This is a genomic window from Candidatus Parakkermansia intestinigallinarum (assembly GCF_944389695.1).
Taxonomy (GTDB): domain Bacteria; phylum Verrucomicrobiota; class Verrucomicrobiia; order Verrucomicrobiales; family Akkermansiaceae; genus Akkermansia; species Akkermansia intestinigallinarum.
In genome coordinates this window covers 1-115343 of record NZ_CALXNG010000002.1, presented here as the reverse complement: position 1 = coordinate 115343, position 115343 = coordinate 1, and the positions used below count along the sequence as shown (strand labels likewise).

The following is a 115343-nucleotide window of genomic DNA, read 5'->3' as shown; positions in this document are numbered from 1 at the left end:
AGCGCAGGCTGAGGGCTACGGCGGCGATGGTGAGGCTGATGATGAAGCTCACCCAGCCGCCCACGGCTCCGAGCGAGGGGCAGATCAGGTCGGTGCGAATCAGCAGGTAGGAGAGCGGGAAGCCGATGATCCAGTAGCAGACGACGGTGACCCACGTGATGACGGTGGTATCCTGACAGCCGCGCAGCAGACCGCCCATGAGCGCCTGCGTGCCGTCGGGGAATTGATAAGCGGCGCAGTAGATGAGCAGGGTCGATGCCAAGGCGACGATGGCCGGGTCGTCGGTGTAGGCGGCGACGATGGGCTCCCGCAGCGCTAGGGTTGCGACGACGAAGAGGATCACCAGCGAATAGAGCGTTACCAGCGCGGTGCGCACCAGGTCGTCGAAGGCCGCCTTGTTGCCGGCGCCGATGTGGAAGGCGGCGCGGATGGAGGCGGCGATGCCGAGGCTGAGCGGGAGCATGAAGATGATGGACGAGACGTTGTGCGCGACCTGCTGCGAGCTGACGGCAATTTTGCCCAGCGGTGCGAGGACGAGGGTGACGGCGCAAAAGAAGCCTACTTCGCTGAGCGTGGCGATTCCCATGGGCAAGCCCAGCCGGAAGATGCGGCCGATGAGAGGACGCACGGGCGCGCGCCACGCGACGAGCTGCCGAGCATAGCGACGGTGCGTGGTCGAGAAGCGCATGATGGCGAAGAGACCGAAGAAGATAATCCACTGGATGATGGCCGTGGCCAGTCCGCAGCCGGCACCGCCCATGGCGGGCACGAAGGACCAGCCGAAGACGAACAGGAAGTTGAGCGGGATGTTCGTGAGCAGGGCGATGGAGGAGAGCACAAGCGTGGGTCGCGTCTGCCCGAAGCCCTCGAAGTGCCCCTGCACGGTTCGCGTGAGGATGGAGGCAGGCGCACCGAGCATGATCATCAGCACGTATTCTTGGGCAATGCGCGCGACTTCGGGATCCTCGGGCGAGATGAGCGCAAAGACGCGGCTGCCGGCAAAGAGGGCCAGCTCGGCCACGACGATGAGGCCGAAGGCGAGCATTTTCGCGTTGTTGAGCACGAGGCCGACGTGTTGGAACTGCCCTGCCCCGCGCAAGCGCGAGACCATGGGGCCGACGATGGTCAGAACGGCTCCGAGGGAAAAGACGATGGGGTTGGTGACGGAGTTGCCCAAGGCGACACCGGCCAAATCGCTCGAGCTGGCGCGTCCCGCAACGATGGTGTCAATGACACCCATGCCCACGTACATCATGTTGGCGATGTAGAGGGGAATCATCAGGGCCATCAGGCGTCGGAGCTCGCCGGGTACGACCCAGCGTCTGAGCGTCTGTGCAAGCGCGTTCATCGTGGTGGAGACTCAGAAGCTGCTAAAAAAGGCAAGCTGCCTCGGGGAGGAGCTTGCCTGAGCATCTGGAACGGGATTCGAACCCGTGTTGCCCGCGTGAAAGGCGGGTGTCCTAGGCCTCTAGACGATCCAGACATGGGGCACAGTGATGTGCGTGGGGGCATTTTACAGGAGCTGTATGCACTTGGCAAGCATAATTTTCATTTTTTTTGCAAAAAAAGAAGATTTTTCGCATGTTGGCAAATTTTTCGCGTTGGCCGCAGCGGAAGGGATGGGACTCCCGCCTCGCCGCTGCTGCGAAACTCCTGCGGCGGGGCGCCCGTCCGTCGGCGCGAGCGCAGGGAGACGGCTCGAGGGGCTGAGTCTGCCGGGCGCGGCGGCCGGGCGCGGCGGCCGGCTCTTCGCCGAGAGCGCGAGCACGCAGTCCCGTGGAGCGAGGTGCGCTGCCGACGGCGAGCCCCTGATCGCCGCTCTTTGCGCCGCCATTGTCTGTGCCGCCGCTCATGGGCAACGCTGTTGTTTGCGCCGCTGACCCTACGCGCAACGCGCGACCGCGAGCAAGCCGCCCCCCCTTCCCCGTCAAAGAAGCAACACCCCACCCTGCCTGTGCAGGATGGGGTGCTCCTTTTACCGTGAACCTTGTTGATCAGGGATTGGCCAAGCCGTCATCGGGGAAGAGGCTGGGAGCCTCAGGCTGGGTCGGGGCGTCGCCCGTGCCCTTGTCGCGATGGCGGGTGGGTTTACCCGTGGGGTCGATCTTCTCAGCCGTGACGAAGACAATCATGTTCTTGCGGACATGCGACTCTGCGTTGCTGCGGAAGAAGCGACCGACGAGGGGCAGGTCACCGAACACGGGCACGCGGTCTTCAACCTTCTGCACGTTGTCCTCAATCAAACCGCCGATCGCGATGGTGTAGCCGTCGTAGATGCAGGGGTTCGAGTTGATGTAGCGGCGGCTGAACACAGGCATGTCGATGCGGTTCTCCGTCAGCGTGATGTGCTCGATCTTCGTCTGGTTCGTGATACCGGCGGTAATCGGCGAACCGTAGTTGATGAAGCCTTCGAAGTCCACCACCTTGATTTCAAACTGGTCGAACTGGATGATGTCGCTCTCTTCGCTGAGTTCGGCGACCTTGAAGCGCATCACGATACCAACTTCTTCAACGGCCCATTCGGAGGGGTTGGCCGGAGAGGCAATGGGCATGCCGCCGCCACCGTTGTTATTGTTGTTATTGTTGTTGTTCCAGTTGTTGTTGCCGCCGGCGTCAATCTCGGGCGGGTCGTAGTTCGAAGCGTAGATGAAGCGACGCACCACTTCGATCTTGGCGCAGCCGTTGTCGCCGTTCTGGTCAGAGGCCAGCGGATCGGGATCCGGCGTGTACTCGAGCTCGCCGGGACGAGCCACCAAGCTCGGGGCGGACATGACGTCCACGCCCTTCTTCTGCGAGAGGCCGCGCATGATCATCTGATACGAGCCGCTGTCGAAGATACCCGTCAGCGAGAGGATGCCGGGAGCAGGCGAGGAGCTGGCCGCCGCGTCCTTCGAAGCAGAGCTGAGCAGGGAGTCAAGCTTGCCGACGCTCATAGCACCGGTGCCCGAGCGCAGACCGCCGGTCATGAGGCCGTTGCTGATGGGCGACGAGGCGTCCGTAAGGCCGCCCGTGTTGCTGATGGGCCAGGAGCCGTTGCCGTTGTAGTTGTTGCCGAAAGCACTGCCGCCGCTGCTCACGAAGTCACCCTCCGTGCGCGTCGGGGACGAGCCGGAGCCGTTCACACCACCGAGGTAGAGGTTACCCGAGTTGTTGATGGAGAAGGGATTGACCACCCAGTCAAAGCTCAGTTCATCTTCGTTGGTCTGCGAGACTTCCACGAACTTGGTGCTCACCTTGACCATCTGCGGCATCTTGCGGCGCCATGCAGAGATGGCTTCTTCGACGGCATCGAGGTTGTCCGGCGTGTTGTAGACGGTCAGCATGCCCGTGCTGGTCGAGTACTTCGCGCTGGCGTCGCCGCGGAAGTTCACGCCCGCGTTCTTGAGAGTGGCGAGAGCGTCAATGCCGGGTTTGGAGCCGGAACCAAGGCCGCCATCATCAAGATCTTCCTCATAGTAGTCGTCTTCACCGCTGCTCTGCTCGGAGTCGACGAAGAAGCTGCGCGGCACCTTCCACTGGCGGCGGAACATCTTCTCGCTGGAGCCGGTCTGGTAGACGACGATGGCGTTGTCCTCAACGCGGTACTGGCAGCCGGAGACGTTGCACATCATCTCGAGGAGGTCCTTGGCGCTGATGTCCTGCACCTTGAGCTCGGGGATGATGGCCTCGGTGGGCTGCTGCACGACGGTGACTTCGACCTCTTCTTCGTCGTCGATGGTGTCGTCATCGTCGTACGAAGCGGCGGGAGCTGCGGCCGGAGTCTTGGGCTTCTCAAAGACGAAGTTGAGCGCGATGTTGTTCTTGCGAGCCTCGCCGCGCAGGAAGTCGAGAGCCTCGGACATGGGCACTTCCTGCAGGTTGACGGACGAGATGCGCATGTTCATCAGGTACTCGTTGTTGCGCAGCTGGTTGGGCGAAATCGGCTCGGCCACGCTGCCGCCCATCTCAATGCTGGGCGTGTCCTGCGGCAGAGCTTCCTCCCACATGGCGTCAACGTCGGAGAGAGCCTTGGCGCGGTAGGCATCGCGAGCGGTGCCGTAGTACATCTGCTTGCGCTGGCTGACGGCCTCCTGACCGCGGCGGGCAGCGCTGTTGTACGGGTCAATCTTGAGAACCTGATTGAAGGTCTGGTAGGCCTGGTCGAACTGGCCGAGGTTGTAGTAGCCGTGGCCCAAGGTGAGCAGGCGCTGCACTTCCTCAACGTTCTTGACGTGCTCGGGCGTCAGCGCGGGGTTGTTGCGAATGGGGTCACGCAGCTCTTCGAGGCGGCGCTGGGCAAGGCGGTTGTTCGGGTCGCGCTGCAGGACGTCGAGCAGAAGCTGTTCGGCGTCATCGTAGCGACCGATCTTGGCGTATTCCATCGAGACGGCAATTGAGGCATCGCCGATGCACTCAATGATGTGCTCCTGCCATTTGGCGGTGGCAGGGGCCTTCGGGATGCGCTCCCAAGCCGCCTGGAACTTCTCGAGGGCCATCTTGTACTTCTTGGCCTCGTACGCCGTGCGGCCCTCCTGAAGGAGGATCTTGGCTTCATCCATCAACGCCTTGCGACGTGCTTTTTCGCGAGTGTCAATGCTGGCCGAGCCCGTGCCGCTGTAGGTGGCTGTCGGCCCTACCACACTCGTGCCTGCGGCAGTGGAGGTGCTCAGATAGCCTTGCGTGTCTGCCTGCGCAAAGGGGCAGCTCGCCGCGATGGCCATGAGAGTCAGCGTCCGCTTCGTGATTGTGAGAGGTGCGTGGTTCATGGTAATGGATTACTTATGACAGAAATTTGCCCGGATGTAAAGTCTACAGTTGAAAAAAGTGGGATTATTCTTCGATTTTAGATTATTCTGCGCTGTTATTTGCTGTTTCCGCAGCCATCGGCACGTTGATGGGGCTTTCGACGCCCTGCACGGAGATGGTGACGGAGTTCTGCACTTCGTTAACTTCACGGAGGGTGCAGGCTGCTTGGCAGCCCGGCACGGTGAAGCCCTGACCGAGCAGAACTTTGAACTCCTTGCCGCGGTCTTTGCCGGCGGTGATGCGGAAGGTGACGGCCGTGTCGGCTATGTCCATGCCGTGGCGATGCTCAGCGTGCTCGTTGGCGCGGGGCCTGCCGGCGCGCACGGAAATGGGCGCGGCCTTCGGGTTGTAGCAGTCTTCGAGGACAAGGACGCGCTCGGTCTCCTTGACGGACGGGTCGTAGGCGGCCGGGAATTCCTTGGTGGCGAATTCCTTGATGCGGAAGCGCTTCGCTTCTTTGAGGACTTTGACGTCGTCGCCGACTTTGTAGTCCTTCTTCTCGCTGTCCTTGGTGGGCAGTCCTTTCTTGGTGAGGCGCGTCACGGTGATGCCGACGGTGTCCGTCTTGTAGCTCGGGTCGGCGAACATGGCCTCAAGCAGGAGCTGGGCCCGCGTGGTCTCGACCTTGGTGGCTTCGAGTTTGACGATGCTGCCGCCTACGACGGGCGGGCAGGAGTCGGGGTCGGAGGGGTTGGTCTGTGCGGTGTACTCCTCGCGATTGGTGAAGCCGTCGCCGTCGCTGTCCATGTCAGCGGCACCGGCCTTGCCCATGTCGGCCATCAGGCCGTTCTCGATGAACCAGAGGTTCGGGATGCCTTCGTGGATGGTGGGGGATTGTTCGTCGTAGATATCGACGACGGTGTTGTGGTCTCCCTGCCGGATCTGCCAGAGCTGAGGGGCAAAGAAGATGGGTGCCAGCCGCGGGGGTTTGCCGCCGGTCGTTTTTTTGCGAACTTCGAGCGGCGCGACCTCCGCCACGGTGGCGTTGATGGCTTGCGTTTCGCGAAGGGCATCGAGCGAGCTGCTCAGTTCCGCAGCAGTCTCGCGATCCATCTTCGAGGGCGCGAAGCGGGCGACGCCGGCTTTGTCTCCCATGAGATTCACCGCGCCGAGCCCAAGGCCGATGATGCCCAGCACGGACCCGACGGTCAGTGCCGTAACTTTCGCCTTGACGTTGTTATTGTCTGCCATATCGTTTGAGAACGTTTGAGTTACTGAGCTTTGTTGTTGAAGTAGAGCACGCTGAGGTTGAGGTGCACGTACACGGTCTCATCGGGGCGTCCGGCCTTGATGACGGCGATTTCTTTGTCGGGGGCCGTGGCGGGGACGTTGCCGTCCGCATCCATCACGGTCGGAGCCACGGCGTCGAGCGGATCGAGCGGCGATTTGTTGCTCACGGAGATGCCGGTGAGGGTGACGAGGTATTGCCGATCGTTGACGAGGCGGTTGAGTACTTTGGGCAGGACGCCGCGCGGAACGCGTATGTCTATTTCAAAGCTGAGCGGCTCGTAGTTCCATTCGTCGTCGCCGTCCTCATAGGTGTTGACGGGCGCCGGTGCGATGTAGATGCCGTCGACGGCTTTGATGCCGTCGTTGATCATGCCGGTGAGCAGATCGTGCAGCACGTGGTGCTGGAAGCTCAGGACGGGCAGGCGGGAGCGCTCGGGCTGGCCGTTGAAGTGGTTTTGCGGCAGGGAGTAGTCGCCCGTGTTGCCGTTGAGCTGGCAGCCTTTCTCCTTCGCGAGGGCTTGGTAGGCGCCGCGGTCGGTCAGCAGGAGGGTCTGGTAGTCCGTTCCCTTGTCGACGGCGCTGCACTTGATGCAGTGGCGGCGGTAGGCGTCAAACTCTTCGGCAGCGGCTTTGCGCTCGGAGGAGAGGGTCTTGGCGATTTCTTCCAGTCGCTTGACGTTGCCGGGAGTCGGGCTGATTTCCGCGCTGCTGTATTTTTTGTTTTTGTCCGAGATCTTCAGGAGCTCTTCCTCGCAGACGCTCGCTTCGCTGCTCGCGCTGTAGCCGACGTACATCAGGCCGCCGAAGGCGATCAGGAAAAGGGCTGAGATGCCGATCACGCGTTTGTTTTCGCTGATATTCATGGATGTGCTAAGGCCTTAGGTTTCAGTTCTCGGGTGTTTGCAGCTCGGGGACGGCAACGGGTTCGCGCAGCGGCAGCACCATGTGGAAGCGCTGGGCGTAGGCGGCCGAGGCGCCGCGGGATTTCTTGTCGTCACCGGTATCGAACTTGATGTAGAGGGCTTCGTTGTTGCTCACGTCGTTGGCCGTCAGGTCGAAGTAGGATTCGCCGTAGCTGTCGGTCTCCAGTCGGTTGATGACGGCGTCGCGCACGGCGTTCTGGTGCGTTTTGTCGCTGTCGCCCTTCGTCGGGTCGCAGAGGGTGTAGCCGCTGATGTAGATCGCGGTGACCTCAGGCGCGGAGGCTTCTTCTTCCTCGCCGCTCGACCCGGGGGTGACGATGCTGCTGCCCTGCTTCTGCTGGTTGCGCTCGCGAATGAGGCGGTACGAGACGAGGGCCTGCGGGTTGACGGGCTGCGTCTTGTAGTTGACGAGCGGGCAGAACTCGGTGATCCAGAACTTGTAGGACGAGGTACGATCCGAGAGCTGGCGCATCAGGGCGGCGTAGACGCGGCGCTGTGTTTCAATGCCGTTGATTTCATCGAGGACGGCGGAGTCGTCTTCGATGCCGGCCTGAAGCTCTTCGATTTCGGAGCTGATGCGGTCGACGCTGCGGATCGCGGTCTTGGCCGCGCTGAGGGCGTCGTTGAGTTCGCTGAGCCGCGCGTCGGCCGAATAGGCGTAGACGCCGGCGCCGACGACGGCGATGAGGCCGGCGGCCACCGTCCAGGGGATGAGCTGCTTTTCGGCGCGGTCTTTGCCGACGCTCGTGGGAACGAGGTCGATGTTGAACTCGCCGCACTTCGCGCCCGTGACGGCTGCACCGGCAACGGGGCCGAGGCAGAGCGCGTCGAGCGCAAGGGCTTCCGCATCGACCTTGCTGCCGACGGAGAAGGCGGCCAGCGGGTTGAGGAACTCAACGGGCAGGTTGAGCGCGGACTGCAGGAACTCGACGGCATAGGGGATGCGGGCGCCGCCGCCGCAGATGTAGACCTTGGAGGGCTGGTTGCCTTTGTACTGTGCGCGGTAGTGGTTGATGGTGCGCTGCACTTCCGAGCTGAGGCGGTTCATGGCCGTGCGGATGACGGTGGCGAGCGCGGCGTCTTCTTCGCTCATGCTGTCGGTGTGCCCGTTGCCCAGCGAGACCTGTCCGTGCTCAATCTTGAATTTCTCAGCCTCGCGGAAGCTCATGCCGAACTCGCGGGAGATGGAGTTGGTGACGAAGGAGCCGGCCGCGGTGACGGAGCGGGTGAAGAAGCGCCCGTTCTCCGAGAAGATGATGTCGGTGGTCTTGGCGCCGATGTCCAGAATGACGACGGACTCGGTCTCTTCCGGATAGCTGATGCGGTAGGCGTTGTAGAGCGAGGTGATGGAGCAGTCGACGCTGCGGGTGCGCAGGCCGTTGCCTTCCACCTGGCTGTTGAGGCTGTCCAGCAGGTCTTTCTTGATGGCCACGAGCAGGACTTCGCGCTCGCCGTCGGGGCTTTCGCCGAGCTCCTGATAGGAGTAGACGATGTCGTCGATGGGGAACGGAATGTGCTGTTGCGCTTCGTACCCGACCTGCTCGGAGATGTCGTTCATGTCGAGCGCAGGCAGCTTGATGAAGCGCATGAAGACTTGCTGGCCCGAGACGACGTTGCGAACTTCGCTGCCTCGCACCTTGAGTTCTTCCACCATTTCGCCGATGGCGTTGCTCACGTAATCGATGCGCATGCCTTCTTCCACCGGGTCGAGCAGCACGTCGCGGCGCGCGTAGCGAGAGAGCGCGAAGCCTTTGCCGACCGGTGTGAAGACGGCCATGCTCACGCTCTGTGCGCCTATCTCTAGGGCGACAGTCGTTTTGAAATCAGCCATATGTTTGAATCAGTATGGGGATGGGGTTTGATGAGAAGGTGACGGGTCGGAGGGCTTACGATTCGGCATCGCTGCTCTCGGAGGCGCCATCGCCGGCCTCGTCACCCTTGCCGAAGACGGACTCGTCGACAACGGGTGCTCCGTAGATCGGATTCGGGCGCGGGTAAGCTGCTCCGTAGTACGGAGCAAAGGGTGTTTCGGAGATGGCGTAGACCTTGGCCGAGCTCGCCTTGGACTTGGAGCGCTTGTACCAAGTGGGCTTGAGCTTGACGGAGCTGTCATGCGTCTCGACGACGCTGTCCTTGGGGCGCTTGCAGACTTCGCCGTTGAAGGCGGCCTCTACGGCGTAGGCGAACACTTTAATCTTGCCCTTTTCGCTGCCGGCGATCATCTCGTAGCTGCGCTGCGGCAGGAAGATGCCGATGTTGTAGCTGCCCTTGTAGCTGCCCTTGTCTCCGGATCCGCTCCGCAGCGGCACGTCGGAGAGAGCGAGCGTCTTGGTCAGGTGGACGCTCTTGCCGTCCTTGCCCTCGGCGCGCAGGTGGATACGCAGCGTTACGTCGGTCACCCAGGCGTTCTTCTCTTTGCTGGAGGGGGCGGTGCCGACGAATTGCACGGGCACGTTGATCACGTACCAATCATCGACGGCGTCTTTGCGCTTACCGGCGGCCAGTGCGGGAATCTGGGGGATGGCTACAGGCTGAGGCACCAGTGTTTTCGGTGCGTTGTCCGCGAGTCCGACTCTGAGCTTGGTGACGTCTTCAGCGCTGAGCAGGGTTGAGCCGCAGATCACGGCGGTTATGGCGGTAAGCAGGATGTTTTTCATGGCAAAAGTCAGATGTGTGGTATTTATATAGCATAAGGGGGAGCCCTTTGGCGAGAAGAATCTTGCAGGACTCTCATTTTTTTTGAAAGATGTGCGCCTCTTTCGACGTAGGAGTGAGTAAGCACAGCGCCGAGGCACCCCAAGGCGACAGCGCGGGGCGGCTCTTGTTCACGGGCGCCGGGGGCGTTTCTGCCCGACTTTTAGCCTTGCAGCGCCTGCGTTTCTGTGTTATAAGCGCCCTCGTCATGAACATTCTCGCCACCTACGTTCATCGTCTCAATCCCGTTCTGATAGAGATTCCCGATACGCCGCTGGCGGTCCGGTGGTACGGTCTCGCCTATGTCTGCGGTTTTCTCTTGGGCTATTGGGCCCTGCTCAAGATTTCGCGCCGGGGGCTCTACTGCGTCAAGCCCGACAAGCTGGGCGATTTCATCACGTGGGTCTGCCTGCTGGGGGTGCTGGCCGGCGGACGGCTCGGGGAGTTTTTCTTCTACTGGCTGCCCGAGAAGGGTTTGAGCGGTCTGGCGGAGGATCCGACTTGGGTTTTCCGCGTGTGGGAGGGCGGTATGGCGTCTCACGGCGGCATGCTCGGCGTGCTGCTGGTGGCGCTGTTTTATGCGCGCAGCCACAAGCTTTCTTTCCCCGGGGTGCTGGACGGCTTGGCCATTGTGGCGCCCATCGGCCTCTTCTTCGGCCGACTGGCGAATTTCATCAACGGGGAGCTCTACGGGCGCATCACGTCGGCGGACAATCCGCTGGCGATGAAGTTCCCGCAGGAGATTTATGAGCTGGCTCCCGATCAGCTGATGCAGGCAGCCGTGGCCGCGCAGCAGGCGGCGCCCGAGACGGCGATTCACACGCCGGGGATGATTGCGGAGCTCTGCCGCACGAATGATGCGGTCTGCGCGGCGGTGGAGCCTTTTCTTCACTACCGCTGGCCCAGCCAGCTTTTTGAGGCGGCGAGCGAGGGTCTGCTGCTCTTTGCCGTGCTCATTGTGACGCGCATCAAGTGGAAGAATGCCCCGGACGGCACTTTCTGCGCTCTCTTCTGTTTCATCTACGCGATCGCGCGCATCGCCTCGGAATGCCTCAAGGAGCCCGATGCCGGCGTGTGGCACGGAATCACTCAGGGTCAGCTCCTTTCGCTGGGTCTGGTCGTCTTGGGCATCGGCTTTGCCGTCTCGTCTTACCGCCGCGCCAAAGCCGGAAAAATGACGCTGATCGAAAAAAAGTGAAAAAAAAGCTTGCCAAGTAGGCCGGCTGCGTGTAAAATGCCCCCGCACGCCACATCGGTGGCCTGCAAAACAGAAATGGGTAGGTTCCCGAGCGGTCAAAGGGGGCAGACTGTAAATCTGCTAGCGTTTGCTTTCGATGGTTCGAATCCATCCCTGCCCATTCTCCAAAGCGGAGGTAGCTCAGTTGGTAGAGCAACACCTTGACATGGTGGAGGTCGTAGGTTCGAGTCCTATCCCCCGTACGCCTGAAGGCTCATCCCGATGCGGATGAGCCTTCCTGCTTTTGCGCTGCCGCTCTTTAATTTCTTCTTGCCAAACATTCCGATATGCGCTAAAATGCAGCCGCGAAAGGTGTGCCCGGCACACTCAACATTCAACCCCATTCAGATCATGCCTGTACCTACTCAAGAACAGTACATCAAGATGCTCAACACGGCCAAGGAGAAGGGCTATGCCTACCCGGCCATCAATGTCACCACGATCGAGGTCATCAACGGCGCTCTCAAGGCTTTCGCTGAGGCCAAGTCCGACGGTATCATCCAGATTTCCCTCGGCGGCGGTCAGTTTGCTTCCGGCACGGCCGTGAAGGATTCCGCCACGGGTGCCATCGTGCTCGCTGAGGCCGTGCATCGCCTCGCTGAGAAGTACGATGTGCTGGTGGCTCTGCACACCGACCACTGCCAGGCCGATAAGATCGACAGCTTCCTGCGCCCCCTGATCGCCGAGTCCAAGAAGCGCATCGCCGCCGGCCAGGGCCCGCTCTTCAACTCCCACATGCTTGACGCTTCCGCCCTGCCCATGGCCAAGAACCTCGAGATCTCCAAGCAGATGCTCAAGGAGTGCGCCGAGGTCGGCATCGTTCTCGAGATCGAGATCGGTGTTGTCGGCGGTGAGGAAGACGGTGTTGACAACTCCGGCCAGCACGCTGCCAAGCTCTACACCTCGCCCGAGGATATGCTGCTGACCTACGAGACGCTCAACGGTCTCGGCGAGTTCATGCTGGCTGCCACCTTCGGCAATGTGCACGGCGTCTACAAGCCCGGTGCCGTGAAGCTGGAGCCCAAGATTCTCCGCGACGGCCAGAAGGCTGTGATGGACAAGTACGGCAAGGATATGCGCCTGGTGTTCCACGGCGGTTCCGGCTCCGATCTCTGCGACATCCGCGAGGCTATCTCCTACGGCGTGGTCAAGATGAACATCGACACGGATACGCAGTACGCTTTCTCGAAGCCGATCGTGATGCACATGTGCCAGAACATTGACGGCATGCTCAAGATCGACGGCGAGGTCGGCAACAAGAAGGTCTACGATCCGCGCTCTTACCTGAAGAAGGGTGAGCAGGGTATCTGCGAGCGCCTCAAGGTCGCTGCCTCCGATCTGCTCTCCGAGGGCAAGACGCTCTTCGGCCAGATCTGAGTTCTCGATCACTGAGTCACTCATCCATATGACGCGCGCGGCTGCATTCAGCCGCGCGCTTTTTTTCGGCTCGCGCGTGTCGGAGCCGCACGCCTCCGGCAGCGCGAGCGGGCGACCGATTCCGTGCAAAGTCAGCGCGGAAACAGCGTGTAGCCTTCTGCGGCAGCGAGACCGGAGTCCCCTTCCCCGCCGCCCTGTCTCTCATACATTGTCGTTTGCTCGAGCGTTCGCCACCTGCGCTACGGGCTTGACTTATGGCTTTAGCATGGTATGATGTTGCCTATGCCTGCTCAGAAGCATTCTGAAAACTGGAACTCGAAGCTCGGCGTCATTCTGGCCGTGGCGGGCAGTGCGATCGGCTTCGGCAACTTTCTGCGCTTCCCGGGACTGGCGGCTCAGTACGGCGGCGGGGCCTTCATGATTGCCTACTTTACGGCTTTTCTGCTGCTGGGTATTCCGCTCTCGTGGGTGGAATGGACGCTGGGACGCCGCGGCGGCATCGGCGGCGGCCACTCGACGGCTTCGATTTTCTTCAATATCACGCGCTCGCACGTGTGGAAGTATCTGGGCATTTTCGCGGTGCTGGCTCCGCTGAGCATCAGCATGTATTACATGTATCTGGAGGGATGGACGCTGGGCTACGCCTACCACACGGCGGTCGGGGATCTCAACCTGAGTAGCAGTGAGGAGTTCGGCGCGTTTTTCTCGTCTTTCGTGGGGGCGTCGCACGACGGTGCCATTTTTGAGCCGGGGCAGAGCACACTGCTGATTTTCTTCGGTTTGGCACTGCTGCTGAATCTCTTTTTGGTTTACCGCGGGGTGACGAAGGGCATCGAGTGGTTCTGCAAGTGGAGTATTCCGGTGCTGCTGTTGACGGCGATTATCGTGATGGTGCGCGTGCTGACGCTCGGTACGCCGGATGCGTCGCATCCCGAACGCAATGTCAATGAGGGGCTCGGTTATATGTGGAATCCCGCCAAGACGATGCTGGTGGCGGTCAGTGAGGCGGACGGACGGACGACGGAGCGCACGGTGAATATGATTCCGCATACGGCTACGCCCGAGCAGCGCCGCGAGTTTATCGAGCGAACGCAGGCCGACTTCCCTGATGCTCGCATCGAGGAGCGCCGTCTTTCGCTCGGTCAAAGCCTGCTCAATCCGCAGCTTTGGATTACGGCGGCCGGGCAGATTTTCTTCTCGCTTTCCATCGGGTTCGGGACGATTTGTACGTACGCGAGTTACGTGCCGCGCGGGCACGATATTGCTCTGGGCTCGCTGACGGCCAACGCTGCCAATGAGGTGGTGGAGGTGGGGATTGCGGGGATGATGATTGTGCCGGCGACGGTTTCGCTGCTGGGTGTGGCGGCGGCAGCGGGGGCGAGTACCTTCGGGCTGGGCTTTAATGTGCTGCCGCAGGTTTTTGCGAGTATGCCGGCCGGGCAGCTTTTCGGCACCTTGTTTTTCGTTTTGCTTTCGCTCGCGGCGGTGACGAGTTCGATTTCTCTGCTTCAGCCGGCAATGGCTTTCCTCGAGGAGTTCTGGGATCTGAAGCGCACGCAGAGCACAACGCTGGTGGCTGCGTTGATGACGGCCGGGGCGCTGATTGTTTCCTGGTTCACGGGCGGGGGGATGATGGCGCTCGATACGATGGATTTCTGGATCGGCACGATGTTCCTCTACATCATTACGACGCTTTATCTGGTGATTTTCCGCTTTATCTGGGGCACGAAGAACGGGCTGCGCGAGCTACAGCGCGGCGCGCTGCTGCCGATTCCGCGTGCGCTCGGCTTTGTGCTCAACTGGGTGACGCCGCTGATTCTTTTCGCTATTTTTGCTTCCTGGGTGTATCAGAATGCCTTTGTGACGCTCTGCCCCCAGATTCGCAATATTCTCCATGCTGAGCCCGGGGCGTTGATTCCGCTCGGCTGGGTTCTGCTCACGGGTGTCTTTATGACCTTTGTGGTGCGCACGTCTCGCTACCGCCACAAACGCAAGCTCGAGAAACAACCTGAAACTGATCGCATTCCGATTTCATGACCTTTGCCGGTATTGTTACGATGATTCTTTCCATCAGCGCCGTCTGGGGGCTGATGATTGCATGCCTCATCCGTTTATGCAAGCAGGATACGGATCGCATTGATTGAGCATGCCGAGAAAGTGCGGCGGGATTGCGGATTGACACGCTGGGCTCTCTGTGCTAGACTGGGGGCATGTTCAGGCTGTTCTTTTCCGTTATCTTTGCCGTTTTGAGTCTGCTGCCCTTGCACGCGGATTCGACTGCTGAGCAGCACCCTGCTCAGCCCGACAGGCCGCGTGCGATCGTGATTTTTCTTGCCGATGATCTCGGTCTGCACGATACGTCGACTTATGGTTGTGCCGAGGTTCCTTGCCCGAATCTGGATCGACTGGCGGGCGAGGGTTTACTCTTCACGGATGCTCACAGTACGACGTCGGTCTGCACGCCGTCGCGTTTCTCGTTGCTGACGGGCAAGTATGCTTGGCGCCAGCGGGGTACGGGTGTCCTCGACGGCGACGCCAAGTTGATTCTGCCGACGAAGCAGGAGGCGCTGACGCTGCCTGCCGCGATGCAGCTGGCAGGCTACCGCACGGCGGCTATCGGCAAGTGGCACCTCGGGTTGGGGCGCGGCAATCAGCCGACGAATTGGAATGCGCCGATTGCGCCCGGGCCTCGTGAGGTGGGCTTCGATTATTCGTTTATCATGGCGGCGACGGCGGATCGCGTTCCCTGTGTTTTTTTGCGCAACGGTACGGTGGTGGGGCTCGACCCGAAGGATCCCATCGAGGTGAGTTACGAGCCGGGATTCCGCTTTGATGAGGAGAAGACGGCGGAGACGCATCCGGAGTTGCTCAAGCCCTGGGGGCGTCCGCGCAACGCGCAGCACGCCTGCACGATTATCGACGGTATTTCGCGCATCGGGCATATGCGGGGCGGCTCAGCCGCGCTTTGGCGGGATCAGGATCTTGCCGATCGGATCACGGATGAGGCGGTGAATTTTATCCGCGAGAGTGCGGGGCGGCCGATTTTTCTTTATTTCTGCACGAATGATATCCACGTGCCGCGCGACCCGCACCGGCGCTTCCGCGGCAAGAGCGGCTTGGGTATTCGCGGTGATGTGACGCTGCAGATGGATGATTCGCTGGGGCGCATCCGCCGGGCTCTCGAGGAGGCCGGGTACGCGGATGATTGTCTTTTCATTTTCACGAGTGACAATGGCCCGGTGATCAATGACGGTTACCTCGACGGTTCGGATGAGGCCTGCGCGGCTCACAATCCGGCGGCGCCGCACTCCGGCGGCAAGTACGGTATTCTCGAGGGCGGGACGCGTGTTCCGTTTGTGGTGTGCTGGCCGGGGAGGGTGGCTCCGGGGCGCTCGGCGGCTTTGGTGAGTCAGGTTGATCTCGCGCGTTCGCTGGCCGTGCTGGCGGGCGTGGAGGTGCCCGAGGGTTCGATGCCGGACAGTGAGGTGCAGCTGGATGCGCTGATGGGGCGCGATGCGCAGGGGCGAGGCTGCTTGGTAGAGCAGCAGGGGATGAATAATCGCTTGGCGCTGCGCGTCGGTGCGCTCAAGTATGTGGAGCCGTGGCGCCGTCAGCCGGCGCGGCTCTATGATCTGAGCCGCGATCCGCGGGAGGAGAGGGATCTGGCTCCGGCGGCGCCCGCCGAGCAGTTGCAGCGCTTCGAGTCTCTCTTGCGCGAGATTCGCGAATCGGTGAGGCCGCAGTGAGGCCGTGCGGCGTCAGGGTTGCGTCAGGGTTGCCGCAGCGCTGTCCGGGCTCTGCGTCAGGGCCGTGAGCCGGGGTCGCGCTGAGGCGTGCTTTCGCTGAGATGCAAAACCGCCGTCCCGATGTCGGGGCGGCGGTTTTGTGTCGCGTTTTCTTGCCGAGCGGCGGGGAGGGCGGAGCCTCGCAGCCGGGGGCAAGGGGTGCGCTCACACCTCGAAGAGGTGGGTGACGGAAGAGTTGTCGTGGATGCTCTGAATGGCCTTGGCGAAGAGCGGTGCGATGCTGACGGTGTCAACCTGTTCGCCCCAGGCCATGGGGACGGAGTCCGAGCAGAGGAGTCGCTCGATGGGGCTCTTGGCCAGGCGTTCGCGAGCCGTGTCGTTGAGCACGCCGTGGGAGACGCCGGCGAAGATGCGGGCAGCGCCGTGTTCCTTCAGCACGGCGGCGGCGGCGCAAAGGGTGCCGCCCGACTCGGTCATGTCATCAACCATGATCACGTCTTTGCCGGCGACGTCGCCGATGACGGCGTGGGCATCGACTTCCGTGGCCGAGATGCGCTGCTTGGCGACGATGGCCAGCTGGGTACCCAGCAGGTTGGCGTAGCTCTTGGCGTTCTTCACGCCGCCGATGTCGGGCGAGACGACGACGAGGTTGTCGAGGTCGGTGACGTAGTGCTCGCGCAGGTGGTGAATGAGAACGGGGACGGAGACCAGGTGATCGACGGGAATCTCGAAGAAGCCCTGAATCTGGGCTGCGTGCAGATCCATGGTCAGCACGCGGTTGACGCCGGCGGCCGTCAGCAGGTTGGCGACGAGCTTGGAGGTGATGGGCACTCTGGGCTTGTCTTTGCGATCCTGACGCGCATAGCCGTAGAAGGGCATCACGGCGGTGATGCGGCTGGCGCTGGCGCGGCGCACGGCATCCACCATCACGAGCAGCTCCATGAGGTTGTGGTTCGTCGGCGGGCAGGTCGGCTGAACGATGAAGACGTCTTCACCGCGGATGGACTCCTCGATCTGGACGAAGCTCTCGCCATCGGGGAAGGTGGTGACCATCGCGTCGCAGAGCGGTAGACCCAGCTCGTTGGCAATGTCCTTGGCTAATTGGGGATGTGCAGTGCCGCTGATGATTTTCATATGCTGATGATTGAGGGGGGGGAGTGTGTGCGCCGTCTATTCTTGACATTTTGGCGAAAATAGCAATACTAAAAGCGCAACGTCGCTGATTTTTTTCGCATGTCCGATTCTCCGCACCAGAGGAATTTTTCTCTATTGTCATTATTATCAAAAGATAACATCAATATCGCCCTCTGCGCGCTTATCCTGCTCCTGTTTTATTTCACCTATCCCGCCTACGTGCAGGGGAGTCAGGATGCGGTCACGTGGCTGCTTTCCGCTTGGAATAAGGAGAACGATTACGAGCATGGCGGCTTGGTGCCGGTCTTTGCCGTCTACCTCTTTATTCACGCCTGCAACGGTCTGAAGGGGGCGGAGCTCAAGGGCAGTCTGACGGGGCTCTGGGTGCTGCTGCTCGGGGCTTTGCTCTGCCTGTTGGCGGTGCGCTCGCAGCAGCCGCGCGTGGCTTGGGGGGCTCTTCCCTTTCTGCTGTGCGGGCTGGTGTGGTGCCGCTCGGGGCGGCGCGCGGCGTTGCACTGCGCTTTTCCCTGTTTCTTTTTGTGGCTGGCTATTCCGCTGCCGGGTTTTCAGCAGGCGACGGTGGGGCTTCAGCTGATGGCGGCGAAGGGGTCGCACTTGCTGGCGGGGTTCTTCGGGGTCGAGACGATTCTGGAGGGCACGAATGTGAGTTCGGCTTCGGGGGATTGGGATGCTTTCAATATCGCCGGCGGTTGCTCGGGCATGCGCTCGCTGATGGCTCTGCTGATGATTTCCGCCGCTTGGGGGTATCTGGCAGACGGGCTCAGCCTCTGGAAGCGCCTTGTGCTGGGGCTTTCCGCGATTCCGATCTCGATTGTCGCCAACGCCATTCGCGTGGCGAGTATCTTCATCTGCGCCGAGTACGTGAGCCCGGCTTTCGCGGGCAAGACTTGGCATGACTGGTCGGGTCTGCTGTTTTTCTTCCCGGCGAGTTTGGTCTGTCTGGCTTTGCTGCACAGCTTGCTGGCGGGCGAATGGGTTTGGCTGCACCGCGGGCGCGTGGTGATGCGGCGCCACGGGAACCACGGAGAGAAGGACGGCGATTTGCCGGAGGTGACGAAGCAAAGGCCGCTCGATGAGCCGAGCGAGCGCGTCCGCGGTGAAGGAAAGGAGGAGAAGCAATGAAGCGATGCACCGCCTTGGGGGCATGGCTGAGGGCGCTGAGCCCGGCTCTGCTGCTGTCATTCGTGCTCGGCATGATCTGGGTGCTGCCCCGCGAACTCACGATTCTCGAGTCGGATATCAGCCCCGATCTGCCGACGGGCTTTGCCCCGGCAGGCTGGTACGGCCATCGCACGCAGGAAAGCGAGCAGGAACGCGCCATCCTCGCTGCCGATACGCGCTTCAGCAAGGCCATCTATTGCCGGGTTAACCCCATTACTCGGGAGATCGACGATGAGCCGCTGGTCGTTTCGATTATTTACTCGGGCAATGATATGAACTCGTCCATTCACCGCCCCGAGCGCTGTCTCCCGGCTCAAGGGCATATCAACCTGCTCGGCTCGGCACGTGAGCTGACGCTCAGAGACGGGCGCAGCCTGACTTTCACGCGCCTCACTTCGACGGTCATTCGCGAAGAGGGAGAGCGCAAGGAGCGCGTGCGCTATATTCACTATTACGTCTTCGTCGGCCACGGTCACGTTTGCTCCTCGCACCTCATGCGCACCTTTCTGGACATCTGCGACCGCGTGTTTAAGGGGAAGGTGCAGCGCTGGGCCTACTTCCAAGTCGGCGGTTCGTACCGCCCCGACGATCCCGAGGGCGAGGCGAGAACCGACGAACGACTGCGGCAACTCATCGCGGATCTGATGCCCGAGTTGCTCGAAAACGAAGGCTCATCCCGATGATTTTCTTGCCCGCCGAGCGGGCTGAAGGCACAGTTTTCGCTTGCGTAACGGGGTTCGCCAGTGATACTATCCTCTCAACTTATGGCCGCATCTGACATCAGTTTTCATCTCGAACAAATCCGAAAGAGAAAATGGGATGACCAAAGCCTGGCCCGGCAGGCGCTTCCCCTTGCGGCCGAATTGCAGAAGAGTGCTCTGCGCCAGCTCAATTCTTCGGAGCGTGTTTTGCTGGCGGCGCTGAGTCGCTTGGCGACGGAGAAGCGCAATCGGCGCTTCGTCCGCAGTCTCTGCTCGCTGGTGTTTTTCAGCTCGGATCTTCAGTCCCGCTCCGAACAGCTGCGCAAGCTCATCGCGGAGTTCAACGGCATCCCGAATCTCTTCAGCACGATGGGCAAGATCAGGCTCAAGGGGGCCGCGATCGCGCCGCGCAGTCTTCAGGCTGCGGCCATGTCTGAGGTGAGGCGCGTTTTCCAAGCGACCTTCGGCGAGTTGACGCTGCCGCCCGAGCTGGACAAGGCGTCCAAGCGCATCCGCGAGCTGAACAAGGCGGGTATTCGCTCGGTTGTCGCTCCGCTTGCGCCGGACACTTTCGGCAACGCCGGCGCCGAAAAATACCAACGCAATCTCGAGGGCATTCTCAGCAAGCAGCAGGAGGCGGGCATTGTGATTGATCCGCTGCGTCTCTGCCCCCTGCTCTCGGCCTATTCGCCGGAACAGGGGGCTGCCAAGCTCAAGGAGAAGCTGCTGCACCTGCTCAAGGCGGCCGGCGGTTCGCCGTCGGGGAGGCGTCTGCTGCTGGAGGCGGGGCGCTCTGATGTGATGGCCATCGTGATCGATGCCTTCTGCCGCGTGTATGAGGAGCTGCCGAAGATGCCCGCGGAGCTTGTGATTGAGCTGCCGGCTTATCTGAGTTCGTCGCAGACGGCGCTGCGGGATCTCATTAACTGGGCTTCGGCGCGTTGCGCCAAGGGCAAGCCGCCTCTGCCGGTGGCCATCATCAAGGGCTCTCACCTCATGGAGGAGCAGCAGCTCAACCACCTCTACGGTCAGCGCGCGCCGCTGAGTCGCAACAAGCTCGAGACGGATCGCCGCTTCAAGCGCCTGCTGCGCGTGGCTATGGTCGAGTCGAAGGGGGCGATTGTGCCGATGATCGGTACGCACAGCTGCTTTGATCTCGCCTACGGGCTTCTGCTCTGGGCCAGCAGCGGCAAGAAGGGCATGCCGGGCATTCTCCTCACGGCGGGCTTGGGCAATCACCAGGCGCGCCTGCTGGCCAAGCAGGGGGCGGATGTTACGCTGCGCAGTTTCGCGACGGCGACGGGCGCGGAAGCGGAGTTCGAGCACTATCTCATTACGCTGCTCAACGAGCTGGCTCTGCCCGACGGTTTTCTCTCGGCCGGCTATGCGGTTGAAACGGACTCGATGGAGTGGAACAAGATGCGGCAGCACTTCCTCGCTTCGATTGATCGCGCGAGCGATTCGCAGACGGGGCGCCACGAATCGGCGACCTTCGAGAGCACGGGGCTGGCGCGCATGCTGGAACGCTCGCACATCGATGCGCTCTATCACGAGGCCAACAAGGCCCGCGAGATGCAGCCTGACACGCTTCAGATTAACATTGCCGGCGAGCCGTACACGAGCAATCTGACATACGTGCACCGCTCGCTGACGGTGCCCGGTCTGGTGGAATACCGCTTTAGTGTGGCGGATTACAAGGGGCTGCGCCGCGTGCTCAACCGCGCTGCGGAGGCCGCCCGAGGCGAGCCTCTGCCGGCCGAGCAGCGCGCCAAAACCCTGCTGCGGCTCGCCCGCATGCTGGAGGATGCCTGCGAAGAGCTCGCCGGCCTCATGGTCAAGGATGCGGGCTATACGCTCAGCCAAGCCGATGCGGAGCTGAGAAATGCTGCCGACGCCTGCCGCCTCTATGCCCGCGCCATCACGCAGGACGGTTTCCCGGACGGTACGCGCCCGGCGCCGCTGGGGCTTGTCGTGGTGGCGCCGTCGCCCAACCGCCCGGTTGAGGAGGCCGTTTCCGCCATAGCCGCGGCTTGGGTCACGGGCAACGTCATCATCTACAAGCCGGCCATGGCATCGATGATGCTCGGCCTGAGGCTCTGCGACCTGATGAGGAAGGTCGGCATGAATGATCCGGCTTTGCAGCTCGTTCCCTGTCTGGACAATGAGATGGCTCATTGCCTCATGAGCGATCCGCGCGTCAGTGCCGTCATCGCGGCGCTGAGTCCGCGCAGCCGTCGGCGCCTGCTGGAGGCCAACCCCGCCTGTCACCTGATTGAGGCCGACCTCGGCCAGTGCGTGGCCTACCTCGATGCCCAGTGCGACTGGAGGCAGGCCGTGCGCGACCTGAGCCGTGCCGCGCTGAGGCGAAGCGGCCGTTGCGTGAGCTGCCCGCACGTTGTGCTGGTGCATGCCGCGCTCTGCGACAATCAGCATTTCATCGCGGCGCTGCACGATCTCGTGACCTCGCTGACGGCCGAGCCCGGCTGGGTCGAGGGATGCGACCTCGGCCCGATGGCCGCGGCTCCTTCGGAGGAGGCGCTGGAGCTGCTCAGCGGCGTGGAGGGTGACGGCGAGTGGCTGGTGCAGCCCTACCTCGCTACGGTGGGCACGCAGATTCGCACGCCGGGCGTGCGCATCAACATTCGACGCGACGGTCTCTACGCGCGCAACTGCCGCAATCTGCCCATCATCGCTCTCATGAAGGTGGCCGATGCCGAGGAGGCGATCGAGCTACAAAACAAGCTCAGCGGCGGGCAGATGGCCATTGTCTACACGCTCAGCAACGAGGTTCGCAAGCTCTGGCGCAAAAAGATTCGCGTGGGCAATCAGGGCATCAACTGCTGCCCCGAGCCTCAGCCCGGTCTCATTCCCTTCGGCGGGTGGCGCGAAGCATGCAACGGCTTTACGCCCAAGGCCGGCAGCGTGAACTACCTCACGGCTCTCTGCCGCTGGGATGAAACGGGGCGCCCGCAGCGCCGCGGCAAGCAGCGCGATGTGCCCTTTGCGCCTTGGGAGCAACTGCAACCCAAGCCCGACCCGGAAGACTTCACGAGGCTCACGGCTGCCGCCGATTCGATTTCCTACTGGTGGACGCAGGAGTTCAGCACGCGCCACCTGCTGGATTCCAAGCCGGGAGAAACGACCGAGCTGAGCTACAAAGCCTGCCCCGTCTGCCTGAGGGCGGACGATGCTTGCAGCGACGCCGATCTCGGCATCGCTCTCATGGCGGCTCTGCGCCTCGGCTGCGACATCGAGCTGAGCTGCGAGAGCATGCGCCCCTGGATGCTCCGCGAGCTCACGCCGCTGAAAGTCAGCGTCACCGAAGAGAGCCGCAGCGATTACCTGCAGCGCTTCAGCGATTTTGCCAAGCGCGGCGTGCGCGTGCGCGACTGCTTCGCGACGGCTGAGACCATCGCCGCCGCCAAAGACTGCGGCCTGCGGCTCGACACGGCGCGCGTCGTAGCCAACGGGCGCATCGAGATGCTGCACTATCTCCGCGAGTTGGTCGTCACGCGCCGCACCGCGCGCTACGGCAATCTTCTCGACGATGCCGATACCAACTGATCGCCTGAGGCCGCCGCATCGTCGCGCATGCGGCGGACGGCGCAGCCCCGTTTGAGGTCGGGAGCGCCCGTGTCGGCTCGCGGGTGCGGGCTCGCGCGTGTCGGCTTTTGCCGCATCGGCGCGCGAGCGGCAAGAGAAAAAGCCCCCGAGCCGCCTCAACGGCCCGGGGGAGAAGAAACGGGGCGAAGCGCGCTCGAGGCGTGCTTCGGGCGCCCGAGTTCTCAGAGCACGGCGCCCCAGTGATGATCCTGCATGAAGGCGCGCGCGTCGGCGTGACCGGCCTCAGCCGCCTTTGAAATCCAGAACCGGGCTGCCTGCTCATCCTTCGGCGTGCCGAGGCCGTGGAAGTAGCAGCGGCCGAGGTTGTACTGCGCCGCTCGGTTGTTGAGCTGAGCCGCGCGCAGGAAGCAATTCATCGCCGCCACGTCGTCCTTCACCACGCCCTGCCCGTTGCGGTAGCAGAGGCCGAGGTTGTTGAGGGCGTAAGGGTTGTTTTGTTCGGCCGCCTTCTTGTACCAATAGGCGGCCTGAGCCTCATCGCGAGGGACACCCTGACCGTTGAAGTAGCAGGTGCCGAGGTTGTCCTGTGCATCGCTGTTGCCCTGATCGGCAGCCGCGCGGTACCACTTGGCCGCCTCCGTCATGTTCTGCGGCACGCCTTGGCTGAAATCGTAGCAGCGAGCCAGCATCAGCTGGCAATCGGCATCGCCGGCCTCAGCCGCCTCGCGCAGCAGAGGCAGCGCCTCTTCGTAATTTTTGGCGCCGTAGTAGGACTTGGCCTCCTGAACCGTCTGTTCGACCGAGCCGCAAGCACTCAGCAAGGCAGCAGCGAACAGGGAGGGAATCATCGAGCGAGAGATTTTCATATGCATATGTAATAGGTTTGGTGGTGAAAAGACGAGAAAGTTCAGAGCGAAGCGGGCTCAAGCTTCAAGACTGAGCAGATAGCGCTCGGCGTCCAGAGCCGCCCAGCAGCCCATGCCTGCGGCGGAAATCGCCTGCTTGTAGACGGCGTCGGCAACGTCGCCCGCGGCGAAAAGGCCGGGCGTCTTCGTCGCCGAACCGCCCGTCGGGCGGATGATGAATCCGGCGGCATCGCGATCGACAAGATCGCCGAGGAAGGCGCTGTTGGGCGTGTGTCCGATGGCCATGAAGACACACTTGAGCTCGAGCGGGCGCGTCTCGCCCGTCACCGTATCCTGAAGCGTCACCCCGCAGAGCTCGCCGCTTTCGTCCTTCCGGTAGGCGCAAATCGTCGCGTTCCAAATCGGCTCAATCTTCGCATCATTCAGCACGCGTTGCTGCATGGCCTTGCTGGCGCGCAGACTGTCGCGGCGATGAATCAGATACACCTTCGACGCGAAACGCGTCAGGAAGCTCGCCTCCTCACAGGCGCTGTCGCCGCCGCCCACCACGCAGACGGGCACATCGCGGTAAAACGAGCCGTCGCAGGTCGCACAGGCCGTCAGGCCGTGGCCGATGAGCTCTTTTTCACCCTCCAGACCGAGGTAGCGCGCCGTCGCACCCGTGGCCACAATCACCGCTTTGGCCTTGTAGGCTCCGCCCGTCGTCGTCACCGTGAAGAGCCCCGTGCAGGCCTCCTGAGAGACCGAAACCACACTTTCATACGCGTAGCGAGCCCCGAACTTCTCGGCCTGCTGACTCATGTTGAACATCAGCTCCGGCCCCATAATCCCGTCGGGGAAGCCCGGAAAGTTTTCGACCTCGGTCGTCGTCGTCAGCTGCCCGCCGATCTGCCCTCCGGTGAAGACGAGCGGCGAGAGATTGGCGCGGGCGGCGTAAAGCGCAGCCGTGTAGCCGGCAGGGCCGGTTCCGATAATAATGAGTTGTTCGTCCATTGCCGCTATTGTACCACAGAGCAAGGCGCAGGCAAGCGGATAATGCGTCAACCGACGGCGGCGAAACAAACAGGCGGCGGCCCCGGCGGGCAGGCGACAAGATGAGCGCATGGCTGTATTTAGGCTTGCACAGTGAAGCATTATCGCCCATACTAGCGGGGCTGACATGAAGATCTTGCGACGCAACCTGAGCCTGATGCTTGCAGTGAGGTACCTGAACCCCCTGCGCACCGTATTCTCCATCATCACCCTCATCTGCACCTTCGGCGTGGCTCTGGGCGTCATGGTGCTCATCGTCGTACTCTCTGTCATGGAAGGCTTGCAGAAGGAAGTGGACGAGCGCATCCTGACCTTCATTCCGCACGTTCAGGTCTCCCTCTGGGATGCTCAGCAAAGCGTCCCCATCAGCAACAAGCAGGTCGACCGCTTCGAGATTGAGAAGCAACTCGCGGCCATCCCCGGCGTCACCTGCGCCTACTCGCAGATCGACGGGCAGGCCAGCATCAACCTCGGCAACAACCTGCAAACCGTCACCTTCACCTCGGTGGATCCGACGAACGCCGCGCAGATGCAGCCGCTCAACGAGATGATTGTGGAGGGCAATGCCGACCTCGGTGAGGGCCTCGACCCGCTCTGCATCATGTCCGCGCCGGTCGCTCGGCAGCTCGGCATCCGCGTCGGCGACACCATCACCATGACGCCCCTGGCCGGCGGCATTGAAGAGGCCGGGCGCATCTACTCCCTCATTCAGGAGCCGCTCGCCATGCAGGAAGACAAGGAGTTCCGCGATGCCATCGCCGGCTTCTTTGACGGCGCCGAGCCCGACGGCGACGGTCTGCGCGTCTCGCCCGAAAAAATCGAGCACATGACGGGCATCCTCTGCCGACTCACCGACGACCGCCTTCGCCCCGGCGAGCGCGAACTGCGCGACCGCTTCTTCGAACTCACCGCCGGGCATCCGGCCGGAGCCCCGTACACCTCCGACGACCGGAAAAACTGGGACGACGCCGTCGCCGCGACGGACGCCCTTGACCGAGACCGCGAAGACGGCAAAGCCGCCAAGAGCATCAACGAAATGGTCATGCCCACCGACCTCGAAGTCATCGCCCTCTACCAGTTCCCCGAGAACTTGGCCGGGCCGGGGCTCTACGTGCCGCTCACCATCGCGCAGGATGCCCTCGGCTACTCGGAAAACGGCGAAGACAAAATTCAAACCTTCAGCCTGCGCCTCAGCGACCCGAACCGCCCCGAGGAAGTCGCCGACGCCGTCGGCCGCATCCTGCCCGACCTGAGCGCCTCGACCGAGGAGTACCCCATGGGGCTTGATTGGCTGGTCACCCCGTGGAGCGACCGCTTCGAGCAATGGCACAAGCTCATCGCCAACGAGCGCGTCATGATGAGCTTCGTGCTCTCCATCATCTCGCTGATTGCCGGCTTCTGCATCATGGCCGTCATGTTCACCGTCTCGATGCAGCGCAAGAGAGAAATCGCCGTTCTGCAAGCCATCGGGGCTACCCCGGGCAAAATCGTGGGCATCTTTGCGTGGCAGGGCGTCATCATCGGCCTGCTGGGAGCGGCCATGGGTGTCGGGCTGGCGCTGCTGGTGCTGCACAACCGTCTGGAGATTCAGGCCTTCCTCGCAGCCGTCAACCTCGATCCCTTCCCCATGCAGCCGCACGGCATCCGGCTGCCGGCGGTGTTTGACTTCGGCATGTTCGGCTGGCAGGCCTTCAAGGCCTTCGTGATGGTCATCGTCGCCTCCACCATACCGGCTATCTTTGTCTCGCGGCAGGATCCGTCAAAGGCGCTCCGTTCCAACTGATTCCTCAACTCTCTCAACCGACTGCTGCCAGAAACGACATGGATATCTACTGGATCAAAGACAAGCGCCGATGCGGCCCGGCCACCGTACCCGACGTCATCTCGCTGGTGCAGATGGGCGAAATCAGCCCCGACACCAAGGGATGGCACGCCGGGTGCAAGCAATGGATGCCGCTGCGCGAGCTGCCCGCGCTCAGCGACTTTCTCAACGAGCTTGAGGAGAGAAGCGCGCAGCCCGAGGATGCTGATCGAGACGATGCCGATGAGTTGCCCGTCCAATCCCCCCTCGAGCAGTTAGCCCGAGATCGGCAGGGCGACGAAGGACGCGAAACGCCCGAGCCGCGCCCCGCCACCCCGGCCGACGCGCCCCACGGGGCGGGCGTCGGGCCGTCCGGCCGCGACGAGCATGCAGAACCCACTCTGCCGCCGCTGCCGCCCCTGCCGCCCGAGGGGCTCGACGCTCCGGCCGGCGCAGACGTTCGTCGCGTCTTTCTGCCCTCGCCGGGCGCGCGCCTCATGGCGCGCATGATTGATTACGCTCTCTACATCGCGCTGTTTTACATCGTCGTCGGCATGCTGGGCATCGAGTACAGCCCGAACCTGTTGCCGGGCTCGGTGTACGTCTGGCTGCCCTGCCTGCTGCTCGAGGGCATCCTGCTGTCGCGCTTCGGCACGACACCGGGCAAGGCGCTCATGGGCATACGCCTGAGTATTTTCGGCGAGGCGGAGCGATTGAGCGTCGTGCGCGGATTCATGCGCTCGGCCATTGTCTTTGCGCTGGGCTGCGGCCTGATGATCATCCCGCTCATGCCGCTGACCGGCCTGCTGGCCCTCTGGCAGCTGCGCCGGCGAGGCATCACGAACTGGGATGCCAACTGCAGCACCATCCCCGTGCAGGTTCGCCCGTCGAGCACCGAGCGCACCATGCTGGGCTTCGTGATCATCTTCGGCAGTTTCATTTCCATGTCCCTGACCATCATGAACCTCTGGGCAGCGCCCCTGATTGAGGACCTGGAATCGCAGCATCCCGGCAGCACCCGCCAGCTCTCCGCCCTGCTGGGTGAAAGCCTTGACGACCCGCAGGCATCACCGCGCCGAGGCAGCACCGCCGCTCCCGCAGCCGCGCCCGCCGCAGCACCCGCAACCGCACCCGGCGCATCGACCGCCCCGGCAAGCGCCGGAGCCGCACCGTCCGCGGCCACGCCTGCAACAGCCGCACCCGCGGCAACGACACCGTCTGAAGCCACGCCTGCAACAGCGACGCCTGCAACGACGGCACCGCCCGTCTCGCCCTCACCCGCTGCGGCCGACGCGCCATCACCCGCAGCCGCAGACAGCGACCAACACCCCCTTGTCGACCGTCTCATCAACGTTCTTGACCGCGTCAGCAATCTGCTCGACGCCGCAACCCGAAAAATCAACTCGACCATACCCGCTGCGACCACCGAGAGCCCGGCACCCGTCGTCCCGGCTCCGGAAGCGCGCGCGGCTCATCCGTCATAACCCCTTCCTGATACACCGCCCCGCCACCTCTGATGCCGGGCGGTCATCGCAGGCAAAGCACACAACCATACAACCGACATGAACACCATGACCCTGCTCAGTGCCGTAGCCCTCAGCATCGGCACCCTCGCACCCTGCCTCCGTGCCGACGTCCCCGCTGCGGCACCCGCACCCGCAGCCGAGGTGCAGATGACGGCCCGTCCCTACAAGGACATCGACGCGCTGGCCAAAGAATACAAATCGCGCAACTACGACCGCTACGAAAACGCCACCGGCATCTTCGGCCGAAAAGATGAAACCCTGCACATCCGTGTCAACGGGCAACCCTCCGCCCCCATCTTCCTGCTGATCCACTCCTTTGAAGAAGCGAGTGTCAACGCAGACAGCAAGATAGCGCTTCAGCCCGGCGACAACACCGTCAAGCTCCCGCACGAAGGGCTCACCTACATCAGCTACTACACCCCCGACGGCCAGGGCACCCCCGTTGACATCAGCATCAAAGGCGGCGTGAACAACGGCGTCTACCGCCAGGGAGACGGAGCCGCGAAATGGCAGCAGCTCATCAAAGCCCCCGGCAGCGAATACCTCGACATCGTCACCAAGTACACCCACCTCGTCTACAACAAGGAAGGCCTGCGCAAGCACTGCCCGACCGATGCCGAGCCCCTGCTGGCCATCTACGATGACATCATCGGCGACCAGTTCCGCACGCTCGGCCTCTTCAAATACAATCGCTGGTACGGCAACCGCATGATGGGTCGCAACGGCGTCGGCGGCTACATGCATGCCGACGGCATGAGCGCCTACTTCAGCGAAGACGTCATGGGCGCCGTCACCAACGTCAACAACCTCGACTACTGGGCCATCGCGCACGAGTTCGGCCACATCAACCAGATCGTGCCCGGCCTGAGGTGGCACGGCACCGGAGAGACCACCAACAACATCTTCTCCATGCGCGTCCGCTACAAATACACCCCGGGCAACCTGCCGCTGGAGGACACCCCCTCGGCCACCATCGACGGCAGCATGCCCTGCGGCTGCTTCAACGCCTTCTTCCAAGGAGCCGTCATCAACCGCGAGCCCTTCCGCTTCCAGATGGGGCCCTCCAACCTCAACAACTACGCCAACGGAGGTGACGTCTTCGTCTCCGTCGTCCCCTTCTGGCAGCTCGAGCTCTACTACAACATCGCCGGCATGGGCAACCGCGACTTCTACCCCGACCTCTGCGAAAAGCTCCGCCTCGACAAAGACGACGCCAAGCTCACCCCCGGCGAAAGTCAGGTGCGCTTCTGCAAGTACGCCTGTGACGTCGCGGGCGAAAACCTCATGCCCTACTTTGAGACCGTCGGTCTGCTGCGCGAAGTCGACCGCGCGATCGAAGACTACGGCGACGGCCGCATCACCATCACCCAAGAGATGATTGAAGACGCGCGCGCCTACGGCCGGAAGTACAAGGAGCCGGCCAGCCGAGTGCTGCACCTCATCTCGGCACACAGCATTGAGGCCTTCAGCAAGCGCCTGCCCGTCCAAGGGAGCGAAAACGTCGGCGTCACCCCCGGCACCGACAGCATCACCGTCTCCAACGCCGACTGGAAGAACGTCGTCGCCTACTACACCTACGCCGGCGACAAGCTCATCCGCATCGCCCTGCCCGGCACCGGCGACAGCAGCGGTCAGACCACGCGCTGCGCCTTCCCCGAGGGCTCGACTCAAGTCAACGCCGTCTCGTGGGACGGTCAGGAGCGCACCGTCTACCGCCGTCCCTGACCGCCGTCCCTGACTCGCAGCGGCAGTGCCTCAGCATCAAAACCGCCCGCAGCCCCGAGCTGCAGGCGGTTTTTTGCATCCCTGCGCGCAGCTTTCTGAAGCGATGCCGGTCTTTGGACTTGTCACGAGACAACAAATGCGATAAAATGCGCCGTCGCGACGGCGTCGTCCCTCCCCCCGACGGCCGAACGCCGTCCTAGCAACACATCTCCGAACCATTCCTGATATGAAAGAACTCAAAGGTGCATGCATCATCGGCCAGTCCGGCGGCCCTACCGCCGTGATCAACGCCAGCGTCCTCGGTGCGGTCCAGGCAGCCCTCGCAGCCCCGCAAATCACCAACGTCTACGGTGCCGCTCACGGCATCAAGGGTGTGCTCAACCAGCAGCTCTACGACATGAGCCAAGAGGATCCGTCCGAGCTTGAGCTTCTCATGTTCACGCCGGCCTCGGCTCTCGGCACCTGCCGCTACAAGATGAAGGATCCCGACGTCGACCCGACCGACTACGAGAAGCTTCTCGAGACCTTCCGCAAGTTCAACGTCCGTTACTTCTTCTACAACGGCGGCAACGACTCGATGGACACCTGCAACAAGATTTCGAAGTTCATGCTCAAGAACGGCTATGAGTGCCGCGTCATGGGCATCCCGAAGACCATCGACAACGACCTCTACGGCACCGACCACTGCCCCGGCTTTGCCTCGGCCGCCAAGTACATCGCCACCTCCTGCATGGAGGTCAAGCACGACGCCTGCTGCTACGACACGGGCATGGTCACCATCGTCGAAGTGATGGGGCGCCACGCCGGCTGGCTCACCGCCTCGGCTGCTCTGGCCAACTTCGCCGGCGCCGGCCCCGACCTCATCTACCTGCCCGAGGTTGACTTTGATATGGACAGCTTCCTCAACGACGTCGAGCGCGTCTACAACGCCACCGGCAAGTGCTTCGTCGTCGTCTCCGAAGGCATCCACGACAAGGACGGCAAGTTCATCTCCGAGGCCAAGACCAACAGCAACGACGGCTTCGGCCACGCCCAGCTCGGCGGTCTGGCCAACAAGCTGGCGGAAGTCGTTCGCGGCCGCGTCAGCGCCAAAGTGCGCGCCATCGAGCCCTCCCTGCTCCAGCGCTGCGCCACGCACCTCGCCTCCACCACCGACGCCACCGAGGCTTACCTCGCGGGCAAGACCGCCGTCAACGCCGCCGTCAACGGCGACACCGACAAGATGGTCGCCTTCGAGCGCAACTGCATCCTCGGCAACTACGTCTGCTCCACCAAGCTTCTGCCGCTTGAGAGCGTGGCCAACTTCGAGCGCAAGGTGCCGCGCGAGTGGATCAACGCTGCCGGCAACGGCGTCGAAAAGGCCTTTATCGACTACGCCCTGCCGCTCATCCAAGGCGAGACCGGCATGAAGGTCGAAAACGCCCTGCCGCGCTTTGCCCGCCTCAAGAAGGTGCTCGCCCGCCCCACCTGCTGAGGCTGAAGCGCTACGCGCCGAAACATCACTCAAAGCGACGGCTGCCGCCTCCCGCGGCAGCCGTCTTGCTTTTGGGTCGGGCGACGCGCCAGTGCGGACGACCCGCCGGGGACGCCCCGCCGGGGGAGACCCGCCGAGGGAGGCAAACCGCTCCCGGTGCCTTATCACTGTGCAGCACAGCCTAATTTTTAGCGAGTTAGCTTGCAGGACTCCACCCGATGTGGCAATGTAGAAACAGCCCGCTGAGCAAGCGACGGGCAAACTCCGCAGAAAGGAACCCAACACCATGACCCAACGCAACATCACACGCTATACGTACGAGACCACCTCCTTCCAAGGATGGCGTCTGAGCATCTGTCGCAAATGGAATCAATTCACCAAATATTTTTCAGACCGCCAATACGGCAGCGAAGAAGCCGCCTTCAAAGCCGCCATCGACATGCGCGACCGCATCTACGACGCCCTCCGAAAAAACCCCGACGATCCCCGCGCCGTCTTTGAGCAATTCAAAAACGGAGTGGAAAGCGCCCCGCAGACCGCCGAAGCCCCGTCGAACGCCTCCTGACCTACCCCCCCTTCCCTTCCCCGGCTCGATCAACCGGGAAGCCCAACGACCCCGCCCCGCCCCGCCGCCCCCGTGCGGCGAGAGCGGGGCTTCGCATGCTCGGCTTCCCCCACCTCATTCACCGAAAGAGAACGCGCAACGAATATGCGCCCGCAGCGGCGCAAACCAACAAAAAAAAGACGCCCGAGAGCCAAAACGGTTTGACAGAGCCTCCCCTGTCTGATATCTTGTACAAAAGCGCACCTTTCCCCCCCCTTCAACAACACCATGAAACCGCGAACTCTCCGTGTTCTTCTTCTCCTCGCCGCCCTGCAACACAGTGCTCAGGCCGACCAGAGCTTTCTCGCCGAAGGCGTCAACCGCGGTGACATCACCGCCTCCGAACGCTTTTACGACAACGGCAAAGGCTATTACTGGCAGGGGTACAACCTCAATACGGCCGCTAACGAACTCTACAACTCAACCGGCCGGAGCTGGGACTTCCTCGGCGAACTCGCCGAGCGCGTTCCGGAGGGAGCCGATCCGAACGACAGCAGCAGCCAGGCCCACTTCTATGACAAGCTGACGGACGATGCCAACACCTGTTGGTACAACGTCAGCGCCAACGTTCTGCAATACTGGCTCAACGACTACGGCGTCTTCTACCGCGGCAGCGGAGACGACGGCCAAGGCGGCCATGAGCTTCCCTACGGCTACACCTACAGCAAAGAATACCTCAGCCAACTGGGCGGCACACAGTCCCTGCGCGTCGACATGTACTTCTACGACAACTGGGAGAACGTCGGCGGCAACACCACCATGAGTATGCCGTGGTTTCTGGGCGGCTACAACGAGGATCACGATAAGTCAGGCTCTGCCCAAGGCGGATTCTTCCAAGAGTATTTCAGCAGCACCGACGCCACCTATCGGTGCGTGGCCAGCCGAGGAGGATTCTCCCTGTCAGCCATTCTCAGCAACCTCGTCGAAGGAATGGGGCTCACGCAAAACAGCGACGGCAGTTACAGCTGCTCCACCCCGGGGCAAATCATCGATTTCGGCATCTCCGCCACGGATGAGAACGGACAGCGCTCCGGGCACGCCCTCACCTGCTACGGCTTCAACACCAACGACGACGGCGAATTGACATCCATCTTGGTCACCAACTCCGACGATCAATTCTACGGCCTTGTCGAGCTGTATCTGAAAACCGACGACTCCAACGGGAAAGTTTACCTCTACTCCGATGCCGAGTGCACTCAACGCTGGGACTACGCCGACCTCAACGACTGGTGCGTCGACCAGCTGGGCTGGATCGACACCCCCGAGGTGTTGAAAGACATGTACCGTCAGTACAACGATGCCGACACCCCGCTCGTCTGGAACGGCAACAGCAGCGAATGGAACGCAGCCGATGCCGGCGAAGCGAGCTATGACGAGCTGCCGACCGCCGCCACGGGATGGGACGTCTACGTCTCACAGGGCGAGTTCAGCGACCACTACCACAGCTGGTACAAAGAGGGGCGCCCCATTGAGTTCAACGACCACGGCAGCGCCGGCAGCAGCATCCGTATCGTCGGTAACGTCGGCACACCCAAACTCATCCTGAGCAACAGCAACGCCGTCACCTACCGCTTCACGGGAGACGGCAGCAACAGCATCGCCGCCGGCGCTATTGAGGCATCCGGCGGCGGACGCAGCGAGTTTTACAGCATCGGCGTGCAGGCCGACAGCGTGAGCATTCGCGCCTTGAGCACGCTGAGCCTCGGCGAGGGCAGCAGCTTGAGCGCGCAGAGCGTGCGCGTCGGCAGCAGCGGTGTGCTCGAGCTTGCCGGCGGCACACTCGCCGCTGAGCAAGTCACCATCGGGGCGAACTCCGCCTTCGCCGTCACCGGCAAGGGCGGCAGCTTCACCGGCAGCACCCTCACGCTCGAAGGCGGCTCCACCCTCAGCTTCGACTTCAGCTCGGCCGACAGCAGCAGCCCCCTGCTGAGCATGAGCGGCAACATGACGCTCAACGGTACCGTGACCCTCAAGCTGACCGGCTCCCTCGTCGACGGAGCCACCTACAATCTCATCAGCTTTGCGTCCGGCGCCACGCTCAGCTCCAACTGGAGCAGCCTCTTCACCGGCTACGACGGCACGCTGAGCTTCAGCGACAACGTCCTGAGCATCGTCTACAGCATGCCCGCGCAGCTCACGTGGAACAGCGGCAGCGGCACTTGGAGCAGCGGCACTTGGAACAACGGCAGTGCCGCCAGCAACAACGCAGCCGTCACCTTTGCCGCCACGGGCACGCCGGCCACCATCACCGTCAACGGCACAGTCACCCCCGGCGCCATCGCCATCACGGGCGGGCAATACAGCTTCACCCCGGGTGCTGAGGGCGGAACCATCGGCGGCAACCGCGACCTGAGCATCAGCGGCGGCGCCGCCGTGAGCACCAAGCTCAACTTCGCCAACCGCCGCATCAGCCTGAGCGAAGGAGCCTCGCTGACCTACAATCTCTCAGGTGAAAACGCCATCCGCAGCCTCAATCTCGCCGAGGGCACCTCCGTCACCTTTGCTCAGGACGGCACCTACCGCCTGCAAAACAGCTCTGCTCTGGCCGGCTCCATCAAGGTGACGGACAGCGCCAACCTGAGTCTGGAGTTGGCGGACGACGCCGTGGTGGCAGATCTGAGCACGGATGAGGGCAGCACCGTGAGCTTCCGCAACAGCTCGACGGACAAGGACATTAACTACACGCTCAACTCGAGCACTGAGCAACTCAAGGGCGCGGTGCGCATCGGCGACGCAGCCGATGCGCACGGCACGAACCTCAACATCGCCGCCGAAAGCTCCACCGCCTTCAGCATTGCCGACGGCAGCAAGCTCACGCTCAACGGAACGGGAAGTTTCCAAGGCACGACCACCGGCAGCGGCAGCGTCGAAGTTGCCCAAGGTGCGGATGTGAGCTTCGCGCTGGACAGCAGCAGCAGAAAGCTCAAGCTCGGCTCTGAAAACGAGCTCATCATCAAAGGGCAGGCCACGGCCGGAGCCCGAGCCGCCGAGGGAGAGTCGGGAACCGACGGCACCCCCGTCTGCGGCAGCGATGCGGCCATCACCGTCGCCAAGGACGGCTCGCTGACGGCCTATGTCTCCAAGTACCGAGGATCCGCGTTCAGCCGACTGACGCTCGACGGCGGCAGTGCAACGTTTGATGCCAACGGGCTTGACTCGCCCTCATCAAGCTCCTCACCGCTGGCCCGCGTGGAACAGCTCCACGTCACCTCCCAAGGCGGCAGTCTGAACCTCATTCAGCAGGATAGCATACAATTCGGCGCGAACGTTGTTGCCGTAGAGCAGTTGAGCGGCGAAGGCGGCGCCCTGAATTTTTCCGTCACGGAAGCTATGCTCAATCCCCACCTGCTGCGCATTGAAAGCACCGCCGAGGGCTACAAGGGCGATCTGAACGTATCCGTCAAACAAAACGTGTACTATGCCACCGACTATTACGGCACCGCCGGCGCCGAACTTCAGTCGGGCAGCCTCGGGCGCGTCACGCTGAGCGCCGCCGGTGTTCTGGATCATGCACGCGCCTCCTTCGGCGTCGCGGGTGAGGTCACGATCGGCGGCATCAACGGCGATGAAACCGGCTACCTCTACTCCGGCAGCATGGCGACGACCAACGGCATGCTCATTGCCAACACGGACGAGGGCGTCCGCAGCTCGATCAAGGCTTCCTCCCACACCCTGACGATTGATACCGAAAGCAGCAACACCTTCGCCGGCGACGTGTTCAAGGGCAAGGCCGCGGGATCCTCGGGCGGCATTCTGAGCATCGTCAAGAGGGGCAGCGGCAGCCAGTCCTTCACGGGCGGCAACCTGGAGGGCCTGCAGGGCGGCAGCTTCACCGTAGAGGGAGGCACGCTGAGCATCAGCGCCGAGCTGACGGCAACCGACGTCGCCATCGCAACGGGAAGCCTCCTCGACCTCAACGGCAGCCGCCTGACCGTCACCGGGAACCTGAGCGTCGGAAGCCCGTCCGGCCTCGCCCCCGCGAGCGCCGTCAGCTCTGCCCCGGCAGCACTCAACTCGGCCGGTTCGGCTTCTCCGAGCCTCAACGCGACGCTCGACCTGACGCAGGCAAGCAGCCTGAGCTTCAGCAGCGCTCTCGACCTCAACGGCAATGCTCTGGTGCTCTCCGACCCGCAGACGCAGAGCATGCTGCTGACGCTCGCGGCGGATATGACGCTGGGGGCTCCGGGCATGCAGGATCTCACCCTCTTCACCAACGTGGGCAGCCTGCTCATCGGTAACGGGAGTTATGAAAGCGCCATCGATGCAGACCTTTATCTGCAAAACGAGCTTCTGTCGGAAAACTCCATGCTCGTTTTCGCCGACGGCAACCTCATGCTGACCAACGTGTACACCACGCCCGAGCCGACCACGGCCACCCTGAGTCTTCTGGGACTGGCCGGTCTGCTCCTGCGCCGCAGACGCCGCGCTTGACGCCCGCCAACGGGACGCGACGCACAAGCTCCTCCCCTCCGGACTCGCCGTGTTACGCACGGCGAGTCCGTGTTTTTTTCGGCGCACCACCTTCTCGATACGAACGCGCGCCGAAGCATCCTCTCCCCGTCAAAGGCACGCCAAGACGGGCACGCAGAGAGGTCGGCGTCTTCACTGCCGGATCGGCGGCGATGCCCTATCAATCAAATCCCTCCGGCAGGTAAAAAAAGGGACTTTTTCATTATCCGATACAGCTCAGAATACAAGGCACCGTCTTCCTCGTGTTAACTCTAGCTTTCACCCCTAACTTCCTTGACCGGCATGTATTCACATGATAGATTCAGATAATGCGGTATCCCTCGATGGCGGCATGAAGCACCGCTCTCAACCCGCCATCGGGGCTTCGCTCTCAACCTGCAACTCTCATATGAAACTGAAACTGATGACCTGGTGTTGCTGCTTGCTGGCAGCAAGCACGGCAAACGCTTACACAAGCTTTACGGATGACTACCGAGCAACGAGTGACAAGGGTTACTTCAACATCATGTTCGGCGAGCGTTTGAACTGCATTGGGCAAGATTCATCCGGCTTCGATATCTATGAGGAACGCCGGAGCGGTATGCAACCGGGGACAGTCTATTACGATCAGTTTGTGCAGTCTGTCGTGCGCGCCTTTAATACCTTGGAAAACACCGTCACGAACAAACCGAGCCGCACCATCAATATTGAGGTCGTTTTTACGATCAACGACGCCGGCGAACAGGGAGCCACGGCAGATCCCAACTGGCAAGACCGGAATTCATCCGGATCGAGCCTGACCTTCGGTGATTTGGGCGCGGACGGCTCAATTGCCGGGCTGTCTGCTCATGTCAACAAACTAGAGTACATATGGAAGTACGGTCAGAATGATACGGGAACCCAGGGCTTCTACGATGTCAGAATCTACTACAGTGCCACAACTCCCTACTCCGACGCTAACGCCTCATTCGGCTCTTTCTTCGTCGGAGCCGATGCGGGGGATTACACACAGGGGCAGTATGATGTTGAGACTATCACGCTGCACGAGAGGGGCATGCCCTCGGCTTTCACAGCGGATACGATTACACCACTCAAACCCAAACGATGGGTTACAGCATCTTGGACCTGACTGTCAGCGAGCGGCCCAATCCCCTCCCGAACGGGGGCATAGACAGCTTTTTCACCGGCGAGACGGCAACGGCACTCAACGGCGGAGAGGAGGTGAAGCTGACGCATGACAGGACTCATACGCTCTCGCCTCAGGGCCTGCTGATGGCCGACGGCACGTCGAATCCGGGAGCGATGCGCGACTTCACCGAGCTCGACAAAGCTATGCTGCAAGACTTGGGCTGGACGCTGACGAACCCGATTGTGGTGCCGACGACGCCCGAGCCGTCGACGGCTTTGCTGAGCCTGCTCGCCCTTTCCGGCCTTGTCGCTCGCCGCCGTCGGCGGTCTTGACGCCGACGAGCAGCCGACTGCGACCTTCCGGCAGCCCCTCTCCCCCCGCACCTGCGGCCTCTCCCCGCGCCTGCGGCCTCTCCCCCGCGCGTGCAGGCCCTCTCCCCTGCGTGCGTCAGGGCTGCATTCCCCCATGCGCGACAGGGGCATACAAGAGAGACAAGGCCCCATCACGCGCAGATGGAGCGCAGCGATGTCGCGAGCCGTAACATGACGAAAGCGCCGATGCCCTGTGGCATCGGCGCTTTCTTGAAGCAATAATGTGTCTCTGAATCAGAGGCAGGCCTTGAGGCGAGCGGCGATGTTATCCTTGGAGGTGGCACCGACGACGGTGTCGACCACCTGACCGCCCTTGATGAAGAGCAGCGTGGGAACCGAGCGCACGCCGTAGCGCTGAGCCAGATTGCCGCAGGCTTCGACGTCGGCCTTGACGACCTTGGCCTTGCCCTCGAACTCGACGGCGAGCTGATCAATGATCGGCGCGATCATCTTGCAGGGTCCGCACCAAGTAGCCCAGAAGTCCACCAGCACGGGAACGGGCGAATTGAGAACCTCTGCGTCAAAGTTGCTTTCAGTGATTTGTGTAGCCATATGTTTATATGACCCCGGAAGCGGGGGATTTTGTTGAAAAAATCTTACTCTTCTTCATCCAAGCTCTCCTCCGAATCATCGACGGAGTCGTCCTCGGAGTACTCTTCGTCCGCAGACAACTCGTCGTCAGAGGATTCGTCGTAGGAGCCGTCATCTTCGGAATAATCGGACGAGGAGCTCGAGGAAGACGAGCCGCCCTTGGCCTCCGGCGTGCCGAACATACGCTCGCTGTCGAGCATGCGGCCGAGCATCTGATCCGTCTGGTACTGGGCGAAGGCAAACCATCCGCAGAGCAACAGAGCGAGAACGCTCAGCGACAGGATGAGCGGGCTGGGGCGCCCGGGCTCTTCCTCTGCCTCGACAACCTTGCCGAAGCCGGCGGGTTTGCCGAAGCCGGCGGGTTTGGTCGGAGCCATACCGGAGTGCCCGACGGGCACGGTAGCCTTGGGCATGGCGGCCGTCGGCGTCGACGAAGACGAGGACGGCGTCGCCTGCGGGGCCACGGGCTGAGACGGAGCCTTGGAGCCGGCGGCAGGCTGAGGAGCCGAAGATGCGGGACGGGAAGATGCGGGAGGCTTCGGAGCCGCCAGCGGAATCGTAGACGAGGAGGAAGCCGGGCGGGCGGCCGGGCGCTCATTACCGAGCACGACCGTGCGCACGGGAGGCGCGGGCGCCGCACCGGGGCGAGCGGGAGCGGAAGGAGGCGTCAGCGGCACCGTTGTGGCACCCGAGGGACGCGGCACACCGGGAGCCGGCGGAACTGCCGGACGAGGCACGGAGATGGGGCGCGTAGCTCCGCCCGAAGCTCCGGAAACCGGGGGAGCCGGAGGAACGGGAGCGCCGGGAGCCGGAGGTACAACCGGGGGAACGGGGGCACCGGGCCGAGGAGCGGAAGGCGCGGGTGCAACGCCCGGACGCGATACGGGAGGGGGCACGGGAACCCCGGGGCGAGGCACGGAGGGAGGAACCGGCACCGAGGGGCGCGGTACAGAAGGAGGAACGGGAGCACCGGGAGGAGGTACGGGTGCGGGATTTGGCGGAGGAGGCGTACTCATAACGTCGTAAAGTCTGGAGCCGCGTGTTTGCGGATTTCTTTTATATTGCACTTTTTTTTCTGCTTTGCAAGCTGAAAACGCTTGATGAGTCCATTTTTTTATCCGGAGGCGGGAATGTGCCGTGCGACGATTCAGTTATTGGCATCATTCAGTCCCCAACGGCGGTAGAGCGAGGGTTTGCCGCCGGGCTCAAGGGGGCGGCTCCAGGAGTCGTCCTCGGGCATGCCCATGAGGGTGCGGAGGCGCACGCACTGCTTGCAGCGGCGCAAAAATTCCATGTCCTCTTGTCGGCGCCATGAGACCGTCCACGTGCGATCGGCGCGGTGAAGGGTCTGTGCATGCAGGGACGCATGGGCGTGCATGCGCATGGCGTAGTGCATCTTCGAGAGGCCGGATGCGTGGCGTCCCTTTTTGAAGTCGTCGTACCCCCAGAGCAGGAGGTTGCGCCCGTAGACGGCGTACCAAGCGCCTATCTGCGACGGCGGGGGGCCGTCGCCCTCGTAGAAGCGGCGCTGGATGAGCTCGGCCTCATCGTAGCGCCCGGCGCGCGCCAGCAAATGCGCGAGCATGGAGACGTTGTAGAGGTTTTTCGGGTTAGCTTCGAGCGTCAGGCTCATTGCGGCGATGGTCTCGTTGAGCGATTTCTCCATCACGGGGTCGAGTCGCACGCATTCGTTGAGCAGAGCATAGTCGGGGTAGTCGCGTGCCAAAGAGCGCAGCACTCGGCAGCGCTCGGCGACACCCCGCTCGCGGCTCTCGGCACTCCCGATGCTCCACTGCGCCATCCAAGGCCTGGCGAAGTGCCCGCCCAGCCAAACGAAAGCGCCCAGAGCGGCCAAACTGAGGAGAATCAGCGCTGCGCGCTCGGCAGGGCGCGCAGCGCGCACGTCGAGCAGAGCCTCGTGGCGGCCGTCCATCCACACGCGGCGGGGCCGGAGGAAGAGGGGACGGCGCCGACAGGGGGAGGCCATGACGCCGCAGGCGAAAGCCATCGAGGCGGCCAAGGCGGCATGGTGCCAGTAGTAGTCGTAGAAGGCGCAGAGAGCCATGGCCGTGACGTAGAGCAGCGCCATGCCGGTGAGGCGGCGTCGGCTGCTGCTGATCGCGTCGCTGCCGAGCGCCAGCAGCCCCGCCGAAAGATGCGAAACGAGAAAGAGCAGCACGAGCAGCGCGCCGATCAAACCGTAGTCCACCCATGCCTGCAGAAACTCGTTGTGGGCGAAGTTGGGCGCACTCCAATCGCGGAAGCTCGTCAGAATGGTCCATTGAGAAGCTCCGGCTCCGAGGCCGCATGCTCCGGCCTCGCCCAAATGCCCGGTGAGGTCTCCCCAAATCTCGTAGCGAAGGTGCGAGTCCAAATCATTGCTGAGCCATTCAAAGAGGCCGCCGCTCAAAAAGCCGTACACGGCGACGGCAAAGCCCGCCACCAGTGCGGCCGATATCAGGATGATACCGAAGCCCGGCCTGCGCCCGGCCACGGCGCGGTTCAGACAGAAAATCACCCAGCCGACCAGCAGGAGCAGGGCTGCCGATATGTAGGTCGAAAGGGTGTCGCAGAAGAAGGAGAGCGCGATACCGCCCAGAGCCGGCAGCAGAAGGAGCAGCGTCCGCCATCCCCGCTTCTCCGACGCCAGCGCGGCATAGAGCAGAAGAGCTCCGGCCGTCATGAAGAAGAAGCCCGCAAAGTTGCCGTAAAAGAAGAGACCGACGGGTCGGCTGTTGGGCCCGGTCAAGCCGCATTCGGGTCGCCCGCTCCACAGGACGGAGGCTTCCGGCAGGCTCATCAGTCCGAAATAGGCGATGTTGGCAACGAGGGCGAGGGCGAGCGCAGCGATGACCATGCGCCCGCTGCCCTGCGCCGCCGTTACCCCGGCGACGTAGTAGACGGCGCAAGCCAGCAGCAGGGCAGCCTGTCCCCAGCCCTCAACGACCGAATAGCTGCACAGAGCACGCACGAGAAAATACAGCCAGACGGCCGCGGCAAGCCAATTCACCGGAGAGAAACACACCATTTTGTCGCCGCGCAGCAGGCCGAAGCAGCCGAGCAGGCAGGCGGCGGCACCGATGAGGCAGAGAGGGAAGGCGGTGTAGGCTTGGGTGTCGACGCAGGCCATCACGATCACCCATCCGACCGCGAGCAGCAGCGCAAGGGTTCTGCCCGTCAGTGTGTCCGCCAGTCTCCGTTTTTCCCTCACATCGCTCATGGAGGGCATGGTAGCAGAAAGCTCGGGCGGCTGCAAGCATGCAATGACCCGAGAAAGAACTTGACCCGGCAGCCGTCTCATGCCAAGATGGTGATCGGTATGAAGCTTCTTCTCTCGCTGACGGATCAGAGTTTTCGCGCCACGAAGTCGATGGGCATCTTCAACGTGTCCATCGGTCTGGCGCGCGGGTTGATGAATTGCCCCGGGGTTCGCGAGCTTCACATCTTGGGCAACAATGAGTGTGCAGAGAGTTTCGGCGAGCTCAAGCCGCACGTGCATCTGCATCTCTGCGACCGCCCCGTGCCGAGGCGCTTGGGGCGCCTCTGGTGGGATCAAGTTGAAATCAGCGATGTCATCCGCAGCATCGACCCCGACTGGGCGCTGTTGCCCAAGGGCTTTCCGCCCTTCTTCCCGCGTCCGGGGCGCACGCGGCTGGCCTGCTACGTGCACGATGTCATCTGGGAGTACTACCGCAGCATTCGCTGTCAGGATTCTCCCTTTCCGCGGCACGAGCTGCTCTACTTCAGGTCGCTGGGTCTGCGCGCGCTCAAGGCGGCCGACCTCGTGCTGACCTCCACGCAGTTCAACCGCAGCCGCTTCGAGGTTTACGCGCCGCAGGTGAACACGGCCGTCATCGGCATCGGCTTCGACGATGAAGTTCTGCCGCCGCCGCCCTCTCTGCCGGAGCAGGAGCGCTTCGGCCTTCTTTTCTTCGCCTCGCCCTACCCTCACAAACTCACCGCTCTGGGCATGCGCCGTCTCTCGGCTTGGCTGGAGCAGTTGCCCGAGGCGGATCGGGTGCGCATCCACGTCATCGGCAGGCTTCCCGCGCATGCGGAGCTGCCCGACGAGCGCTGGATTCAGCACGAGCGGCTGCCCTTCGCCGAGCTGAAGCTGCTGCAGCGCCGCGAATGTCGCGCCACGGTCTACTTCTCGGCCTACGAGGGCTTCGGGATGCCGCCGGTTGAGAGTTTGCGAAACGGCGTGGTGTGCGTGGCCTCGGATTTGCCGCCCATCCGCGAGAATGTGCCGTCGCGCTACCTCTTCCGCAACGGCGATGAGGCTGATTTCATCGCCTGTCTCAACCGCGCTTGGCAGCACCCGCAGGAACTTGAGCTGCCCGACTACCCCGATTGGAACGCGGTTGCCGAACGCGCCGTCGCGGCCATGCGAGCCTGCTCGCCCGGCGAATAAGGCATTTTGCTTGCCAATCCGAGTCATTTCGTCCATAATGCTGCCGTGTCGGTCATCTGCTCCATCTTCACTCACTTCGCCAACCGAGACAACACCCTGACCTGCCTGCGGCGGCTGGCGGCGCAGACGCGGCGCCTCGAACACATCGTCATCATCAACAACAGCAGCCCCGATGATCCCGCCATGAGCGAAGCTCGCGCTCTGGCCAACGCCTTAGGACTGCCCGAGGGCTGCCTGCACATCCTGCAAATGCCCGGCAATCTCGGCAATGCAGGCGGCTGCGCACACGGCCTCAACTACGCCTTCCGAGACCTCGGTGCCGACGCCGTTTGGGTGCTCGATGACGATTCCTGGCCGCGCCCCGGCGCCCTCGAGGCTCTGCTCCGCGAGCCCGTCGATGACGGCACGGTGCGCATGAGCCTCGTCATCGACCCCAAGGCCAACGATGAGCTCAGCTGGCCGCTCACCATCCCCGCCGAACCCGGACGCGACCGCAAGTGGGTCAATGCCGTGCGCCGCTCCGAGCTTCCCGAGGGCAATGCCATTGTGTCGCGCGGCGGCTGGCTCGGCGCGCTCTATCCGCGTGCGGTTTGGCAGAAGGCCGGCACGCCGACGCCCGAACTCTTCATTCGCGGCGAGGATGAGGAGTACCCGTGGAAGGTGCGCCATGCCGGCTTCCGCTTCATCACCGTGCGCGACTCCGAGCTCGAACACCCCGGCTCGAAGTACGAACTGCTGCACGTCGACATCGCCGGACGATCCTTCTTCTACGAGCCCGGTCTGAGCGATTCGCGCCTCTACTACAAGATCCGCAACTGGAGCTGGCTGCAACGACTCAAACGGCCGAAGGCCCACCTGCAACGCCTCGTCGCCTGTGCTTTTTATGCGCTGCTGACTCTCAACGCCATGCTGCGCTGTGACGAGGTGAGCGTCAGGCGCATCTACACCCTCTTCCGCGCTCTGCATAACGGCTTTTACGGCAAACTTCGCCCGTGGTGAAGACGCGGTTCGCGCGTGGTGAAGACGCAGCGCCGCCCCCGCCCGCAGCTCCTCGGCACGACAAAAATCACCCGATTGCAGAAATTTCTCTTTACAAAGCGCACAAAGCAGGTATAATCAGCGCCCGACATCGTAGCCTCTCAACAACAATAACCATCACATATCAACATGAAAGTTCTTTCCTCACTCGCCTCCATGAAGCGACGCCATGCTGATTGCCAGATCGTGAAGCGCAAGGGCACGCTTTACGTGATCTGCAAGAGCAACCCCAAGTTCAAGGCTCGCCAGGGCGCTACCGCCGGCACCCGCCTCAGCAAGAAGGGTGTCAAGTGAATACAGACCCTCTTCAGGGCTCTGTAAATGAAAGACCGGTGTCATAAACCCGGTCTTTTTTTGTTGCGAAGGCAACAGGTTTCTTCTTCTCCGCATCTCCGTCCACCTTTCCCCTACATTCTCCTCTCTCATGGAAACAGCGCAGCACGTCCGCAGCAAGGTCTTTGAACTCGGCGACTTTTGTTTCGATGACGGCCAATGCCTGCCGGGCATGCGGCTGGCCTACGAGACTTACGGCGAGCTCAACGCCGATAAGAGCAACGCCATCCTGCTCTTTCACGCCCTGACCGGCAGCCATCATGCACACGGTCAGAACCCCGACCTTCCCGAGGCGGGCGACTTCTGGCAGCCCGAGAACTTCGAAGGCTGGTGGGACCTCATGATCGGCCCGGGCAAGCCGCTCGACACCGAGCGCTACTTCATCATCTGCATCAACTTTCTGGGCAGCTGCTACGGCAGCAGCGGTCCGACCTGCATCGCGCCGGACGGCGAGCCTTGGGGCAGCCGCTTTCCGCTGGTGACGGCCAACGATCAGGCGCGTGCACAGATTCGGCTGCTGGACGCCCTGGGCATCGAGCGCTTCGCCATCGTCGGCCCGAGTGTCGGCGGGATGCTCTCTCTGGCCACCGCGAGCATGTACCCGGAGCGCGTGCGCAGCGTCATCATCCTCGGCGCCTCCTACCGCCCCTCCATCGAGCACCGCCTCTCGGTCTTTGAGCAGATTCTGGCCATTGAGCTGGACGAGAAGTACCGCGCCGGGATGTACCCGCTCAGCGACCCGCCCCGCCGCGGTCTCGCCCTCGCCCGCATCATCTGCCACAAGCTTTTCGTTTATCAAAAGGGGCTCGAGAAGCGCGCCCGCAAGGGCATCTGCGACCGCAAGGGCATGCTCAGCTGGTACCTGCCCGCCCGCAACACGGAGAGCTACATGCTGCATCAGGGCACGAAATTCGCGCGGCGCTTCGATGCCAACGCCTACATCCGCATCGTCAACATGTGGGCCTCGTTCGATCTTCCCGCCCTCAGCGGCAAGCGCACGGTAGATGAGGCCTTCCGGGTGTATGCCGCCCACGGCATTCCGTTCATGATCTTCTCCATCAGCACCGACTGCTGCTTCACCCCGCGAGACGTCTCGGCCTTCGCCCGCCGCCTGCAGCGCTGCGGCGTCGATGCACGCTACGCCTGCATCCGCTCGCTGAAGGGGCATGATTCCTTCCTGCTGGAGCCCGAGCTCTATCAGGATGAGATCAGGCGCTACCTGAGTCTTTGATGATTTTTGGCTTCTCATTGCAACCAAGCGTATATTCAGGGGTTTAAGACAGCAAGGTATGACTACCCCGACTCAACCCGACCCCCTCGAGCTTCTGCTCCGCGAAGCCTCCGATCCTACTCTCCCGGCCGACTTCGAATCCAAGCTCATGCAGAGTCTCCACCGCCTGCAGGACCGCAGTCACCCGGATGACGCCGCTCTCGACGAGCTTCTGCTTCACGCCTCCGACCCGGAACCGCCGCCACGGCTCCTGCGCTCCGTGCTCGATGCCCGTTTCCTCAGCAAGCGGCCCGCTCTCCCGTACAGACGTCGCAGGGTCGGCCTCTTCCTGCACAAATACGCCGCGTCTTTCCTGCGCAAATGCGCCGGGGCTGCCTGCCTGTTCATCGGCACAACGCTCGTCTGCATGATGCACGAGAGGATGGAGGACAGCGCACCGCTCGCCGATGTGATGGCGGGAGCGTTCGCACAGCAGGTCTTTCCGCCTGCCGATCTGTCGACCAATCTGAGAGCGATCTCCGATTCGCTCGGCAGCGAAGTTTCCGGGGGCGAGGACATTCTGCTGGACCGCGCCTTCGGCGAGATTCAGGACGGCGAGCTTCTCGCCGCCATCTGCGCCGTGTCCGCCTGCGGCGAGCTGCCGCCCCCGGCACCCAAAGCTGAAGAGCCCTGAGGCGCGCCCCTGAGACGCACCGCCGCACGGGCACCGTCCCCTATCTCAGCGAAACGAAACGCAGCCGCCGGAAACGAAACCCGGCCTCGGCAAAACGAAACGCAGCCGCCGCACCTACCCGTGCAGCGGCTGCGTTTCATTTCAGGAGCTTCAGGAGCGTCGGGAAGCCGACGCTTACTCCCACTCGATGGATGCCGGGGGCTTCGTGCTCACGTCGTAGAGCACGCGGTTGATGCCCTTCACCTCGTTGAGGATGCGGTTGGAGGCTTCGCGCAACAGATCGTAGGGCAGCTGCACCCAGTCCGCCGTCATCGCGTCCTCCGACACGATGGCGCGCAGATTCGTCGCAAACTCGTAGGAGCGCTCATCGCCCTTGACGCCTACCGTCTTGACGGGAATCAGCCCGGCGTAGGCCTGCCAGCACTTGTCGTACCAATGCCACTTGCGCAGCGTGCCGATGAAGATAGCGTCGCACTCGCGAATGATGTCGAGGCGCTCCTTGGTCACCTCTCCGGGGCAACGCACGGCCAGGCCGGGGCCGGGGAAGGGATGGCGCCAGAGGATATCGTGATCAATGCCCATCGAAGCGCCCAGCTCGCGCACCTCGTCCTTGAAGAGGAAGGCGAGCGGCTCGATGACCTTGCCCTGCTCCTGCAGCTCGAGCACGCGGGCCACGCGGTTGTGGTGCGTCTTGATGACGGAAGCCTTGCTCTTGGCGTTCGAGGCGCTCTCAATCACGTCGGGATAAAGCGTTCCCTGAGCCAGCATCTCGGCATCGCCCACGGCATCCCAGAACACGTCGATGAAGAGCGAGCCGATAATCTTGCGCTTCTTTTCCGGCGACGTCTCGCCCTTGAGAGCCTCCAAAAAGCGCTCCGAGGCATCGACCGTCTCGATTTTCACGCCCATGCGGCGGAAGTTCGCCTCGACCTCGCTCGCCTCGTTCTTGCGCAGCAAACCGTTGTCCACAAAAATGCAGCGCACGTTGACCCCGGCCTCGTGCAGCAGGACGGCCAGCACGGTGCTGTCAACACCGCCCGAGACGCCGCAAACGACCTGACGATCGCCCACGCGGGCGCGAATCTCTTCGATGAGCTCGCGCTTGAAGTCGCCGATATCGAAGGGAGCGAGCTCTTTGGCAAAGGAGAGGAAGTTTTTCAGGATGGTGCGACCCTCGTGCGAATGCGTCACCTCGGGGTGGAACTGAATGCCGAACATCTGATCGCCCCACTGAAGCGACACGGGCACACCGTCGCTGTTGCGGGCAATCACGCGGCAATCATCGGAGAGGTGATCGACCGTATCGGAATGGCTCATCCACACCTGAGACGAGGGGGACATACCGGCATAAAGCCCCTCGAGCGCCTCGGGAATCAGCGCAGCGGGCCCGTACTCGCGCTTGTTGCTGCTGCGCACCGTTCCGCCGTGCTTGATGTTGAGCAACTGCATACCGTAGCAAACACCCAACACGGGCACGCCGAACGAGCGCAACCACTCGAAGTCGATATCGGGAGCATCGGGCTCGGAAGTGCTGCGCGGGCCGCCCGACAGGATGATGGCGCCCGGCTCGCTGATCTCCTGAAGATCCTCCAGAGCGTAAAGTTTAGCGAGGAAGCCGAGCTCGCGAACGCGGCGCACAATGAGCTGCGTGTACTGCGAGCCGTAGTCAATAACGGCAACAATGTGTTTGGGAGTCATAGCGCTGGGCGTATGGTAGCAGCTCCCCTGCTCTTTGGCAAGACAAAACGCGCTTGTGCCGCTGTTGAAACGCGGCGGCGCGGAGCTCGCCTGCGCGGCCGCCGCCTCGGCATCACAAGCTCGAAAACGAACGGGGGAAGCCCGTCTCAGGCTTCCCCCGGTTTCGTCCGTGTCCAGCGGAGAGAGTGGGATTCGAACCCACGGTGATATCTCTACCACGCTCGATTTCGAGTCGAGTGCCTTAGACCAACTCAGCCATCTCTCCTTGTCGCGCAGCGGCGCGGTGCGCGTATTGTGCACGTCGGGGGCTCTTTTGTCAAGCTCTTTCTGCAAAACTGAGGTTATTTCCTTGTGAAAGGGGCGCCGACGTGGTAGGATGAGCGCATGAATCAGGTGCTTTTCAAGGCGCTTCCGGCGGCTCTGGCTCTCGGTGCGTTTGCTTTGGGCGGCGAGCTCGAAACCTTCGGTTTGGTCAGTACGCGCACGCAGGCTGACAACACGCTGAGCAAGTCGTATGAGACGAAGGTGATGCGCGATGGCTCGGTGCGGCGCAGCTGGCATCTCAAAAATCGCGATGTCTCCTTGGATTTCAATGCCGGTAGTGATCGCTTGATCTGTCTCGTGGTCGATTACAAGCGCCCGGTGTCTTTTGAGCTCGCGGCTCGCGACGCGATGGAGCTGACGGGCGCCACGATCCGCAAGTGGCAGAAGCTGGCGGCGCGCAAGGCTCGCCAGTTCGGGCTGAAGAATGCGGCTGCCTGCAAGCTGCGCAACGGTAGTTATATTTTTTTGGAGCGGGTGTCGGGCAATCGCTGCAAGCGCCTCGTGATCTACGCGCAGAAGCCGGCGCACGACCGTTTTGAGCTCGAGGAGTTCACGGGGCTGCGCAAGACGGCTATGGGCACGGCAGGCGGCTCGGTCGATCTGAGTTATTTGGTCCATGATGAGGCGGATCGCCAAGCGCGGCCTGCGGATCCGCGGCTGGCGGTTCGCGAGCGCAGCAAGCCTGCGAGCGGTGCACAGGCGGCTTCCGGGGCGGCGGGGACGGATCAGGTGGATGTGTTTGAGGGGGAGGACGCCGACTGGATTGACGCCGTGGGCACGGAGAGTCAGGCGCCCTCTGCCGAGTGGTACGCCGAGCTCGATGAGTGGGCCGCGCCCGTGAGCGAGGCTTTGCATCTGGGGTCTCTGAGTCCGGCGCTGCGCGTGGCGATTGTGTACGCGTCTCCGCTGGTGCTCCTGTTGCTGGTGCTGATGCTTGTCGGCAGGATCCGCCGCGCGGCAAGAGATCGGCGCATCCGGCAGCAGGGGGAGGAGCTCCGCCGCCGGGGTGCGGCTTCATCGCCCGCGTCTCCGTCTCACGCTTCGCAGGCTGCGGCCTCCGCGAATGACGAGTCGCAACGCGAATGACGAGCAGCGCGATGACGATGCGCGGGGCTGAGGCATGCTCCGCCCGCACCTTTGAAGCCGTGCAGGCCGTTGTTTGAACCCGTGCAGGCCGTTGCCGCAAGCGGCTGAACGGCGGGGGGGCAGGCGGCGCTCCGCCGGAGCGGTGGTCAACTTTTACGGGCAGAGCCCGGGCATCGGAGGATGCCCGGGCTCTTGTTCAAATGCCTCAGGGGAGCTTCCGCCCCGAGGACTCAGGGGATGACCCGTCCGGAGACGGCTGAGGGCCGCGGCCGGAAGGGGTCAGCCTCAGGAGGCCGGCACGAAGCAATAACGGTCGCCGTTGACGTAGAGGGTGCCGATCATGCCGGCCTGAAGCGGGCCGAATTCTTTGAAGATCTGCTGCGTGAAGGTGGTTCGGCGTCCGTTGCCGTAGCGCACGGTGAGGCGCTCGGAGTTGACACCGCCCGAAACCTGCGTGCCCAGGAAGTAGCCGGCGAGGGCGCCTGCGGCACCGAAGCCAACGGTCGAAACGGCGCGACCGCTGCCGCTGCCGAGCATTTGGCCGGAGCCGGCACCGACGGCCGCACCGACGGCCGTGCCGAGCAGTTTGGCGTCGGTGCTGGGTTCATCGAGAATCGAGTAGACGGATTCCAGCTCGGCCTCATACGACACGGCGCCTTGCCCCATGACGTAGGGTTGCTGTTTTTCAAAGGAGGGGTAGCGCGAGCAGGACACCGAGAGGAGCCCGGCCGCCATAGCGAGGATGATGATTGCTTTCATGTTGTTTGAGATGAGGTGGGATGTGGGGTTAATGGCTCGGGAACCCGACCCGGCCTTCGGGCGCTGTCGGCGAAGGCGGCCGACGCAAGCCGAAGCTTGTCCTGCGGGGAAGGCGAAGGGGGCGGGTTCGATTCACGGGGGCTGTTTTCAGACGCGCTCGCCGCGGGGAAGGCGGCGGGGCGCGGGATCAGGCGCTCGCGTCGCTCTGCTGCAGCTGCAGGTGCCTGATGCGCGGGCGCACGCGCATGGCCTTCGCGGGGGACGCGGGGCAGACGTGCGTGCAGGCTCCGCAACCGGTGCATCGCTCGGGATGCAGTTTCGGTGCGCGGTGGACGCTCACGTCGATGGCGTGGCGCTTGCTGCAGGCTTCGGCACAGTAGCCGCAGCCGATGCAGGTATCGTAGTTGACAACGGCCAGTCGCCTGCCGGTGTCTTCTCGAATGATGTAGCTGATGGAGCCCGTGGGGCAGGCGTTGAAGCAGCGCTTGCCGCGGCAGCCGGTGCATTTGTTCGGATCGACGACGGGGCGCTTGACTTCGACGGCTTCGATGGCTCCGGTGGGGCAGGCGTCGGCGCAGTCGCAGCAGTCGCGGTCCTGATGCCAGACGATGCAGTGCTCTTGGCGGAAGTCGACGATGCCGATCTGGGTGGCTTTCTTTTCAGCAAGGCTCAGCGGCAGCAGGGCGCCGGTCGGGCAGACTTGCGAGCAGCTGTGGCAGTCGGGTTGGCAGAAGCCGACGCTGTAGTCCAGATAGGGTTTCATCAGGCCCTTCCAGCCCAAGCTGGTGTAGGAGGGGCGGAGTACGTGGCTCGGGCAGGCGGAGATGCAGAGGCCGCAGGCGGTGCAGGTATCCAAAAAGCGATCGAGGTCTCCCGCGCCGGGGGGAAGCGGGGCGGGGCCGATGTTGCTGCCCGTTGCGGTGGTCTCAGCGGATGCGGTGGCGGCGGAAACGGACGGCAGGGCGGCTGCGGCGACGGTGAAGAGGCCGTAGCCGAGGAAGGCGCGGCGGCTCAGATCGACGCCGTCGCGCGGCGCCGACTTCTCGGCGGCGGCAGAGGTCTGCACCGGAGCCGCGGCGGGGGCGTCGGCGGCAGTCGGCTCTGCGGCGGCAGTCGGCTCTGCGGCGGTGCGGGCGCTCAGAGCTGAGGCGCAGCTCGGAGCCGCATCACGGCTCGGCTCCGCGGCGGCGCCGAGAACTGCGGCAGGGGCAGCAGGGGCGGCAGGAGCGGCAGAGGCGGCGGGAGCTTCGGAAGCGGGGGGCGCCGCGTTCGGGCGCGGGCGGGACTCGGTTTTGCTGCGCCGCATTCCCTGAGCCTTGCGGGGTGCGGTGTCAAAGGGGTTGTGGGGGTGCAGGCTGAGGGCGAAGGAGTCGCAGCTCTCCAGGCAGTTGTAGCAGGCGATGCAGCGCGTGGCGTCGATGCGCAGGGTTTTGAGGTCGATGGCGTGGGCTTTGCAGGCGCGCAGGCAGTGCCCGCAGAGGCGGCAGCTTTTTTCGTCGATGTGCGGGGTGAAGGGGGCAATGCGGGAGATCAGGCCGAGCAAGGCACCGACGGGGCAGATGCTGTTGCAGTAGAGGCGCCCTCGGAGCAGGGCCATGAGGAGGGGGATGCCTATGCTGATGAGGACGATGACGAGCAGCCAAGGGCCGTAGCGCAGCCGGTCTGCCGAGCCGTCCGACAGTCCGATTGACGCGGCGGCGGGATTGACGACGGCGGTCATGAAGCGTGCGGCGATGGAGTAGGGATCCAGCCAAGTCAGCAGCAGCGTCCCGCAGAAAAGCAGCGAGCCGAAGCCCAGCAGGCCGAAGATGAGGCGGATGCGCCCGTGGTTCGGGGTGTGGCGGGCCGCAGCGCCCTTGAGTTTCTGCGGCCGCGGGCGGACGAGGCGGTTGGCGAGGTCTTGCATCATGCCCAGCGGGCAGATCCACGAGCAGTAGACGCGCCCGAAGAGCAGCGTGAGCAACACCAGCAGCGCCAGTGCCGCCCATGCCCAGGCGCGGCCGCTGATCACGCCGGTGAGGGCGGGAACGAATTGCAGGCGTTCGACGAGGTAGAGCGCCGAGTCGCTCAGCACCGCACGGATGAAACAGGCGGTGAAGGCGAGCAGGACGAGGGCGGCGAACAGGCGGCGCAGCCAAGCCATGGGTGAAGTTTTTTGCATTTTGTTGTGTGTAAGAACGATAAGGCGGCCGTCAATCTACACGGCGGAGCCGGGAAAGTTCCGACAGGCGGCCGCAGCGTTCTTCCGATTCCGTTGGTAGGATACCTGCGTCGGCGGGGTCTGACAAGAAAAAAGTGAGGCGTCGTATCTTGAAGTCGGCGGCAAGTTCTCAGAGGGTGAAGGCTTTGTACCAACGGAGCCCGCGCAGGCGGAAGCCGCGCTGCTGCAGGAGCTCGACGATGTGCGGCAGGTGCATGGCGCCGTAGAGGATGGCCGTCCGCCGCCGGTCGCGGCTCTGCGCGTCAAAGACGGAGAGGCAGTGCCGATCGCGTTCGCGCATGAAGGGGGTTTTCATGACGTAGCGGGCGCCGTTGGGTTCGCAGAGCTGCGCGGCGAGGGCACGGCGGGCCTGCCGATCGGGGGTGAGGGGGCCGTTGAGCGGCGGCAGGACGGGCGGGACGGGGGTGTAGGCCGGGGGCGGAGGGCAGGTTCTGAGTCGCTCGGCCAGTTCGCGGTAGCTGAGGTCGGCCCAGACGAACTGCGGGCCGCCGTAGTCGATGACGCGTGTCTGGCGGTGCAGGCGATGGGCGGCGGCTTTGCGGTTTTCGGCGGAGGCGGGGTCGGTGTCGATGCGGTTGATTTGGTCGAGCAGGTCGCGCTCGTGCGGCGTCAGGCTGCCGTCGGCGGCTTTGTGCCGCAGCTGCCAGGCCAGTCCCAGCGTGCCGCCGGCCATGTCTTCGTAGAGGACGAGGTCGCAGGCGTCGAGAATCTGCTGCAGCTGCCTGTAGTAGCCTTCTTCGCCGAGGTGTGTGGTGCCGACGAGGATCACGCTGCGTCCGCTCGCGTCAGCCAAGTCTACGCAGAGTGTTTCCAGCTGCAGCTCATCGCCCCGTTGCGCGAGGCGCACGGGGATTTCCGGCATGGTGATCGATTCGGGCGGGCGAGGGCGGGATGCGTCTCCCGCCTCATCCGCCCTCGCGGGCGACAGGGGTGCCGCCGCCAGCGCCGCGAGGCAGCAGGCCCAAAGGCTTTGGCCGAGCAGAGGCTTCATGCGTTCTCGGGTTGGGGAGTTGCGGGTGCCGCCGCCGGATGGAGCGTGCGGGGTGCGCGGTCGGCGGGGACGGAGAAGGCGCGCAACCACCGCACGGCGGTGAGGGTGAAGCCGCGTTCGCGCAGGCGAAGGTCTAGGTCGCGGAGGTGCGCCGAGCCGTAAAAGATGCCGATGCGCTTCACTTGCTCGTCCTGCATGACGCGGTCGAGAACCTGCATGCAGACGGCGTTGCGGGCACCGATGATCAGGCCGTCATCCGCATCGGGAGGGGTGGGGTAGGAGCAACAGGCCAGCAGCGCCCGCCGGGCGCTTTCCGGCGAGCCGACCAAGAGGTGATACTGGGCGAGCAGCTGGTCCGCGACGGGCATGCCCGGCACCACGAAAAGCAGAGCGAGATCCGAAAAGGAGCCTTTGAGCAAATCGCGCGATGCTTCTCTGTATTGGGCCATGCTCATGTCGGCAAAAACGAAATGATCGCGCGTGTAGTCGATGAGCTCGGACTGGTTGGCCAGGCGGGTCTGCTCGGCGGTGTGCGTTTGAACCCACGAGATGAGCGAGCCCAAGGGGTTGGCGTTCTGATCGGCGATGATCTTGGCGGTGAGTTCGTCGGCACGCTTCAGTTCGTCGCTGCTCAGGGCGTCGCCGCGCTTGAGAAGGCGCAGCAGTTCCTGCACGTCATCGCCGCCGACCATCTCGAAGAGGAGTTTGTCGTACTGGCCCATCAGGCGATTGAGGCGGCGGTAATAGTCCTCCTCGCCGATGTGGATGGCGCCGATCAGGTCGACCTGGCGCCCCGTGGCGGCGTTCTCGTAGCAGGCCATCGGCACCAGCAGCACCAAGCGCTGCTCCGCCGGCAGATGCACGATTCGCGTCGACGTTTCGGGGTAGCCGTGCAGGTTCGGCAGGCTGTCGCTGCCCTGCCCCGCAGCCGAGAGGGCGGCTGCCGCGCCGAACAGGAATGGCAGTAGAGCTCTCATCGCCTCATTTCAGTTTGCTGCCGACCTTCCAGGCCGTCATCCATTCGACGCTCTGCAATTCAAAGCCGCGTTCGCGCAGACGGGCGTCCATGTCGCGCAGGTGCGCGGCGCCGTAGAAGATGCCCACCTTTCGGACGGCGGGATCAGCGAGCTCGCGATCGAGCACTTCCATGCAGCGGATGTTGCGCGCAACGACAATGGCCTTGTCGTCCATCGGCAGCGACTCCATGCTCTTCGCCATGATTTTCATGAGGTAGCGGCGCATGGCCACGGGCGATGATGCGTCGAGTGCCGATCCGGCGAGGATCTCTCCGTTCTTGAAGCTCTCGGCGAGCGCGTCGATGAAATAACCCATCCAGCTCTCGCCGCCCTCGGCCATAGCCGCCTCAAATTCCTCTTGGCTCATGTCGGCGTAGACGAAGTTCGGCTGTCCGTAGTCAATGCCGTCCGCCTGCATGGTGAAGCCCATTTTGGCCGACATGAAGTCGTAGTAGTAGTGCAGCAGCCCCATGACCACGGAGCTGTCCGCCGCCTCGTCGCATTCGGCCTCGAGGGTGCTGAGGCGCTCGCGTTCGTCCGGCGTGAGCTCGCCCTTCGACGCTTTTTTGCGAAGCCAGAGCATCTCGGAAAGGTGCTCGCCGTTGACCATCTCATAGAGCAGTTTGTCGTAGCTCTTGAAGCGGCGGTTGAGGCGGCGGTAATAGGCGCCGTCGGCCAGATGAATCGCACCGATGAGGTCGATGCGGCGCCCTTGCGCGTCCTGATAGACGGCGATGGGAACGCGCAGGCGCTCCTCCTTCGGGCCCGGCCCCTGAGTGTGCAAGACAAGCTTGCTGGGGTAGCCGTCGATTTCTTCCGCAGCGGACAGCGTCGCCTGCAGGAGAAGCAGGGCAGCCGCGCAGCCCGCCAGAGCCTGAGTGATGTGTCTGAATTTCATATAAACTGTTACACGGAATCGCTGAGATGCGGTGCGGCGCCCGAGGGATACCCGGCCTCGCGGCCGCCGCGGCCGGGTTCAATTCCACTCCAGCAGGAGAGCCCCGCCGGCCGGAACCGTTACGGGAAGCCCCGAGGCGTCGAGCTGCGTGGCGTCGCAGATGATGGGCTCTTCCTCGGGATGCAGGAGGTTGCAGAAGCGGTATGAGCCGGGCTTCTTGGCCGCCCACTCCTGAGCGTTGCGCGGGATGTGGACATGCGTCACCGCCTCGTGGTCGGGCGAGAAGTTGCAGACGACCAGCACGGTGGCCTTCGCCTTGCGGAAGTGGCGCAGGAAGGCGTAGAAGCGGTGGCCGGAAATCGTCTCGCCGTCGTCGCGGCCGTAGCCGGGCGTCTGCTGGTTGGCCCAGTTGAGCCCGTAGAAGCTGCCGTGTGCGAGGGCGGGATGCTGGAGAAGCGGCAGGAGGCGCACGGTGTCGTCGCGCAGGGCCGCCTCGCTCACTGTCATTTCACCGCCGTCGTAGAGGCCGCCGTTCGTCCAGTGCTGAAGGCGCGGCAGGTTGGTGTAGTCGAAGATGCTCGTGCGGCCGTTGTCGCCGCCGAAGCCGCCGGGGCCTTCGGCGCGCTCGGCTACCTCTTGCCCGTTGTAGACCAGCACGGGCGATGAGGTCGAGCCGTACTGCGCCGCCATGAGGGCGCGCACCACCTTGAGCCCCACGCCGCCCCAGTACCCGGGGGAGGCTACGCGGGGCTCGTCGTGGTTTTCGATGTAGCGCACGCCGCCGACGAAGAGCGGAGACTCGGGGCGGTTGAACTTCTCCAGATCATTGGCCCACGCGCCGCCCTCGTAGAGTTTGCGAAGGCCCTCGTAGGCGGCGCCGTCGTAGACGCCGTCGAAGCCCGCCTGCATCAGGGCCGCGTGCACATCCCCCTCCGTGAGCTTCATGTGGTCATTGTAGCCTTCGGCCAGGAAGAGCACGTCTTCATCGCGCAGGCGTGCCTTGGCAATGGCCCAGCTCCAGAAGGGCATCGGCACCATGTGCGCCATGTCGCAGCGGAAGCCGCCCACGCCCATGCCCTGCCAGTAGCGCAGCACGGCGTCCATCAGGCGCCAGGTGTGCGGCACGGCCGTGCCCGTCGCCATGATTCCCGGCAGCGCGTTGGCAAAGGGGGCGCCGTGTCGGTAGTCCGCACCGTAGTTGAGTTTGACGGTCTCATACCAGTCGCAGGCGCCCGGTGCCCAAGTTGCGGCGTTGTTGCCGGTGACGCGGCCGTGTCCGCGCTCGGGTTCAAACTCCCCGCCGGGCAGGAGCATCGGCTTGTCGGAGTTGCAGGGCTCCAGATAATAAAAGATGTTATCAAAATTAAAGAAGCGCGAGCAGTCGTCGCAGACGCCGAAGTCGAGCTCGGGGCGCACCACGGAGTGGTAGCAGCGCGAGACGTGATTCGGGATGAAGTCCATCATCGGCACCATGCCCCATCGGCGGCAGCGCACGAGCAGCGCACGGAACTCAGCCAGACGATGCTCGACGTCGACCGCCAAATCGGGGTCGACGTCAAAATAATCCGTGACGGCATAGGGACTGCCCGCCAGACCTTTGACAACGCAGGCCGGCGACGCGGGCAGCCCGGGATATTCGGTCTGCGTCGCATGGCGCAGAACCCCGGTGAGCCAGAGGTGCGTCACGCCCATGCGGGCAATGGCCTCGAGCGCCGCATCGTTGATGGCTTCAAAGCTGCCGCAGCCGTTCTGTTCGCGCGTGCCCCACGGCACGCCGCCCGTCGTGAAGTTCGAGAAGTGGCGGACGAAAAGCTGATAGATGACGGGTCTCATGGCTTTCGTCATGCTACCACATCGCTATCCGGCTTTCAAGAAAAAAGCGTGCTCTGTTCCGCGCTCGCGGCGGCGCCGCTTTTTGCCGCGCACCCGATGTCGCGGGGCATGCTCAGACGCGCCGCGTCAGCAGATACCAGATAAAGCGGCTGTTGTGCACGAGGTAGCGCCGCAGCAAGCGCCTCGGCTCGCAGCAGAGGCGGAAGAGCCATTCGAGGCCGCAGCGGCGCAGCCAGCGCGGCGCCTGCCTGACCAGCCCGGCGTGAAAGTTGAAGGCGGCACCGACGCCGAAGTAGAGTGCGGGCGGCAGCTGCTCTTTGTGTTCGTAGAGCCAGCGCTCTTGGCGCGGGCAGCCGAGGCCGACCCAGACGCAGTCGGCGCCGCTCTCGCGGAGCGCCGCCAGCATGCGCTCGTCCTCCCCCTCGGGCCAAGGCGGCATGGGCGGGCAGTAGTGTCCGGCGATCTGCACGCCGGGGAAGCGCGCCGAGAGCCGTTCGCAGAGGCGGGCTACGGCTTCTTCGCTGCCGCCAAGCAGGAAGTGGCGCAGTCCGGCAGCGCGGCCGTCGCCCCACATCTGCTCCATCATGTCGGGGCCGTAGAGGCGCTGCGCCGCCGCCTTCTTGCGCCGCAGCAGCCAGACGATGGGCATGCCGTCGGGGCAAACGGCATCAAAGAGTTTCATCCCCTCGCCGTAGTCGCGCTCGTGCAGCATGCGGGTGAGCAGGTGGACGTCCGAATGCGCAATGAGGTAGGGCCGGCTCATCTGCCGCGCCTGCGCCGCGAAGGCCGCAGCCGCCGTCGGCAGGTCGCTGACGACGTAGGGGATGCCGAAGACGGAGCGGCGTGCGAGTCCCTCGGCTCCGCGCAAGGCTGTTGTTTCGGATGCTGAGAGCTCCTCTGTTTTCACGGCTGCCGTTCGGGTTGTTCGGGTTGTTCGGGTTGTTCGGGTTGTTCGGGTTGTTCGGGTTGTTCGGGTTGTTCGGGTTGTTCGGGTTCGGGATGCTGCTGCGGCGCGGCGTCGGGCATGCGCAGGCGCGGCTTCCCGTCGGCGGTGAACTCGAGGGGCAGCCAAAGGTAGCGGCCGTCGATGGCGTTCTGCGGTCGCCACTGATCCGCCATGAAGATGTAGGTGTCGGGGCGGTCGGGCAGCCGGAGGATGTAGGTTCCCTGAGCGCCGAAGGTCTTGTCGGCTCCTTGGCCGACGCAGGGGTTGCCGAGCTCCTTCCACTCGCCCATGATGCTTTCGGCCACCATCGAGCGGGCGGCATTCGGCGCCCGGCCCGTGCAGCCGCTGGTGATCATGTAATATTTGCCGCCGCGCTTACAGATGGTCGGGGCTTCGTGAAAGCGCCCTTCAAAGAGGCGGACGTAACGCCCGGTGTGCGCCGTGTAGTCGGGGGTCAGCTCGGCAATGTGCAGCGTTGAATTCACTTCGGAGGCGTAGATGTGGTAGGCTGTTCCGTCGTCATCGACAAACAGGGTCATATCGCGGGCCATCTGCCCGCCGGCGAAATCGCGCCGCAGAAAGGCGAGGCGATCGTCGCCTTCCCGATAGCTGCTCGAGAGGAGCACGGGCACCTGCGATGAGAGGCCGACGTCGCGCTGCGCCTCCGGCAGGTTGAGCGGCCACTTGCCGGGATTGATTCGCCCGGCGCGCAGGAAGGTGAAGGGGCCGGTCGGGCTGTCGGCCACGGCAACGCCCGAAAGAGCACCGGAGTAGCCGTGCCCCCGCAGTTCGAGGTGAAACCACATGACGTATTGCCCCGTCGCAGCGCATTTGACGACCTTCGGGCGCTCGAGGATGCAGCCTTCGGCAAGGGGCGATGCGGGAGCCGCGTGAACGGGCAGGACGATACCCTCATCCTTCCAGTTGACGAGGTCGCGCGACGAATAGCAGTGCACCCCCACGCGCGCGTAGTTGCCCGCGCTGCCGCCGACCTTGTGCTCGCCGTACCAGTAGTATACCCCCTCGTCGACGAGGAGGCCGCCGCCGTGAGCATTGATGTGCACGCCGCGATCATCGGGCCAGCATGCGCCCGGCGGCAAAAGGCTCAGAGCCGGCTGCTGCTCCTCGGCCTGCAGCGCAGAGACCAAGGCCGGAGCCGCCAGCAACAGGCAAGTGCAAAGCGATTTCATGGCGCTCATTGTACTGATACCCCCGCGAAAGTCAAGCGCGGCCCGCCTTCAGCCGAAAAAGCCCGCTGCGGTCGCAACCGCAGCGGGCGAATAAAACGGAGGGAAGCGAAGCTTTACTTCTGCTCCTCAGAGGGGCTCCACTCCTCAGCCTGCAGGGCAGCGAGGTTGAAGGCCTGCTCCAGACCCACCATGTCACCGGCGCGAACGGTCTCGAAGGCAGCCGTCTCGCGGCGAAGCTGCTCGGGATCGTAGTTGACCGCCTTGATGGAGAGACCGATGCGGCGCTCGACCTTGTCCACCTTGATGACGCGAGCCTTGATCTCCTCGCCCACCTTGATGACGTCCTTGACGCGCTCCACGTGCTCTTCGGAGAGCTGGGAGATGTGGATGAGGCCGTCGATATCACCGTCGAGGTTGACGAAGGCACCGAAGGAAGCGATCTTGGCGACCTGACCGGCGACGAGGTCACCGACCTTGAAGCGGCTGTCGATGGACTCCCAGGGATCGGCCTCAAGCTGCTTGATGCCGAGCGAAACGCGCTGGTTCTCCTTGTCGATGTTGAGCACGCGAGCCTGCACGACGTCGCCCTTCTTGAGCACCTCGGAGGGGTGGTTGATCTTGCGCGTCCAGCTCATGTCGGACACGTGGATCATGCCGTCAATACCCTCTTCGAGAGCCACGAAGGCACCGTAGGGCGTGAGGTTACGCACAGCGCCGGAGATGACCGTACCGACGGGGAAGCGAGCCTCGATAGCGTCCCAGGGATTCTCGTCGAGCTGGCGCACGCCGAGGGAAATCTTCTGCTCCTCCACCGAGATGTTGAGCACGACGGCCTCGATCTCCTGCTCGAGAGAGAGCACGTCGCTCGGGCGGGTGATGCGCTTCGTCCAAGAAAGCTCGGAGACGTGCACGAGACCCTCGACACCCTTCTCGAGCTCCACGAAGGCGCCGTAGGCGAGAAGCTTCGTGACGCGACCCTTGACGCGCGAACCGATCGGGTACTTCTTCTCGATGTCGGCCCAGGGATTCTCGGTGAGCTGCTTGAGGCCCAGAGAGACGCGCTCCTTCTCGCGATCCACCTCGAGGATGAGCACCTCGATCTCCTGATGCAGGTGCAGCAGCTCGGAGGGGTGGTTGACGCGGCCCCAGCTCATATCGGTGATGTGCAGCAGGCCGTCCATGCCGGAGAGATCGACGAAAGCGCCGAAATCAGTGATGTTCTTGACCGTGCCCTTGACGCGGTCGCCGACCTTGACGGTCTCCAGGAAGCGCTGGCGCTGCTCGCTGCGCTCGGCCTCGATGACCTCGCGGCGCGACAGCACGATGTTCTTGCGGTCGTCGTTGACCTTGACGATCTTGAACTCGTAGACGTTGCCGACGAACTCGTTGAGATCCTTCGGCGGGATGATGTCCACCTGCGAACCGGGCAGGAAGGCCTCAACACCCACGTTGACCATAAGACCGCCCTTGACGACGCTCTTGACCTTGCCCTTGACGAGGCCGCCTTCCTTGTAGACAGCCACGATCTTGTCCCAATTCTGCTTGTGGGCAGCCTTCTCTTTGGAAAGGACGACGAGACCCTCGTCGTTTTCGAGGCTCTCGAGGAGAACCTCAATGACCTGGCCCACTTCAATCTCCTCATCCTCAAACTCGGAAATCGGAATCACACCCTCGGACTTGTAGCCGATGTCGACGAGGACGACCTGCGGGCGAATTTCAAGGATGGTACCGTTGACGATGTCACCCTTGCGGAAAGTCGGAAGCTTGGAATCGATCAAAGCTTCCAGTTCGGAATTACTCATTGTTGTTGTGTTCGTTAATGTTGCCGCACTCCTCAAGGCCCTTACGCCGATGGTTTGAGAGGGCGCCTGTATGCCACCGGGCGGAACGCGGTCGGGCATTATAATCATCTCTTCGCGGCTGTTCAAGTCCAATGTGAGGCGGAGAAGGCGATTTTTGCGCGCGTTGACAAAAAAAATACCCGGCACAGGGCCGGGTATGCAAACTTCCCGCGTCGAAGGCGGCTGAATCATTCTCAGCTGCGCGACTTGCGGCGGCGCTTGGCAGGCTTGGAGGCGGGCTCGTCTTCCGCGTCCTCATCGGCCTTTTGAGTCTTCTTCTCCTTGTAGTAATCGAGATGCTCGGGTTTGGTGTAGCAGCGCACGTAGTCGATGAGGAACTCCACGGGATAATCCTTCGCATCCGGCTCCACCGCCCAACCGCCGAGAGCGGTATTGAGGATGAGGTAGCAGGGCGTCAGCAGCGGGTTGTCGCCGTTGGGGTACTCCGCATCGCTGATGGCGACGCGACCGACCTCTTGGCCGTCGATCTCGATGAGCATGTACTCCTCCGTCCATTCGAGGGCATAGGTGTGGAAGTCCTTGCTCAGGTCGGGGATATCCGTTGTTTTGATCACCTTGTACTCTTCATTGGTGCCGTTTTTGCCCCAGCGGAAAATCGAATACACGCGGCTCGACTCCTGCGAGACGTGCTCCAAGATGTCAATCTCGCCGTTGGCGGGCCAGCCGTACTTGTTCTGATGCAGCGTCCAGATCGCCGGCCAAACGCCTTTGGCCTTCGGAATCTTGGCGCGGAACTCCAAGCGGCAGGGCGGCGTGAAGCTCTGCTTGCCCAGCGAGGTCACCGAACCGCTGGCGAAGGGCTGCGTCTTGATCTTCTGAAACCACTGCTTGCCGCCCTCTTTGTAAGTGGCGTTGGGCGTCTCCTTGCTGCGAGACTCCAGCACGAGCATACCGCGGCGCAGCTTGACGCAATCTTTGGTGTAGGCCTGCTTGCTGCCCTGATTGCGCACGACGCCCAGCTCGTGCTTCCACTTGCTCTCGTCGAGCTTCCTCCCGTTAAACTCATCCCCCCAAGCGTAAACCCAGCCGCCGGGCAGGGTTTGCGGAGCCTTCTGCGGCTTGGCCGTCGCAACCGTCACAGCGGCGAGGGCAGCAAAAAAGAAATAGCGAATCATAATATAAAACAGATAAATTTTGCATCCGACCCTCCGTTTGAGCAAACGGCGAAGCAGACGCTGCCATCCTATCACAGCGCAGCGTCCCCTGTCAAGCATCGGGCGCTCTGTTACTTCATTTCGCGCGATTTTTGTCAGATTCCTTATTGGGCGGGCATCCCGCAAGGCTTACTCTTCCGTGGAGTCCGGCTAGCGTCCCGCTCCCGAGTGAGCATGCGAAATCGCTTTATCAGAGTTGAGTTACATCAAATTTCAGCGGAGAGAGGGAAGAGATGAAAATCCGCCTTTTGCATCAGCCGAACTTCGCCGGCCGCCCCCCCTGCGCTTCATTCAAGACGACACTGAATATCGGCATTACGAATAAAATCGCCCACCGGATTCAGCGAGACTCTCCGTCGCCCGCAGCCGAAGAAGCTTCCGCCCGCTGCGCGGAACACCGGATCTCATCAAATTCCGCAAAAAACGACTTGACATCATGGGGACATCTCTGCTATAGGGTGCGGTTAATACGATACTTATCTTCATCTCACACACCATTCACCTCAACCAGACAACTCACTTAGCACATGAAGCTCCATCTTCCCGCCAAACTTCGCGCGGCGCTGCTCTCCTGCCTGACAGCCACCGCCGCTCTCATCGGCAGCACCATCGGCACCGGCACCATCGCCGGCGGAGCCTTTGTCGCTGCACTAGCCGCCTCTGCAACGGCGCAGGCCGCTGACGTCACCGGCACGGGCACGGCAGATGACCCCTACGTCATCACCTCCGCCTCGGGCGAGGTTAACCTGACCACCTACACGGCTCAGGACTACATCAAGCTCAACATCACCGGCGGCTACCTGCCCAATTCAGACGGCACCATCGCGGCTCACGTCATCATCGACAACTTCAAGCTCACCGACGTCAACAAGGACAGGACCTACACGTTCACCAACACCGTGAGCGGCAGCGGCGAGTTCTCCTTCAGCAAAGCGTCCACCAACGGAGGTCAGGCATGGGATTTTCAGGGTGACGTCTCCGGCTTCACCGGAACCGTCAACATCAGCGGCAACGGAGGCTACCTCGAAGAGCTGAAATTCTCCGGCGGCGGCACCGTCGCCGCGACCTCCATCAATGTTGCCGATACCCTGACTATCGGCAACACCACCGGCCGTGCCGACGAGAATGATCAGGCCTATGCCACCACCGTCACCGGCACCGTCACCGCCGGCACCCTCAACGTCACCGGCACCACGGCCAACAGCTTCTCCGGCTCCGTCACCGCTGACATTCTCAACGTCAACGGCACGGCGACCAACAGCTTCTCCGGCACCGTCACCGCCGGCAGCCTCGACCTCGCGCAGAACGCGCAGGCATCCTTCAGCGGCGCCTCTGCCGCGCTAGGCACCGTCACCTTGGCGGAGGGCTCAAGCCTCACGGGCAACGCCGGCACCACGGCCACCCTCACGATGCTTGCGGACAATGCCTCCGCCAACCTGAAGGGCAGCTACGGCACTCAGCAACTGCTCGTCGGATCCGGCAGCACGCTCTCCGTTGCCGAAGGGGCCAACGTGAATGTCTCTCAGACCAGCTCGCTGATGGGAACCATCGACCTCGCCGGAACGCTGAATCTGGACGGCGCCCTCGTTCTCAACAAGCTGCTTGTCGAGGGCAGCGGAACGCTCGACCTGAGCGGCATTCTCCTCATCAGCACAGACGCCAACAAGGCTGATGAGATCGCCGAGATAACGGACAACGGCCAGGTGACGGGCTGGACACTCTCCTTCAATGACCTGCTGACCGTCGGCGACGGCGTCACGCTGACCGACGGCAGCGCGGAAGTCCTCACCCGGTGGGGGCTGAGCCAAAGCGGCAACTCTTGGAGCAGCACCGTGACCGTGAATGTCAACGGCTGGGACGCGGATTGGGGCCCCACCACCCTCGCCGGAGCACCCGTCGCGGCCAACTTGCCCAACAACAGCTCGCTGAGCTCCTACACCGAGGATATCGGCAACGGCAACGACGCCAAGCTCAACTGCGTCTTCATCGGCAACAAGGCTGACTACAACAGCGGCGGCACCGCCGCCGTCAAGATCACGACCGGCACCGCCGAAGCTGACACCTACATCATCGGCGGCACGCCGTCCACCACCTCGCAGCTCAGCACGTGGATCTACATCGATACCGAAGCCGATGACAACCCCGACGATGCCGCCACCCTCGTCAACACCGTGGGCACCATTGTGGGCGGCAACCTCTGCAACGACTGGAACGCGGGGTCTGTTGCCGGCTCCTTCACGGGTGAGAGCCACATCCTGCTCAAGAGCGGCACCGCCAACAACATCATCGGCGGTAACCTCCGCGACGGCAACGGCAACAATGCCGGCTTCGTCGGCAGCTCGTACATCACCGTTGACGGCGGCAACGTCAAGGGGTTCATCCTCGGCGCGGGCACCTCGGGGCATAACGCCACGAGCGCCTTCGTCGGCAACACCAACATCTGGGTCAACACGCTGCTGACCACGGATGATGCATCGCTGAGGATAGACGCGAGCACGGCTTCGAACACCACTAACCTGACGGCGGCATACGCAGCCGTCGCGGGCGGCGGTGCCACGGCTCGCAACAGCACGGGCAACATCGGCCTCGCCGGCAACAGCAGCGTCATCGTCGATCTGTCGGGCTACGATCTCTCAGACAGCAAGGGCACCACGTTCCAAAAGTACATCGTCGGCTCTTCCGTCATCTCCTCGACGGGCGGATCAGGATCTCAGACGGGCAACAGCTCCGTCTCCGTCACATCCAAAGACGGCCTGAGCTTCCGCGACGCGATCATCGGCGGCCACTTCAACCCCACGAACGGCTCTTCTCTGAGCTTGACGGGCAACAGTTCCGTGAGCATTGACGCCTCGCAGGGCGGCACCTTCTCCGCAGACATCGTCGGCGGCAGCTACGCCATGGGTTCCGCCTCCGTGACGCACAACAATGTCACGGAAACCGACGGCAGCATTGCGGAAGAGACCATGGCTCAGGTGAAGATAGGCGGCAGTGATACCGCCGTCTTCAGCGGCAGAATCATCGGTGGCTCGTATACCAACAGCACCGCTGCCGCAACGCATAACGGCGCCATCAACGTCGCCCTCGTCGGCGGCACCTACAACGGTCTCGTCGTTCTCGGCGGCTACATGAACGCCCGAAGCGGCAGCATTACCAACAACGGCACCTCGACTCTCACAGTGGCGAGCGGCAGCTTCAACAAAGCCGTCATCGGCGGCATCCGCGAGGCTGCCGGCAATTCCACCATCGTTTCATCCGGCATTACACTCGCGCTCAATGGCGGCACATATCAGCAGGCCATCGTCGGCGGCCACAACATCACGGGTACAGGCAGTGCCGCTCTCACCCGATTTGCCACGGGCGACATCAAACTCACGCTGGGCGACGGTGAGAAAGCCAACGGCGGCGCCACGGCCAACGGCATCATCTTCGGCGGCTCGACCATCCAGCGCGGCACCAGTCAGGCTGCAGCCGACAAGTTTGAAACCCCGCCGACTTGGACGCAAGGCGCCATCAGCATCGTCATCAACTCCGATGCCACCGTCAACGGCAGCATCTACGCAGGCGGCGGTGCCTACGACACGGAAAACAATGCGGCCTCCGCATACAACTCCGACGTTAAGCTGAGGTCTGAAAGCACGACCGTCAGCATCGCGACCGGCGCCTCCTTCGGCGGCAGTGAGAACGCTCCCGTCACGATCAGCGGCGGCTACCTCGGACTCAATTACAACCCGACCGCGGACGAAGAGACGCACACCCTAGCCGCCACGGGTGCGGGCACGGTTGACTTGAGCGGCAGCAACATCGTGCTGAGGGACTTCACCGTCGCCGACGTTGCAGCAGGCACCACTCTCAACCTCGGTTCGAAACTGGCGACGGCCGGCATCAGCACCAAGACCGGTGACGGCACCCTTGCCATCGAAGGCGACATGTCATCTGCTTCCGGCCTCACTCTGCGCGTCGAAAACGGCATCCTCCACGTCGGTAACGCCACCAAGCTGAGCGGGCTGAGCCTTGCCGCCGACACGACGCTCGAACTCACGGCGGCGGGAAGCTCGGCTCTGAGTCTGGACTCGCTGGCCATCGACGCCGGAGCTATCGTCGATCTCGATCTGACGGGGCTGGCTTTCGACGCCACGCAGACGGAGTACGTTCTGGCGGCCTTCAGTGCGGAACAGGTACTCGACCTGAGTCAGTTCCGGCTCTCTCTGGGCGAGGGCTGGACGGGTGAGCTGAGCTACAACAGCAACAACCAACTCGTTCTGAACGCGAACCAGATTCTGTACTGGAACGGCACCGGCGCATGGACGGCGCAGGACGATGACAGCTTCCGCGCCCAAGGGGCCACCGCCCCCACACCGTGGGAGAGCGGCTCTCAAGCCACCCTCGTCTTCGGCGCGGACGGCGCAGTCAGGGATGTCGCCATCGAGGGCGGCCTCGAGGTTGCCGACATGATCGTTCAAGCCGGAGTCGGCAACACCTACGGCTTCACAGCCTCCGGCGGCGCCATTACCTCGCTGGGCAGCCTCTCCGTTGAAAGCGGCTCTGCCTCCTTCGGCGCGGGAGCCCTCGCCGTCACGAGTGAGACCGGTGTCACCGTAAGCAACGGCGCGACGCTCTCGCTGGCGGACAAGGGGACGTCCACCGACGGCAAACTCAACATCGCGATGGATGGCGGCTCGACGCTGGTATGGGCGGGCAGCAGCGACGTGCTGGAGGGCAACAGCCTCGCCCTCAGCGAAGGCACCGTCACGCTGAATATCGGCTCTAATGACACGAGTCTTGCGGGTCTGACCAACACCGCCGGCAGCGCGCTCACCGAGGCGACGACCATCGCCGTGGCGGGCAGCGGCAGCGTGACGCTGGCCGATGACAGCATCGGCAGTGCCGGGCTCGACATGGGCACGGGCACCACGCTGGCAGGGGCTCAGCATGCGGCGAACAATGCCATTGCCGGAGCCGGCAGCGTCGGCATCGACGCTGACACTGCATGGAATGGCGCAAACAAGACCTACAGCGGCGCAACGAACATTGCCGACGGCGTGACGGTCACGGCTCAGGGAGGCATCTCCTCCGGCGGGACGTCCGTTGCACTGGGCGACGGCTCACGCCTGGTTCTTACGGACGGCAATCAGGGCTTCGGCGGCATCAACACCGGCGCGAACGGCACGGTAGAGATCAACACGAACGGTGCATTTGCCAACGCACAGAACGCTTCCGGCAAGGGCATTTACGGCTCGGGCACGATCGACATCAATCTTGCGGACGAGAATGCCGCTCTGTTGGTTTCCGACAAGAGCTCGGGTCAGGAGACGGGCCTTGCCGCAGCCATTAACAACAGCGGCGATCGCTTCAACGGCACGTATCAGGTAACACAGGGTGTCTTTGATCTCAACGGCAGCTACGGCGGTAAATTCAGCAACGGGTTGACAGATCCGGCAGATCTTGTGGTGGATGCCAAAGGTCAAGTCAGGTTCTCGCTTCTGCCCAGCGGGCTCGGGGTCTTCCCGTGGATTTTTGACATCACCTTGGCTGAAGCAAGCACGAGGGCCGACGGCGTGGGCATGCTCATTACCTCGGGCGGTCCGCTCGGTTCCGCCTCAGTGACGGGTTCTCTGACCATGACGAACGGCACGAAGCTGAGCGTCAATGGGGCCACTGAGGGAACACCCATTGCGGTCAACCTCTACAGCCCGCTGACACTCAAGGATAGCGTCACGGATGAGGCGAACGCCGGCACTTCGGCAACGCTCGACATAGACACCGGCGACACGCTTGTTGCATACGGCAGCCTATCGACCGGCGAGGGTACTCTCAGAAAGACGGGAGCGGGCACGTTGAAGCTTGCGGCAGACTCGTCAGCCAACATCGCTCTCGATGCCGGCACGCTGGATCTGGGTGCGGCATCCATCGGCGCCTCGGTCACGGCTGCTGACGGCACCGCGATCAACGCCTCGGTGGACTCCACCCTCGCCTCGCTCACCGTCAGCGGCGGTACGACGACCCTCACGGGCAATGCCACCACGCTGACCGGCCTCAGCGGCTCCGGCACCGTTGATGTGCAGAATGATCTCACGATCAACGGCGGGGACTTCGCAGGCACGCTGGAGATGAACGGCGATACCGGATCTCTGACGCTGGGTGCAGCGGATGCCGCCGCCAACGCGGACATCCTGCTCTCGAACGCCAACGCAACACTGAACGGAGCTGACGCCGCGAATGTCTACCGGATCGGCTCGCTGAACGGCACAGCCGGCACGGTTGAAGCCGGCAATTACCAAGTCAGCGCGGGCGGCGAGTTCAGCGGCACGCTGGCAAACGGTGTGGAGCTGGAGGTCACCGGCGGCGAGCTGAAGCTCGGCAGCAACACGGCAGCGAAAGCCGAGATCCGGCTCACCGGTGCTTCGCTCGGCATGGCGTCGAGCGTGGGGGAAGATGAGGTCGTCAGCATCCGGAATCTCACCGCCGATGGCAGCAGCACCCTGAATGCCGGCCGCTACGAGATCAGCGGCGCAAACAGCGCCTTTGCAGGCAAGCTCGCCGCAGGAGTGCAGCTCACGGTGACGAGCGGCGCGACCCTGAATCTGAGCGGCGCGACCCTGAATCTCGATGGCGGCACCATTCAGCAGGGTGGCCCGGTGAACATCATCGGCGAAGGCGGCAGCACCATCAATGAGCTCAAACTCTGGTCGGGAATCACGCTGCATGCCTCCAACACCGGTGAGGATTCGCAGGTATTGCTGAGCGGGGTCAAGTTCTTCGGCGGCAGCATTCAGTTCGACATGACGAAGGTCTCGGACGGCGAAGACGGCGTTCCCGTCTATGCCCCGTCGACAACGGCAGCCTACAATGGCGGCGGAGACCTTTTCATCTTCGGTCCGAACAACCTCATCCTCAATCCGGGCACGGGCGTGTCGATTCAAAACGGCACCTACACCCTGATCGAGAACGTCGGTGAGCTGGAGGAAAAAGAACTGGGCTATCTGGTGCTCAATTACGCGAGTTCCAAGCGCATGAACTTCGCACTGGACTGCGTCGCCAACGCCGACAACGCTGCCCAGTATGACCTCGTCCTCACGGTGGACTGCGAAGCGCGCAGCCTGACGTGGCAGGGCGAAGCTGACGGCTCCGGCAACTGGAGCTACTCGGACGGCTACGACCCCAATCAGCCTTGGACCTATGAAAGCGCAAGCGGGACGGCGGCATCCGACTTCAGCAACGGTGAAGCCGTCACCTTCGACACGCTGGAGGGTATCACCGGACCGGCCGTCGTCAACGTCACGACGGATGTGATCGCGGGCAGCATCGTAGTGAAGGGCGATACGAGCTACACATGGGCGTCGGAGAACATCTCGACAGTGGCGACGGTCAACGGCGGCAAGCTGGAGGTGGGCACTGCTGACGAGGCGTTCAACGGCACGCTGCGTCTGGAGACGGAAACAGCCATCGCCGGCGGTGTGGACATCAACAGCGGCACCGTTGTCGCGGCTCACTCCTGGGCCCTGAAGGACTCGGTGGTGACGGTGAACAAGGACGCAACGCTCAAGGTGGATCTAACGGACGCAAGTACGAAGATTTATGCCTCATCCATCACGATGAATGACGGCAGCCGTCTGGCCGCCACGGGCAACGCCGGCGGCACGGTGAACAATGTGGCGATCAACGGTGCCGTCTCGCTCGCCGGCGAGGGCGATGCCGTGCTCAATCTGGGCTTGAGCTCGATCTCCTCTGACAGCGTGCTGACGACGGACGGGACCGTGAACATCAATGAGGCGCCGAAAGATGCTTCCTTTGCGGCTCTGATCGTCAACTCGGGCACGACGAGGCTGGATGTCTCCACGGATCTGATCGTCGACAAGATCAGCGGCAACGGCACGCTACAGGTCGAGGGCGTGCTCACCAGCGCGAGCTCCTCCATCGATATCGCCCATCTTGCGGTGAATTACGGCTACATGTATTCGACCGCGGCGGAAGGCACGACGGTCGCGTGCTTGACGACTGTCAGCAACAACGGTACGTTCTTCGGCACGTGGACTCTGGAGAATCTGGCCGACGGGGCCGATATGAATGTGGGGTCTCTGACGAGTGATTCGAATACCGCCTCGCTGACGATCAATCAGGCGAAGGATGCCACCATCAGCGTGGGTTACGGCAGTTCGCTGACGGTGGAGGGCAACGCAACCATCAGCTCGATCAGCACCTTCTACGGCGGCGCCACGGTGACGCTGGCCGATGACACAACCGTGGGCACCCTCATCCTGGAAAGCGACTTATTCGCGCATTATCCGGCCAACGAGCTCAACACAGCCACGGCAGACGGCACCATCACGGTAACGGGATCAGCGACGATTGAGAAAACGACGGTGAATGCCGCCGAGCTCGTTCTGATGGGCAACGCCAGTCTGGATCTCAATACAACGGTCAGCACCCTTACGGTGAGCGGACAAGACAGCGTGACCGATGAAGCAAGCGGCACCGTGACGCCGGGCACGACGGTGGCTCTGGGCGGTACGGAAATCGGCCACCTGCTTCTTGAATCCGGCACGGTAGCAACGACGTCTTCGACGCGTGTCTCCCTGATTGAAATGTCCGGCGGCACCCTTGACTTCTGCGGCAACAACATCGGCATTGCCCCGCCGTCAACGCCGGATGCACCGGAGCCGATTTCGATGTACGGCGACATCGTGATGACGGGCGGCTCTCTGGCCGGGGCCGAGCGATACAGAGGCTTGATCATCATCAACGATGCAATCGGGCAGACCTTCGAAATGGGAGGGCTGAGCGACGAAGCGACGCTGATGCTTCAGAATGCCGAGGGCACGCAGCTGACAGGCCTCACGGGCGTGACTCTCGGCGATGGCTCTCTGATCACGATCTCTGCGGGCATGACGAGCGAAGCCGAGGCTCTGCTGCAATTCTCCGAGCAGGGCACGGCGGGAGTAGCTGAGAATGCGACGGTGACCGTTGACATCAACGATGTGCTGGGCATCGTACGCGGTGCGGAAAATCAGTCTGCCACGTTCACTCTGGGCAACGGCTACGCCGATCTGAGCGATCTCAACAGTGCCGTCACCTTTGATGCATCGCTGTATCTGATGAACATGCAGGCGGAGTTCACGCAGGACGGCAAGCTGACGCTCACGCAGCTCAGCCCGAGTGATCCCGACACGGTCTACATCGCCTCGGAAGCTCAAGGCGACGGCAATGCCGCATGGGCCGGCAACGGAGACAGACTCATCTATAATTCGACGGAGGGCTACACGGTCGTCTACATCAATCAGGACACAACGATTGATCTGGTCAACGGCCTCGGCCTCCTCGACCCGGCCGAAATCCCCGCCGGCAAGACGGACGTCGGTCTCGCTCTGCCCAACCTGATCGGCTCCTCCGGCACAACGCTCACCATCGTCGGCGACAACGACGGGACGTGCACCAAGGATCTCGTCTCCATTGTGCCGAATCTCTCTGCGGATGAGCTGCCGAACAACGTGCAGAACGCGCTGAGCTTCGGCGGCACGATCAAGCTTCAGGGTACGGATCTCAAGCTGATGGCTGCGGATGCGGCAACAAGCGAGCCGGACAGCGAGTTTGTGTACCGCGTCGGTTCCCTGCAAGCGGATGAACATTCGCAGATCATCGTTCAGAGCGGCGTACTGCAACTCGACGGCAGCAGCACGCTCTCCGGCGGGCTTTCGGTGGGCGAGAACGGGCAGCTTGCCCTGCACGGCGACACGACCTTGAGCGGCGCAGTCACGGGAACGCTCCTCTCGGGCACCGATAAAGCGAGAGCCGACGTATCCGTCGGCAGAGGCAGAACGCTGACACTCGACGGCGCACAGCTGGCGGGAATCTCCCTTGCGGGAGAGGAAGGCTCAGTGATGTCGGTCGCGTCCGATTCTTCCCTTGATATGAGCAGCGCAACAAGCGGCCTGCTGCTCAGCGTCGAGGAAGGCGCGGCCCTGAGCATCGTGGCCGACCAATCGAGCAGCCTGACAACGACCTACGCGACAGATCCGACACCCGGCGTGCTGGAGTACGAAGGCCTTGTGGGCAAAGGCACACTGGTTGCCGATGCGAGTGCCACCGCCGAAATCGTGCTGAATACGGCGTCGGGAACGGGCTACATCTTCGAAGGCAGCCTGGCCGACTACAACGGAACCATCACGCTGAAGGGCGAGGGCTCGCAAGCCTTCACGCAGGACGCTGCTGCAACGAACTTCCGCGTAACGGGCGGCAATCTGGTGCTGGCAGATACGGTCTCGACCGTCGGCTCGCTGCAACTCAGCGGCACGGGTCAAGCCTACGTCAATCTCATCGACGCGAATAACGCAGGGGCCAACCGCACCTTCGCGGTGAAGAATGAGCTTCGCCTCGGAGAAGGATCAACGCTGAACCTCACGCTGAATCTGACACAGGCGATGCTGGATGGTACGGCGGCCTTCACGTCAACATCCGCCTCCTACACCGGAGGTTCGGTCTCGCTGAACCTAGTCGGCATGGATGAGGGGCTCGACCTGACGGGCGGTGAGACGGTAACGGCCACGCTGATCTCCTCCGTCACAACAGTGACCGACACAGAGGTCTCGCTGGCTCGCCCCGAGGATAAACTGCTGCAAAAATACTTCGGCAACACGGCACGAGTCGAAGTACAGGGTAATAACCTTGTTCTGACGGGCACGACCGTCACGGCAGAGACGGCCGACTTCCACGGCTCTGCCGCCCTGACGCAGAACGGCAGGACGGGCGCGGCGATGCTTGACGAGCTCTACGCGACGACGAATCCTCAGCTGAATGCGCCGGGCAGCGTCGCGGCATCCGTGCTCGATGAGCTCGAGCAACTGATCCTCGCGGGAGACAGCGCAGCGGCGGATCGCCAAATGGCGGCTGTGGCCGGCGCGAGCGCAACGACGATGGGCATGGCCTTCTCCGGCGACATCCAGCGCCAACTCAAGGCGATTCGCAACCGCACGACGTCGATGGGCGTGAATGACGCCTACGTGAATCCGGATATGCCGTATTTCAACGCATGGGTCAATGCGGAGGGCAGCTACCGCAGGCTTGAGCAGGACAGCACCTACTCCGGCTATGAGTTCAGCAGCTGGGGCGGCACGCTCGGCTTCGATGCCGATATCACGCCTCAGTGGACGGCAGGTCTGGCCTTCACGGCGATGTACGGCGACCTCACGGCGAAGTCGTCGGAGATGGCGGAAGGCGATCTGGATACGTATTACGTGACGGCTTTCGCCCGCTATTCGCCCTCGGCTTGGGTGCACACCTTCGTGGCGTCGGCGGGCATGGCTGATGCGTCGCTGGATCGCACGGTGTCGTACAACGGCGGGTCTTACCGCACGACCGGAGATACGGACGGTCTGGCCTTCGGCTTGATGTACGAGCTGGGTTATACGGTACCGCTGGATGAGGAGGGTGTTTCGGCGCTGCAGCCGGTGTTCAACATCACCTACACGCACAGCAGCATCGACGGATACACGGAGAAGGGCGGCGATCTGGCGGTTCGCTTCGGCGAGCAGAAGATGGATACGCTCACGCTGGGTCTCGGTCTGCGCGCGCAGACGACCATCGGTGAGAACATCTACAACCGCACCTCTCTGCTGGAGGGTCGCGTGCTGGCGAAGTGCGATGTCGGTGACCGCAGCAGCACGGCGTCGGCAGGCTTTGCCGCGCTGGGCCGCACGGCCGGTGAGGTCGAGTCGGCCGAGGTCGGCGCCTTCGGTGTTGAGGTCGGTGCCGGCTTGACGGTTCCCGTGGGTCAGGACGGCGGTTCGCTCTTCTTCGACGCCAGCCTCGAGCTGCGGGCGGACTACACGAACGTGAACGCGACGGTCGGTTACCGCATCAATTTCTGATGCGCGACGGCGCGAGTCGGTTTCTTCACGGGGGGCGGCGCATGCCGCCCCCCGTTTTTTGCGTGCGGCCGGCGGCGAGTCTCTTCTGCGGGCAGCTCCGCGCCGGCCATCCGACGGCGCGTGCATTCCGCGACCGCGCGGGCTCGGGCGAGCGCTCTCGCGACACCTCCGACCGGTGGCGCGAAAAGAGGGGGAGGAGGGTCTGTACCCTCCTCCCCCTCTTGCGGAAACCGGGAATGGTGAAGCGGCCGTCGGCACGCCCTCAGCGGCTGTATCAGCGGCTGTAGTTGCCGGGCTCTTCGGTGATGGTCACGTCGTGCGGGTGGCTCTCCTTGAGGCCGCCCGTGGTGATGCGCACGAAGCGGGCATGCTCGCGCAACTCATCCAAATTCTTGGCGCCGAGGTAACCCATGCCCGAGCGCAGACCGCCGACGAGCTGGAAAATGACGTCGGCCAGCATGCCCTTGTAGGGGACGCGGGCCTCGACGCCCTCGGCGACGAGCTTGCCGCTGGCGTTCTGGCCATAGCGATCCGACGAGCCGGCACGCATCGCGCCCAGCGAGCCCATGCCGCGGTAGGTCTTGAAGTTGCGGCCTTGGTAGTGCACCACGGCACCGGGGCTCTCCTCACAGCCGGCGAGCATGCCGCCCATCATGATGAGGTCGGCGCCGGCAGCCAGAGCCTTCACGGCGTCGCCCGAGTAGCGGATACCGCCGTCGGCAATCACCGAAACGCCGGCCGGGCGAGCCACCTTGGCAACCTCCTGAATAGCCGAGAACTGCGGCATACCCACGCCCGAAATGATGCGCGTCGTGCAGATGGAGCCCGGGCCCACGCCGACCTTGATCGCGCTGGCGCCGGCCGCGATGAGGTCGCGGGCGCCGTCCTGCGTCACGACATTGCCCGCGACGACCGGCAGGTTGAAGCTCTCGCGCAGCTTCTCAATGACGTGAAGCACGCGCGTGGTGTGGCCGGTTGCCGCATCGATGAAGAGGGCATCGGCACCGGCCTCGACCAGAGCCTGAGCGCGGTCGTGGAACTCCGGGCCCGGCCCCACGGCTGCGCCGCAGCGCAGGCGGCCGAGCTCGTCCTTCGTCGATTCCTGGAAGGCCTCGCGCTTGCGGATATCGGTGTCGGTGATGAGGCCGGCGAGATGGCCGGAGGCATCCACCAGCGGAAGCTTCTCAATGCGGTTGCGGTAAAGGATTTTGCGAGCCTCTTCGGGCGTCGTGTTCGGGGCGCCGGTGATGAGGCGAGCCAGCGGCGTCATCACGTCAGCGACGCGCATGGTATCGAGGTCGTGACCGTCAAAGACGCGCATATCGCGCCCCGTGATGATACCCTCGAGCTTATTGTCGGCATCGACCACGGGGAAGCCCGAGAAGCCGTGCTCGAGCATGATGCTCTTGACCTGGCTGAGGCGCATATCACTGCTCACCGTGATGGGGCGGGTGATGACCGCATTTTCAAAGCGCTTGACCTTCGCCACCATAGCGGCTTGGTCGTCGATGCGGTTGTTGCGGTGAATCACGCCCAGACCGCCCTCTCGGGCCATGGCGATGGCCATGTCGGACTCCGTCACGGTGTCCATGGGGGCGGAAAGAATGGGAAGTCGCAGCGGGAATCCCGCAAGAAGCTGAGAAGAAGGATCGGCCTCGCCGGGAAGAATGGAGCTCAGGCACGGAAGCAGGAGCACGTCGTCAAATGTAAGTCCAAGCTGAATTTCTGCCATGTCGGAGCTTATAATACGCGCCCCACGATTGCAAGTCCAAATTCGCATTTTCGACCGGTTATTTTTGCGGGCGAGAGCGGTCGCGGCGTTCGAGCTTGAGACGCCCGCCGCAGCATTTTGGGCGATGGCGCTCTCATCGGTTGACGCGCTCCGCGAATTGGTGTACATTATGCTCATGAGCATTTACGCGGCACCGGCCAAGATCAATCTCTCCCTGCGCGTTCTCTCGAAACGGCCCGACGGCTACCACGAGGTCGATCTGCTGATGGCTCGTCTGGATCTGGAGGATGAGCTGGAGTTCACCCCGGCTCCCGAGCTCGAATTGGTCTGCAATGACCCCACTTTGCCCGTCGATGAAAACAACCTCGTGCTGCGCGCCGTGCGCGAGTTTGAGAAAGCCTACGGGCGCCGCGTGCACTGCCGCATCAGCCTGACGAAACGCATTCCGCACGGCGCGGGACTCGGCGGCGGCAGCAGTGATGCCGCCGCGACACTCGTCGCGCTCAATGAGATGCTCGGCACGCAGTACGACCGAGAGGAGCTGGCGGCAATGGCCGCAGCGATCGGCAGCGATGTGCCCTTCTTCATCAACCCCGTCATCAGCCGCTGCACCGGGCGCGGCGAAATCGTCACCCCCGAACCGAAGCTCGCCGACTGGCAAAGCCCCGTCGTCATCCTCAAACCCGCCTTCGGCGTCTCGACGCCCGACGCCTACAAGCGCCTGCATGATGCCCGCCGCGTCAAGGGCTTGCCCTACGGCATACAGAAGGTGCGCGGCGTGGGGCTGATGAACGATTTGGAGCGCCCGGTCTTTGCCAAATTCCCCGTTCTGGGTCTGCTCAAATCCTGGCTGATCAGCAAGCCCGGCGTGCGAGCCGCCATGATGAGCGGCTCGGGCTCAGCGCTGTTTGCGCTCACGGATACGCCGGAGCAGGCGCAGCAGATCGCCCTGCAGGCTCTCGATGAGTTCGACCCGACTCTTTTCACGTGGCAGGGAACCGTCAACCCGGCGCCTGCCCTGCCCGACGGCGAGAATGCCGAGGCGCCCGGCGAGAGCGGCACCTGCACACTCGAACGGAGCGCGTTCGAGTGTCCGCTGCCTGCGGAGGAAACCGAAATCAACGAAATCAGCAAAAACAGCGAGAACACCGCGAGCGGCGAGACCGATAAAAGGGGCGGAGCAAGCACCCCGAGAAGCAGCGACGGCGCTGAGCCCTCCACTGCGGAAGCGGGAGCGACGGCGCCCGCGCCCGCGCCGCAGACGCCGCAGCTTGCCTGCAAGCCCGCCGAGGCACCCGACGGGAACACCACGGAAGCATCGGCCATCGATGAAAAATCACCCCACCCCAAACGGCGAGGCCGCAAGCCCGAAGCCATTCGCCGAGCCCTTGCCGATGCCGCCGCCCTCGACGAAGAGGCCGCTGCCTTGCGGCGCGAGCTCGACGCGGATCTCGCGGCGCTGCACAAAGCGGGCATCGACCCCGAAGTGCGGCGCCGCGGTCGGCGCCCCACCGCCCTGAGCCTCTATCTGGAGAAACAGCAGAAACTTGCCGACCTCGAAGCCAAGCGCGACGCAGCGCAAGCCCTCGCCGATCAGCTGGAGCGAGCCCGCAGCTGAGCAGCAGGCGCCATCCGCCAACGCCGACGGCCACCCTCAGCCGCACCTTACACAGCCGCACCCCATGCAGCGAGCCTCATGCAAATGACACCCGAGACCGCCCCACCCACCGACGCCCCGCCAGCAGCCATTCCCGGCGACAGCGCCGATGACATCAATCGCCGCATCCTCGCGGTAGCCGAAGACCGCATCAACGGCTTTAGAGCCCGTCCCTTTCTCGCCATCGCCGAAGCCTGCGAACTGCCCGAGGCCCTCGTCGTCGAACGCCTCCGCGCCATGCTGGCGAGCGGCACCATTCGCCGCGTCCGCCAGACCCTGCTCTCCACCAGCTTGGCCGACGGCGCCCTCATCGCTTGGAAACTCCCCGAATCGCGGCTCGAAGCGGCCTACGCCCGCCTGCGCGATGACGACCCCTTCACCGGGCACGTCGTGCTGCGCGAATCCGAGAGCCCCGATGCCCCCGGCAGCGACTACCGCCTCTGGACCACGCTCAAGGTTCCGGCAGGCTACGGCACGGTTGAGAGCCACTGCCGCCTGCTGGCCGAGCTCATCGGTGCGGAAGACTTTGCCCCGCTGCCCGTCGTCGGCATGTTTGCGCTGGGTGTCGGGCATGTGAGACGCGCCGGACTCAAACCCGGCGACAAGCTGGACGAGCCACCGATCATGCAGCGCCCTGCCCGACCGCAGTTGAGTCGGCAGGAGTGGCAGGTTCTGCTGGCGCTCAAAGAGAGTCTCGAGCCCGACGAATTCGTCAGCGAACCGTGGATTGGCCGCGCGCAGGCCATCGGCATGGAGCCCGAGGCCTTCATCCGCACGGCCGAAGAGCTTGATCGGCGCCGCGTCATCGGCCGCTTTGCGACCTTCCTCGACCACACCGACAAACGCAACCGCCACGCCGGCGGCACGGGCGCCAGCGGACTCTTTCACTGGGCGGTGCCGGAGGGATTTGAGGAGCGAGCCGGAGCCGAATGCGGGCGCCACATCTGCATGACGCACTGCTACTGGCGCAGCGGCGGCGAGCGCTTCGGCGGAGCGCAGATCATGGGGGTGGTGCACAGCCGCAGCCGCGAGGGGGTGCTGGAGCACAAGGCCGCCATCGACGCGCACCTCGCCGCCTGCGGCATCCCCGTGCTCCACACCGCCGTCTTCTGGAGCCTGCGAGCCGAAATCCGCCCCAGCGAAATTGACCCGCGGATCTACACCCGCTGGCTTGCGGCACACGGAGGCTGAGGGCGGAGAGCGGGCGATGCCCCCCCCTCACGGCCTCGGAGGACAAAGCCCCCCCGACGCCATCGCAGACGGACGCCATCGCAGACGGACGCCACCGCACACGCGAACGCCGCCGCGCACGGACGCACGCAGCCGCGAGCGAGCACGCGCCGAAGGAGCCCGCTGCAGCGCGACACGGCGGCGAAAAGCACACCAACGCCATGGGTATAATGTGTCAGAACGGCTCTTTTGGCTTGTCGAGAGACGCCCTTTCTGATAGAACTATCCTCGTATGAACATGCTCAAGACCATGACGGCGGCTCTCGCCTTAGGCGGATCGCTGGTGCTAGGCCAAGAGGCTTACCAACCCCACCCCGATTGGGAAAACCCGCAAAACCTCAGCCGGGGACGCGAAGACTCCCGCGCCTTCTTCTACCCCTTCGCCAACAGCGATGAGGCGATGAAGGGCACGAGGGAAGACTCCTCCCTTGTCCTCTCGCTCAACGGCGAGTGGAAATTTCACTGGTCGCCCGAGCCCTCGCAACGCCCGGTGGATTTTTACAAACCCGAGACCGACGTCAGCGCTTGGAAGAGCATTGACGTGCCGAGCAACTGGCAGATGCGCGGCTACGGCACGCCCATCTACAGCAACCAGCACTACACCTTCGTGCGTGACTGGCCCCGAGTCATGACCCCGCCGCGCACCGAAGAAGAGAACAAATACACGACGCCGAAGAGCGAACCCAACGCCGTCGGCTCGTATCGCCGAGACTTCGAGCTGCCGGCCCAATGGGACGGCCGAGAGATTTTCGTCCAGTTCGACGGCGTCGACTCCTTCTTCTACCTCTTCGTCAACGGGCACAAAGTCGGCTTCTCCAAGGACAGCCGCACCGCGGCCGTCTTTGATATCACCCCCTACGTCAAGCCCGGCAACAACGTCATCGCCGCCGAGGTTTACCGCTACAGCGACGGCTCCTACCTCGAATGTCAGGACATGTGGCGCCTCTCGGGCATCTTCCGCGATGTCTTCCTCTACAGCACGCCGAAGGTGTTCGTGCGCGACTTCTTCGTGCACACGAAGTTCCCGCAGAATGACGACGGCACGAGCAACTACGGCGAAAGCACGCTCGAGGTCGAAATCGACGTCAACAACCGCTACGGCGAGGATGCTCCCTTCAGCCTCGAGGGCGAGCTGCTCCGGCTCGACGGCAGCAAGGTGGCGGATCTGAGCCCCGTGGGCGAGGCGGCCAAGCAGGTACCCCGAGACGGCGAGGTGCGCGTCACGCTCGCGGCCAAGGTGCAGCAGCCCGAGCTCTGGAGCGCCGAGAAACCGAATCTCTACCGCCTCATGCTCCGCGTCAAGAACGGGCGCGGTGAGGTGACGGAGACCCTTTCACGCAAAATCGGCTTCCGCGACGTGAAGTTGCTCAACGGGCGTTTCCTGGTCAACGGCATGCCCGTGAAGCTCAAGGGCGTCAACCGCCACGAAAGCCAGCACGCCAACGGCCACACCGTCACGAAGGAGGAGTGCCGTCAAGAGCTTCTGCTCATGAAGCGGGCCAACATCAACCACATTCGCAACTCACACTACCCGCAGCCCGCGTATTTCTACGAGCTCTGCGACGAGCTGGGCATCTACGTCTGCGATGAGGCCAACATCGAATCGCACGGCTATTATTACGGCGCCGATTCGCTCTCTCACCCCGTCGAATGGAAGGCGCAGCACGTCTGGCGCAACAAGAACATGGTCGAGCAGAGCAAAAACCATCCCTGCGTCGTCATCTGGTCCTACGGCAACGAGGCGGGCCCCGGCGCCAACTTTGAAGCCGTCCGGGACTGGATCAAGCAGCGCGACCCCTCGCGCCTGACGCAGTACGAGCGCAACAACGATTTGGCCGACCTGCACTCCAACCAGTACCCGAGCGTCAACTGGGCCCGCGAGATCGCAGCCCGCAAACTCACCAAGCCTTGGTACATCTCCGAATACGCCCACATCCTCTGCAACGCGATGGGCAACCTCGCCGACTACTGGGAGGCCATCGACTCCAGCGACTCCATCATCGGCGGCGGCATCTGGGAGTGGATTCACCAAAGCTACGACCAGGAAGTCACCCGGCCGGACGGCAGCAAAATCGTGCGCCAAAGCTACGGCGGCGATCACGGTGAATTCCCCAACGACGGCATCTTCTGCATCAAGGGCGTCATCTACAGCGACCGCACGCCCACCCCGCTCTACAGCGAGATTCGCAAGGTGCAGCAAAACGCCGCGTTCAGCTATACCGGAGAGACGGAAGACGGCACGGGCATCGTGCTGACCATCCGCAACAAACACCTCTTTACCGACTTGTCCGAGTTTGACGGCAGTTGGGAGCTCCGGGAAGAGGGCAACGGCGTTGCCGCCTCCGGCACCTTCACGATCGAAGCCGCCCCGCTGCAAAACGCCCGCCTCATCATCCCGAAGAGCCAGCTGAACATCAGCAAGCTCAAGAACGACCGCCACTACTACCTGACCATTGATTTGAGTCTTCGTCAGGACACGGCATGGGCGGAGAAGGGCTACGTCATCGCCACCGAGCAGATCCAGCTGCCCGAGGAGCTCACGCTCTTCGACGCCTCCAGCCGCATGATGGAGATGCCGAAGGACACGGCCGTGCAGGTTCGCAACCAGAACGTGCAGCTTCTCGTCATCGGGCCGACCTTCTCCGTCTGCTTCGACAAAGCGACGGGCGGCATCAAGAGCTACATCGTCAACGGGCACCAGATTCTCGGCGAAAAAGCCACCCTGCACCTCAACGCCTTCCGCGCACCGCTCGCCAACGATAAATGGGCAATGAACCAATGGCTGAGCAACGGGCTGAGCAATTTGGTGCACAAATCCAGCCCCATGCTCGTCGAGCGCCTCGACGACGGCGTGGTGCGCGTCTCCTGTGACGTGACCAGCCAAGGCACCCGCAAGGAGTCGCTCGACAGCCGCGACTACGACGCCGGACGCTTCAGCGTCAGCGACCGCGGGCCCATCACCGAAAAGGACTTCAAGTTCACCACCCGCATGGTCTACACCATCATGCCCAACGGCATCATCAGCGTGCAGGCGGGCATCCTGCCCAGCGACGACAAAATCGTGCTGCCGAAGCTCGGCTTCATCCTGCAGCTGCCCGAGCGCTTCAACAAGGTCGAGTGGCTCGGGCGCGGCCCGGGTGAAAACTACCCCGACCGCAAGAGCGGCTCGCCGATCGGCGTCTACAGTTGCAGCGTCGCCGACATGGTTGAGAATTATCCGCGCCCGATGGAGATGGGCAACCGCATGGATACGCAGTGGGTCGCCGTGACGGACGATCAGAACGTCGGCCTGCTCGTCGCCGCCTCGACGGACGAGACGATGAATTTCTCCGCCCTGCCCTACACACCGCAGGCGATCTTTGCCGCGCCGCATCCCGACGAACTGACGCCGGCACACGCGACCGTCCTGTCGATCGACGCCCTCACGCTGGGGCTCGGCGGCGCCTCCTGCGGCCCGCGCCCGCTGGATCGCGACGTCCCGCTCTCGACGCCGACCACCTTCGCCTTCTCGCTGCGCCCGCTGATGCCCGGCGACAAGCCTGCGGACGCCGGGCGCAAGGTGCTGCCGCTCACGGGTGCCGTGACGCTCTCGCGCGATGAGCTCGGCTACGTGAAGGCCAGCTGCGCCACCCGCGGTGCACGCATCCACCTCGTCATGCCCGACGGCACGGAGATGCCCTACACCGAGCCTTTCCTGCTGCGCGAAGAGGGCTACATCCGCGCATGGGCGAGCTCGTCCGACAGCCTTGATTCGGCCAGCGTGCTCCAGCACTTCGATTCTTGGAGACCCGACAACCTGCTGCGCATCGTCTCCTGCTCCAGCACCTCGGGTCGCAGCGAATCGCCGTGGAGCCTCATCGACGGCCGTCGAGACAGCTACTGGCATTCGCAGTGGCATCCGCCCTACGTGGCCCAGTACCCGCACGAAGTCGTCATTGACCTCGGTGTAACCTCCGAGCTGCGCGGCTTCACCATCACGCCGCGCCAGGCTCGCAGCTCGTCGCGCGTCCGCAAGCTGGCCTTCTACCTCTCCGACGACGGCAAGACCTGGCCGGACAAGCCCGACTGCGAGCTTGAGCTGGCCGACGGCGACAACGAGCAGTCCGTGCTCATGCCCGACTACAAGACCGCGAAGTTCGTCAAGATGCAGTGTCTGGAGCCCATGCAGGCCGGAGAGCCCTATGCGGCGGTGGCGGAGTTCACGCCCATCGTCAACCGCATCATCGGCGACTACCCGCCCCATGCGCTCTTCTCCATCCTCTACGTCAGCTCCGAACTGCCCGAGGGCGGCGCCGCCCGCAATCTGCTCGACGGCAATCCCAATACCTTCTGGCACAGCATGCGCGGCGTCACCGTCGCCAGCTACCCGCACGATATCCGCATCGACATGGGCACCGAGCGCAAGCTCAAGGGTATCACCTATCAGGGGGCTCCGATGGCCGAAGGCCGCATCAAGGAGTACGAGGTCTACGTCAGCCTCGACGGCAAGAGCTGGGGTGATCCCGTCGCACGCGGCACCTTCAACAATAACAATGAGGTGCAGCAGGCGATCTTCTTCGCCCCGGCGAATGCCCGCTACTTCCGCCTCGTCGCCCTCTCGTCGCATGACGGCGGCGACTACGGAGCCATCTCCGAGCTCGACGTCATCGAGGAGAAGTAAGGAGAGAGAGAATTCAGCTTTCCCGAGCATCTGCGGCCGGCAAGCCCCGCACGGGCTTGTCGGCTGTTTTGTTGCTCCCTCGCCAAGCCTGCCTTCGGCCCGCCCTCCGCGGGCAAGCTGAGGCGGTAGACGGAGCTTCAGCGCAGCGGAAACAGCCGCAGCGAACAAACACCCTAACAAGATCGGCACTTGGCGGGGGGCTCGCGCCCGCCGACAACGAGGGCGGGCAGCCGCGGGGCACAGCCGACAGGCACAGCGGACACCCGGCATAGCCGACCGCCGCACCACACAAAAAAACCGCCGAGACCACACCCGACAAGCATGGACTGAATACCGTTGCTACCTCTCGGTCCTGGCGGGGTTTTCCAGCCATGCCTTCGGGGGATCCCGACGGCGGAGCCATTTTGCCACAGAGCCACCGAGCGGTCAAGCAATTTCAGCGGCATCGCGGCGAATTAAGAAAGCCCGCAAGGCGCCATGGCGCATTTTTAACTTGCCAAATACGGCCTTGACGCTATCATAAAGGTGGAGTTCATGCACGGGAATTTTTCCCGGATAAACTCCCCTCGATACAGCGACCGCCGGCGCGATTGCATGACAGATCGCGCGCCGGGCGTCTCGCCCCCGCAACCACACTGAAAGACATGGCAGAACATTACACACAAGGCCGTCAGGGCATGGGTTCGCGCCGCCGTCGTTCCGGGCATCACCAAGGGCATCGCCGCCAGCGCATGCCTCGGCCCGAAGAGACACCGACCGGCAAACCCTCCCTGCTCAAACGCATTCTGTCCTTCTTCGGCATCGGTCGCAAGAAGGATGAACTGGGCGGTAAGCCCATTCGCAACAACAACAGCACCCCGAAGAAAAGCCGGCAGCCCCGTCCGCGCACGAGTCAGGGCGGCAACCCCGCTGCGACTGCCCGGACCGGGAGACGCCGAGCTGCGTCGACCCTGCCCACGCGAAACGCACGCCTCTACGTCGGCAACCTCTCCTACGAGGCTACCGAGGCGGAGCTTGAAGACCTCTTCAAGGGCTTCGGCAACGTTCGCAGCGTGGAGATTATCTACAACCCGCGCACCTACAAGAGCAAGGGCTACGCCTTCGTTGAGATGTACCAGCTCGACGACGCGCGCCGCGCAGCCGAAGTCCTGCACGGCCAGCCCTTCATGGGCCGCGAGCTCATGGTGAGCGCCGCGAGTGAAAAGACCGAGCACCCCCGCCGCGAAGACGCCGCCGAAAGCGAGCGCTCCGAAGGCGAGAGCGCCGGGAAGGGCAGCGGCGAGCACGAAGCCCCCGCCCCGTCCGATGCGGCGGCGGCCGAGGAAGCGCCGAGCGCCGCAAGCACCGAGGAGCGGAACTCCTGAGGCCGCGGAAGAGAATCACATTCAGCAACACCGAAGGGCGCCGCAGGGCGCCCTTCTTTTTTTTCGACGGCGACCCTTTTTTCCTGCTCGCCAAAACAGCGCCTTCGCGCTATACTCCAAGAGAACCATCAGGCTGACAACAGACATGGAGCAGATACTCATCATCGCCCCGAACGCGCTGAGCGACTTCGTCCCCGCCGTCGGCAGCATGCAGACCGTTGCGGCACGGCACCGCGACGCGCGCATCGAGATCCTCTGTGCACCGCCCCTGCGCCCCCTTGCCGAGCAGCTGCCGGGCATCAGCGGGCTCATCGAAGACACCGGCAAACCCTCGGCCGCCGCCGCGCTGATCCACCGCCTCGCCGCCGGCGGCTACACCCGCATCTACGACCTGCAAGGCGGCCCGCAGACGCGGCAATACCTGCGCCTGATGCGCTGGATTCTGCCTCCCGGCACGCTGATGTGGTACCGCCTGCGGGGAGCCGTCGGCGAGGCTCCCCGGCTGCTGCATCTGCAAAAACTGCGGCGCTTCGGCTGCGGCAGCATCAGCGTCTCGCCCGTCAACTTCATCCCGATGCCCGCCGATCTGAGCTTCCTGCACGGCGAGCTCGATGCGGAGCTCGCCCTGCCCGAGCGCAGCGTCCTGCTCATCCCGGGCGGAGGAACGGGCAGCGGCGCGCGCTGGCCCGTTGAACACTACGCCGCCATCGCCCGCCGCCTCGCCGAGCGCGGCATCAGCAGCCTCATCATCGGCACCAAGGCCGAGCGAGAAAGCAGCGCCGCCATCTGCAACGCCGCTCCCGGCCTCAGCCTCGATCTGAGTGCCGGCGTCCCCCTCACCGCCATTCCGTCACTGGCGCGGCAGAGCCTGTGCAGCTTGGGCCACCCCAGCGGCCTTGCCTCGCTCGTCGCCCTCAGCGGGGCGCCCTGCCTCTGGCTCACCTCGGCCATCGGGGCAGCTCCGCCGGGCGGTGCCCGCACCGAGATCCTTCGGGCAGACGCCACCCTCGATACGCTGAGCGTCGACGCCGTCTGGCGCGCCCTCGAGCCGCATTTGGCATGAGCCCCGCCGCCGATTCCCGCCCCATCCCCCACTTTCCCCCTTCCCCACCTGGCAATCCATATGTACATCAACGAGCAACTTGAAGAAATCCGCCGCAGCATCCGCGAAGCCGAAAAGCGCTCCGGCCGCCCCGAAGGCAGCGTCACCCTGCTGGCCGTCAGCAAAACCTTCCCCGTCAGCGACATCATGCAGGCCTACAACGACGGGCAGCGTCTCTTCGGCGAGAACCGTCTGCAGGAAGCTCAGCTGAAGGTTCCCGCCATGCCCGCCGACTGCCGCTGGCACATCATCGGCCCGCTGCAGCGCAACAAGGTTCGCAAGGCGCTCGAACTGGGCGTCGAGCTCATCGAAGCCGTCGACAGCCTGAAACTCGCTGCCGCCATCTCGCGCATCGCGGGCGAAATGGGGCTTGTCGCGGCCATCCTGCTGGAGGTCAACGTCGACGGCGAAGCCAGCAAGCACGGCTTCACCCCCGAACAACTCTGCGCCGAGTGGGATGAGCTCAGCGCCCTGCCCCACCTCGACATCCGCGGCCTGATGTGCATCCCCGCCCCCACGGAAAACCCCGACGACGCCCGCCCCGCCTTCCGCCGCCTGCGCGACCTCGCCGAGCAGCTGCGCGCGCGCGGCCCCTTGCCCCTGCCCGAGCTCTCCATGGGCATGAGCCACGACTTCGCCGTCGCCGTGGAAGAAGGCTCCACCATCGTCCGTGTCGGTTCGGCCATCTTCGGCAAGCGAGACTACAGCGGGTCAGCCGCCGGACAGACCCGCTGAACCGAACTCAACCGAGCCAACTCGGCCTAGCAGAGCTGAGCCAATCCGAACCAACTCAGCCGAGCTGAGCCAAAGCGAACCGAGCGGAACCGAACCAAGTCGCCCCCTCCCGCGTCGAGCCGCGGCCACGGCTCGGGTGCAGCGCCGCCGCCCCCCGGACGAGGAAGGCGGTTCGCCTGCGGCCGGAGCGCCCGTGCAAGCGCGGCAGGCGGCACGTCAGAACGTCAGCACGTCAGAACGTCAGAACGTCAGCTCGCGCCGCGTCGGCTTAGCCGAAGCGCTCAGCCGCAACTCTCAAAGAAACCGCCGCCGAGCAGGCGCTCGCCCCGCCCCGCATCGGGCGCGTAAAAAGCGCAGACCTGACCGGGAGCCAGCGCGCGCACCGGCTCATCGAACAGCAACTCCACGCGCCCTTCCCCCATCGGCAAACAGCGTGCCGCAACAGCCGGAGCCCGATAGCGCGGCTGCGCCATCACGCGCTCGGGCAGCGCCTCTATCGTATTGGCAATCGAGCCCACCACCGCGCGGCGCGCATACAGCCCCTGCGTCTCCTCACCCTCAAAGCCGAGGATGAGGCGGTTGTGCTCCAAATCCTTCCCCACCACCACATAGGCCACCCCCTCGCGGGGCGAGGCCACGTGGTGCCCCTTGCGCTGGCCCATCGTGAAGAGATGCAAACCGTCGTGGCGCCCGAGAACGCGCCCCTGCAAATCGACAATCTCGCCGGGATTATCGGGCAGATAGTGACGCAAAAAGTCGCTCATCTTCACCTGTCCGATGAAACAAATACCCTGCGAATCCTTCTTCTCGGCATTCGGCAACCCGAAGCGGCGCGCCACCTCACGCACCTGAGGCTTCGTCAGCTCGCCGACCGGGAAGACGGCGTGCGCCACCTGCTCCGGCCGCATGAGCGCGAGGAAATACGACTGATCCTTGTTGACGTCAACGCCGCGCAGCACATAACTGCCCAGCCCGGGCACATCGAGACGGCGGGCGTAATGCCCGGTTGCCACCCCGCAGAAGCCCTGTTCGAGCGCGTAATCCAGCAGCACGCCGAACTTCATCTCTCGGTTGCAGAGCACGTCGGGATTCGGCGTGCTGCCGCTGCGATAGCCCTCGAGCAAATAATTGACGATCCGAGCGCGGTACTGCTCAATCAAATCTATCACGCGGAACTCGATTCCGAGCCGACGACAGACCCCGAGCGCATCCTCAATATCGCGTTCCCAGGGGCACTCACCGGGAATATTCTCATCGTTGATCCAGTTCTTCATGTAGGCTGCGACCACCTCTTGCCCCTGCTGCACCAGCAGAGCCGCCGCCGCCGCACTATCAACCCCGCCGCTGAGAGCCACCAGAATCCGAGACATCAGCAGCCCCCCTCCTGCTTGTGCTCCGCGGCCGCGCCGCTGCGGCAGCCGCCATCCGCCGCGCACCCCGCCGCGCCGTCAAACAAACGCGACTCGCCCGCGGCGGGCGCGATAGCGCCGCATTCCTCCATATAATCCAACATACTGACAAGGGCGAAATTGATCAGAGTCGTGCGCTCCATGCCGTTCTGAGCGCACAACTCATCCAGACGCTTCAACTCCCGCGCCTCAATGCGCAGCGAAACAGTCTGCCTCTCCATGCACCGAAGTTTAGCAAACAGCCACCCGCATGGCAACCCTTTTATGACATCAACACGGCACGAGCAACACCCGCATTCCGGCGCCTCAGCAGGGGCCGACGCACGCAAAACTCACGAACCGCGCAGCGCCTTGATGCGATCACGCAACACCGCCGCCGTCTCGAAATCGAGGCGAGCCGCGGCCTCGCGCATCTCCTTCTCCAAGCGTGCGATCGCCGCCTCGCTGCCCTCGTCCTCGCAGGCGGCCAAGGCCTCCTCCTCGTCGTCGGGCGTGTAGAGGCGCAGCGCTGCCTGATCGCCGCGATTGACCGTGTGCGGCGTGATGCCGTGAGCCTCGTTGTAGGCCTGCTGGATAGCGCGGCGGCGGTCGCTCTCCTCAACCAGACGGCGAATCGAATCCGTCATCACATCGCAGAACAGCACACATTCGCCGTGCACGTGACGCGCCGCGCGCCCCGCCGTCTGCACCAAACTCGTCTCATTGCGCAAAAAGCCCTCCTTGTCCGCATCGAGAATGCAGACCAGCGACACCTCCGGCAAATCAAGCCCCTCGCGCAGCAAATTGATACCCACGAGGATATCGACGCGCCCGGCGCGCAGACGGCGCAGCGTCTCCACACGCTCAATCGCATCGACATCCGCGTGAATGTAGGCCACCTTGAGGCCGACGCGGTTGAGGTAATCCGTCAGATCCTCAGCCGTGCGCTTCGTGAGCGTCGTCACCAGCACGCGCTCGCCGGCTGCAACGCGCTCGTGGCAGAGCTCGATCGTCTTGTCGATCTGCCCGTCGAGCGGCAGCAGCGTAATCTTGGGCTCCAGCAAGCCCGTCGGGCGGATAATCTGCTCGACAATCAGCGGCGTCCCCAGCTGCTTCGGATGAAAGGCCTCCACCGGCGACGACGACGGATGCGGCGGCACGCGCAACTCGTCAAGGCGATGAAAAAACACCCCCGTAAAGCCCTCGGGCGCCTCCGTCACGGCGCGGCTCGCCTCGCGGCTCCGCGCGTGCGTGTTGCCGCGCTTCGCCTTGAGAATGGGGATGAAACGGCTGTTGCCCGCCACGCAATTCACGTATTCGAAGGGCCCGGGCGTCGCGCTCACGTAGACAATCTGCGCTTGGCGATTCATGAATTCATCGAAGCGCAGCGGGCGGTTATCGAGCGCGGACGGCAGGCGAAAGCCGTGGTCGATGAGCACCTGCTTGCGCGAGCGATCCCCCTCATACATCCCGCCGATCTGCGGCACCGTCGCGTGCGACTCGTCGATAATCGTCAGGTGGTCCGCGGGGAAATAATCCTGAAGCGTCGACGGCGTGGCCCCGGGCGCACGCCCGGCGAGATGGCGCGAGTAGTTCTCGATGCCCTTGCAGAAACCGATCTCGCTGATGAGCTCCAAGTCATAGTCCGTGCGCATCTTGAGGCGCTGCGCCTCGATGAGCTTATTCTGACGCTCAAACCAGGCCACGCGCTGCTCCAGCTCGGCGCGAATCGAGCGAATGGCCGCCGCGCGCTTCTCGGGTGCCGACACATACTGCTTGACCGGGAAGAAAATGTAGCCCGGCAACTTCTCGCGCACCCGCCCCGTAACCGCATCAATCAGAGAAACCGCCTCGATCTCATCGCCGAACAACTCGATGCGAACCGCCTCGCCGTCGCTCTGCGCGGGGTAAACCTCGACCACATCGCCGCGCACGCGAAAACGCCCGCGCTGAAAATCGTAGTCGTCGCGCTCGAAGAGCAACTCCGTCAGGCAGGCCAGCAGGGCATCGCGGTTCATCTCCTGCCCGACCTCGACGGAAAGCGTCAGGTTGCGGTAATCCTCCGGCGAACCGAGGCCGTAAATGCACGAAACACTGGCCACGACAATGACGTCGCGGCGCAGCAGCAGGGAGCGCATGGCGTTGAGGCAGAGGCGGTCGATCTCCTCGTTGATCGCGCTGTCCTTCTCGATGTACGTGTCCGTGCTGGCGATGTAGGCCTCGGGCTGGTAATAATCGAAATACGAGACGAAGTACTCGACGGCGTTGTCGGGGAAAAAGGCTTTGAGCTCCGAATACAGCTGAGCGGCCAGCGTCTTGTTGTGCGAGAGCACGAGCACGGGGCGATCCTGAGCCGCAATGATGTTGGCCATCGTGAAGGTCTTGCCGCTGCCCGTCACGCCGAGCAGGCATTGATGCTTGTTGCCGGCATCGAGAGACTTGAGCAGCTTGGCAATGGCCTGCTGCTGGTCGCCCGAGGGCTTGTAATCGGTGGCGAGTCGAAAGAGGGACATGGCGGAACTTGCGGATTGACAGCGAGCGGATTCTCTGGCATGATGTCTCGGCATCATGTTCATACCCACCCAGCAGGAACGATACAGCAAAGCCGCGAAAATTACACTGCTTCTTTGTGTCATGATTCCGTCGGCCGTCGTCGCTTGGCTGGCGGGCATCCGCCAGGCTTTCGTTCTGATGTTCGCCTTCATGCTGCCGATTGCCATGCCGCTGGACTGGCTGGGCTTCAACCACACCGCCGCCCTCATCATCGCCGCCGTCATCGAAGGCACGGGCTACATCGCCTTGGTGCGAGCCAAAAAGCTCACGCCCAAGACGAAGTTGACCATCGCCATCACGTGGGGCATGGCCTTCGCGCTGCTGCTGAAGCTCTTTCACCTCTACGCCGTCTGGCGGCAAGTCACGGGGCTGTCCTGAGGCTCCCGCAGCACCCGCTCGCAACACCCTTCTCCTCCGCCCCCTTTCACCCGAACCCGCCTGCGCCCCATGTTGACTGAGATGATGAGCACCCCGACGGCCATCCCCGAGGCATGGAGCCTCTCGCTGATCGACTACACCAACCTCGTGCGCCTGACGCACCCTTGGTTTCTGCCGCTGGCCTTCGCGCTCATCGGCGCCTGCCTCGGCTCCTTCCTCAACGTCGTCATCTACCGCCTGCCGCGGGGCATCCGGCTCGGCAAACCGTCACGCTCCTTCTGCCCGACCTGCGGGGCGCTCATCCCTTGGTATCTGAACCTGCCCGTCGTCGGCTGGCTGCTGCTGCGGGGGCGCAGCGCCTGCTGCCACCAACCCATCAGCCCGCGCTACCTCATCGTCGAGCTGCTCACGGCCGGGCTGTTTGCCGCCGTCAGCCTGAGCTTCTCGGACATGCTCACGCTGGCTCTGGTAGCTCTCTGGGTAGCGGCGATGATCGCCGTTTTCTTCATCGATCTGGAGACGATGACCGTGCTGCGCCGCCTCACCCTGAGCGCGACACTGGCGGCTCTGCTCGCCGCCGCGACCGATCCGTGGCTGCTGCGCAACCCGCTGACGCAGGGGCCCACGGGGCTGCTCTACGCGCTCGTCTCGGCGCTCATCGGCTACCTGCTCTTCAAACTCATCGCCTTGTTGGGCATGCTGCTCTTCGGCATGCGGCGCAAGGACTATGCGATGCCTGTCGCGTGGTCGCTGTCTCAGTCGGCCGACGGCGAGGACATCGAGCTGAACATTCACGGCGAGAGTCTGATGCTCAGCACTCTGCTCAACGACATCGGCGACCGCGTGCTGCTGCGCGGCGCCTGCCTCAAGCTCAGCGGCGCCTCGGCGCAGGAGGGGCGGCTCGAGCTGCGGGCCGACGCCCTCCTGCTGCCCGACGGCACGCGCATCGAGCTCGAAGCGCACGAGCGGCTCGAGGGCAGCTGCCGCGGCTATGCCCTGCGCCGCAGCGCTATGGGCAGCGGCGACGCTTGGATCGCCATGGCCATCGGTGCGCTGGTCGGGTGGGACGGCGTCGTCATGGCGCTGACGCTCGGCTCGCTGCTGGGCATCATCGCCGCCATCGCCTCGCGCCACGGCTTCGGGCGCCCCATGCCCTTCGGCCCCTTCCTCATCACGGCGGCGATGCTGTGGTGGTTTTTCGGCGACAAACTTCTGCTGCTCCAGGGCTGAGGTTTTGCGGCTCCGGGGCTGGGGTGAGGGGGAGCGGGCGGGCTTGCCGACGCGTCTTGCTCAAGGCCGCGTTCCCGCCGTCGCCCCGCACGGGTGCAGCGCGCCTGAGGCGGCCGTGTTTTCGGGCACCGAGCGCGGTTTCATGGCGCAGTTTACCCTTGAGGACGAGGCGCGACTGTGGTAGAAGAAGGCCATGCCGCAACCCGCGCCCGACCAGGAGAACCGAGCAGCCCGAGCCAAGAGCAGGCGCAAACGCCTGCTGCTCATTCTGCTGTTGCTCATACTCACCCTCGGCACCGCCCTGTGGGCCATCGACACGCTGCTGGCCTACACCCTCTGCCGCGGCGGGCGCTGGGAGGGTCCGGCAAGCGACCACTTCGACGGCGAGCGCTTTTTTAATCTCGAGGCGACCCGAACTTTCGGCTCAAGCTCGGGCATCAAGTGGCTTCTGGGCGCGGGCGAGCGCGGTCATTACCCGACCGTCGCAGCCAATGAGCACCGCCCCGAGCTCGCGCCCGAGGTCGACGGAGCCGACTGGGAGTGCACCATGATCAACCACGCTACGGTGCTCATCCGCATGGGCGGGCTCAACATTCTGACGGATCCGGTCTGGAGCAATGAAGTGAGCCCCGTTGCGGGCATCGGCCCGTCGCGGCACCGCCCCGCGGGTATCGCATGGGACGAGCTGCCGCGCATCGATGTCTGCCTGCTCTCGCACGATCACTATGATCACTTTGACGTGGACACGCTGCGGCGCCTGCAGCAGCGCGACAAGCCTCTCTTCATCGTACCGCTGGGCATGCGCGCGCTGCTTGAGTATCACATCGGCGAGGCGCGCATTGCCGAACGCGATTGGTGGCAGACGGTGCAGCTCAAGGATCTGGCCGTCACGCTCACGCCCGCGCATCACTGGAGCAACCGCTACCGAGGGTCGCGCAACCGCAATCGCTCGCTTTGGTGCGGTTTCTGGATAGAGAAAAAAGCCGGGCCGGCGGTCTATTTTGCGGGGGATACGGCCATGACCCGCGCCTTCGGCGATATCCGACAGCGCCTCGGCCGGGCGGATCTGGCCATCATCCCCATCGGCGCGTACAAGCCCGACTGGCTGCGCTCGCACCACATCAGCCCGGACGAAGCGCTGCAAGCCTTCCGCACGCTCGGAGCGCGGGAAGCTCTCGGCTGCCACTTCGGCACTTGGCAGCTCGGCTATGAGGGCTACAATGAGACGCTGCAGGATCTCGCCGCGGCCCGCGGCAAATACGGCATCAGCGCCGACCGATTCCGCGCCGCGGAAAACGGACGGAGCTACCGGGGACGCGCGGCGAGGCGGCGAAAATAACATACGTTCCCGTCTGATTTATTCAGCACGCGAACATTATCAAATCAGATTCTTTGATATTGACAAAGATACAGCTGTGTGATAGTCTGCCCGCATGGACGATGAGTCGATCCCCAAAGAACGCCGTTTGGAAACGACTGACAAGATGGAAGCGGTGCAGGCCTACGTGCGACGCGCCGGTTACAATGCTCTGACTGAATCAGGTAAGCGTCTGCTGGGAGCCATGACCGTGCAGCAGGCGGCGACGCTCTCCGCCGTGAGGCGGTTGACGCGGCACCAGTCCGGTGGTGTTCTGCACGGCGCTCTGGCGCAGGAGATGAGGCTGACGCCCTCGGCCATCACGCGCCTCGTCGATCCTCTCGTTACGCAGGGGCTGCTGCGCCGCCGCCAATCGCAGCATGATCGGCGCGGCGTGCTGCTGAGTCTCACGCCCGGGGGTATCAAAATCTCTGAGCAGGTCGAGCAGCGCATGCTTGACGCCGCCAACAAACTCAGCGCCGACCTCACGGAGGAGGAGCGCTGTATGTTTACGCGCATCATCGATAAGCTGTACGCCGCCATCGACGAGGAGTAACTTCTCCGCGCGTCCGGCAAGGGCGCTCGGGCATCCGTCGCGGGCTCCCGAGCATCTGTCGCGGGCTCCCGGGCATCCGTCGCGGGCTCCCGAGTATCCGTCGCGGACTCTCGAGCATCCGAGCTTCGCCGCCGCTCCGGCTTTCTCTCCCCCTTTCAATCCCGAAGCGAAGGGCCCCGCATGAATCCGTGCGGGGTCTTTGTGCGTTGCGGTCTCTTGGGCAAATGAGGACGCTTAGACGGATGCGGCCTCTTGGGCGGATGCGAACGCTTGAGCGGATGCGCCGCAAAAAAGCCGCAGCCCGCCATGAGGGGGCTGCGGCTGCGTGCAGAAACCGTGATACGCTCTGAGCGGTCAGGCCTTGATCTCGCTGCCGAGCTCGATAATCGAGTATTCCCCGGGGCAGAGTCTGTAGACAATCTGCAGCACGTTGCGGCGTGCGTTGCGATACAGCACAAAGGGCTTGCCCGAAATCTCGAGCTCCATGATGGCGTCCTCCTTGTACATGGTCTTGAGCTCGTAGCCCTCGCGCGAGATACGCACGGGCTTGGGATCCTCGGGGGCATCGACGTCGACGTCGTAATCGAGGATATCCTCGTCGTAGACTTTCTCTTCGAGCGTGCGGATGCTCTTCGAGCGGTGCGGACGGAAGTGCTTCATGAGGCGGGTCTTGTGCTTGCGCATGCGGCGCATGATTTTCGTAACCGTCTCATCAATGGCTGCGTACAGATCGGATCCGACTGTCGAGGCCTGAATCGTGATGTGATCCGCACAATACAACACAATTTCAGCCACATGCCGATCCTTTTGCACGTCGACCACCACACGAGCCTCGGTAATCCTCGGATAGTCGATGTGGATGGACTGGATCTTCTTGATGGCGAAATCGCGGATCGCATCGGTTACGTCAATATGACGCCCCGTAACAGTAATGTTAGTATCAACATTGGATGTCTGCATGGTATGTACCTTCTTTCTATGATGGTGTTTCTAGCGCAGCCGGACGAAATCATCCTTTTGCAATCATCACTATAGCTTGCTTTGAATGCTAAAGCAAGAAAAAATCGTTTCATTCGTCGCGGCAAGGTGAATCGAAAGCGGTACGCACGGCTGCAATATGTTTACCGTCATACAACAACAATCATATATAAAGGGGCGCGGCGCTGACGCATTTTTCCCATTGACGCGGTAGCCGAAAGCGCCCCGGCGCGGTGCCCCGCCGCTCGGCTAGCCGAACGGCTCCGTGGCCGCACGGCGATTCCCGCGAAGCGCAAGGCCGAGCCGCCTCGGCGCAAAGCGACAGGCCGCCGCGCGGGCACAAAAGAACCCGCGTGCCGCCCGCCTGCGGCATGGCAGGGACGGACAACACGCGGGTTGCTCTCAGGCCGAGCGGAGGTCTTAATCGACGTTGTCGAAGATCTCCTCGGGCTTGAAGAAGCGCTTGATTTCGATTTCGGCGGACTCGGGGGAGTCGGAGGCGTGGCAGATGTTGAGCATGCTGTTGGTGCCGAAGTCACCGCGAATCGTGCCCTTCTCCGCCTTCATGGAGTTGGTCGGCCCGAGGATGCTGCGCACGCGGGTGATCACGCCGGGGCCGGAAAGCACGAGGGCGACCACGGGGCTGGTCTGCATGAAGAACGAGAGCTTCGGGAAGAGCGGCTCACCGTCAATGACGAGGTCAATGATGTGGCCGTAGTGCTCGCGGAGGATGGCGTCATCGAGCTGAATCATCTTCATGGCGCGCAGGCGGAAGCCTTCGGCCAGAAGGCGCTGCAGAATGATGCCGGAGAGATTTTTGCGGACGCAATCCGGCTTGAAGAGAATGAGGGTCTTTTCGTCTCTGTTCATATGTGGAGTAGATTGCTGTGCTGCCCCATTCATACGCCACATTGCCGCGCCTGTCAAGACAAAACAGCCCGCGCTCGCGGCAAAGAGCTCGCTCGCCGACGCGGCGTCCGCTTCGGCGGCGGCGTGCCCGAAGCGCTTGGGCGGCGGCGCAGCATCAGGCGGCGGCATCCGGACGCGACGTCGGCTGCGGAAGGCGGAGAGGCTGCGGCTCTGCCGATCGGGGAGGCTCAGCCACCGCAGGCGAGCTAGGGCAAGCCACGGGCGGGTCACGGGCAGGCTACGGGCGAGCCTTAGGCGGGTCGCGCGGGCGTCGCCCGGCACATCAAAAAGCCGCTGCCCGAGGCTCGGGCAGCGGCGCTCTCCGAAAAACTGCGGCTCAGGATCAGCGGCGGCGCGTGGAGGCGACGCGGCGCTTGCTGCTCGATGAGCTCTTGGAGCGCTTGGCGGTGCGGCGCTTCGAGTAGCTCTTGCGCGAGTATTTGCGAGCGGGCTTGAAGCCGGTACCCTCCGGCAAGGCGGAGACGATGCGCTCCGGGATGCGGATGCTGCTGACGTTGCCGTCCTGCTCCGCCTTGAGGTAGGTCGCCAGCGAGCAGCTCTCGATCGCGACGGGCGTGCCGCGCTCGACGCGGTTGAAGAGGTCAATGACGTCGCTGCTGCGCATGCGGATGCAGCCGTAGGAGGCCGGACGGCCGATCTTGCGCTCTTCGGGCGTGCCGTGAATGTAGATGCGGCGGCCGTGGGTGTTGCCGTTGAAGTTCTCCAGCCCGGCGAGCTGGATGACGCGGGTGACGACGGGGTCGCGCCCGGCTTCGTTGACGTCGACGACCTCGCCCGTGGGTTTGCAGCGCTTAAAGACCATGCCGACGGGCTGCCCGGCGCCGACTTTGTTGGTCACGGCATGCACGCCCAAGGGGGTGCGGTTGCTGCCGTTGCGCGAACCGATACCGAACTTGGAGGTGCTGACGGAGTAGGTGCGCACAACTTTGCCGTTTTTGAAGACGGAGAGGCGCTGGTCTCCGAGGGTGACGGCCACGCCGTCGCGGACGACGGCTCGGGGTTTGACGTCGCGCACGCGGTAGGCGTTGCCGTCGGGAGAAGAGCACGCGCTAAGTCCGCACGCGAGGCAGGCGAGAGCGATCAGGCTGCCCAATCGGTTTCTGAGGCGGTTCATGGTGCTGAGGTCAGGGCCGGATCCCGCGTCGGCGCGGGCGTTTCCGTTGCCGGATGTCGAAGAAGTGCGAGGCGAGCTTCACTTAGCTGTTTTGCACGCGCTGGGCGCGGCGCTGGCGCATGCCGTCGAAGAGGCGGGCAAACGAGCAGACGCTCGTGTAGAAGAAGCCCAGGAAGGGCATCATGAGAACAGCGTTGATGAAGTTGCCGTAGGCCAGATTGACGATCTCGGTGCAGGCAAAGAAGAGGCCGAAGAAGAGTTCGAGCACCGGCACCAGTACGGATTTGAGAGCCTTGTAGCCCTGCGAGCGCTTCTCGACGGAGAGTTTGCCCTCCTGCGATTCGCCGAACTTCGGGGTGCGCACGAACTCGCTCTGGCGGCCGAAGACGGCCTCGAGAACGGCCTTGGCGTTGTTGACGCCCATGCCGACGCCGAGCGCCAGCAGCGGCACGATGAGCGGGAACACCATCCACCAGCGCTTCGGGCGCACGACGGCTTCCGCCGTGACGTAGAACATGCACACGGTGACGGTGGCCGAGAAGAAGAGGATGGCGGTGAGCATCATCATGCGCGGCGTGTTCCATGCCCAATCGCCCTGCGGTGCTACGACGCCGATGCAGATGGGCACCACGAGGATGCAGAGCAGAATGAGGGCGAGGTAGGAGTAGTTGCAGGTGAGGTGCGTGGTGGCCTCAAGCTTGGCCTTGAGCGGAGCCTTGGAACGCCAGATGTCAAAGAGCATCTTCTGGCAGACCTGGATGCTGCCCTTGGTCCAGCGGTGCTGCTGGGCCTTGAAGCCGTCCATGTCCTCAGGCAGCTCGGCGGGCGTTACGTAGTCGTTGAGGTAGACGAAACGCCAGCCCTTCATCTGGGCGCGGTAGGACAAGTCCATGTCCTCGGTGATGGTGTCGTGCTCCCAGCCGCCGGCATCGGCGATGGCCTTCTTGCGCCAGACGCCGGCCGTGCCGTTGAAGGTGAAGAAGCGACCGGAGCGGTTGCGGACGGTCTGTTCGAGGGCGAAGTGGCCGTCGAGGAAGATGGACTGCAGGCGCGTGAGCAGGTTCTTGTCGCGGTTGATGTGCCCCCAGCGCGTCTGGACGAGCGCGATGTTCGGGTCGGTGAAATAGGGCATCACCACCTTGAGGATGTCGGGCTCGGGGCGGAAGTCGGCGTCCAAAATGAGCAGGAACTCGCCCTTGGCCACGGCGTCGGCCGCTTCGAGGGCACCGGCTTTGTAGCCCGTGCGGTCGGTGCGGTGCAGGCAGACGATGTCGAAGCCCTGCTCGCGGTAGTGCTCGGTGAGTTGCAGGCAGAGCTCGTAGGTGTCATCGGTCGAGTCGTCCAGAATCTGGATCTCAAGCTTGTCCTTCGGATAGTCGATGGCCGTGACTTTTTCCAACAGGCCGGGAAGGACGAATTTTTCGTTGAAGAGAGGCAGCTGAATGGTCACCACGGGCAGCTCATCCCACTGCCCCTTGGGCTGCGGCACGTCCTTGCGGTGCACAAGGTACAAGATCACCATCATGAGGCGATGCAGACCGTAGCCGGAAAGCCCGATGAGTACCAAAAAGTAAATCACGAGCCAGACGAAGTTAAACCAGTATGCCATATTGCGACGGGTTGTATCTTTTTATTGCCGCCCGAGATAGGGGTCTCGCGCGGGGAGGAGAAATCGCGTCAGCTCATACTATGAGCTTGACTTGCCCGGATGGTAATGTATCCTTTTGACAGAGTCAAGGCCAAAAAATCGCTCACGAATCTTTTTTATATGAAGAAACGTCTTTCGCTCATCAGGGTTGGTGCGCTTGCCGTGTTAACGGCGGCGCCGGTCGGGTTTGCTCAACAGGATGTGGATCCGGACGAGGTGCTCACCGATACGCTCGAGGATGTGTCGCCTGATCTGACGGAGCAGGATGAGGAGCGTCTCCCGGGCGAGGTTCCGGCGATGTTCCGCGACGATGCCATGCTCGATGAGTCTCACAGCAATCAGGAGCTGGGTATCAATGTCTATACGGCGCCTTCCATCAGCAAGATTTTTGCCCAGCTCGATCATCTGCCCTCGATTCCCGAGGATTACGTGCTGCGCAAGCGACCGGAGAAGCTGTCAACGGATGCGGGTTCCCTCGCGCTCGAGATGGGCTTTTTGCTGGCGGACGGCTTCATCGCGGTGCGCAGCGGGCATATGAATGATATTAAGCCCATCGCGCTCGATCTTTCGCGCTACGGCAAGGCTATGGGTGTCGGCGAGAAGATGAATGTGCACTCGGCCAGTCTGTTGGAGAATGCGGAGAAGGGCAATCTCGAGAAGTTCAAGGAGATTCTCTCGGCGACGCAGAATGACGTCAATGCCGAGCTGATGGATCTGCGCGATCCCGACTTGGCTCATCTCATTGCGCTGGGCGGCTGGGTTCGCGCTCTGGAGGCGTCGACGGCGGCTATTGATGCCCGCTTCGACGCGGAGCAGGCGGCGGTGATTTTTTACCCCGATGCGCCGGAGTATTTCAGCGAGATTCTCGAGGGGCTCAGCCCCGTGACGGCTCAGAAGCTGAAGGTGGCGCAGATGCGCGAGCAGCTTGCGCTGCTTGCGGAGCAGATGAGGCTCAAGCCCGGCGAGAGTCCCACGCCGGAACGCATCAAGGCCATCAATGAGACGGCCGCGCGGTTGGCGACTCTGTCGGTGGGACCCGGTTATGAGCACTGAGGCCCCCACGACGCTCCCTGAGCGCGACTATCTGCAAATGCGCCTGGCGATCGCGGCGCTGCAGCTCAATCGCGGAGCCGCGCCGAGTTATCGCGTGATTTTCCGCATTGCGCTGCTCAATGACAGCCGGGTCAGCGTGCGCCTGCACGGGCGCAAATGGACGCTGCGCGACCGCTCCGGGGCGACGCGCATCATCGAGGCGGAGCGCGTCTTTAACCAATACCCCGTGCTGATGCCGGGCTGCGCGTTCAGCTTCAGCGGTTTTCACGATTTTTCACAACCGCCGTCCTCCGTCACGCTGCGGCTTTTCGGCAGTGATCAGGCGCACAGCCCTTTCATCACGCCTCCGCTGGTGTTTGATCGCCGCTGCTTTCAGATGCGCCGATCCTGATCTGATTGCGCCGATCCTGCCTGCGGCGCTTTGGGCTTGCCCGCGCCGCAAGCCTGTAGTAAGCTCTTGCCAACCGCCATTTTACCGCCATGCTCATCGCTCCTTCCGTTCTTGCCTGTGACTTCCGCCGCATCGGGGATGAAGCCGTCCGCGCCCTTGAGGCCGGTGCCGATTGGCTGCACCTCGACGTGATGGACGGTTCGTTTGTGGACAATATCTCCTTCGGTCCCGATATCTGCGCGGCCATCCGAGCCGCCGTGCCCGCGTCCGCCTTTCTGGATGCCCACCTCATGATTGACGCGCCCGATCACTACCTGCCGCGCTTCGTCAAGGCCGGGATGGATATGATCACGATTCACGTCGAGCGCGAGGGAGCGGTCGATGTGCACGCGACGCTCGCCGCCATCCGCGCCGCGGGGGTGAAGGCCGGGCTGGCCGTCAATCCGGCGACGCCGGTGGAGCGCGTTTTGCCCTATCTCGATGAGCTCGATATGGTGCTGGTGATGAGTGTGGTGCCGGGCTTCGGCGGGCAGAGTTTCATGGGCGAGGTGCTCGAGAAGGTGCGTGTGCTCGATGGGCGCCGCCGAGCCGAGGGGCACCGCTTCATCATTCAGATGGACGGCGGCATCGGCCCCGCACAGGCGCCGCTCTGCCGCGAGGCGGGGGCGGATTGCCTCGTCGCCGGGTCTTCGACCTTCCGCGCGCCCGATATGGCGGCGGCCATCCGCTCCATGCGCTGAGGCAGCGCGGAGCCACCCGACTTTTTGAAATCCGGCTCTTTCGTCATCGTCATACACGCCCTCTTTCCGCCTCTTCGCGCCATGGACAAAGGAATGCAAAGTCTGCTCAATGTCGTGCTCAGCGTGCTGGTGCCCGTTCTCATTCTCGAGCACTGCTCGGCCCACGGCTCCGGCCTGCTCGATCTCGGCCCCTACCTTGCCATGGGGATTGCGCTGGCCTTCCCCATCGGGCTCGGGCTCTGGGGTTTGATTCGCCACCGCAAGGTTGATCCCGTGACTTTTTTCGGTCTGCTGGGCACGATTCTGACGGGGGTGGTGACTTTTTACGCGACGCAGGGCGAGGCGGCGGCGCTGCGCCCGGATACGCCGTGGTGGTATGCGGCTAAGGAGGCGCTGATTCCGCTGCTGCTCGGCGGTATTATGGTGGTGACGACGAAGAGCGAGACGTCGATGCTGCGCGTGTTTGTCTATTCGGATGCGCTCTTCGATATCCCGCGCATTGAGCGCTGCATCAGCGAGCAGGGCAAGCAGCGCGAGTACGAGCGCGTGCAGTGGCGCGCCTCTCTGCTGACGGCGGCGTCGCTCTTCGTGTCGGCCATCGCCAATTTTCTGCTGGCGCTCGGGTTTCTGCTGCCGGTGCTGCGTGAATCGCCCGAGCAGCAGCCCGTCGCCTACAATCAGGCCGTGGGCAACATGACGTGGTGCGGCTACCTCATCATCGGAGTGCCGCTGATGATAACGCTCATCTTGGTGATGCGCTACCTCATGAAGAAGCTCGGCGCACTCACCGGGCTTTCGGACGTGACGATGCCGCGCTGAAGCGTTGAGACCCGTGAAGCGCTGAGGCCGGAGCCGACCGCCGCCGGGCGGTGATCAGCTTCGCAGAGCAAGCCCCGCCGCGCGAGTTCCCGCCGCGCGAGCCTCTCCGGCGTCACTCAGCCGCCCCGCGCGCATGTCGTCAGCGCTGCGGCGGGTAGAGGCTGCGGCGGCCGACGGAGTGGTATTCGAAGCCGGCGTGCAAGACGTTGTCGGCGTGCAGGATGTTGCGGCCGTCGAAGATGATGGGCAGGCGCACCAGTTCGCGCACCTTGCGGAAGTCGGCCAGGGCAAACTCCTTCCACTCCGTCGCGACGACGAGCACCTCGGCCCCGCGGGCACATTCGTAGAGGTCGTCGCAGATCGTCACGGGGTAACCGGCCAGAGCAGCGGCTCCCGTCTTACGCGCCTTGGGGTCGTAGGCCGAGACGAGGGCTCCTTCGTCGCAGAGAGCCTTGATCATCTTGACGGCGACGGATTCGCGCACGTCGTCGGTGTTCTGCTTGAAGGCAATGCCCCAGACGGCCACGTGTTTGTTGCGCAGCACCCAGAGTTTTTCGCGGATGCGGTCGATGAAGCGCGTCATCTGGCGCGCGTTGATGGCCTCGACCTCGCGCAACAGGTTCATGGGTGCGCCCAACTGTTCGGAGACGTGGATGAAGCCCTTGACGTCTTTCGGGAAGCAGGAGCCGCCGTAGCCGAGCCCGGCATTGAGGAAATGCGGCGAGATGCGGCGATCCATCCCGATGCCTCGCGCCACCTGCGTCACATCCGCGCCGGAGCGCTCGCAGACGGCCGCCACGGCGTTGATGTACGAGATTTTGAGAGCCAAGAAGGAGTTGGCGGCATGCTTGATCAGCTCGGCCGAGGGAAGATCCACTTCGACGATGGGCGCGTTGAAGGGCTGGTAGACGCGCTTCATGAGGTCCATAGCGCGCTGTGAATTCGCGCCGATGACGATGCGGTCGGGGTGCATCAGATCGCCCACGGCGCTGCCCTCGCGCAAGAATTCCGGGTTGGAAACCACGTCCACATCGACGTCGCCGGGCGCATAGCGCGCGATCACCTGCGCCACCTTGCTGCCCGTGCTGACCGGAACGGTCGATTTGTCGACCACAATGCGGTAGCCGTACTCGGGACGCAGCGCGAGGGCGATTTCCTGCGAGACGGATTCGATGTAGGAGAGGTCGACCGAGCCGTCGCTCTGAGGGGGAGTCGGCACGGCGATGAAGATGATGTCGGACTGCGCCAAGGAAGCGGGCAAATCGGTACTGAAGCTCAGGCGCCCGGCAGCGACGTTGGACGCAATGAGAGCCTCGAGCTCGGGCTCGTAGATCGGTATGCTTCCCTGCCGCAGCGATGCGATTTTCTCCGCATTGTTGTCGACGCAAATCACACTGTGCCCGACCTCGGCGAAGCATGTCCCCGTCGTGAGGCCGACGTAGCCGGTTCCGATGATTGCCAGTCTCATATGCGTGACAGCATGATAGCAAAGAGCCCCCTCGCTCGTCAAGTTGATTCGTCGGCTTTTAAAAGGGCGCGATTCATGCGATGGCGTCCAACCTATATTCAACGATTTATCGGGCTCTTGACTCTCTGCTGCATATGAAGACATTTCACTATATCATTCCTGTTGTCGGCACGTTGATTGCCGTGCAATGTTCATGTTCTCAGAATGCCGAGGAGCAGGCTGTGGCCGAGTACGTCACGGCTTACGACACGGCCCGGGCGCTCAAGCAGCTGCAGGTGCACAAGCACCGTGCTCAGCTCACGAAACAGGCTTGGGTGCGCGACGACGCCGTCATGAATATCATCTACGGGCCGAACGGAAGCGTGATCTACAGCGGCGGCCCGGCCGCCAACACGGAAACGGTCTGGATCAACAGCCCGAGCGGCCCGACGCAGGTTTCGACGATGGCGAGTCCGCAGGGCTGTTACGTGACCTTCACGCCGGCGGCCGTCTACGTCACCGACGGGAGCACGGGACAAAAGAGCTACGTGCCGCGCCGGGCATCCGCCGCCGGTGCCAAGCCCGCGAGCGCCTCCGCCTCCGCCGGGAGCGCCGCGCCTTCCGCCGCCTCCCCGCGCTGACGGGCTCGCGGAGGCGGCGAAGCAGGGGCGATTTTGAGGGCGGGGGCCAAATTTGGCTTGCCTTCACGCGGAATTCAGGTATGCTAGTCGCAGCGGGTTCTCTACACACCCGCCTGACACCACCATGGCAAGCGACAATCTTCAGCACGTTGAGCAGAACTATATGTGCGACCCGGAGTCCGACGGCGGTTTCGTCTACACGACGGTCGAGGCCGCAATCAACTGGATGCACAAATATTCTCTGTGGCCGATGCCGATGGGCACCAGCTGCTGCGCCATTGAGTACATGGCCGCCTCGTGCTCTCGCTATGATATTTCGCGCTTCGGCGCCGAGGTGAACCGCTATGCGCCGCGCCAGGCCGACTTCATGTTCATCTGCGGCACGATCACCTACAAGATGGCGCTGATGGTGCGCCGCATCTGGGATCAGATGCCCGAGCCGAAGTGGTGCATCGCTTGCGGCGCCTGCGCCTGCACCGGCGGCATGTTCCGCACTTACTCCGTCCTTCAGGGTGTGGACAAGATTGTGCCGGTCGACGTTTACATCTCGGGCTGCCCGCCCCGCCCCGAGGCGCTGCTTCAGGGCCTCATCACGCTGCAGGACAAGATCATGAAGACGGATCACCCGCTCAAGGACTTCTTCAAGGAGCACCCGCTGCGCGAGGCGAACAACGCCGCTACCCTCAAGAACACCATCCCGCTTGAATAACCTCTTTTCCCGCACCGACACCAGCCATGACTACGCTCTTTGAACTTCAGAAGGCCGCCGCAGAGAAGATCCGTGCCCGCTATCCTCAGGTGAGCAGCAAGGAGTTTCGCGGCGACTTCACCCTCACGGTGCAGCCCGATGACCTGCTCGACGTGATGCGCTACGCCAAGGAAGCCTGCGGTTTCGATATGCTCGTCTGCGTCTCTTCCGTCGACCACCTCGGCCAAGAGCCGCGCTTCGAGGCGAATTACACGCTCACGCAGGCGGAGACGGGTGCCAATATGCTCGTCCGCGTGCCCGTGCCCGAGTCCAACCCCTCCGTCCCCTCGGTCGTCGATATCTGGCGCTCCGCCAACTGGCTCGAGCGCGAGCAGTACGACCTCATGGGCATCGAGTTCGTCGGGCATCCCGACCTGCGCCGCATCATGATGTGGGAGGGTTACCCCTGGAATCCGCTGCGCAAGGACTTCCCGATCAACGGCAAGGTCACCGAGCAGGCCGGTCTCGCCTTCACGGAGGTGGCTCCCACCGCCGGCGGCCCCTTCATCACCAAGCCCGGCGTGATGACGGCTTCCGAGCGCGAGCCCCGCGCTCAGGGCTGACGCACGCGACTCACACTTTCGCCGCCCCGTTGCCATGCGGGGCGGCTCTTTTTTTGGCCATGTCTTCTCTCCCCCCCGATCTCGACCCCGTCGTCCGCGCCCAAGCGTGGGTGGGCGACGCGATTCTTGCCCTCTATGTGCGCGAGTGGATTCTCTCGTTCCGAGGCGGCATCGACGGCAAGCTCTTCATTGAGTTTACGAGCAATGATTTTTTGCGCCTGACGGGCAATGCGACCGCCGTCGAGGCGCAGATCGGCCGCGTCTTCAAGTCCGACGGGCTGGAGGCGGCCTACGCTTGGATTGAACACCACCTGCGCCCCCGCATGGAGGAGCGCCTGCACCGCCTGCGCCACAAGGGCCTCGCGTAAGGGAGAGGCGCAGCGCACGCCCGCCCCGGGTGTTCGTTCGTCCTCGCGCCTCGCGCTCTCGTGCGCTCTGCCCCCCTCGCCCGCGCAACGCCCGCTCACGCCCGCCCGCCTCGGGGCCAGGGCACCCACGGGCTCCGGGGCGCAAAGCCCTTCCCTCACCTTCGCCGCGGCACCCGGCAGCTCGGCCGTGCACGGCGGCTGCGTCTCCTCCGGCGTGAGCCCCTGCAGCAGGCAAGCAAGCCTGCCCCGCAGAGCGCGCTGCCGCCCCGCCGCCCTTGAGCATATCCTCACTTGAGCATATCGGGCGTCACCTTGTAGCTCGCCCCGCAGCGGGGGCAGGAGACCTCGAGGAAGCCCTGCTCGGAGATAATGTCCGCAAAGTCCTTGTGCATCGCGCGGATGGTCGGCAAAATTTTCTCGACCGTGCAGCCGCAGCGGAAGTAAAAGCGGCGCGTCTCCAGCAGCTTGGTCTGCTCGCTCTCGCGGAGCTTTGCCACGGCCTCGGGCGTCAGCCCGGCGAGCCATTCGGCATCGGCATCAGGCTCGGCGGTGATGAGCGCGAAGCGATCGCCGTCGAGCACAAAGGCACGCGCCTGCCGCTGCTCGCTCTGGCGGTAATAATCCTCCACCCACTCGGCCACGGAGCTGCCGTGCAGGACGATGACCGAGGTCTGCGGCTCGCGGTTGCGAACGATGTTCTGCGCGAAGAGCATGTTGCCGTCGTGCAGCTTCACGTCCTTCGTAAAGGCGCGTCCGATCACCTCCTCATCCGTCGACGAGCCCGAGACAAAGTAGTTGGCGGCCTGCGGCTCGCGCACGTTGAAGGTCCAGGCGTGATACTCCTGCCAAGGGCGAGAGACGAGGTGCAGCGTGAAAAAGGCCAGCATCTGCTTGAGCGTGCCGTCGACGGGCTCCTCGTTGCGCATGCCGTGCTGCATCAGGTGCAGGTAATAGTCCACAAAGAGCGGTGAAAAATCCGCCGTGAGCAGCAGACAGTTGCGCCCGCGCACGAAAATCGACTCCACCGTTGTAAACTCCTCCACCCCCTCGGGGGCGGAAGGCGTGCCGGTATCGGTATCCGTAGTCATGGTGAAAAGCGTTCGGGTTCGGTTCAGTCAATGATGCCGCAGCGGCGCAGCAGCGCCTCGGGATCGGGGTCGCGGTGCATGAAGTCGTGGAAGAGCTCGGCAGCGGGGCGGCTGTTGCCCTGAGAGAGGATGCAGCGGCGGAAGTCGCGCCCCGTCCGGCGGTTGAAAATACCCTCCGTCGCGAAGCGCCTGAAGGCATCGGCCTCCAGCATCTCAGCCCACTTGTAGGAGTAGTAACCGGCCTCATAGCCGCCTTCAAAGATATGCGAGAAGGCGCGCAGCATGCTTGTTCCCTGCTCGGTGAGCGCGACGCGGTAGTCGGCGAGAATCTCGCGATCGACCTCTTCCACATCGCGGTTGAGGTAGGCGGGCGTGTTGACGTGCAGCTCGAGGTCGAGCTTGCCGAAGCAGAGCTGGCGCATGAAGTCGCTCGCCGCGCCGCAGTTGCGGGCCGCCAGCATCTTTTCCTTGAGCGCCGCCGGCATGAGCGCTCCCGTCTGCCAGTGCCGGGCGTAGCGGTCGATGGCCTCGGGCTCCCAAGTCCAGTTCTCATTGATCTGGCTGGGCAGCTCGACGAAATCCCAAGCGACGTTGCAGCCCGCCAGCGAGCGCACCTCGACGTCGCTGAGCGTCTGGTGCAGCAGATGTCCGAACTCGTGAAAAATCGTCTCGACCTCGCGATGCGTCAACAGCGCGGGCCTGTCGCCCAGCGGACGGCTGAGGTTGCCGCACATCAGCGCGAGATGCGGGCGGCGCGGGTGCCCGTCGACGGGCGGCTGCCCGCAGCTCAGGCAATCCATCCAAGCGCCGGCTCGCTTGCTTTCGCGGGGGTGCCAATCGGTGTAGAAAGCGCCCAGCTTCTCGCCGCTCTCATCGTCGTAGACCTCGTAGAAGCGCACCTCGGGGTGCCAGACCTCGACGGCGCCCTCGGGCAGCGCCTCTCCCTCCTTCAGGCAGGCCGTCGGCCGCTCCTCGAAACGAATGCCGTAGAGCCCCGCGTAGATGGAGAACATGCCGTCGAGCACGCTCTGCATGTTGTAGTAGGGGCGCAGCTCCTCGCTGTCGAAATCGAAGAGAGCCTTGCGCCGCTTCTCACTCCAGTACGCGACGCTCCAAGGCTTCATCACGGGCATCTCCTCGCCGCTGCGCTCCTCGGCGAAGCGGCGAATCGCCTCCTGCTCGGCCAAGTAGGCCGCCTTCACCCGATCGTGCAGATCATTGATGAAGCCGAGGGCGCGTGCGCCGCTGCCCGCCATGCGGCGGCTCGTGGCGTAGTCGGCGTAGCAGGCGAAGCCGAGCATCCGAGCCTTCTCGGCACGCAGAGCGAGAATGCGATGCAGCAACGGGGCGTTGTCGTGAGCGCCCGTTCCCTTGGTGCAGAGACCGCGCCAGACGCGCTCGCGCAGTGCCTCATTGTCCGCAAAGCTCATCACGGGCATGACGGAAGTCATCTGCAGCGTGAAGCGCCACTGCGGCGCCTCGGGGCTGCCGTAGCCCTTCGCGAGCGCACTGCTGCGGGCATCTTCGCGAGCCGATTCGGGAAGCCCCGCGAGCTCCGCCTCATCGGCGGTGACGTACTCCCAAGCGTTGGTCGAATCGAGGACGTTCTCGCCGAACTGCTGGCAAAGCTGAGCCAACTCGGCCGAGAGCTCGGCGTAGCGCTGCTTTTGGTCGGGCGGCAAATCGGCCCCGCTCTCGCGGAAGTCGGCGAGCGTCTCTCGGATGAAGCGTTGCTTGACGGGCGAGAGCTCTTGCACCCACGCCTGCTGCGCGGCCTTCCGGAGCACGGCGTAGAGCTGAGGATTGAGCGTCACGCTGCTGGAATAAATCACCACCTCGGGCATGAGCTCATTGATCACCTCGCGCAGCTCGGGGGCATCCATCACCGAGTGCAGGTGATTGAGGCGCTGCCAGCCGCGCATGAGAGCCGCGCCGGATTCCTCGAGCGCGGCGAAGGTGTTTTCATAAGTCGGCTCCTCAACGGCGCAGATGCTCTCCAGCGCCTCCTTGGCCTGCTCGATGGCCAAACGTATGTCCGTGCGAGCGCGAGCGGGCGTCAGCTGCGACCAGGCAATTGCTTGCGTGTCTTCCAGAAAGGGGTGTTCGCTCATAGTCATTGCGCCCATTGTAGCAGCCGCCGCGCGGTGCGTCAAGCACGCTCCCCGACAGCAAAAACGCCTTTCCGCCCGACAGCTGCCCGACAGCTGCCCGATAGCCTCCCGACAGCCGTAAAACAGCCGCCCGACAGCCTCCCGACAGCCGTAAAACAGCCGCCCGACAGCTGCAAAAGCCCCGAGGCTCCGCAGTTTTTATCTTGACGCGGCCCACCTGCCTGCTACAATGAGGAACGGCTCGGAGAGCCATGCGAACCACCCCCATCCCATGAACAAAGCTTTCAGACTGATCCCCCTGAGCCTGCTGTTGAGCCTTCCCGCTGCGGCAGGACGCGTCGGGCTCGCCCTGTTGCCGGCCGAGCCCCTGCCCCCCACCCCTGCACCCCTGCCGTCCTCGCCGGAGAATTCCGCGCCGAGCGCCGACGCACCCGAGGCGGTCGCTCCCGTCGACGCCGCTCTCGACACGCCGACTCCCGAGGCCGCCGATAAGGAGGTGACGACGCGTCTGCAACTGCTCAACGAGGCCAATGAGCTTCAGAGTGAGACGGCCGAGCTCGTGCTGCACCTGCGCTGGGGTCGCATCGGTCTCAGCGAGGCGCTGCCGAAGCTCAAGGAGCTGCTCGAACGCTCCGATGAGACCTTCGGGCAGGCTGTTGCCGACGGCACGATCAAGGACTGCCTGCATGGGCACGCCCGCCTGCGTCGCGCCGCCAACGCGCTCATCGTGACGGCGCGGGTCATTCGCGACCAGTTCTCGTATTACATGAACGCCGCCGACACGCCCGCCGAGCTCAAGAGCCTCATTGAGAAGAGCCTCTACGCCCGCCGCGGCTTCGTTCTGCGCAGCGAGCTGAGCGATGACATGCTGCGGCGCATCGAGCCCATCGAATCGCGGCTCCGCGAGACGGCGGATATGCTGAATCAGGGAGCGGAGATTCTCGAAAAGGTCACGGACCGCGAAAGTGCGGATGCCGCTGCGCCGAAAATTCTCGATCTGCGCACACGCGGCCGCAAGCTGCACGAGGAGTCGATGACCTTCATCACGTCGCCGCAGGGTGAGAAGGACGAGGAGGAGCTGGCGCGAGCCGCCGCCTGCAGCGTCGGTCTGAGCGGCCCCTGGCTGCGCGTCCGCGAACAGGAAGAGCGCCTCAGCAAGGAGTCCTTCTACGGCTCTCAGGCGCTGCGCGAAGCCATCGGCGAGGCACCCTGAGGCTGCTGAGACACACCCCGAGGCCCGCTGAGACACACCTCGAGGCCCGCTGAGGCACCCCGCGGCCGTTGAGACACCCCGAGACCCTCGGAGAAACACCCTGAGGCGTGCCGGAATCGGCCGCTCACCCGATGTCGGCGGGCGGCATGCCCGCCGCTGAGGCTCGGCGGCGCCGGTGCGGGCTCCCTTCTTTTAGACCTGCCCGCAGGTGGGAGGACGCAGGCGGAAGGGTGCAGGCTGAAAGCCGCAAGCAGAAGGACGCAGGCGGAAGGGTGCGGGAGAGAAAAGCGATGCGGCTGCGGCTCAGCCCTCGTCGTCATCGCTCAGCGTCTCGATGCGAAAGACGTTGATCGTGTCGGGATCGGGGCAGCAGAAGCGCGCCGTGCCGGGCTCTTCCCCGGGGATGCTGCCGCCGTAGCGCAGGATATCCGCGTAGAGGAAGCCGACGTGCATCGCCATCGGGCAGAGCTTGCCGCGTTCGGTGTCAAAATCGAAACGATCGCCGATGCAGTGCCCGCGGTGGCAGCCGCGAGGGCCTTTGCGATCAATCAGGGTAATGCGAATACGGGGCTTTTTCATGTCAGGCAGGAGCTCAGAGAAACGCCGCGGCACGACCGGGAGCGGCAACGGGGAGCGGCAGGCTCAACCATAGCGCATCAGCCTCTGTGATGCAAGCCCAAACAGCCTGAAGACGCGACACAGTTGATGATTGACATCGCGAGAGACACACGGTAAACTTCGCGACATGAAGCTCGTGAGCTGGAATGTCAACGGACTGCGCGCCACCCTCGGCAAAGGCTTGGCGGAAAAGATGGACGCCCTTGCCCCCGACCTGCTCTGCCTGCAGGAAATCAAAGCCCGCCCCGAACAAGTCAAGGATGACTGGATCAACGCTTGGCCGCACGCCCTCTGGAATCCGGCGCAGCGCCCGGGCTACTCCGGCGTGCTCATCCTCTCCAAGCTGCCGCCGCTGAGCACGAGCCTCGGCATCGGCCAACCCGAACACGATGCCGAAGGACGCGTCGCCACCATGGAGTTCGACGACTTTTACTTCGTCGGCTGCTACACCCCCAACTCCCAAAACGAGCTCGCGCGCCTGCCCTACCGCCAAGAATGGGACGCCGCCTTCCGCGACTACGTCTGCCGCCTGGCCGAGACCAAGCCCGTCGTCCTCTGCGGCGATCTGAACGTCGCCCACGAAGAAATCGACTTGGCGCGCCCTGATGCCAACCACTTCAGCGCGGGATTCTCCGACGAAGAACGCGCCGGCTTCAGCCGCCTGCTCGCCGCCGGCTTCACCGACAGCTTCCGCCACCTCCACCCCGACGCCCGAGACGCCTACTCGTGGTGGAGCTTCCGCGGCGGTGCACGCGCGCGGAACGTCGGCTGGCGCATCGACTACTTCTGCGTGAGCAACGGCATGGTCGACCGCATCGCCGAGGCCGGCATTCACGCCGACGTCACGGGATCCGACCACTGCCCGATTTCGCTCGTTCTGCGCTGAGTTCTGCGCCGAGCCCCGCCTGCGCCGCGAAACGCGGCGCCCGCCCGACGCCCCTTCCGCCCACCGCCGCCCCATGGTCAAACACATCATCCACCCCCTGCTGCTGAGTCTGGCGCTCACCGTCTGTCTCTTTCTGGCGCTGTGCTGCGCGGTCTATGCCGAGAGCCGCTCGCTGAGCGTCGATACCTACACCGTCCCGATAGAGCAGTGGGCGGACGAGCTGCAACCCGTGCGCATCGCCGTCATCGCCGACCTGCACGTCAAGCGCTGGGACAAGCAGCAAATGGCGGACGTCGTCGAGGCCATTCGAGAGGCCAAGCCCGATCTCATCATGCTCGCCGGAGACTACGTGGAAGGCGTGCGCCGAAAGGACGCCATGCCCATCGACGACATCGCTGCCGCCTTGGCGCCTCTGGCCGACATCGCACCGACCTATTACGTGCTGGGCAACCACGACCTCAGCGCCCCGGCACACCACGTGAAACACGCCTTCAACAAGGTCGGCTTCACCTTCGTCGAGGGGCAGCGCCTGCGCCTCACGCTCTCGCACGGGCGCAGCATGGACCTGCAGGGCGTGGGCTACTACGAGAGCGAAAACAAGCCGCTCAACAAGCTCTTCAGCCAACCGCGCGACGCCGCCGTGCCCCTCGTCGTGCTCTGCCACACCCCCATCGGCTTCGACGTGCAGCCTCTGGATCTCGACCTCGTCATCGCGGGGCACACCCACGGCGGGCAGATCTGCAATGCGGACGGCGTTCCGCTGGTCTCGCTGCACGGCATGTCGACCGAGCGCCTGCGCGCCGGGCTCAAAAAGACCCCGAACGGCCGCCACCTCTTCATCACGCGCGGCATCGGCTGGAGCCGGGCGCCCCTGCGCCTGCACTGCCGCCCCGAAGTGGCCATCCTTGAACTGCGCTGACGCCGCGCCCGCAGCTCGCCCACGCAGCTCGCCCACGCAGCTCGCGTCCTCGGCTCTCACCCGCCCCGGCGGGAGATGATGAGCCAAGCCCCGCCCCGACGGGAAACGAGGAGCCGAGCCCCCGCCCCGCGCCTCGCCGACGCCCTCATTCTGCCTCGGCACCCGCCTGCGCATGCCCGCGCATGAGGGCAAAAAACGGGCGGCACCGCTTGCGCCGTGCCGCCCGCAAAACATAACAAACACAACTCATCAATAGTGCATCGGCATGAGCACGTAGAGGAACTCATCCGCCACGCGCATCACACAGGGACCTGAGGAATCAATCAGGTCGATGGACACATCGCCCTCGCCCACCGCCTTGAGCGGGTCGAGAATGTAGTCCACATTGAAAGCGATCGTCAGCTCGCGGCCGTCGTAGTTGATGGGCAGCTCCTCATTGGCCTCGCCGAGATCCGTCGAGCCCGTGAGCACCTCCATCGAACCCGGAGCAAAGCGGAAGCGCACGAGATTCGTCTTCTTGGCGGCCAGCAGCGACACGCGGCGCACCGTCTCGCTGAGATCCTGCGCCTTAATCTCAATACGCTCATTGTAGCGGCCGGGAATCACCTCGCGGTAATTCGGATACTTGCCGTCGATAATCTTGGTAATCAGCAGCGTATCCTCGAAATCAAAGGCGGCCTGATTCGTCGTGATGCGCACCATCACATCGCCGCTGTCGCTGAGCAAGCGGTGAATCTCACCCACCGCGCGGCTGGGAAGATCAATGCACACCTGCTGCGACTCCGGGAACTCCAGCTCGTTCTCAAACAGCGAAAGACGGCGGCCGTCGGACGCCACCATCGTCAGCTTGCCATCCTGAAAGCAGGTGTAAATACCGTTGAGCACGTAGCGCGAAATATCCTTCGAAATCGCAAACTCCGTGTAGCGGAACCCGCGATTGAGCATCGCCTGAGGCACGCGGAACTCGCGCGACTCCTTGAACACCGGCAGCTTCGGGAACTCCTCCGCCGGCAGACCGTTGAGCTTGAAGAGCGCGCGATTGCAACGAATCGTCGCCACCGTCCCCGAGCGCTCAATCGAAACCTCGCCGTCGCGCATCGCGCCGATAATCGCCTGCAGGCTCTTGGCCGGCAGCGTGATGGCGCCGGGCTCCATCACCATGCAGGGAAGCTTCGTGAGAATCGTCAACTCCATGTTGGTCGTCGTCAGGCGCAACTCGCCATCCGCGGCCTCGAGCAGAACATTGGAGAGAATGGGCAGGCTCGCACGCGTGGAAACCACGCCGGTCACCTTGTTGAGCCCATCGAGCAGAACTTGTTTGGCAAGAGCAATTTTCATACGTGAATCCTTCGGTTTGCGATTATTTTAGCGGGCAACCCGCCATCAGGCAAGCAAAAAAACATACGACCGCCATATTTTCCGGCATCAGAGCAAAAAGCATACAAGATGTAGTATGTCGGGCTCTTCCGGCGCCCCTACGCCTTCTTCGCGCCAAGGCAAAAAGCTCAAGATAAGTCAAGCATCTGCCGAATCGCCCCTTTGTCGGCAGCATCGCAACGAAAACCCGCGACTGCCGAACGGCAGCCGCGGGAGCTCGAAACAGTGCAAACAGCGCAGGCTCACTTGCCGGACGCCTTGTCCGCCGCAGCCGGAGCCGGAGCCCCTAGCGGATGCGGACGCGTCATCGCCTCGCGGTCGATGCGCGGCGTACCGTCCTCCTCGCGGAAATTGAGCTTCTCACTGTCGAAATAAGGATACTGCCCCTTGAGACGCAGCGCAAAATCCGCCTCATCGCGCTTCGCCTTGGGCAGCCACGCCACCTCCGCCACGGCGCAGATGCGGGGCACCAGCTGGTATTGGAACTTGAGCGGGCTGTGCAAGTACTCACTCCAGAGATTCCCCTGCACCCCCAGCACATGCCGCTGCTCCTCAGGCGTGAGATTCGGCAGCACGGGGTCGAAACTATAAACCCTCTGCCAGTCGAAATCCGTCGACGTCCCGATGCCGCGATAGCTCGGATCCGCCGGGAACTTCCCCTGCCCATAGTCGAGATAGAAATGCGAGTTCGGCGTCAGAATCACATCGTGCCCCTTCTTCACCGCAGGGTACGCGTACTGCAAATTGCGCCAGACCATCACCACGGCAGAGGCCGGAATCTGGCTATCCTCCATAATCTCATCCCAGCCGATGATGCGGCGATCGTGCTTGGCGAGATCCTCCACGCAGAAATGCGTAAAATACTGCTGAATCTCACCGCAGCTCTTCATCCCGTGCTCCTCCATAAAGCGGTGAGCACCCTTACTCTTCTGCCACTGGTCGCGCGGCACCTCGTCACCGCCGATGTGAATATACGGAGCTTTAGGGAAAAGCGCACAAACCTCATCAAACACATCGCGAATAAACGCAAAAGTCTTCTCCTTGGGCGCCATCACGTAGGGGTGCACGCCCCAAGTCGTCGCCACCCGAGGCTCAAAGCCCTCAATATCATCATTGCCCAGCTCGGGGTACGACGCAATCAGCGCGCAATTGTGCCCGGGCACCTCGATTTCCGGAATCACCGTAATACCGTGAAACTCGGCATAGGCCACCACATCGCGAATCTCTTCCTGCGTGTAATAACCGCCGTGCGGCTGATCCCCCGGCACGAGGAAATCCGTCACACTCGGAGAAACCGGGCGCTGAGAACCCAGCTGCGTAAGCTTCGGGTACTTCTTAATCTCGATGCGCCAGCCCTGATCATCCGTCAAATGCCAATGCAAATAATTCAGCTTGTAGCGAGCCATCAGGCGAATCACCTGCTTCATCTCATCGACCGTGCGGAAATAGCGCGACACATCAATCATCAGCCCGCGGTAGCGCAGCAGCGGCTCATCCTCCACCTTCATCGCCGGGAGAGCCTTCCGCCCGTCGCGATCCTGCACCACCGCCTGAGCCAGCGTCTGAGCCGCGAGGTGGAAACCGCGAAGATCATTCACGGCAATACTGATTCCCTCGGGCGTCACCTCTATCGCGTACCACTCCGGATTCACGCCGCGAGCCTGCAGCACCTTCAAATCGCCCGTGCGCTCCTCGGGCAGAACCTCGAAGCCGGCAGCCTGCAACGCGCGGATCGCCGCACGCCCGGCCTCACTGCGGCTCGTCCGATCATCCACCCGAATACCGCCGGACAGCGAAAAGCCCGGCTTCTGCAACTCGAGACTCAAATCAAGCGGCTTGGGAATAAACGAAGGCGACTGTTCCACCGGAGCGGAAGGCGCCGCGAGGGCGCAGGCCGCACCGAAGAAACCCAACACGGAGCTCAGAGGGAAGCGTCGCATGTCAAGATGATAGGATATAGCACCCCCATCCGTCAACCAAAAAACACCGCCCTCCCATTTTCTGGCACACCTGTCCCAAAGTTTCAAGGCGCAGTCGTTTTGACGGCTCCTTGAGTATACAAAAAATGGAGGCTTGATTT

At 63.4% G+C, this 115343-nt stretch carries 80 protein-coding genes, 4 tRNA genes and 1 other RNA gene (1 of these 85 running past the window's edge); 45 read left to right on the top strand and 40 right to left on the bottom strand.

Annotated features, from left to right (window positions below):
• The 7 genes from AC6UAL_RS01045 to AC6UAL_RS01015 form a co-directional block, all read right to left on the bottom strand.
• Nucleotides 1-1348: the 5' portion of an MATE family efflux transporter gene (locus AC6UAL_RS01045; RefSeq protein ID WP_500681494.1), read on the bottom strand. Its footprint begins 38 nt before the window's first position; 1348 of the gene's 1386 nt are visible here — the first part of the coding sequence; it begins with the start codon at nucleotides 1346-1348; the stop codon falls past the left edge of the window.
• Nucleotides 1349-1410: 62 nt separating this feature from the next.
• Nucleotides 1411-1483 (bottom strand) — tRNA-Glu (locus AC6UAL_RS01040).
• Between the two features lie 511 nt (nucleotides 1484-1994).
• On the bottom strand, nucleotides 1995-4745 hold the full coding sequence (locus AC6UAL_RS01035; protein WP_500681493.1) for a secretin GspD/PilQ domain-containing protein: 2751 nt from the start codon (nucleotides 4743-4745) through the stop codon (nucleotides 1995-1997).
• Nucleotides 4746-4827: 82 nt separating this feature from the next.
• Nucleotides 4828-5976 (bottom strand): Amuc_1099 family pilus-like system protein, encoded by a 1149-nt coding sequence (locus AC6UAL_RS01030; protein ID WP_500681492.1) that lies wholly within the window; start codon nucleotides 5974-5976, stop codon nucleotides 4828-4830.
• A 20-nt stretch (nucleotides 5977-5996) separates the two neighbouring features.
• Complete coding sequence (locus AC6UAL_RS01025) at nucleotides 5997-6878, bottom strand: hypothetical protein (RefSeq protein WP_500681491.1); 882 nt, start codon at nucleotides 6876-6878, stop codon at nucleotides 5997-5999.
• A gap of 22 nt (nucleotides 6879-6900) precedes the next feature.
• Nucleotides 6901-8769, bottom strand: coding sequence for a type IV pilus assembly protein PilM (gene pilM, locus AC6UAL_RS01020; RefSeq protein WP_500681490.1), 1869 nt, complete (start codon nucleotides 8767-8769; stop codon nucleotides 6901-6903).
• A 55-nt stretch (nucleotides 8770-8824) separates the two neighbouring features.
• Nucleotides 8825-9595 carry a hypothetical protein gene (locus tag AC6UAL_RS01015; protein WP_500681489.1) on the bottom strand — a complete coding sequence of 257 codons (771 nt, stop codon included), beginning with the start codon at nucleotides 9593-9595 and terminating at the stop codon, nucleotides 8825-8827.
• A gap of 245 nt (nucleotides 9596-9840) precedes the next feature.
• Between AC6UAL_RS01015 and lgt the strand changes: the two genes are divergently transcribed.
• The 6 genes from lgt to AC6UAL_RS00985 all read left to right on the top strand — a co-directional run bounded on the left by lgt (nucleotide 9841) and on the right by AC6UAL_RS00985 (nucleotide 15992).
• A complete protein-coding gene (gene lgt, locus AC6UAL_RS01010; protein ID WP_500681488.1) occupies nucleotides 9841-10830 on the top strand; it encodes a prolipoprotein diacylglyceryl transferase in 990 nt (329 codons plus the stop codon).
• A 77-nt stretch (nucleotides 10831-10907) separates the two neighbouring features.
• Nucleotides 10908-10990: transfer RNA gene (locus AC6UAL_RS01005), tRNA-Tyr, on the top strand.
• Nucleotides 10991-10999: 9 nt separating this feature from the next.
• Nucleotides 11000-11072, top strand: a tRNA-Val gene (locus AC6UAL_RS01000).
• A 148-nt stretch (nucleotides 11073-11220) separates the two neighbouring features.
• Nucleotides 11221-12246 carry a class II fructose-bisphosphate aldolase gene (gene fbaA, locus AC6UAL_RS00995; RefSeq protein WP_500681487.1) on the top strand — a complete coding sequence of 342 codons (1026 nt, stop codon included), beginning with the start codon at nucleotides 11221-11223 and terminating at the stop codon, nucleotides 12244-12246.
• A gap of 282 nt (nucleotides 12247-12528) precedes the next feature.
• Entirely contained in the window at nucleotides 12529-14283 is a 1755-nt protein-coding gene (locus AC6UAL_RS00990; RefSeq protein WP_500681486.1) for a sodium-dependent transporter, read from the top strand.
• A gap of 173 nt (nucleotides 14284-14456) precedes the next feature.
• Nucleotides 14457-15992, top strand: coding sequence for a sulfatase-like hydrolase/transferase (locus tag AC6UAL_RS00985; RefSeq protein ID WP_500681485.1), 1536 nt, complete (start codon nucleotides 14457-14459; stop codon nucleotides 15990-15992).
• A 204-nt stretch (nucleotides 15993-16196) separates the two neighbouring features.
• On the opposite strand, the gene AC6UAL_RS00980 is transcribed toward AC6UAL_RS00985, so the two are convergent.
• Nucleotides 16197-17126 carry a ribose-phosphate diphosphokinase gene (locus AC6UAL_RS00980; RefSeq protein ID WP_500681484.1) on the bottom strand — a complete coding sequence of 310 codons (930 nt, stop codon included), beginning with the start codon at nucleotides 17124-17126 and terminating at the stop codon, nucleotides 16197-16199.
• Between the two features lie 99 nt (nucleotides 17127-17225).
• Here AC6UAL_RS00980 and AC6UAL_RS00975 point away from each other — a divergent pair, with 99 nt between their 5' ends.
• The 3 genes from AC6UAL_RS00975 (at nucleotide 17226) to AC6UAL_RS00965 (ending at nucleotide 22573) form a co-directional block, all read left to right on the top strand.
• Nucleotides 17226-18269 carry an exosortase/archaeosortase family protein gene (locus AC6UAL_RS00975; protein WP_500681483.1) on the top strand — a complete coding sequence of 348 codons (1044 nt, stop codon included), beginning with the start codon at nucleotides 17226-17228 and terminating at the stop codon, nucleotides 18267-18269.
• On the top strand, nucleotides 18266-18991 hold the full coding sequence (locus tag AC6UAL_RS00970; RefSeq protein ID WP_500681482.1) for an exosortase-associated EpsI family protein: 726 nt from the start codon (nucleotides 18266-18268) through the stop codon (nucleotides 18989-18991). The genes AC6UAL_RS00975 and AC6UAL_RS00970 overlap by 4 nt, the downstream gene beginning before the upstream one ends.
• An 81-nt stretch (nucleotides 18992-19072) precedes the next feature.
• On the top strand, nucleotides 19073-22573 hold the full coding sequence (locus AC6UAL_RS00965; RefSeq protein WP_500681481.1) for a proline dehydrogenase family protein: 3501 nt from the start codon (nucleotides 19073-19075) through the stop codon (nucleotides 22571-22573).
• 221 nt (nucleotides 22574-22794) lie between these two features.
• On the opposite strand, the gene AC6UAL_RS00960 is transcribed toward AC6UAL_RS00965, so the two are convergent.
• Both AC6UAL_RS00960 and trxB read right to left on the bottom strand, forming a co-directional pair.
• The gene (locus AC6UAL_RS00960; protein ID WP_500681480.1) at nucleotides 22795-23439 is read right to left on the bottom strand and encodes a tetratricopeptide repeat protein; all 645 of its coding nucleotides are present in this window, start codon (nucleotides 23437-23439) and stop codon (nucleotides 22795-22797) included.
• Nucleotides 23440-23496: 57 nt separating this feature from the next.
• On the bottom strand, nucleotides 23497-24432 hold the full coding sequence (trxB, locus tag AC6UAL_RS00955; RefSeq protein ID WP_500681479.1) for a thioredoxin-disulfide reductase: 936 nt from the start codon (nucleotides 24430-24432) through the stop codon (nucleotides 23497-23499).
• Between the two features lie 166 nt (nucleotides 24433-24598).
• On the opposite strand from trxB, the gene AC6UAL_RS00950 reads away from it, so the two are divergent.
• From AC6UAL_RS00950 to AC6UAL_RS00915, 8 genes are all read left to right on the top strand, one after another.
• Nucleotides 24599-26254, top strand: a complete 1656-nt coding sequence (locus AC6UAL_RS00950) for an FtsX-like permease family protein (RefSeq protein WP_500681478.1) — start codon at nucleotides 24599-24601, stop codon at nucleotides 26252-26254.
• Nucleotides 26255-26292: 38 nt separating this feature from the next.
• Nucleotides 26293-27756 carry an RDD family protein gene (locus tag AC6UAL_RS00945; protein WP_500681477.1) on the top strand — a complete coding sequence of 488 codons (1464 nt, stop codon included), beginning with the start codon at nucleotides 26293-26295 and terminating at the stop codon, nucleotides 27754-27756.
• A 78-nt stretch (nucleotides 27757-27834) separates the two neighbouring features.
• Nucleotides 27835-29523, top strand: a complete 1689-nt coding sequence (locus tag AC6UAL_RS00940) for a M60 family metallopeptidase (protein ID WP_500681476.1) — start codon at nucleotides 27835-27837, stop codon at nucleotides 29521-29523.
• A gap of 226 nt (nucleotides 29524-29749) precedes the next feature.
• Nucleotides 29750-30997: a 6-phosphofructokinase gene (locus AC6UAL_RS00935; RefSeq protein ID WP_500681475.1), complete on the top strand. Its 1248-nt coding sequence runs from the start codon at nucleotides 29750-29752 to the stop codon at nucleotides 30995-30997.
• Nucleotides 30998-31283: 286 nt separating this feature from the next.
• A complete protein-coding gene (locus AC6UAL_RS00930) occupies nucleotides 31284-31562 on the top strand; it encodes a hypothetical protein (protein ID WP_500681474.1) in 279 nt (92 codons plus the stop codon).
• 267 nt (nucleotides 31563-31829) lie between these two features.
• A complete protein-coding gene (locus AC6UAL_RS00925; protein ID WP_500681473.1) occupies nucleotides 31830-36032 on the top strand; it encodes a beta strand repeat-containing protein in 4203 nt (1400 codons plus the stop codon).
• A gap of 427 nt (nucleotides 36033-36459) precedes the next feature.
• A complete protein-coding gene (locus AC6UAL_RS00920) occupies nucleotides 36460-37179 on the top strand; it encodes a hypothetical protein (protein WP_500681472.1) in 720 nt (239 codons plus the stop codon).
• Nucleotides 37155-37511 (top strand): PEP-CTERM sorting domain-containing protein, encoded by a 357-nt coding sequence (locus AC6UAL_RS00915; protein WP_500681471.1) that lies wholly within the window; start codon nucleotides 37155-37157, stop codon nucleotides 37509-37511. The genes AC6UAL_RS00920 and AC6UAL_RS00915 overlap by 25 nt, the downstream gene beginning before the upstream one ends.
• 273 nt (nucleotides 37512-37784) lie before the next feature.
• On the opposite strand, the gene trxA is transcribed toward AC6UAL_RS00915, so the two are convergent.
• The 3 genes from trxA to AC6UAL_RS00900 form a co-directional block, all read right to left on the bottom strand.
• Nucleotides 37785-38102: a thioredoxin gene (trxA, locus tag AC6UAL_RS00910; protein WP_500681470.1), complete on the bottom strand. Its 318-nt coding sequence runs from the start codon at nucleotides 38100-38102 to the stop codon at nucleotides 37785-37787.
• A gap of 44 nt (nucleotides 38103-38146) precedes the next feature.
• On the bottom strand, nucleotides 38147-38845 hold the full coding sequence (locus tag AC6UAL_RS00905; protein ID WP_500681469.1) for a hypothetical protein: 699 nt from the start codon (nucleotides 38843-38845) through the stop codon (nucleotides 38147-38149).
• A gap of 443 nt (nucleotides 38846-39288) precedes the next feature.
• Entirely contained in the window at nucleotides 39289-41361 is a 2073-nt protein-coding gene (locus AC6UAL_RS00900) for an O-antigen ligase family protein (protein ID WP_500681468.1), read from the bottom strand.
• 99 nt (nucleotides 41362-41460) lie between these two features.
• Between AC6UAL_RS00900 and AC6UAL_RS00895 the strand changes: the two genes are divergently transcribed.
• From AC6UAL_RS00895 to AC6UAL_RS00875, 5 genes are all read left to right on the top strand, one after another.
• Nucleotides 41461-42555, top strand: coding sequence for a glycosyltransferase (locus AC6UAL_RS00895; protein WP_500681467.1), 1095 nt, complete (start codon nucleotides 41461-41463; stop codon nucleotides 42553-42555).
• Between the two features lie 45 nt (nucleotides 42556-42600).
• Entirely contained in the window at nucleotides 42601-43554 is a 954-nt protein-coding gene (locus AC6UAL_RS00890; protein WP_500681466.1) for a glycosyltransferase, read from the top strand.
• Nucleotides 43555-43722: 168 nt separating this feature from the next.
• Complete coding sequence (ykgO, locus tag AC6UAL_RS00885; protein ID WP_065529996.1) at nucleotides 43723-43887, top strand: type B 50S ribosomal protein L36; 165 nt, start codon at nucleotides 43723-43725, stop codon at nucleotides 43885-43887.
• 130 nt (nucleotides 43888-44017) lie between these two features.
• Entirely contained in the window at nucleotides 44018-45157 is a 1140-nt protein-coding gene (locus AC6UAL_RS00880; RefSeq protein WP_500681465.1) for a homoserine O-acetyltransferase family protein, read from the top strand.
• Between the two features lie 58 nt (nucleotides 45158-45215).
• Nucleotides 45216-45830 carry a hypothetical protein gene (locus AC6UAL_RS00875; protein ID WP_500681464.1) on the top strand — a complete coding sequence of 205 codons (615 nt, stop codon included), beginning with the start codon at nucleotides 45216-45218 and terminating at the stop codon, nucleotides 45828-45830.
• A gap of 174 nt (nucleotides 45831-46004) precedes the next feature.
• Here AC6UAL_RS00875 and guaA read toward each other — a convergent pair whose 3' ends face one another.
• Nucleotides 46005-47528 (bottom strand): glutamine-hydrolyzing GMP synthase, encoded by a 1524-nt coding sequence (guaA, locus tag AC6UAL_RS00870; RefSeq protein ID WP_500681463.1) that lies wholly within the window; start codon nucleotides 47526-47528, stop codon nucleotides 46005-46007.
• Between the two features lie 177 nt (nucleotides 47529-47705).
• Nucleotides 47706-47793: transfer RNA gene (locus AC6UAL_RS00865), tRNA-Ser, on the bottom strand.
• A 119-nt stretch (nucleotides 47794-47912) separates the two neighbouring features.
• Here AC6UAL_RS00865 and AC6UAL_RS00860 point away from each other — a divergent pair.
• The gene (locus AC6UAL_RS00860) at nucleotides 47913-48938 is read left to right on the top strand and encodes a hypothetical protein (RefSeq protein WP_500681462.1); all 1026 of its coding nucleotides are present in this window, start codon (nucleotides 47913-47915) and stop codon (nucleotides 48936-48938) included.
• A 285-nt stretch (nucleotides 48939-49223) separates the two neighbouring features.
• Here AC6UAL_RS00860 and AC6UAL_RS00855 read toward each other — a convergent pair whose 3' ends face one another.
• From AC6UAL_RS00855 to AC6UAL_RS00810, 10 genes are all read right to left on the bottom strand, one after another.
• On the bottom strand, nucleotides 49224-49697 hold the full coding sequence (locus AC6UAL_RS00855) for a hypothetical protein (protein WP_500681461.1): 474 nt from the start codon (nucleotides 49695-49697) through the stop codon (nucleotides 49224-49226).
• 187 nt (nucleotides 49698-49884) lie between these two features.
• Nucleotides 49885-51858 (bottom strand): 4Fe-4S binding protein, encoded by a 1974-nt coding sequence (locus AC6UAL_RS00850; protein ID WP_500681460.1) that lies wholly within the window; start codon nucleotides 51856-51858, stop codon nucleotides 49885-49887.
• Between the two features lie 169 nt (nucleotides 51859-52027).
• Nucleotides 52028-52909, bottom strand: coding sequence for a hypothetical protein (locus AC6UAL_RS00845; RefSeq protein WP_500681459.1), 882 nt, complete (start codon nucleotides 52907-52909; stop codon nucleotides 52028-52030).
• The gene (locus AC6UAL_RS00840; protein ID WP_500681458.1) at nucleotides 52906-53886 is read right to left on the bottom strand and encodes a hypothetical protein; all 981 of its coding nucleotides are present in this window, start codon (nucleotides 53884-53886) and stop codon (nucleotides 52906-52908) included. The genes AC6UAL_RS00845 and AC6UAL_RS00840 overlap by 4 nt, the downstream gene beginning before the upstream one ends.
• A 4-nt stretch (nucleotides 53887-53890) precedes the next feature.
• The gene (locus tag AC6UAL_RS00835; RefSeq protein WP_500681457.1) at nucleotides 53891-54823 is read right to left on the bottom strand and encodes a hypothetical protein; all 933 of its coding nucleotides are present in this window, start codon (nucleotides 54821-54823) and stop codon (nucleotides 53891-53893) included.
• Nucleotides 54824-54901: 78 nt separating this feature from the next.
• Nucleotides 54902-56656: an alpha-amylase family protein gene (locus AC6UAL_RS00830; protein ID WP_500681456.1), complete on the bottom strand. Its 1755-nt coding sequence runs from the start codon at nucleotides 56654-56656 to the stop codon at nucleotides 54902-54904.
• A gap of 112 nt (nucleotides 56657-56768) precedes the next feature.
• Nucleotides 56769-57563 carry a WecB/TagA/CpsF family glycosyltransferase gene (locus AC6UAL_RS00825; RefSeq protein ID WP_500681455.1) on the bottom strand — a complete coding sequence of 265 codons (795 nt, stop codon included), beginning with the start codon at nucleotides 57561-57563 and terminating at the stop codon, nucleotides 56769-56771.
• A complete protein-coding gene (locus AC6UAL_RS00820) occupies nucleotides 57560-58801 on the bottom strand; it encodes a glycoside hydrolase family 43 protein (protein ID WP_500681454.1) in 1242 nt (413 codons plus the stop codon). The genes AC6UAL_RS00825 and AC6UAL_RS00820 overlap by 4 nt, the downstream gene beginning before the upstream one ends.
• 104 nt (nucleotides 58802-58905) lie before the next feature.
• Nucleotides 58906-60594: a 30S ribosomal protein S1 gene (locus AC6UAL_RS00815; RefSeq protein ID WP_500681453.1), complete on the bottom strand. Its 1689-nt coding sequence runs from the start codon at nucleotides 60592-60594 to the stop codon at nucleotides 58906-58908.
• 233 nt (nucleotides 60595-60827) lie between these two features.
• Nucleotides 60828-61769 carry a glycoside hydrolase family 16 protein gene (locus tag AC6UAL_RS00810; RefSeq protein ID WP_500681452.1) on the bottom strand — a complete coding sequence of 314 codons (942 nt, stop codon included), beginning with the start codon at nucleotides 61767-61769 and terminating at the stop codon, nucleotides 60828-60830.
• A 566-nt stretch (nucleotides 61770-62335) separates the two neighbouring features.
• Between AC6UAL_RS00810 and AC6UAL_RS00805 the strand changes: the two genes are divergently transcribed.
• A complete protein-coding gene (locus AC6UAL_RS00805; RefSeq protein WP_500681451.1) occupies nucleotides 62336-73669 on the top strand; it encodes a hypothetical protein in 11334 nt (3777 codons plus the stop codon).
• A 274-nt stretch (nucleotides 73670-73943) separates the two neighbouring features.
• On the opposite strand, the gene guaB is transcribed toward AC6UAL_RS00805, so the two are convergent.
• Nucleotides 73944-75401: an IMP dehydrogenase gene (guaB, locus tag AC6UAL_RS00800; protein WP_500681450.1), complete on the bottom strand. Its 1458-nt coding sequence runs from the start codon at nucleotides 75399-75401 to the stop codon at nucleotides 73944-73946.
• A 175-nt stretch (nucleotides 75402-75576) separates the two neighbouring features.
• Between guaB and ispE the strand changes: the two genes are divergently transcribed.
• The 3 genes from ispE to AC6UAL_RS00785 all read left to right on the top strand — a co-directional run bounded on the left by ispE (nucleotide 75577) and on the right by AC6UAL_RS00785 (nucleotide 82948).
• Nucleotides 75577-77019: a 4-(cytidine 5'-diphospho)-2-C-methyl-D-erythritol kinase gene (gene ispE, locus AC6UAL_RS00795; protein ID WP_500681449.1), complete on the top strand. Its 1443-nt coding sequence runs from the start codon at nucleotides 75577-75579 to the stop codon at nucleotides 77017-77019.
• Between the two features lie 78 nt (nucleotides 77020-77097).
• Complete coding sequence (locus tag AC6UAL_RS00790) at nucleotides 77098-78249, top strand: Lrp/AsnC family transcriptional regulator (protein ID WP_500681448.1); 1152 nt, start codon at nucleotides 77098-77100, stop codon at nucleotides 78247-78249.
• A gap of 271 nt (nucleotides 78250-78520) precedes the next feature.
• A complete protein-coding gene (locus tag AC6UAL_RS00785; protein ID WP_500681447.1) occupies nucleotides 78521-82948 on the top strand; it encodes a glycoside hydrolase family 2 TIM barrel-domain containing protein in 4428 nt (1475 codons plus the stop codon).
• 296 nt (nucleotides 82949-83244) lie between these two features.
• Here the strand turns inward: AC6UAL_RS00785 and ffs are convergent.
• Nucleotides 83245-83340, bottom strand: an RNA gene (gene ffs / locus AC6UAL_RS00780) — signal recognition particle sRNA small type.
• A gap of 252 nt (nucleotides 83341-83592) precedes the next feature.
• Here ffs and AC6UAL_RS00775 point away from each other — a divergent pair.
• From AC6UAL_RS00775 to AC6UAL_RS00765, 3 genes are all read left to right on the top strand, one after another.
• Complete coding sequence (locus AC6UAL_RS00775) at nucleotides 83593-84312, top strand: RNA recognition motif domain-containing protein (protein ID WP_500681446.1); 720 nt, start codon at nucleotides 83593-83595, stop codon at nucleotides 84310-84312.
• Nucleotides 84313-84457: 145 nt separating this feature from the next.
• The gene (locus AC6UAL_RS00770) at nucleotides 84458-85375 is read left to right on the top strand and encodes a glycosyltransferase family 9 protein (protein ID WP_500681445.1); all 918 of its coding nucleotides are present in this window, start codon (nucleotides 84458-84460) and stop codon (nucleotides 85373-85375) included.
• A gap of 60 nt (nucleotides 85376-85435) precedes the next feature.
• Nucleotides 85436-86149: a YggS family pyridoxal phosphate-dependent enzyme gene (locus AC6UAL_RS00765; RefSeq protein WP_500681444.1), complete on the top strand. Its 714-nt coding sequence runs from the start codon at nucleotides 85436-85438 to the stop codon at nucleotides 86147-86149.
• 281 nt (nucleotides 86150-86430) lie between these two features.
• Here AC6UAL_RS00765 and mnmA read toward each other — a convergent pair whose 3' ends face one another.
• The 3 genes from mnmA to AC6UAL_RS00750 all read right to left on the bottom strand — a co-directional run bounded on the left by mnmA (nucleotide 86431) and on the right by AC6UAL_RS00750 (nucleotide 90050).
• Nucleotides 86431-87519 carry a tRNA 2-thiouridine(34) synthase MnmA gene (mnmA, locus tag AC6UAL_RS00760; RefSeq protein WP_500681443.1) on the bottom strand — a complete coding sequence of 363 codons (1089 nt, stop codon included), beginning with the start codon at nucleotides 87517-87519 and terminating at the stop codon, nucleotides 86431-86433.
• Nucleotides 87519-87779 (bottom strand): hypothetical protein, encoded by a 261-nt coding sequence (locus AC6UAL_RS00755; RefSeq protein ID WP_500681442.1) that lies wholly within the window; start codon nucleotides 87777-87779, stop codon nucleotides 87519-87521. The genes mnmA and AC6UAL_RS00755 overlap by 1 nt, the downstream gene beginning before the upstream one ends.
• Nucleotides 87780-87890: 111 nt before the next feature.
• The gene (locus AC6UAL_RS00750; RefSeq protein ID WP_500681441.1) at nucleotides 87891-90050 is read right to left on the bottom strand and encodes an excinuclease ABC subunit UvrB; all 2160 of its coding nucleotides are present in this window, start codon (nucleotides 90048-90050) and stop codon (nucleotides 87891-87893) included.
• 55 nt (nucleotides 90051-90105) lie between these two features.
• On the opposite strand from AC6UAL_RS00750, the gene AC6UAL_RS00745 reads away from it, so the two are divergent.
• From AC6UAL_RS00745 to AC6UAL_RS00730, 4 genes are all read left to right on the top strand, one after another.
• A complete protein-coding gene (locus tag AC6UAL_RS00745; protein WP_500681440.1) occupies nucleotides 90106-90468 on the top strand; it encodes a hypothetical protein in 363 nt (120 codons plus the stop codon).
• 69 nt (nucleotides 90469-90537) lie between these two features.
• Nucleotides 90538-91698: a prepilin peptidase gene (locus AC6UAL_RS00740; protein ID WP_500681439.1), complete on the top strand. Its 1161-nt coding sequence runs from the start codon at nucleotides 90538-90540 to the stop codon at nucleotides 91696-91698.
• Nucleotides 91699-91891: 193 nt separating this feature from the next.
• Nucleotides 91892-93037: an MBL fold metallo-hydrolase gene (locus tag AC6UAL_RS00735; RefSeq protein ID WP_500681438.1), complete on the top strand. Its 1146-nt coding sequence runs from the start codon at nucleotides 91892-91894 to the stop codon at nucleotides 93035-93037.
• 94 nt (nucleotides 93038-93131) lie between these two features.
• Nucleotides 93132-93611 carry a MarR family winged helix-turn-helix transcriptional regulator gene (locus AC6UAL_RS00730; RefSeq protein WP_500681437.1) on the top strand — a complete coding sequence of 160 codons (480 nt, stop codon included), beginning with the start codon at nucleotides 93132-93134 and terminating at the stop codon, nucleotides 93609-93611.
• A gap of 354 nt (nucleotides 93612-93965) precedes the next feature.
• Here the strand turns inward: AC6UAL_RS00730 and hpf are convergent, their stop codons facing one another.
• The 4 genes from hpf to AC6UAL_RS00710 all read right to left on the bottom strand — a co-directional run bounded on the left by hpf (nucleotide 93966) and on the right by AC6UAL_RS00710 (nucleotide 98242).
• The gene (gene hpf, locus AC6UAL_RS00725) at nucleotides 93966-94571 is read right to left on the bottom strand and encodes a ribosome hibernation-promoting factor, HPF/YfiA family (protein ID WP_500681436.1); all 606 of its coding nucleotides are present in this window, start codon (nucleotides 94569-94571) and stop codon (nucleotides 93966-93968) included.
• 438 nt (nucleotides 94572-95009) lie between these two features.
• Nucleotides 95010-95459: a nucleoside-diphosphate kinase gene (locus AC6UAL_RS00720; RefSeq protein WP_500681435.1), complete on the bottom strand. Its 450-nt coding sequence runs from the start codon at nucleotides 95457-95459 to the stop codon at nucleotides 95010-95012.
• A 382-nt stretch (nucleotides 95460-95841) separates the two neighbouring features.
• A complete protein-coding gene (locus AC6UAL_RS00715) occupies nucleotides 95842-96633 on the bottom strand; it encodes a L,D-transpeptidase family protein (RefSeq protein WP_500681434.1) in 792 nt (263 codons plus the stop codon).
• Between the two features lie 82 nt (nucleotides 96634-96715).
• Complete coding sequence (locus tag AC6UAL_RS00710) at nucleotides 96716-98242, bottom strand: glycosyltransferase family 2 protein (protein ID WP_500681433.1); 1527 nt, start codon at nucleotides 98240-98242, stop codon at nucleotides 96716-96718.
• Between the two features lie 159 nt (nucleotides 98243-98401).
• On the opposite strand from AC6UAL_RS00710, the gene AC6UAL_RS00705 reads away from it, so the two are divergent.
• The 4 genes from AC6UAL_RS00705 (at nucleotide 98402) to AC6UAL_RS00690 (ending at nucleotide 101284) form a co-directional block, all read left to right on the top strand.
• Entirely contained in the window at nucleotides 98402-99334 is a 933-nt protein-coding gene (locus tag AC6UAL_RS00705; protein WP_500681432.1) for a hypothetical protein, read from the top strand.
• Nucleotides 99324-99725 (top strand): ApaG domain-containing protein, encoded by a 402-nt coding sequence (locus AC6UAL_RS00700; RefSeq protein WP_500681431.1) that lies wholly within the window; start codon nucleotides 99324-99326, stop codon nucleotides 99723-99725. Before AC6UAL_RS00705 ends, AC6UAL_RS00700 begins: the two co-directional genes overlap by 11 nt.
• Before the next feature lie 89 nt (nucleotides 99726-99814).
• Nucleotides 99815-100465 (top strand): ribulose-phosphate 3-epimerase, encoded by a 651-nt coding sequence (rpe, locus tag AC6UAL_RS00695; RefSeq protein ID WP_500681430.1) that lies wholly within the window; start codon nucleotides 99815-99817, stop codon nucleotides 100463-100465.
• A gap of 81 nt (nucleotides 100466-100546) precedes the next feature.
• Nucleotides 100547-101284 carry a VC0807 family protein gene (locus tag AC6UAL_RS00690; RefSeq protein WP_500681429.1) on the top strand — a complete coding sequence of 246 codons (738 nt, stop codon included), beginning with the start codon at nucleotides 100547-100549 and terminating at the stop codon, nucleotides 101282-101284.
• Nucleotides 101285-101423: 139 nt separating this feature from the next.
• On the opposite strand, the gene AC6UAL_RS00685 is transcribed toward AC6UAL_RS00690, so the two are convergent.
• Nucleotides 101424-102752, bottom strand: a complete 1329-nt coding sequence (locus AC6UAL_RS00685; protein ID WP_500681428.1) for a UDP-glucose dehydrogenase family protein — start codon at nucleotides 102750-102752, stop codon at nucleotides 101424-101426.
• 134 nt (nucleotides 102753-102886) lie between these two features.
• On the opposite strand from AC6UAL_RS00685, the gene AC6UAL_RS00680 reads away from it, so the two are divergent.
• From AC6UAL_RS00680 to AC6UAL_RS00665, 4 genes are all read left to right on the top strand, one after another.
• Nucleotides 102887-103372, top strand: a complete 486-nt coding sequence (locus AC6UAL_RS00680; RefSeq protein WP_500681427.1) for a hypothetical protein — start codon at nucleotides 102887-102889, stop codon at nucleotides 103370-103372.
• A gap of 124 nt (nucleotides 103373-103496) precedes the next feature.
• Nucleotides 103497-104081 (top strand): NADH-quinone oxidoreductase subunit NuoB, encoded by a 585-nt coding sequence (gene nuoB, locus AC6UAL_RS00675; RefSeq protein ID WP_500681426.1) that lies wholly within the window; start codon nucleotides 103497-103499, stop codon nucleotides 104079-104081.
• Between the two features lie 26 nt (nucleotides 104082-104107).
• A complete protein-coding gene (locus AC6UAL_RS00670) occupies nucleotides 104108-104683 on the top strand; it encodes an NADH-quinone oxidoreductase subunit C (RefSeq protein ID WP_500681425.1) in 576 nt (191 codons plus the stop codon).
• Nucleotides 104684-104742: 59 nt separating this feature from the next.
• Nucleotides 104743-105051: a hypothetical protein gene (locus AC6UAL_RS00665; RefSeq protein WP_500681424.1), complete on the top strand. Its 309-nt coding sequence runs from the start codon at nucleotides 104743-104745 to the stop codon at nucleotides 105049-105051.
• Nucleotides 105052-105338: 287 nt separating this feature from the next.
• Here AC6UAL_RS00665 and AC6UAL_RS00660 read toward each other — a convergent pair whose 3' ends face one another.
• Nucleotides 105339-106139: an Hsp33 family molecular chaperone HslO gene (locus AC6UAL_RS00660; protein ID WP_500681423.1), complete on the bottom strand. Its 801-nt coding sequence runs from the start codon at nucleotides 106137-106139 to the stop codon at nucleotides 105339-105341.
• 23 nt (nucleotides 106140-106162) lie between these two features.
• The gene (locus AC6UAL_RS00655) at nucleotides 106163-108256 is read right to left on the bottom strand and encodes a M3 family metallopeptidase (RefSeq protein WP_500681422.1); all 2094 of its coding nucleotides are present in this window, start codon (nucleotides 108254-108256) and stop codon (nucleotides 106163-106165) included.
• A 265-nt stretch (nucleotides 108257-108521) separates the two neighbouring features.
• Between AC6UAL_RS00655 and AC6UAL_RS00650 the strand changes: the two genes are divergently transcribed.
• Nucleotides 108522-109463 carry a hypothetical protein gene (locus AC6UAL_RS00650; protein ID WP_500681421.1) on the top strand — a complete coding sequence of 314 codons (942 nt, stop codon included), beginning with the start codon at nucleotides 108522-108524 and terminating at the stop codon, nucleotides 109461-109463.
• A gap of 303 nt (nucleotides 109464-109766) precedes the next feature.
• On the opposite strand, the gene AC6UAL_RS00645 is transcribed toward AC6UAL_RS00650, so the two are convergent.
• Nucleotides 109767-110042, bottom strand: a complete 276-nt coding sequence (locus AC6UAL_RS00645; protein WP_500681420.1) for a TIGR04076 family protein — start codon at nucleotides 110040-110042, stop codon at nucleotides 109767-109769.
• Between the two features lie 166 nt (nucleotides 110043-110208).
• Here AC6UAL_RS00645 and AC6UAL_RS00640 point away from each other — a divergent pair, with 166 nt between their 5' ends.
• Nucleotides 110209-110967 (top strand): exodeoxyribonuclease III, encoded by a 759-nt coding sequence (locus AC6UAL_RS00640; protein WP_500681419.1) that lies wholly within the window; start codon nucleotides 110209-110211, stop codon nucleotides 110965-110967.
• Nucleotides 110968-111040: 73 nt separating this feature from the next.
• The gene (locus tag AC6UAL_RS00635; RefSeq protein WP_500681418.1) at nucleotides 111041-111886 is read left to right on the top strand and encodes a metallophosphoesterase; all 846 of its coding nucleotides are present in this window, start codon (nucleotides 111041-111043) and stop codon (nucleotides 111884-111886) included.
• Between the two features lie 249 nt (nucleotides 111887-112135).
• On the opposite strand, the gene dnaN is transcribed toward AC6UAL_RS00635, so the two are convergent.
• Together dnaN and AC6UAL_RS00625 are read right to left on the bottom strand one after the other, a co-directional pair.
• On the bottom strand, nucleotides 112136-113224 hold the full coding sequence (gene dnaN / locus AC6UAL_RS00630) for a DNA polymerase III subunit beta (protein ID WP_500681417.1): 1089 nt from the start codon (nucleotides 113222-113224) through the stop codon (nucleotides 112136-112138).
• A 281-nt stretch (nucleotides 113225-113505) separates the two neighbouring features.
• Nucleotides 113506-115203 (bottom strand): beta-N-acetylhexosaminidase, encoded by a 1698-nt coding sequence (locus AC6UAL_RS00625; protein ID WP_500681416.1) that lies wholly within the window; start codon nucleotides 115201-115203, stop codon nucleotides 113506-113508.
• Between the last annotated feature and the right edge of the window lie 140 nt (nucleotides 115204-115343).

Bases quoted from the DNA above. Each gene is read 5' to 3' on its own strand.
- AC6UAL_RS00645 (WP_500681420.1), bottom strand. From the start codon at position 110,042: ATGAAAAAGCCCCGTATTCGCATTACCCTGATTGATCGCAAAGGCCCT.
- AC6UAL_RS00990 (WP_500681486.1), top strand. From the start codon at position 12,529: ATGCCTGCTCAGAAGCATTCTGAAAACTGGAACTCGAAGCTCGGCGTC.
- AC6UAL_RS00705 (WP_500681432.1), top strand. From the start codon at position 98,402: ATGAAGAAACGTCTTTCGCTCATCAGGGTTGGTGCGCTTGCCGTGTTA.
- AC6UAL_RS00750 (WP_500681441.1), bottom strand. From the start codon at position 90,050: ATGTCCCTCTTTCGACTCGCCACCGATTACAAGCCCTCGGGCGACCAG.
- AC6UAL_RS00895 (WP_500681467.1), top strand. From the start codon at position 41,461: ATGAAGCTTCTTCTCTCGCTGACGGATCAGAGTTTTCGCGCCACGAAG.
- AC6UAL_RS00850 (WP_500681460.1), bottom strand. From the start codon at position 51,858: ATGCAAAAAACTTCACCCATGGCTTGGCTGCGCCGCCTGTTCGCCGCC.
- ykgO (WP_065529996.1), top strand. From the start codon at position 43,723: ATGAAAGTTCTTTCCTCACTCGCCTCCATGAAGCGACGCCATGCTGAT.
- AC6UAL_RS00845 (WP_500681459.1), bottom strand. From the start codon at position 52,909: ATGAAGCCTCTGCTCGGCCAAAGCCTTTGGGCCTGCTGCCTCGCGGCG.
- AC6UAL_RS00655 (WP_500681422.1), bottom strand. From the start codon at position 108,256: ATGACTATGAGCGAACACCCCTTTCTGGAAGACACGCAAGCAATTGCC.
- AC6UAL_RS00830 (WP_500681456.1), bottom strand. From the start codon at position 56,656: ATGAGACCCGTCATCTATCAGCTTTTCGTCCGCCACTTCTCGAACTTC.
- AC6UAL_RS00900 (WP_500681468.1), bottom strand. From the start codon at position 41,361: ATGAGCGATGTGAGGGAAAAACGGAGACTGGCGGACACACTGACGGGC.
- AC6UAL_RS01015 (WP_500681489.1), bottom strand. From the start codon at position 9,595: ATGAAAAACATCCTGCTTACCGCCATAACCGCCGTGATCTGCGGCTCA.
- AC6UAL_RS00965 (WP_500681481.1), top strand. From the start codon at position 19,073: ATGGCCGCATCTGACATCAGTTTTCATCTCGAACAAATCCGAAAGAGA.
- trxB (WP_500681479.1), bottom strand. From the start codon at position 24,432: ATGGACGAACAACTCATTATTATCGGAACCGGCCCTGCCGGCTACACG.
- AC6UAL_RS00860 (WP_500681462.1), top strand. From the start codon at position 47,913: ATGAATCAGGTGCTTTTCAAGGCGCTTCCGGCGGCTCTGGCTCTCGGT.
- AC6UAL_RS00840 (WP_500681458.1), bottom strand. From the start codon at position 53,886: ATGAGAGCTCTACTGCCATTCCTGTTCGGCGCGGCAGCCGCCCTCTCG.
- AC6UAL_RS00815 (WP_500681453.1), bottom strand. From the start codon at position 60,594: ATGAGTAATTCCGAACTGGAAGCTTTGATCGATTCCAAGCTTCCGACT.
- AC6UAL_RS00755 (WP_500681442.1), bottom strand. From the start codon at position 87,779: ATGGAGAGGCAGACTGTTTCGCTGCGCATTGAGGCGCGGGAGTTGAAG.
- AC6UAL_RS00660 (WP_500681423.1), bottom strand. From the start codon at position 106,139: ATGACTACGGATACCGATACCGGCACGCCTTCCGCCCCCGAGGGGGTG.
- AC6UAL_RS00710 (WP_500681433.1), bottom strand. From the start codon at position 98,242: ATGGCATACTGGTTTAACTTCGTCTGGCTCGTGATTTACTTTTTGGTA.
- AC6UAL_RS00745 (WP_500681440.1), top strand. From the start codon at position 90,106: ATGTTCATACCCACCCAGCAGGAACGATACAGCAAAGCCGCGAAAATT.
- AC6UAL_RS00950 (WP_500681478.1), top strand. From the start codon at position 24,599: ATGAAGATCTTGCGACGCAACCTGAGCCTGATGCTTGCAGTGAGGTAC.
- pilM (WP_500681490.1), bottom strand. From the start codon at position 8,769: ATGGCTGATTTCAAAACGACTGTCGCCCTAGAGATAGGCGCACAGAGC.
- AC6UAL_RS00640 (WP_500681419.1), top strand. From the start codon at position 110,209: ATGAAGCTCGTGAGCTGGAATGTCAACGGACTGCGCGCCACCCTCGGC.
- AC6UAL_RS00680 (WP_500681427.1), top strand. From the start codon at position 102,887: ATGAAGACATTTCACTATATCATTCCTGTTGTCGGCACGTTGATTGCC.
- AC6UAL_RS00970 (WP_500681482.1), top strand. From the start codon at position 18,266: ATGAAGCGATGCACCGCCTTGGGGGCATGGCTGAGGGCGCTGAGCCCG.
- AC6UAL_RS00765 (WP_500681444.1), top strand. From the start codon at position 85,436: ATGTACATCAACGAGCAACTTGAAGAAATCCGCCGCAGCATCCGCGAA.
- AC6UAL_RS00720 (WP_500681435.1), bottom strand. From the start codon at position 95,459: ATGAACAGAGACGAAAAGACCCTCATTCTCTTCAAGCCGGATTGCGTC.
- AC6UAL_RS00875 (WP_500681464.1), top strand. From the start codon at position 45,216: ATGACTACCCCGACTCAACCCGACCCCCTCGAGCTTCTGCTCCGCGAA.
- AC6UAL_RS00980 (WP_500681484.1), bottom strand. From the start codon at position 17,126: ATGAAAATCATCAGCGGCACTGCACATCCCCAATTAGCCAAGGACATT.
- AC6UAL_RS00805 (WP_500681451.1), top strand. From the start codon at position 62,336: ATGAAGCTCCATCTTCCCGCCAAACTTCGCGCGGCGCTGCTCTCCTGC.
- AC6UAL_RS01035 (WP_500681493.1), bottom strand. From the start codon at position 4,745: ATGAACCACGCACCTCTCACAATCACGAAGCGGACGCTGACTCTCATG.
- AC6UAL_RS00810 (WP_500681452.1), bottom strand. From the start codon at position 61,769: ATGATTCGCTATTTCTTTTTTGCTGCCCTCGCCGCTGTGACGGTTGCG.
- AC6UAL_RS01025 (WP_500681491.1), bottom strand. From the start codon at position 6,878: ATGAATATCAGCGAAAACAAACGCGTGATCGGCATCTCAGCCCTTTTC.
- AC6UAL_RS00735 (WP_500681438.1), top strand. From the start codon at position 91,892: ATGCCGCAACCCGCGCCCGACCAGGAGAACCGAGCAGCCCGAGCCAAG.
- AC6UAL_RS00715 (WP_500681434.1), bottom strand. From the start codon at position 96,633: ATGAACCGCCTCAGAAACCGATTGGGCAGCCTGATCGCTCTCGCCTGC.
- AC6UAL_RS00665 (WP_500681424.1), top strand. From the start codon at position 104,743: ATGTCTTCTCTCCCCCCCGATCTCGACCCCGTCGTCCGCGCCCAAGCG.
- AC6UAL_RS00635 (WP_500681418.1), top strand. From the start codon at position 111,041: ATGGTCAAACACATCATCCACCCCCTGCTGCTGAGTCTGGCGCTCACC.
- AC6UAL_RS00940 (WP_500681476.1), top strand. From the start codon at position 27,835: ATGAACACCATGACCCTGCTCAGTGCCGTAGCCCTCAGCATCGGCACC.
- guaA (WP_500681463.1), bottom strand. From the start codon at position 47,528: ATGACTCCCAAACACATTGTTGCCGTTATTGACTACGGCTCGCAGTAC.
- AC6UAL_RS00880 (WP_500681465.1), top strand. From the start codon at position 44,018: ATGGAAACAGCGCAGCACGTCCGCAGCAAGGTCTTTGAACTCGGCGAC.
- AC6UAL_RS00915 (WP_500681471.1), top strand. From the start codon at position 37,155: ATGGGTTACAGCATCTTGGACCTGACTGTCAGCGAGCGGCCCAATCCC.
- AC6UAL_RS00625 (WP_500681416.1), bottom strand. From the start codon at position 115,203: ATGCGACGCTTCCCTCTGAGCTCCGTGTTGGGTTTCTTCGGTGCGGCC.
- mnmA (WP_500681443.1), bottom strand. From the start codon at position 87,519: ATGTCTCGGATTCTGGTGGCTCTCAGCGGCGGGGTTGATAGTGCGGCG.
- AC6UAL_RS00775 (WP_500681446.1), top strand. From the start codon at position 83,593: ATGGCAGAACATTACACACAAGGCCGTCAGGGCATGGGTTCGCGCCGC.
- AC6UAL_RS00855 (WP_500681461.1), bottom strand. From the start codon at position 49,697: ATGAAAGCAATCATCATCCTCGCTATGGCGGCCGGGCTCCTCTCGGTG.
- nuoB (WP_500681426.1), top strand. From the start codon at position 103,497: ATGGCAAGCGACAATCTTCAGCACGTTGAGCAGAACTATATGTGCGAC.
- AC6UAL_RS00985 (WP_500681485.1), top strand. From the start codon at position 14,457: ATGTTCAGGCTGTTCTTTTCCGTTATCTTTGCCGTTTTGAGTCTGCTG.
- ispE (WP_500681449.1), top strand. From the start codon at position 75,577: ATGAGCATTTACGCGGCACCGGCCAAGATCAATCTCTCCCTGCGCGTT.
- fbaA (WP_500681487.1), top strand. From the start codon at position 11,221: ATGCCTGTACCTACTCAAGAACAGTACATCAAGATGCTCAACACGGCC.
- AC6UAL_RS00790 (WP_500681448.1), top strand. From the start codon at position 77,098: ATGCAAATGACACCCGAGACCGCCCCACCCACCGACGCCCCGCCAGCA.
- AC6UAL_RS00730 (WP_500681437.1), top strand. From the start codon at position 93,132: ATGGACGATGAGTCGATCCCCAAAGAACGCCGTTTGGAAACGACTGAC.
- AC6UAL_RS00960 (WP_500681480.1), bottom strand. From the start codon at position 23,439: ATGAAAATCTCTCGCTCGATGATTCCCTCCCTGTTCGCTGCTGCCTTG.
- trxA (WP_500681470.1), bottom strand. From the start codon at position 38,102: ATGGCTACACAAATCACTGAAAGCAACTTTGACGCAGAGGTTCTCAAT.
- AC6UAL_RS00930 (WP_500681474.1), top strand. From the start codon at position 31,284: ATGACCCAACGCAACATCACACGCTATACGTACGAGACCACCTCCTTC.
- hpf (WP_500681436.1), bottom strand. From the start codon at position 94,571: ATGCAGACATCCAATGTTGATACTAACATTACTGTTACGGGGCGTCAT.
- AC6UAL_RS00740 (WP_500681439.1), top strand. From the start codon at position 90,538: ATGTTGACTGAGATGATGAGCACCCCGACGGCCATCCCCGAGGCATGG.
- AC6UAL_RS00975 (WP_500681483.1), top strand. From the start codon at position 17,226: ATGTCCGATTCTCCGCACCAGAGGAATTTTTCTCTATTGTCATTATTA.
- AC6UAL_RS00690 (WP_500681429.1), top strand. From the start codon at position 100,547: ATGGACAAAGGAATGCAAAGTCTGCTCAATGTCGTGCTCAGCGTGCTG.
- rpe (WP_500681430.1), top strand. From the start codon at position 99,815: ATGCTCATCGCTCCTTCCGTTCTTGCCTGTGACTTCCGCCGCATCGGG.
- AC6UAL_RS00670 (WP_500681425.1), top strand. From the start codon at position 104,108: ATGACTACGCTCTTTGAACTTCAGAAGGCCGCCGCAGAGAAGATCCGT.
- AC6UAL_RS00770 (WP_500681445.1), top strand. From the start codon at position 84,458: ATGGAGCAGATACTCATCATCGCCCCGAACGCGCTGAGCGACTTCGTC.
- AC6UAL_RS00835 (WP_500681457.1), bottom strand. From the start codon at position 54,823: ATGAAATTCAGACACATCACTCAGGCTCTGGCGGGCTGCGCGGCTGCC.
- AC6UAL_RS00820 (WP_500681454.1), bottom strand. From the start codon at position 58,801: ATGAGCGCCATGAAATCGCTTTGCACTTGCCTGTTGCTGGCGGCTCCG.
- lgt (WP_500681488.1), top strand. From the start codon at position 9,841: ATGAACATTCTCGCCACCTACGTTCATCGTCTCAATCCCGTTCTGATA.
- AC6UAL_RS00945 (WP_500681477.1), top strand. From the start codon at position 26,293: ATGGATATCTACTGGATCAAAGACAAGCGCCGATGCGGCCCGGCCACC.
- dnaN (WP_500681417.1), bottom strand. From the start codon at position 113,224: ATGAAAATTGCTCTTGCCAAACAAGTTCTGCTCGATGGGCTCAACAAG.
- AC6UAL_RS00920 (WP_500681472.1), top strand. From the start codon at position 36,460: ATGAAACTGAAACTGATGACCTGGTGTTGCTGCTTGCTGGCAGCAAGC.
- AC6UAL_RS00935 (WP_500681475.1), top strand. From the start codon at position 29,750: ATGAAAGAACTCAAAGGTGCATGCATCATCGGCCAGTCCGGCGGCCCT.
- AC6UAL_RS00700 (WP_500681431.1), top strand. From the start codon at position 99,324: ATGAGCACTGAGGCCCCCACGACGCTCCCTGAGCGCGACTATCTGCAA.
- AC6UAL_RS00685 (WP_500681428.1), bottom strand. From the start codon at position 102,752: ATGAGACTGGCAATCATCGGAACCGGCTACGTCGGCCTCACGACGGGG.
- AC6UAL_RS01030 (WP_500681492.1), bottom strand. From the start codon at position 5,976: ATGGCAGACAATAACAACGTCAAGGCGAAAGTTACGGCACTGACCGTC.
- AC6UAL_RS00650 (WP_500681421.1), top strand. From the start codon at position 108,522: ATGAACAAAGCTTTCAGACTGATCCCCCTGAGCCTGCTGTTGAGCCTT.
- AC6UAL_RS00785 (WP_500681447.1), top strand. From the start codon at position 78,521: ATGAACATGCTCAAGACCATGACGGCGGCTCTCGCCTTAGGCGGATCG.
- AC6UAL_RS00925 (WP_500681473.1), top strand. From the start codon at position 31,830: ATGAAACCGCGAACTCTCCGTGTTCTTCTTCTCCTCGCCGCCCTGCAA.
- guaB (WP_500681450.1), bottom strand. From the start codon at position 75,401: ATGGCAGAAATTCAGCTTGGACTTACATTTGACGACGTGCTCCTGCTT.